Origin of the sequence: Bradyrhizobium sp. CCBAU 51765 (assembly GCF_015291725.1) — a bacterium.
Lineage (GTDB): Bacteria > Pseudomonadota > Alphaproteobacteria > Rhizobiales > Xanthobacteraceae > Bradyrhizobium > Bradyrhizobium liaoningense.
In genome coordinates, this window is sequence record NZ_CP030038.1 from 7,407,477 (window position 1) to 7,521,896 (window position 114,420).

Sequence of the window (114,420 nt, forward strand, 5' to 3'; positions counted from 1 at the left end):
CACGGCGATTTCACCACGCTGTCGAACATCGACTTCAACAAGGGCGACCTGATCTTCCTCCTCGCTCTCCTGATCTTCGCGCTCTATTCGGTGCTGTCCCTGAAGCGGCCGCCGATGCACGGCCTCTCCTTCCTCGCCTTCACCTTCGGCTGCGGCGCCGCCTGTCTCATTCCGCTGGAGATCTGGGAACTGTCCGCACGCCCGGTGATGAAGCTCGACGGGCCGAACCTGCTGACGCTGTTCTACGTCGCCGTTTTCCCCTCCGCGCTCGCCTATCTCTGCTTCAATCGCGGCGTGCGCCTGATCGGCGCCAACCGAACCGCACCGTTCTTCCACGTCGTGCCGGTGTTCGGCTCGATCATGGCGATGGTGTTTCTGGGCGAACACCCGCAGGCGTTCCACTTCATCGGCTTCGCCCTGGTGCTGGCGGGCGTGTTCGCAGCGTCAAGGAAGCAGGCGACGTAGCCGCAAGCTGTCAGAGCGCACCGCTGTCCGCTTCATCCTCCCCTGAAGGGGGAGGGTCGGCTCACATTGAGCGAAGCGAAATGTGAGACGGGGTGGGGTGACAGTCTCTCCGCGGACGCGCTGCCCGAGTGGAGAGATCACCCCACCCCGCTCCGCATTGCGCTTCGCTTCATGCGCAGCGACCCTCCCCCTCCAGGGGAGGGTAAGCAAGAGCTCCCCGCTATTTCATCTTGAATTTGCTGTAGGCTTCGCTCGTCGCGATGATCACGTGCTCGGCGCAGCCGTTGACGCGATGCGGATCGGCCTGCGTCTCGTAAGCCTCCGACGTCATCATGTCGAGGAAGGCCGCGACCGTCGGATAATAGACCAGCGCCACAAAGTCCCATTCGTTGCCGTCGTGCGGACCGAGCGCGACCGCCTTGGCCTCGCCGGTCCAGAGCAGCGTGCCGCCGCGTGCCCTGATCATCGGCACCGTGATCGCGCTGTAGCGAAGATAAGCGTCCCAGCCGGACCCGTCGCCGTCGCGCGAACGCGCATGGAAACGCATCAGGTTCAGCATCACCACCGGCGCCTGCGCATCGAGTTGCTCCAGGCCCACAATGTTCAACATATTGACCGCCAATGGCACCTCCTCGGGTCATGCCTGCATTGTAGCATTGCGGCCCTGTGACTTGTGTCACAACGACAATCCGGCGCAAGCTCGCATGCAACGCCAATGACGACCGCTTCGCCCGCGCCACCGGCCTCCAATCCGGCCAGCTGGCTCAACAACCAGCCTTATCTGCTGCTCAGCCTGACCTCGCTGTTCTGGGCCGGCAACATCGTGCTCGCACGCCATGTCGGCGCGCACGTGCCGCCGCTGACGGTGACCACGATCCGCTGGTACGGCGTATTCCTCATCCTGTTGCCGTTCGCCTGGCCGCATCTGAAGCGCGACTGGCCTGCCCTGCGCAAGAGCCTGCCGCTGATGCTGTTCCTGTCGCTGGTCGGCTTTGCCTTCAACAACGCGATCTCGTACTGGGCGATGCAATACACCGAGGCGCTGAACGCGCTTCTGATCCAGTCGGCGGGTCCCCTGTTCGTGGCGCTGTGGTCGCTGGTGCTGTTCGGCGTGCGGCTGACGGGCGCGCAGCTCGGCGGCATCGCGATCTCGCTTCTCGGCGTACTGATCATCATCCTTCGCGGCGATCTCGCCGCGCTCACGAGCATCAGCTTCAACAGGGGCGACATCATGTTCGCCTCCTCGCTGGTGGCGTTCGGCATCTACTCCGCCTTCATCCCGCGGCGGCCGAAGATCCATCAGCTCTCCTTCCTGTCCTTCACCACCTGCTGCGGCGCAACGATGCTGCTGCCGACGGCGATCTGGGAGGCCGCAAGCGGCCGCGTGCTGCAGTTCGACCTGATCACGCTGGCGACGCTGGGCTACATCCTGATCTTTCCCTCCACCCTTGCCTACCTCTTCTTCAACCGCGGAGTGGCGTTGATCGGGCCGAACCGGGCGGCGCCGTTCTTCCATCTGGTGCCGGTGTTCGGCTCGGCGATGGCGATCCTGCTGCTGGGCGAAAAGCTGCAAGCGTTTCACCTGATCGGCTACCTGCTGGTGCTCGCCGGCGTCGTGATCGCATCGCGCCAGGGCTCCGCGGTGAAGTAATTCCGCGTGACGGACGATGCGCTCGTGTCCCGGACAAGATGCAGCGCGCAAGCTCTGCATCGCAGAGCCGGCAACTGTTATGTTGATGGTGCGATTTTATAGGGTTTTCGGTCGCGCAGCATTGCGTTGAGGATGGTCAGCAGCTTCCTTGCGACAGCAATGAGGGCGAGCTTTGCTGGTTTGCCGGCCAGACGGAGCCGGTCATAGAAGATTTTGAAGTGATCGGCGCGACGAACGGCGTTGAGAGCAGCCATGTAGAGGGCGTCGCGGACGCGCTTTCGTCCGCCGCCGATCTTGCGCTTGCCACGATAAGCCCCGCTATCGACATTGAAGGGAGCCAGGCCGGCAAGAGCGGCCACCTCCTTTGGCCCGAGACGCCCAAGTTCGGGCATCTGGGTGAGGAGTTGCATGCAAGCGACGGGTCCCACGCCGGGCACCGAGCGCATCAACTGTGCATCATTGGCAAGCTCCGGTTCGGCTTTGACGAGCGCATGAATCTCAGTGTCGATTTCGGCGATCTCATCATTGAGGACCTCGATGAGGCGAGCGATGCGTTCCACCATGGCGCGGTCCTCGGCTTCGCTGCGGCGGTTCTTTTCCTGGGCCCTCATGGCAACCAGTTGGTCCCGCCGTTTTGCAAGCCTTGCCAAAGTGTTGCGAGCAGGCGTCGCGGCCTGCTCGGTGGCGGGCTTCATGGCGCGGGCAAAGGCCGCCAGCATCCGCGCATCGATCGGATCGGTCTTGGCGAGCTGGCCGCTGGCGCGGGCAAAGTCGCGGGCACGGGCCGGATTGATCCGGGCAAAGCGGATGCCGGCCCGATGCAGAGCCTCCCGAAGCTCGAGGTCATAGACCCCCGTAGCCTCGAAGACGATCAGCGCATCGCATCGCCAACGCGCCACCAGCTGTGTGATGGCCTGTGTCGCGTTGGCGATGCGTTCCGCTACGCCGATGGCCTCATCGAAAATATCAAGGTGATGTTTGGAGATGTCGATCCCGACGCAACGAGAGGATATGATCACGGTGCCTGTCCCTGTGATGCGAGGTCTGTTGACGCAGCCTCGTGCAACTGTTCAGGTTGATAGATGGAACGGGCGGGAGACCGAGCCGGCTCACGGCGTCAAGCGCCAAGGACCCAACGGCTTCCCGCCCACCATCATCATGCCAGACTTCCCAGACACAGGGACCCATTGTGCCGCGGCACGGGCCCCGGTTCAGCAGTGCATCACGCCGCGAAGGGCGGCGCGCTGCACTGCGCCCGGGGCACGAAACTCACGTCTTCCGATTTTGACCAAGAGAAGCTAGGTTCCCCGCCAACCAAAAAGAGGGAACGACCAAATATGATGTCAGCGTTGATTCGAAACCTGCGGACCGTCGGCGCGGCCGTACTTTGCCTCACTGCGGCATCCACCGCTCAGGCCGACAACTATCCGAGCCGCAACATCACGCTGGTGCTGCCGTTCGCGGCCGGCAGCGGCACCGACACCACGACGCGTCTGATCTCGCAGCATCTGTCGCAGGCGCTCGGCGTCGGCATCGTGATCGAGAACAAGGCCGGCGCCAACGGCATGCTCGCGGCGACCTATGTCGCGAAGGCCGCTCCCGACGGCTACACGCTGCTGGTGACGACCAACACCACGCATTCAGCCAATCCCTATCTGCTCAAGAGCCTCACCTACGACCCGGTCAAGGATTTCACCCCGATCGCGCGCACCGGCGACCTGCCGTTCATGCTGGTCATCAATCCGGAAGTGCCGGCCAAGTCCGTCGCCGAGCTCGTCGCCTACGGCAAGGCCAATCCGGGCAAGCTGAGCTACGCATCGGGCTCGTCGTCGGCGATCGTCTCGGGCGCGACCTTCGCGCACAATGCCGGGCTCGACCTCCTGCACGTGCCCTACAAGAGCTCGCCGCCGGCGCTCAACGACGTCATGGGCGGTCGCGTCTCGATGATGTTCGTGGACATCCTGACCGGCCTGCCGCACGTCAACGGCAACGCCCTGCGCGCACTCGCCGTCACCACCAAGGACCGCTCGCCGCTGGTGCCGCACCTGCCTTCGATGCAGGAGGCCGGCGTGCCCGACTTCGACATCTCGTCCTGGCAGGGCTATTTCGGGCCGGCCGGCATGCCGAAGGAGATCGTGACCCGGCTCAACACCGAGATCAGGAAGATCGTCGAGACTCCGGAGATCAAGGCCAAGCTCGCCACGCTCGGCATGGACGCCTTTTCCGGCACGCCGGAACAGCTCGGCACTTTCGTGAACGAGCAGCTGGTGCTGTGGGAGAAGCTGATCACCAACGCGAAGATCGAGAAGCAGTAGGACGGTCTCGTAGGGTGGGCAAAGCGCAGCGTGCCCACGAAAGAAAGAGGTGGGCACGACGCTTTCGCGTCTTTGCCCACCCTACGAATTCAGTGCAGGAATCTACGCCGCGCGCACCTTGGCGAGGAAGCCATCGACGGCGCTGCGCAATGCGCCGGACTGGTTGTCCAGCTCGCGGGCGTTGGAGAGCACGTCGGTGGCTGCGCTGCCGGTCGCTTCCGCGGCCGAGGTGACGCTGCCGATATGGGCGTTGATTTCGCTCGAGCCGGCCGCGACCGACTGGATGTTGCGGGCGATTTCGCGGGTCGCCTCGCCCTGCTGCTCGATCGACGCGGAAATGCCCGCGGTGATCTCGCTCATCTCGGCGATGGTCTGGGTGATGCCGGAGATGGCCGTGACCGCGTCGCTGGTCGAGGTCTGCATCGCCGCGACCTGCGCGGAGATCTCCTCGGTCGCCTTGGCCGTCTGGTTGGCGAGCGCCTTGACCTCGGAGGCGACGACCGCGAAGCCGCGGCCGGATTCACCGGCACGTGCCGCCTCGATGGTGGCATTGAGCGCGAGCAGGTTGGTCTGCGCGGCGATCGAATGGATCAGCTTGACCACTTCGCCGATCTTCTCGGCGCCGGTCGAGAGCACCTGCACGGTGGCGTTGGTGCGCTCGGCGTCGCTGACGGCGCGGCTCGCGACCTCGGTCGAGCGGGTGACCTGGCGGGAGATTTCCGCAACCGAGCTCGACAGCTCTTCGGCGGCCGCCGCGACCGTGCCGACATTGCCGGAGGCCTTTTGCGAGGCAGCGCCGACCGTCGCGGCACGCGAGGAGGCGTCGCTGGCGGTTGCAGTCATCGACTGCGCCGTCGTCTGCATGCCGGCGGCGGCCGAGGAGACCGAGCGGACGATGCCGTTGACGCTGCGTTCGAAGTCGTTGGCGATGTCCTCCATAGCGCTGCGACGTTCCGCCGCGGCACGGTCCTTGGCATCGGCCTCGGCTTGCTCGATCTCGCGGATGCGAACCGCATTGTCCTTGAAGATCTGCACGGTCGAAGCCATCGCGCCGACCTCGTCGCCGCGGCCGACGCCCGGAATATCGCCCTCGAGCTTGCCGTCGGCGAGGTCCTTCATGCGGGCGCCGAGCAGCGCCAGCGGGCGGCTGATGCCGCGACCGATCAGCCAGGCGACGCCGCCGGCAACGATGACGATGCCGAGCATTGCAATGCCGAGCATCCAGTAGACCGGCCCCATCTTGGCATCGATGTCGTCGAGATAGGCGCCGGTGCCGAGATACATGTCGAGGCCGGGCACCGCGACCGCGTAACCGATCTTGCGGATCGGCTTCTCCTGACCGGGCTTCACATATTCATAATGCAGCAGGATCGACCCGTTGGCCTTGACGCCGTCCATCAGCTCGACCGACAGCTTGCGGCCGTTGGTCATGACGTCCATGCGGTTCGCGCCGATCACCTTCGGATCGGGCGCGAGCTGGGTGATGCCGTCGTATGAGGTGCCGAACAGGTAACCGGCGCCGTTGTCATAGGTCATCGCGTTGCCGTAGCGGCGAAGCTCGGCCATCGCCGCGTCCTTCGTCATCTCGCCGGCGTCGACGCGCTTCTTGAGCGCGGCAGCGTAGTTGCGCGCCATCTCCACGATCGCCTTGGCCTGGTCGATGCGCGCGCTCACCATCTCCTGCTTCATCAGGTAGCCGGCGAGGACGCCGGAGATGCAGAGACCCAACAGCGTGACGCCGACGAGAATGCCGAGCTTCGGGGCGATCTTCAGATTGCTCAATTTCACGGGTTGCTCCGGCAATGATGGGATACGGGCGCGCGACGAGAACGACTAAAATCGAATCAACTTTTAGTGCGGGAGCCCTTAGCAACTTACTTACGTGCCTCCGTAGAAACCCGGACGCAGTCGCCGGAAGCGGCAGATTTATCTCCTCCGGCAACCGTGAATTGTACGCGACGGCATCGATTTCGCGTAAAAGACGCACAGGCCTGTCCCCGGAGGCGGGTCACAACAAGAACCGACAAACCAAATCGGGAGCGGAAAATGCCGAAATACAGGGTGGTGACGCCGAAGGGTGCGAGCTTCACCGTCGCGGGCAGCGATTACTCCTATGAGCGCGAGGCGCTCGATCCGATCGATGCCGAGATCGTCGAGGCGCCCGCCGACGAGGCCGGGTTCATCGCCGCCGCGAAGAATGCCGACGCCATCTACGCCAAGGGCATCCCGATCACCAAGTCGATCATCGACGCGCTCGAGAGCTGCAAGGTCATCACGCTCGGTTCGGTCGGCGTCGACAGTGTCGATGTCAAGGCCGCCACCGCGCGCGGCATTCCCGTCACCAACATCCCCGACACCTTCATCGAGGAGGTTGCCGACCACGCCATGATGCTGCTGCTCGCGGGCTTCCGTCGCCTGGTCGAGCAGGACAGGATGGTGCGGAGCGGCCGCTGGGCCGAGGGCCGCCCGGCACTGCTCAAGGTCCCGAGGCTGATGGGCCAGACGCTCGGCTTCATCTCGTTCGGCCGCGTCGCACGTGCAGTTGCGAAGCGCGCGGCGCCGTTCGGCCTGCGCATGATGGCCTATGATCCGTTCATCCAGGAAACCCTGATGTACGACCACGGCGTGATCCCGGCGACGCTGAACGAGGTGCTGTCGCAATCCGACTTCGTGTCGATGCATGCCCCGGCCCGCCCCGAGGTGCATCACATGCTGACGGAGAAGCACTTCCGGCAGATGAAGAAGGGCTCGATCTTCATCAACACCGGTCGCGGCGCCACCGTGGACGAGGAGAGCCTGATCAAGGCGTTGCAAGAGGGCTGGATCGCGCACGCCGCCCTCGACGTTCTGGAGAAGGAACCGCCCTCGCACAACAATCCGCTGCTCGGCATGGAGAATGTGACCCTGACCGCCCATGTGGCCTCGGCCTCGGCACGGTTCGACGAGGCGCGCAAGCGCCGCGTGGGCTACGAATTGTCACTGGTGCTCCAGGGCATGTGGCCGGTAAGCTGCGTCAATCCGTCGGTGCTGCAGAACACCGCGCTCCGCCGCTGGCAGCCCGTCAGCATGGACCGCGGACCGAACAGCTAGGCGGCCGGCGTAGAACGCGCCGACGACCGAAACGGCCCTTCACCGGCGATCAACGCCGGGAAGGGAGACATCATAGGGAGGAACCGATGAGGAACGACATCACACGTCGTGACGCCTTGGCGCTGGGCCTGTCCGCTGCAACGCTCGCGGCCACCGGTGCTGCAGCGCAAACACAATCGTCGACGATCAAGGCCGCCGACGTGCCGGCACCCAAGCGCGACATCGAAAAGGGCGCATCCTTGCGCATGCTGCGCCCGGTGCGCTTCGTCCAGGCCGACGAGGACGTGTTCCGCGCCAACGCGGCGAAGTTCACCAAGGAGACCGGAGTCGAGATCAAGGTCGACTTCGTCGGCTGGGAAGACATCAACCAGCAGACCGCCGTGACCGCCAATTCCGGGGCCGGTCCCGACATCATCATCGGCTTCTCGGATGCGCCGCACATCTACATCGACAAGCTGATCGAGCTGACCGACGTCGCCGACTATGTCGGCAAGAAGTATGGCGGCTGGCTGCCGCTGGCGCAGCGCTACGGCAAGAAGAACAAGAGCGACGCCTGGATCGGACTACCGTTCGGTGCCACAGCGGGCCCCCTGATCTACCGCAAGTCGATCCTGCAATCGGTCGGCTTCGACAAGGTGCCGGAGGACCATGCCGGGATTCTCGACCTGTGCCAGAAGCTGCACAAGGCCGGCAAGCCGGCCGGCTTCGCGCTCGGCAACGCCAAGGGCGACGGCAACGGCTTCGCCAACTGGGCGCTATGGTCGCACAACGGCTCCCTGCTCGACGAGGAAGGCAACGTCGTCATCAATAGCAAGGAGACGATCGCCGCGCTGAACTGGGTCAAGCAGCTGTACCCGACCTTCATCGCCGGCACGCCGTCGTGGAACGACGTCAGCAACAACCGCGCCTACTCCTCGCAGGAGATCTCGCTGACCGCGAACGGCGTCTCGCTGTACTTCTCGCTGAAGAACGACCCGGCGACCAAGGCGATTGCCGAGGACAGCGAGCATCAGCTGCTGCCTAAGGGTGTTGCGAAGATCTCGCCCATGGCGGGCCTGACCCTGAATGCCATGGTGTTCAAGCACAGCCAGTACCCCAACGCCGCCAAGGCTTTTCTGCAATACATGCTGGAAAAGGACCAGTACGAGCCGTGGCTCAATGCCAACTCCGGCTACTGGTCCCAGCCGCTGGCCGCCTATGCCGAAGCCGCCGTGTGGTCGCAGGATCCCAAGGTGAAGCTGTTCAAGGACACCATGAACAGCACTTATTATGACGGCTACAAGGGCCCGATCTCGACGGCGACGGGTGCCGTCAGCGCCGACTACGTGCTGATCCAGATGTTCGCGTCCGTCGCAACCGGCGCTGCCACTCCGGAGGCCGCCGCAGCAGAGGCCGAGCAGCGCTGCAAGCGGTACTTCCGGCGGCAAGCGGCGAAGTAACGCCCGATAACGCGGCTGTCATTGCGAGGAGCAATGACAAGCCGTCATTCCGGGATGGTGCGCAACCACCAGACCTCAGGTGCGCAAATGCGCACCGGGAAATCTCGAGATTCCGGGTTCGATTCTGCGCATCGCCCCGGAATGACCTTGGAGCCCCGAAAAGACAAAGGTCCGATGTCCGTAACCGCACTTTCAACCCACGGCGCAATAGCCCGGCAACCCTCCTGGCTGGTCCGCCTATTCGACTACAAGCCGTTCCTGATCGTGATGTGCCTCGCGCCCGCGATCGGGCTGCTCACCGTGTTCCTGACCTATCCGCTCGGACTCGGCATCTGGCTCGCCTTCACCGACACCACGATCGGCCGGCGCGGCACCTATGTCGGCCTGGAAAACTTCCAGTATCTGCTCACCGATCCCTTGTGGTGGAACGCAGTATTCTACAGCGTGGTCTATACGGGAGTCGCGACCTTCGGGAAGTTCGCGCTCGGCTTCTGGCTGGCGCTCCTGCTCAACAATCATTTTCCGTTCAAGAGCCTCTTGCGTGCGATCATCCTGCTGCCGTGGATCGTGCCGACGGTGCTCTCGGCGCTGGCATTCTGGTGGATCTACGATCCGCAGTTCTCGATCATTTCCTACCTTTTGGTCGACGTGCTGCACTGGCGGTCGAGCAATATCGACTTCCTCGGCTCGCCCTGGCCGGCGCGCTTCTCGCTGATCGCCGCCAACATCTGGCGCGGCATTCCCTTCGTCGCGATCTCGCTGCTGGCGGGCCTGCAGACCATCTCGCCCTCGCTCTACGAGGCCGCGATGCTCGACGGTGCCAGCGCCTGGCAGCGCTTCCGCTACATCACCTTCCCGATGATGATGCCGATCCTCGCCATCGTCATGACCTTCTCGATCATCTTCACCTTCACTGACTTCCAGCTGGTCTACGCCATCACCCGCGGCGGCCCGGTGAACTCGACGCATCTGCTGGCGACGCTGGCTTTCCAGCGCGGCATCGCCGGCGGCGAGCTCGGCGAAGGCGCGGCGATCGCGGTTTCGATGATCCCGTTCCTGGTGTTCGCGACGCTGTTCTCCTATTTCGGCCTGGCGCGCCGCAAATGGCAGCAGGGAGAGGCCAATGACTGACACCGTCGCGCAACCGACCGCGGACGCCAAAGCCGCGCCCGACACCATGGCCTGGGATTCCGGGCTGCGGCGGCTGATGATGATCTACCTGCCGCTCGGCTGCTTCGTGCTGATCCTCCTGTTTCCGTTCTACTGGATGGCGATCACCTCGTTCAAGCCGAACGCGGAGTTGATGAACTACAAGGACAACAACCCGTTCTGGATCTCCTCGCCGACGCTCGCCCACATCAAGCACCTGCTGTTCAACACCGCCTATCCGCGCTGGCTGACGACGACGATGCTGGTCGCGGTCGGCTCGACCACGCTGTCGCTGATCGCAAGCACGCTGGCCGCCTACGCCATCGAACGGCTGCGCTTCCGCGGCAGTCCCTATGTCGGCCTCGGCATCTATCTCGCCTATCTGGTGCCGCCGTCGATCCTGTTCATTCCGCTCGCCACCGTCGTGGTGCAGTTCGGCCTGTTCGACTCGCCGCTTGCCCTGATCCTGGTCTATCCGACCTTCCTGGTGCCGTTCTGCACCTGGCTCCTGATCGGCTATTTCAAGTCGATCCCCTACGAGCTCGAGGAATGCGCGCTCGTGGACGGTGCGACACGGCTCCAGATCCTGCGACGGATCACGCTGCCGCTCGCGGTGCCCGGCCTGATCTCGGCCGGCATCTTCTCCTTCACGCTGTCCTGGAACGAGTTCATCTACGCACTCGCCTTCATCCAGAGCGGCGCCAACAAGACGGTGCCGGTCGCGATCCTGACCGAGCTCGTCACCGGCGACGTCTATCAGTGGGGCGCGCTGATGGCGGGGTCGCTGCTCGGCTCGCTGCCGGTCGCGATCTTCTACTCGCTGTTCGTGGATTACTACGTCTCGTCGCTGACCGGCGCGGTGAAGGAATAGCTGGCCGCCTCGCACGAACGATCGTGCTATCGTGATAGATCGCATGCCTGCTCCGATGCTACCTGCTGGACCGGCGGCGGGGGAGCGTTGGCGTTATCGATACTCGCTCCGGAAAGCGAGGATTTCATGGGATCGCCAGAGCTCCCCTCAATGTCCCGACGAGGCTTTTGCCTGTGCTGCGTCGGCGGTGCTTTCGCGGCCACGACAGGCTGGCTTACGCCGAGGCAGGCATATGCCGAGGCCCGCGGTATCGTCAGCCTGATCAAGGACAGTGCTGCGACATCCCCGATCACGACCTACAAGCTGCGCAACAACATCAGCGTGCTCGAAGGGTCCGGCGGCAATATCGCGGTGCTGACGGGCCCGGACGGAAAGCTGCTGGTCGACGCCGGCATCGGCGTCTCGCGCCCTCAACTCAGCAAGGCCCTCGCCGAGCTCGGCGGCGAGCCGGTTGCGCATCTGATCAACACGCATTGGCACTTCGACCATGCCGACGGCAATGAATGGCTGCACGCGGCCGGCGCGAAGATCATCGCACACGAAAATACCCGCAAGCACCTGTCCGTCGTTCAACGGGTCGAGGATTGGGACTACAACTTCCTCGCCTCGCCCGCCAGCGCGCTCCCGGCCGAGGTTTTTGACAAGGAGCGTCAGCTCAAGCTCAACGGCGCGTCGATCGCGCTGAAATATTACGGGCCGGCACATACCGACAGCGACGTCTCGGTCATGTTTGGCGAGGCCAACGTCCTGCACGCGGGCGACACCTTTTGGAACGGCATCTATCCGTTCATCGACTATTCCACCGGCGGCAGCATTGACGGCATGATCGCGGCGTCCGACGCCAATCTGGCGGTCGCCAAGAGCGATACCATCATCATCCCCGGTCACGGCAAGCCGGTCAGCAACAAGGCCGAGCTCCAGGGATTCCGCGACATGCTGGTCGCGATCAGGGACAACGTCGGCAATCTCAAGAAGCAGGGACGGACGCGGGACGAAGCGGTTGCCGCCAAACCTACTGCCGCGTTCGACGCAAAGTTCGGCCAGTTCCTCGTCGATCCCGGCTACTTCACGAGGCTGGTCTACGAGGGCGTGTAGAACGCTCCACCGCAACGCCTACGACGAAGGACTGAAGGAGTTCTGGAATCCGATCAAGAAATACTGGGCCGACGGGTCAGACAGCAGCCGCCAGGCACTGATGAAGCTGCTGACCCTGGAGACGACCAAATTCCAGTACACCGACGGCATGTCCGCGATTTCCTCGCTCGCAAGATTGTCTGAGGCGCAACGAGATCGGATCACGCGTCACCGAACCCGATTCCGATCTCCTCGCCGCCAAACAATAGCCGGCCCTGCGGCCTTTGGCCCGGCTTCACAAAACTGCAATGTGCCGTCCGCATAAGGCATGCGTCCACCAACAGGAGACGCACATGCGCGCGACCCTTCTCAGCACCGTCGCAACGATCATTCTCACCGCCAGTTCTGCGCTGGCGCAGAGCGAAGGCGAATTCCCCGCCAAGCTCGCCGGCCACGTGGTGATGCCGGCCAGCTCGTTCATCGACGCGCCGGCTGACGCACCCGCCGATCTCAAGACCGCAGGCAAATATACCACCGGCAAGCGGGTCGACGCGCTTGGCACCGTCATGGGCAAGTCCTACGAGCGACCGACCGGCGTGTCGCTGCCGTTCAAGGGCCAGCCGCTCCAGGGGCATTCGGGCATCAAGACCATGCCCGACGGCAGCTTCTGGGTCATCACCGACAACGGCATGGGCGCGCGCGCCAACTCACCGGACTCGATGCTGTACCTGAACCGCTACAAGATGGATTGGGCGAGCGGCAAGATCAAGCGACAGGAAACCATCTTCCTGCACGATCCCGACAAGAAGGTGCCCTTCCGCATCGTGCATGAGGATAGCCCGAAGCGCTATCTCACCGGCTCCGATTTCGACACTGAAGGCTTCCAGATCGTCGGCGACACCTTCTGGATCGGAGACGAGTTCGGCCCCTATATCCTGAAGGCCGACAAGTCGGGCAAGATCCTCGGCGTGTTCGACACGGTCGCCGACGGCAAGCCGGTGCGCTCGCCGGACAATTGGGCCGTCGCGACGCCGGGTGCGCCGGGCGCGACCTACACCAACGTCAATCTCCGCCGCTCCAAGGGCTATGAGGGCTTCGCCGCGTCGAAAGACGGCAAGTTCCTCTATGGCCTGCTCGAAGGACCGCTGTGGGATGCCGAGAAGAAGGACTGGGAGAAGGTCGACGGCAAGGAAGCCGCCCGCATCCTCGAATTCGACGTCGCCGCGGAGAAGTTCACCGGCCGCTATTGGCAGTATGTGTTCGAGCAGAACGGCAACGCCATCGGCGACTTCAACATGATCGATCAGGCCTCCGGCCTCATCATCGAGCGCGACAACGGCGAAGGCACCGCCGACAAGGCCTGCCCGCAAGGCACCCGCGGCGAGAACTGCTTCCCTGACCTCGCCAAGTTCAAACGCGTCTACAAGATCGAGCTCACCGACGCCAATGTCGGCAAGCCCGTGCGCAAGATTGGCTATATCGATCTGATGAAGATCAGGGATCCCGACAAGAAGGCGCGCAAGCCGCTCAATGACGGCGTCTACACCTTCCCGTTCTTCACCATCGAGAACGTCGATCGCGTCGACGACACCCATATCATCGTCGGCAACGACAACAACCTGCCGTTCTCCTCCAGCCGCGATCCCAACAAGGCCGACGACAACGAGTTCGTGCTGCTCGAGGTCGCGGATTTCCTGAAGGCGAAGTAGGACGAGTTCTCTCGTCTCCTCTCCCCACTTGCGGCAGGGCAATCGCATTTGAATATTGCAGAGATCGTCATGCCCGGGCTTGTCCCGGGCATCCACGTTCTTTGTGCTGCGTGGACAGGCGTGGATGGCCGGGACAAGCCCAGCCATGACGCTGCGGAGACAGACGGTGCCCATAGCCACATCTCATATGCGATAGCCCTGCCACTTGCGGGGAGAGGGTTGGAAATGACAGCGGCCTCATCCTCCGTCATTGCGAGCGCAGCGACGCAATCCAGAACCTATCCGCGGAGACAGTCTGGATTGCTTCGCTACGCTCGCAATGACGGGGATAGAGCTTCAGTCCCACCTCTCAATGAGGTCGCGGAGACAACCCCTCGCACCCCTTACACGTCAGACCGTGAATGGCTGCGAGCGAGCATCCTCACCTCACCGTAAACTCCACCGGGATCGTAAAACTCATCGAACCGGTCTTGATCTCGTCCGGCATCGGCGGGAACGGCGAGGCCTGGCGGATCATCGCCATGGCCTGGGCATCGAAGGCCGCGACGCCGGACGAGCCGCCGAGGCGGCTGGACGTGACTTGCCCGCTGCGGCTGAGGGTGAAGCTCAGCCTCGCGACGCCGCGCTGGCCGCCCCCACCTGACGGATATTGGTGGAAACGCATCAGATGCGCCCGGACGCGTTGATTGTAGGATGCAATCGCGGAGGCCGTCGCACCCGCACTCATGGCGGATGACATCGGCGCCTCGCGCTCGGCGCGCGGCGGCGCACTGGTGCGCGGCGCGGGCGTCGCTTCCGACGGCTTCTTCGCCTCGCGGCGAACCACCTTCGGCTTCGCTGGAGCGGGCTTTTCGACCGGCGCGATCTTCGCCGGCTCGGGCCTGGCCGGCGTCGGCTCAAGCTTCTGCTCCGGTGGCGCGACCACGTCCGGCTGCTCCTGCGGCGGTGTCGGCGCGATGGTTTCCTCGACGGCCTGCTGCTGGACGGGTTCCGGCGGCGAGGCGTCGGCCTCTTGCATGACTGGCCCCGGGGCGAGGACGTCCTGCGTCGGCTGCGGCGCCGAGGTCACCGGGGCCATGTCGATCATGATCGCCGGCAGGCTGACGCCCTGCTCGGGCTGCGACTTGAGCCAGTTCGCCGCAAGCAGCGCGGCAGCCACGTGCAACGCCACGATCACGGCCGCCGAGACACCCCAGCGTGCGCCCTCGCGCTCGCCGAGCGGCTCGTGCAGGGCGAAGGCGTTCGCGGCCATCAGCTGCGTCCGTCGAGGCCGACGAGGGCGACCTTGAGATAGCCGGCATTGCGCAAGGTGTTCATCACCTCCATCAGGTCGCCATAGGAAACGGCCTTGTCGGCGCGCAGATAAATGCGCTCGTCCTTGCGGCCCTTGGTGGCGGCATCGAGCGCGCCGCTGAGCGCGTCGCGACCCACGATATCCTCACCCACCACGATCGAAAGATCCGGCTTGACGGTGACGAAGACCGGCTTGTCGGGCCGCGGCGCCGGTTCGGCCGCGGTGGCCGGCAGATCGACGCCGATGTCGACGGTGGCGAGTGGAGCCGCCACCATGAAGATGATCAGGAGCACCAGCATCACGTCGATGAACGGCGTGACATTGATCTCGTGGGTGACGTCGAGATCGCCGGGGTCACCGCGCTTGAGCGCCGATGGCGAACCTGCGCCGAGCTTGGTGGCCATGGCCTACTCCGCAGCCCGCGCCAGGCGGAGATGGCCGTGGTCGCGCTGGCGGCTCACCAGCAGCATGAGCTGCGCCGAGGCGTCGCCGAGCAGGGCGCGGTAATTGGCAATGCCGCGGACGAGATGATTGTAGATCACGACCGCCGGAATCGCGGCAACGAGACCGAGGGCGGTCGCGAGCAACGCTTCCGCAATGCCGGGCGCGACGACCGCAAGACTGGTGGTGTGGCTCTCGGAGATGCCGATGAAGGAATTCATGATGCCCCAGACGGTGCCGAACAGGCCGACGAACGGCGCGGTGGCGCCGATGCTCGCGAGCACGCCGGTGCCGCGCGCGATCTGCCGCGACATCGCCGCCTCGACCCGCTCCAGCCGTAGCGCCACCCGCTCCTGCAGGCCGTCGTCGAGGATGCCGCCGGAGAGTTCCGCTTCCCTGGCGCAGGACTGGATCAGTTGGGCGACCGCGTCGCGCGCGTCGCCGGCCCTTGCGGATGCCTCGGCCAGCGTCATGTTGCCCTCGAGGGCGCGCGTCCGCCGCAGGGCGAGCGAGCCCTTGCGGCGCAGCTCGATGGTCTTGGCGAGCCACACCGTCCACGTCACCAGCGAGGCGATGGCGAGCCCGACCATCACCGTCTTCACGATGATGTCGGCGCCGACGAACATGCCCCAGGGCGACAGATTGCGCGGCAACAGGGCTTCGTCGATCGCGAAGGCCGGTGCCGGCGCGAGCGCCAGCGCGATGGCTAGGATTGCATGCCGAAGCCTGGAATTGTGCTGCATCCCGATCTCCCGTCAGGTTGAAACGAGCTACGCCTCTGGGGCGGCCGCGATCCGTTCCGCAAGTTGCCGAAACCGCGCCAACTGGTCTCCGCGAAGCGCCCGGGTTTCGTCCCGGCCGACAAACACCTTGAACATGATGCCGCCATCGGCGTTGACGAAGGCGACGAAGGCGGAGGTCTTGCCCATGAAGGGGCGTTCGACGAAGGCAACGGCCGCGCACCGCTCGTGGCGGAGATGGCCGTGCAGTCCCTTCGGCTGCATCAGGTTGAAATAGCCGCGGCCGATCTCGCCCGCGGGAATTGGGCCGGTGAACTCGAAGATCGCATCATCCGTGTGCACGATCAGCGTGACCTCACCCCATTCCGCAATGTCCTGCATGACGGCAGCAAAGTGCCCGCCGCCCCCGATGCGCATCATGGGAGACGGCAGCGCCTCGATCACCGCGCGCGGGGTGACCTTGCGCTCGCGCGCAACGTCCTCGATCACGGCACCGGGATTGTCGGCCATATACGCCTTGAGATCGGTGAGATCGGTGCTCGGCATGTCCGGCTCCCTTTCGTGATCGGCCGCGACCTAGGCCGCCGCGCTCGCCTTGCGCTCGGTCATGATGACCTCGAACCCCTCGAACCTGGGATGACCGAGATAGAGGCTCTCGCCGGTCTTGTTGTCGGCGCGCGCATGGGCGCGGCGGAATTCCTCCGAACGCGTCCAGGCCTCGAAGGCCGCCTTGTCGATCCACACCGTGTGCGAGGAGTACAGCGTGTGGTCCTCGGCGACCGGCCCCTTGAGCAGATGGAATTCGACGAAACCCGCCATGCTGCCGAGATAGGACTCGCGCGTCCGCCAGACGGTTTCGAACGCGGCTTCCGAGCCGGGCTTCACCTGAAAGCGATTCATAGCGATGAACATAACGGTCTCTCCTTGCTATCAAGACGAAAACGCACCGAAGCCGCGCTGGAGCATCAGCGCGGCCCGGCGGAGGTTGTGGAACTGCGGCGCCGGTCGGCTTACGCACCTCCAAAGTGGATCTTCATGCCGGCCTTGTAGACCCTGCCCGGTCCGGGGCTCGACCACAGCACGTCGTTCTGCGAGGTGCCGTCAGTCGAGCTGCCGGGAACGGCGTAAGGCCGGTAGTACTGGTTCAAGAGATTGTCGATCGACGCCGTGAACACGATGTCCTTGGTCGCGTTGTAGGTCAGGTACAGGTTGACCAATTCGTAGCCGGTCGCGGGCAGATAGCCGGCGGGCACGTCGTTGTTGGCGCCGAACGAGGCCCACTGCGCCGACAGGATCAGCGTGCGATCGAGCAGGCGGACACCGCCGGTCGTGACGACCTTGCGTGGGGTGATGGTTGCGAGCCCGATATTGGTGGCGACGTTCTTGCCCTGGATGTAGTGCCCGGCGACGCCGATGAACCAGTCGCCGGCATCGTACATCGTCTCAGCCTCGAAGCCCTGGATGCGAGCATTGGCGATGTTCTGATACTGGTAGTACTGACTGAACGAGCCGAACCCGGTCGGCACCGGCGTCGAGGCAACGAGGTCGATGTAGTCGCTGACATCGTTGCGGAAGAGATTGATCTTGCCGCGGAAGGAGTCGTTGGCGCTGAAGATGTTGTCGTATTTCAGGTTGAAGCCCACTTCCTTGTTCTTGCCGACCTCTGGACGGAGGCTCGGGTTCGGCAGGAAGCAGAACAGTCCCACCGTGCCGTTCGGGCAGACGAAGAAGGCCGGTCCGCCACCCGTCGCATGTGCGCCGGAAATCACCGTCTCGGTGATCGATGGCGCACGATAGCCTTCGGCGTAGCTGACATAGGGCTGGAAGCCCGGAACCGGCGTGACGCCAAGAGTGATCTTCGGCGAGAAGCGGTCGCCGCCGGCGCTGGTCCTGCCGGAATCAAGGTCGTAGCGGTCATAGCGGATCGCGCTCACCGCCTCGAACCAAGTACCGTAGTTCTGCTTCAGCTGAAGGAAACCGCCCGACACGGTGCGAATGCCGCTCGGCGTCGTGATGTTGGAATTGCCGCGGCTGTCGGTCGTGATCACGTCGTCCTGGAAGGCGTCGATGCCCCAGGTGACGGCGTTGCGCCAGTCGCCCACGTTGAAGCGCGTGGTGTTGTTGACGTCGATGCCGTAGGTATCGAGGACATAGCCGCGCTTGTCGCCGACACAGCCCGAAATGTTGTTGCCGAAATTGCCCGTCCCGCAATAGGCGCCGCCGGACGTGGAATAGTGATAGGTCTTGGTCTGGTCGTTGTCGACGCGATTGCCATAGATCGACATGTGCCAGTCGAACAGATTGTCGCTCGGCAGCGAATAGTTCCAGGTGATGGTCCCGGTGTAGTTCTTCGCATCGGAAGCGTAGACCGACGAGCCCTGATAGAGCGCGCGCTGAGCCGCCGTTGCCACCGGACCGCGGTTGAACTGGCCGATATCGTATTGATAGTCCTGGAAGACGGCGCCGAACTTGACCTCGTGACCGAGGGCCGGCCGCACCGTGAGCTTCATCAACCCGGCCTCGACCTGGTTGCCGGTGTTGCCGATCTCGGTGCCGTTGCCGTCCTTGTAATTGCCTTGGGTGCGGTAGACCGCGCCGCCGAAGACATCGACGTCGGGTGTGGCACGCACGCCCCCGAACACCGAGCCGAGGCCGCGATTGTTGTTGGAGCCGTAGGATCCCGAGAGGTCGACGCCCCAGCGCTCGCCGGGGCGCAGCACGTCGTTGATGTCCTTGGTGCGGAACGAGACCAGGCCGCCGATCGCGCCGGAGCCGTAGATGTTGGCGGTCGGTCCGCGCACGACGTCGACCCCGCCGATCAATTCAGGATCGAGGAAGAAGGAGCCGTTGGCGTTGTGGCCGGTGCGCTGGTAGTTCTGCCGCGCGCCATCGACGACGACCGCGACGCGCCCGAAATCCTGCAAGCCGCGAATGTTGATGACGGTCGCGGGATCGTCGCCGCGCTCCTGAAACGACACGCCGGGAATGGCGTAGAAGATGTCCGACAGGCGGTTCGGCTGGAGTCCCTGAATCTTGTCCAGCGAAATCGAGCTGACGGGCGCGAGCGCATCGATCGCCCGCTCCGGGGTCTTGGTCGCCGCGACCGTGATGGTATCGAGCGTCTGCACCGGCGCCGTACCGCCCGCTTGCGCGTGCGCATTCATGACGTCGGGCGTTGCCTGCTGCGCCGCCTGCGGCTTGGCCGGCTTGCGCTTTGCCTGCTTCGACCGCTCCGACGAGGCACTTTCGGCTTGCGGCGATGCGGTCTGCGCGAGACTGCTCTCCGTCACCCATGCTGCAATTGAAACCACCGACGCGCCCAAAATCAGGGCGCGCGAATACCTAGCCCCGTCAGCCATATCAGCCCCAGCCTGCACTTCGCTTTAATTTTGAAGTCTCTTGGCTGGCGCGCGTTCGCAACGCGAACGACTGGCTGGCTGATCTTCTCAAACCGCGGGGACGTCACCCCGTTGCCACAATTGGTAACGTGGCAACACTCTGACGGTCAATGACACCTGATTGCAGTTTATATCGATTGTAAATTGGGGCCGTTGGAATGCGCCTCGCGCCGCTTATACAGGACAAGCTAGATCTGAAATTTCGAAGGCGCACCACGACGACAATGTCAGCAGCATCTGGAGACAGCGGCGGCGGCGCGGCGGGTCCGACAGGACGCCCTTCTGCCGCAACGAGAACCCTCACCATGCGAGGGAGCCGGATCGACAGCCGCGAGCTGTTTGCGGCCGAGCGCGAGATCATCATCGCGCATGGCGAGGACAGCTATCGCCTGCGCCTGACCTCGCAGAACAAGCTGATCCTGACGAAGTGAAACGCAATGGCATTTTGTCGCACCGTCGCCAATCTCCTGCTCTCCGGCACGATCGCGCTCGCGTCTGCCGCGCACGCGGCCGGCATCACCGTGCATGACGCGCGCAACCGCGATGTGGCCGTCACCGACTTCGCGCGCACCGTCTCGATCGGCGGCGCCATCACCGAGATCCTCTATGCGCTCGGGCTGGAGAGCCGCCTGGTCGGCGTCGACACCACGAGCCTCTATCCGCCGGCTGCGCTGCACGACAAACCCAATGTCGGCTACATGCGCCAGATCTCGGCTGAAGGCGTGCTGGGCCTCAACCCCACCCTGATCCTGGCGATCCAGGGCTCGGGCCCGCGCGAGACCATGGACATCCTGGAGACGGCGAAGGTGCCGCTGGTGCTGGTGCCTGAGACCTTCACCGAGCAAGGCCTGATCGAGAAGATAAGACTGGTCGGCCACGCCATGGGTGTCGATGCGCGTGCCGAATGTCTGAGCGCCGCCATCGGCGCCGACCTTGCGCAGCTCCGCGCACTGCGCGCCAAGGTGACGAAGCCGGTGCGCGTGATGTTCGTGATGTCGCTCCAGAATGGGCGGGCGATGGTGGCCGGCCGCAAGACCGCGGCCGACGAGATCATCCAGCTCGCGGGCGCGACCAATGCGGTGGACGATTACGACGGCTACAAGATCATCAGCGACGAGGCGATCGTGGCGGCCAGGCCCGAGTTCGTGCTGTCGATCGAGCGCGGCAAGGAGTCGCTCCAGGCCGACGCGGTCTATGCCCATCCCGGTTTTGCGCTGACGCCGGTCGCGGCCAACAAGAGCTTCATCACCATGGACGGGCTCTATCTGCTCGGCTTCGGGCCGCGAACGGCGGCGGCCGCGCGTGATCTGTCCGTCAAGCTCTATCCGGCGTTGGCCGACCAGGGCGGCGCGTTCGCGTCGGCGCTGTCGGCGGCGAACTGCCGGCAATGAGCGTGGCGGTCGGCATCGACGCACGGAGCCCGCGACGAAGCGCCAGCCGGCGGTCCGCATCCTTCGCGATTCCTGTCCTGATCGCGGTGCTCGCGGTGACGGCGATCGTCGCGCTGACCGTCGGCGCCGCCGGCATCCCCCTCTCCCGCCTGCCTGCGGCGCTGGGCCTTGCCGGCGAAAGCACTGCGATGGCGGCCCGCGACCAGCTCGTGCTGTGGTCGATCCGCATTCCACGGATCGCGGCAGCCGCGATGGTCGGCGGCCTGCTTGCCGCGGCCGGCGCGATCATGCAGGGGCTGTTTCGCAATCCACTCGCCGATCCCGCCCTGGTCGGCGTCTCCAGTGGCGGCGCGCTCGCAGCCGCAAGCGCGATCGTCTTCACCGATTCACGCTTCGGCGAGGCGCTGCGCTTTCTCCAGACCGAGCTGTTGCCGCTCGCGGCCTTCGCGGGATCGCTGGCGACCACCGCGATTCTCTACGGCATCTCGAGCCGCTCGGGGCGGACCTCGATAGCGATCTTCCTGCTCGCCGGCGTCGCCATCACCGCCATCGCCAATGCCGGCATCGGGCTGCTCGTGTTCATCGCCGACGACCGCCAGCTCCGCGACATCACGTTCTGGATGCTCGGCTCGATGAGCGGCGCGACCTGGACCAAGAGCGCCCTGCTCGCGCCGGTCCTCGTCATCGGGCTGGCCGCCTGCGCCTTGATCGCGCGCGGCCTCGATCTGCTGGTGCTCGGCGAGGCCGACGCTTTCCACGGCGGGGTCGACGTCGAACGCCTGAAGCGGATCTCGATCGTCATGGTCTCCGCCATGACCGGCGTCGCGGTGTCGATCAGCGGCGTCATCGGCTTCGTCGGCATCGTCGTGCCGCATCTGCTCCGCCTCGTGATCGGCCCGGCGCATCGCCTGCTGCTGCCGGCCTCGGTGCTATCAGGCGCGATCCTGATGGTCGGCGCCGACACGCTGGCACGCACCATCGTGGCGCCGGCCGAGATGCCGATCGGCATCCTGACCGCTGCCGTCGGCGCCCCCGTCTTCCTCTTCATCCTGCTGCGGCAGCGCGGGCTCGGCTCGCTATGAACGCGGTGATCGAGGCACGGCACTTGAGCAAGCGCGCAGGCCGCGCGACGCTGCTCGATGGCGTCGGCCTGACGGTTGCGGCGGGCGAGATGGTCGCCGTCATCGGCCCGAACGGCGCCGGCAAGTCGACGCTGCTGCGGCTGCTCTCCGGCGATCTTCGCCCCAGCGCAGGCGAGGTGCGCCTGAACCAGCGCGACATCCGCAGCTTCACGCCGCGCGAGCTTGCCGCGCGCCGCGCGATGCTGTCCCAGCACATCAATGTCACCTTCCCGTTCACGGTCGAGGAGATCGTGCTGATGGGCGCGGGCGAGCGCAGCCTGCGCGAGGCTGGACCGCTCGTCGATGCGGCGCTGGACGAGGTCGGCCTCGCGCATTTCCACGAACGGCAATTGCCGACGCTGTCAGGCGGCGAGCAGCAGCGCGCCCATTTCGCTCGCGTGCTGGTGCAGCTCGCCTGCGGCGAGGCCGAGCACGGCCCCGGGCTTCTGCTGCTGGACGAGCCGACCTCGAGCCTCGATCTGCGCCACCAGATCGACCTCGTCGAAGCGGCGCGCCGCCGCGCCGGCAATGGCACGGCAGTCATCGCGATCCTGCACGATCTCAATCTCGCGATCCGCTTCGCCGACCGGCTGATCGTGCTGAATGGCGGCAGGCTCGCCGCCGACGGACCGCGCGCGGAGATCGTCACACGCGAGATCATCCGGGATATTTTCGAGATCGACGCGGTGGTGCATCAGGCTGACGGCGTGCCGTATGTGCTGCCGCAGTCGATGCGGGCTGCACAGACTGGAATTTAGCCGATCCTGTTTCTGCAAAGACGGTGCGCTCCCTCCCCCGCTTGCGGGGGAAGGGTGGGGAGAGGGTGTCTCCACAACGGGACAATCCCCTAGAGGAGAGAGCCCTCACCCCAGCCCTCTCCCGCAAGCGGGAGAGGGAGCGCAACTCGTTCGTGGCTAGCAATCTACCCCGCCGGCACGATCACCATGCTCTTGTCCTTGGGCCAGCGGATGCGCCAGGCGAAGTTGATGTCCTTGGACTCGCCGGGCCTGGCGTCGAACGACCATTCCAGCACGCCGCGCCTGTCGCGGATGTTGCTCGCGGTCGGCTGGGTGCTCGAGGGCAGCATCTCGACGACGATGTCCTCGTTCTCGCTGACCGGAAGCTGATCTTCGATCGCGACCTTGATCGGGAAATCATGGCCGTTGCGGATCGTGGTCTTGAACGCGCGCTCATCGGTCTTCGACGTCGTCACGAGCAAGCCGGCCGAGCCCTCGTTGCGCTTGAGCACCGCGCGCTCGATTCTCACCTTGTCGTCGGCGCCGAAGCCGAGCCGCACGATGTCGTCCTTGGCGGATGCGGTGATCTTGCCGCGGCCGACGAAGACGCCGTCACGGTAGATCGCGACCTTGCCGGGCAGCAGCGTCGTGTCGTCCGTCTGCTTGAAGCTGGCTTCGAGGAACGCGGTCGGGTCCATCACCGGTGCCGCGCGCACCGCGAGCTCGGCGGGCACGTTGACCGAAGCGATACGGAGGCTCTTGGCGCCCTCGGCGGCGCCGAGGCTGACGCGGCCGGGAATCTTGAAGGTGGCCTGGAAATCGCCGATCTCGGCAACCGCCTGCTGCTCGTCGGCGCGCTCGGTCGCCTCTGCGACCTTGGACATGGGCTCGAACTGCGCCGAACGCTGGCGGACGGTTGGCGCGGGCCGCGCCAGGTCCGAGGCGCTGCCGAGCGCAAGGGGCTTCGGCACGTGCGGATATTGCGCAATCAGCGAGTTCAGCTCCGGCGCGCTGCCGCCGCGGCCGATGCGAACCGTGGAGACGCCGAGCGTCACGTTCGACCAGTCCTCGCCGGTCGATTGCGTGACCTCGGCGCGGCGGACGAGCTCGAGCTGAGGCTTGCGGTCCTTCGCGCCGGTGTCGAGCCGGGCGTCATAGAGCGGCATCCAGCGCGCATTGCGCACGGTGTAGGTCACCCGCAATGTCGCCTTGGTCGCCGCCGCCGAGGCGACGCCGATCCGCACTTCCAGCTTGCTCGGCGGCTTGGCCGAGCGCTCGGCCTCGAGCTGCGCGATCTGACGGTCGAGCTCGCGCTGTTTTCGCGTGGCATCGCGAATCGCGGTGTCGGCGATCGCGATCTCCTCGGCAACCGCCGCAAAAGCCGCGCGCCATTCGGTGATCGGCCGCGCCTCGCCCTTCTCGCCGAGGCCGGCCGGGGAGGCTTCGGCGAAATGCTGCGCAAATTTGCGCCGGGCATCGGCCGAGTCGATCGCACCTTGCAGATCGGCCCGCTGATCTCGCAGTGCTTCGATGCGCTTGTCGAGCTCGGGCAGGTTGACCGGCGGTGCGGCCTTCGGCGGCCGCGCGTCAATCGTGCCGATCGTGAGCTTGGCGCCCGCCTCGCCTTCGACCCGGAGCGACGACGGATCGAGCGAGAGGGGAAAATCCCTGGCGACCAGCGTCGAGTCGCCGGAGGCGAGATCCACCGAAATGACGCGGGTGACGGTGGCGCCGTCGGGATAGACGGTGACCGTGTCGGTCGCCGAATTGGCGTCCACGTTGGCCGCCCATGACGACGATGCGAGGGCCGTGGTCACCAGGACCAGGCTCGTGGTTGCCAACCGTTTTGCGGTGATGCGCATAAAGTCCCTCCTGCCGGTATCGCCGCGCCGCCAGCCGGACGCGCGCGATGAAATGCCTCGCCATCGTGATGAGACGCGGCGGGGAAGGAACTGGTTCGATTGGGGTTTCCTTGGGGCGCAGCCGCGGCAGCAGCATGGCCGCGGAACGCATCGGCGCGCGGCCTCGGCGGAGCCTCAGGCCTGCGTGGGCGAACTTTGGCCGAAGATGCGCCGAAGCAGATCGGTCACGTTGCGGGCGCCGGCCTTCTTCAGGATGCTGGCGCGGTAGCCCTCGACAGTCCGCGCGCTCAGATGCATCCGCCGGGCGATCTCCTTGTTGGTGAGGCCGGCAGCGAGATGCTCGAGCACGTCGCCCTCGCGCGCGGTCAGGGGCTCGCAGCCTGTCAGCCAGCGCTGCCGGCTCGCGCCGGGTTGCGCGAATTCGTCGATGGCGGCATCGATCCGGCCGACGATGTCGTGGGTGCGGAACGGCTTTTCGATGAAATCGGCCGCTCCGCTCTTGATGGCGTCGACGGCCATGGCAATGCTGCCGTTCGCCGACGTCACCAGCACGGGCGCCATGCAGCTCTCCCCGCGCAGCCGCTTGAGCACGTCGAGGCCGGACCGGTCAGGCGGCAGCTCCAGCAGCACGCAGGCCGGCATCCGCGCCTTCGCGGCCGACAAGAGGGATGCACAGTCGGCGAAACAGATCACCTCGTAGGCGTTCTGCTGGAGCGCGGTCGAAAGTTGTTCGCGGGAGGCAGCGTCGGTGTCGATGACGAATATCTCACCCTTGGAAAGCATGTTTCCCGGCATCATCCCGATCCAGCAATGTCTTGGTCAAAAGGCCTGAGACGGTAGCGGGCTCCATCGCCCTGCCGCGCCGTCATAAGCACGGCATTCACGCCCGTGCTTCGGTTTCCCTATGTATGTTCCGCCGGGTTCCTGGATTTGACGGACCGGGACAGAAAATTTACATTTCGGGACATCTGCGGGAGCAGCTGGCAGGAACGGTTCGCATGACCGACCTCATTCGCAGCTCGAGCCTGAGTTATTATCCGGAGGTCGCCCGGTCGGTCGGGCTCGACCCCAGGCAGATGATGCGCAAGGCCAGGCTGCCGCCAGCCTGCCTCGACAAGCCCGACACGCCCATTGCCGTCGCCGGCCTGCGCCGTCTGCTCGAATTGTCCGCGGAGGCGTCCGGGGCCGAAGATTTCGGCTTGCGCCTCGCCGAGCGCGGCGGCCTGATCAATTTCGGCACGGTCGGCTTGATCGTGCGCGAGCAAGCGACCGTCGGCGAGGCGATCGATGCGTTCTCGCGCTTCATCCATATCCATCACGATGGCATGCGGCTGGACGTTGCGCGCAGCAAGCAGACCGTGACCATCACGATGCATCTGCGCGGCCGGAAACCGAGCGCGTCGCGGCAGTCGATCGACGTGGCGCTCGGCAGTGTCCACCGCATCATCCAGTCGCTGTTCGGGCATGACTGGCGGCCGAAGGAGGTGCACCTGCATCATCCGCCGCCGCACGATCGCAAGCGCTATCGCGAATTCTTCGGCTGCCGCGTGATCTTCAACGCGAGGGATGACGCGATCGTGCTGTCCACGCACGATATGGAACGTCGGATCCCGAACGCGCATCCGCTGATCGCGAGCTATCTGCGCAAGCGGATCGAGGCGATCGAAACGCGGCCCGCGAGCTGGGAGCAGAAGGTCGACGAGGTCGTACGTTTCCTTCTTGCCGGTGGCGACTGCACGATCGAGCGCGTCGCCGAGCATCTTGCCTGCACCCGCCGCACCATCCACCGCCGCCTCGCAGCATCCGGCACCAGCTTCTCAGCCATCCTGGACGCGCAACGCGCCGATCTCGTGATCCAGCTGATCGACGCTCCCGGCCGGCGGCTGGCTGACATCGCGATGCAGCTTGGCTTCTCCGCGCAGAGCGCCATGGCGCGCTGGTTCCGCAGCCGGTTCGGCTGCACCATCACCGAGTGGCGCAAGGGCGTGCGGCCAGTGACGGCACCGCCCACGGCGACTGCAGCTTGAGTTCAGCGTGCGGGAGCAGGCACGCCCATCGTGGCGAGGCCACGCCGCCGGCTGCCGGCGAGCAGCGGGCCGAACGCGATGGCAAATCCGAGGAAAGCGACGATCCAGCCGCAAGCGGCGATGTGCAGCAACACATCGCCATGCGTGGGCAACACGACGGCAGCGACCCGGGCCAGAGCCGCGATGATGATCGCAGCATAGATTCCCTGGATCGCCGGCGAAGCCGTCAACGCCTGTCCGGTGTGACCGAGACTCGCGCGGGCCATGACCGCGAGCGTCATGGTTCCCGCCGCCCCCGCCATCCAGGCGTGGATGCCGGCGCTTGGCGGCAGCACACCGAAAACCGCGAGGGCATGCAGGATGAAACCGAACGGCACGAAGACGTAGCCGACATGCAGGATCACGAGCAGCCGCTCGCGGAAGGTGCGATCTCCGGCCCAGCGCGCAAGCCGCAGCAGGTGCAGCCCGCCGACAAGTGCCATCAGGACACCGGTGACGGCATTCGACGGCGCCACGATCCATGAGACGAGCGCGAGCGCGCTGCATCCGATCACCGCGCCATCGAAGCGTCCGAACGGCACGGGCAGTCGGCCGGGATTGAACTTGACCAGCCAGTTGCGGGTGAAGCTTGGGATGATGCGGCCGCCGATCAACGCAATCAGCAGAATGACCACGCTGATGCCGACACGGGTGCTGAGATCGGTCGCGCCTTCGAAATGCGTTTCGACATGAAAGCCGATGTTGCCGGCGAGCAGAACAAGCACCAGCCCGACCACGGGCAGGTTGCGCCAGTTGCCGCCTGCGATGATCTCGCGCATGGCGGCGGCGACGACCAATGCCAGGAAGGCCGCATCGACGATCAGCGCAAACGCCCAGCCGACATTGGCCGACATCGTCACGGCGATGCGCCCGACAAGCCAGACCATCAGCAGCGCCCCGAGCGGCGTCCCCTGGATCGGCAGCCGCCCCGTCCAATTCGGGATCGCCGTGAACAGGAAGCCGGTGATCACAGCCGGCAGGAAGCCATAGAGCATCTCGTGGATGTGCCAGTCGCGCGGCGCAAATGCGGAGCTCACCGACAGTTCGCCGTAGAACATCGGCACCCAGGCCAGGATCGACAGCGCCGCCTGGATCGCGGCGAGCAGGAAAAAGGGCCGAAAGCTGTTCGCGAGCAGCGGCCAGCCCGCAAAGTTACGGGATCGGGCGCCAGCCATGGCATCAACTCCAATAAATTCAGATCGTTGTCTGGAAAAATACCGCCACCCGACCGGCCCGTTTTGCGCTACCGCAAACACCAGGACGATTGCAGGTGCCATCACACTGCCGAGTGCCAAGGAGGCAGAATGGCCAAGGTCGACACATCGCTGGTTGCGCATCTGCCGCTGTTTGCGGGGGTGACGCCGGAAGCTCTGGACGAGATCCTGCGTGAGGCCCGCTCGGCCCGCTTTTCCAAGAACAGTGCCATCTTCGAGCAGGGGGCCGACGCGCAGTCCTTCTTCCTGCTGTTGCACGGCCATGTCCGCGCGGCCAAGACCACGCCGACCGGTGAGCAGATCGTGGTGCGCTATGTCGCGCCCGGCGAAACATTCGGGCTCGCGATGGCGATCGGAGCCGCGCGCTATCCGGCGACGGCGATGGCAGTCGACGACAGCGTGGTGCTGATCTGGCCGACCTCGGCCTGGCCGCGGTTGATCGAGCGGTTTCCGGCGCTCGCCGCCAACACGCTCCAGACCGTCGGCACCCGGCTTCAGGAGAGTCACACCCGCATCCTGGAAATGTCGACCCAGCAGGTCGAGCAACGCATCGCGCACGCGCTGCTGCGCCTCGCCAAGCAGTCCGGCAAGAAACTCGACCACGGCATCGAGATCGACTTCCCGATCAGCCGCCAGGACATCGCGCAGATGACCGGCACCACGCTGCACACCGTCAGCCGCATCCTGAGCGGCTGGGAGAGCCAAGGCCTCGTGGAGAGCGGCCGCCAGCGCATCATCCTGCGCGAGCCCCACAAGATCGTCGTGCTGGCGGAGCGGAACGCCGACGGCGGCGCGGCGTGAGAGCTGACGCCGGGATGTCTCCGCGGATGGAGATGAGGGGCGCTTCCGCTTACGGCGAAAGCGCTCCCTCCTTCAGGAACGCGCGCGCCCGCGCGATTCCAGACCGCTTCACGCCGGCACGCAATCGCTCAATGCAGCGAGGAATTTATCGCGCTCGATGCCATGCTCGCGGCAGGCATCATCCACGGTGTGGAAGGTCGCGATTGGACAGCCGACGCAGGCCATCCTGAAGGCGAGAAACACGCGGATCGTGTGCGGCGCCGTACGCATGATGTCATCGACCAGATCGTCGGATCCGAAGGGCATGGACAACTCCATTCCGAATTGACGATAAAGGCGCGGGCGGAAGCCTCTTTGTTGAAGCGCAAGCTGTTGCCAGTTCCGCCACGATCACTCCGGGGCTCGCGCTTCGCGCGCCCCGAATGAATCAAGCTAAACCGCCCGGCTGTGGAGTTGCCTACCGGGATCCAGATGCGCATCGAATGCGGCGGCAACGCTGCGGACCAGGAAGCGCGAATCCTTGGCGACCGCGAGCCGGTCGCCGTCCAACCGCACGACGCCGTCGGAGATCAGCGGCTTCAGACGGGCTGCCGATTTCAGCATCGCGCCGGCCTCTGCGCCATGACGGGCGCAGATGTCGCCGAGATCGGCACCGAACTCGCACATGATGCGTTCGATGATGTCGGCGCGCAGCCGGTCGTCGTCGGTGAGTCCATAGCCCTTCGCCGTGGCGAAGCGGCCGGCGGCGATGCTCTGCGCGTAGGCACCGATCTGCACGTCGTTCTGGACGTAGCCCTGCGGAAGGTGGCCGATCGCGCTCGCGCCGAAGCCGAGCAGGACTTCACTCTTGTCGGTGGTATAGCCTTGAAAATTGCGCCGCAGCGTCCGCTCCTCGAACGCCACCGCCATGGAATCGTCGGGCCGTGCGAAATGATCGAGCCCGATCTGCACGTAACCGGCCTCCTTCAGGGCATTTGCGATCGCGCAGGCCTGGTCGTGGCGCGCAAGACCGTCGGGCAGCACGGCCTCGTTGATCATGCGCTGGTGCTTCTTGAAATCAGGTACATGAGCATAGCCGAACACCGAGAAGCGGTTGGGCGCGAGCGCGAGGCTGCGCCGCACGGTGTCCAGGCACGAAGCGACAGTCTGGTGCGGCAAGCCGTAGATCAGGTCGAAATTGATTCCCTCGATGCCCGCGCCGCGGAGCATGTTGACCACGGACCCGGTCTGTTCGAAGCTCTGCACGCGGTTGATCGCCCTCTGCACCACGGGATCGAAGCTCTGCACGCCGAGGCTCGCGCGGTTGACGCCGGAGAGCCGCATGGCCTCGACCATGTCGCCGGACAATGTGCGGGGATCGATCTCGACCGCGATCTCGGCCGAAGGCAGCACGAAGAATTTCTGACGCAGCGTCGCCATCAACTCGGCAAAAGCCTCCGGCGCCATGATCGTCGGCGTGCCACCACCGAAATGGATGTGCTCGACCTTGATGCGGCGCCCGATGGTTTCGGCGGTTAGCGCAATCTCGCTGCGCAGCGTCCGCTGATAGCCGGCGACGAGATCATCGCGGCGGACGATCTGGGTATGGCAGCCGCAGTACCAGCACATCTCCCGGCAGAACGGCACGTGCAGATAAAGCGACGCGCTGGCGCCCGCCGGCAGTTCCGCGAGCCACTGAGCATAGGTGCCTGGACCGATCGCGGGCGAAAAGTGCGGTGCGGTCGGATAGCTCGTGTAGCGTGGCAGGCGTTCCTCGCCGTAGACCGCCGCAAGATCAGCTCTCATGTCTTATCCATTCGTCAATTTCCGCCGCGCGCAGACATCACGGCAAATCCGCGGAATGCGTGTTAATTAACCCGGATGCGCGGAATCGACTTTGCGCTCGCGCAAAGCGCGGCGGCCGGTTCCCGGCCATGATTTGGCCAATTCGCGTCGCCATCCGGAGCGCTTGCCATGAGGCCTCTTGCACTCGAACTCATTCTCTCCCTGCTCGACGTCCGCGGCCATATCCCGCGTTTCGACGACTTCCGGCCGGCCCCGGCTACACCAGCCGCCGGCGGCGTCGTGCGCGCCCTGGCTGCGGCAATTGCCGTCTTCGTCGTGCTGTCGCTGGCGATCTGGGGGACGGTCGGCCTCGTCATGTATCTCCCCTAAACTGGTCGCCTCTTCGCGAAGGCCATTGCCGGTGCGGGCCTCCCCACGTCCCTGCCCGGACACGCCGGTCCCGCCGAGGTCGCAATCCAACTTGGAGATGCGAACGAGTTGCTGCTGAGCGCCAATGCGGTTGCGGTCACGCTCGCCAATCCGTGGCGCCAGTTACCGCAAAGGCCGATCGCGTCGACAACGCGCAGCAGCGGGTCAGAATGTCCTCACCGCTATCCGGCCGCTGGTCGCTCGCTCCCGACATCCGCATCGCATCACGCCTTCGGACGCGATCGAAATGGCATCGCCGATCCTGCGCCGCCGAGCACCTAAGTACTGTTGCGGAGGTGAATCCGGCGGGAGCTTGTCGCAGCGCAAACACACTTGCCGCGATCGGCGCAGACTGCATTCCGTCATCAAAACCTTTTCATGAAGGATGCTTCCGATGTTTACCCGCAGAGCCGCATTGATCAGCGCCGCCGCGACCGCCCTGATGCTGGCGACCCCGGCTTTCGCCGCCAGCGATCTCAAGCTGCCGCGTCAGAAGGTAGAGCTGGTCGCTCCGCCCTTCGTGCACGCGCACGAGCAGGCCACGACGCAGGGGCCCAAGATCGTCGAGTTCAAGCTGACGGTCCAAGAGAAGAAAGTCGTCATCGACGACAAGGGCACCACCTTCCAGGCGATGACGTTCAACGGCTCGATGCCGGGACCGCTCATGGTCGTACACGAGGGTGACTATGTCGAGCTGACGCTGGTCAATCCCGCCACCAACACCATGCCGCACAACATCGACTTCCATTCCGCGACCGGCGCGCTCGGCGGCGGCGAACTCACGCTCATCAACCCCGGCGAACAGGTCGTGCTGCGCTGGAAGGCGACCAAAACCGGCGTGTTCGTCTATCACTGCGCACCGGGCGGCCCGATGATCCCCTGGCACGTCGTCTCCGGCATGAACGGTGCAGTGATGGTGCTGCCGCGCGACGGGCTGAACGACGGCAAGGGCCGAGCGCTGAAATACGACAAGGTCTACTATATCGGCGAACAGGACATGTACGTGCCGCGCGACGGGAAGGGCAACTTCAAGTCCTACGAATCGCCCGGCGAAGCCTTCACCGAGACCGAAGAGGTGATGAACAAGCTGATCCCCACCCATGTCGTGTTCAACGGCAAGGTCGGCGCGCTCACCGGCAAGAACGCGCTCACCGCCAAGGTCGGGGAGAACGTGCTGATCGTGCATTCGCAGGCCAACCGCGACAGCCGTCCGCATCTGATCGGCGGCCATGGCGATTATGTCTGGGAGACCGGCAAGTTCGGCAATGCACCGGAGGTCGGGCTCGAGACCTGGTTCATCCGCGGCGGGTCGGCGGGAGCTGCGCTGTACAAATTCCAGCAGCCCGGCATCTACGCCTATGTCACGCACAATCTAATCGAGGCGGCCAATCTCGGCGCCACCGCGCACTTCAAGGTCGAAGGCAAGTGGAACGACGATCTGATGACCCAGGTGAAGGCCCCTGCCGAAATACCGCCTGCCAGCACCAACTAGACGCGACAAGGGGCCGGTGATTGATCACCGGCCCCTTCTTCCTTCGGGGGGATCATCATGCTGATCGCATTCAAGCTCAAACTGGTGCTCGCCTGCGCGGCCGGGCTTGTGGGCCCGCTGACCGTTGCGCCTCTGGTTTCCGAGATAGCGACGCATAATGCGGGAGGCGAGCCAGCCATGGTCGAGGTCGTTCGCGGCAACTTCTCATATCGTGAGGCCGGCGACTTCACCCGCGGCGGGCAGCAGGCGGAAGCGCCGCTGCGCACGATCCGGATCGACCGGCCGCTGCACATCATGCGGAATCAGGTCTCCTCATCCGACTATCAGCTTTGCGCGAAGGATGGCGCCTGCCGTGCGCTCGACCGTGACGTGGCGATCGCCCCCGATCGTCCCGCAGTGCAGGTGAGCTGGCACGATGCCGAGGCCTACGCAGGCTGGCTGTCGCGCAAGACCGGCCGGCATTACCGCCTGCCGAGCGACGAGGAATGGGCGTTTGCCGCCGGCTCCAGGTTCAGGGATGATGGTGTGCCGGTCGATGCAAGCGACCCTTCGAAGCGCTGGATCAGCCGCTATGAGCGTGAATCCGAACGCGGCCTCACCGACACCACGGCCCATCCGTTCGGCAAGTTCGGCCCGAACGAGCACGGCGTCGAAGATCTCGCCGGCAACGTCTGGGAGTGGACCTCGAGCTGCTTCGTGCGCTCGCGCGTCGACGAGGCCGGAAATGCAGGCCGCCCGACCGTGAACTGCGGGGTGCGTATCGCCGAAGGCGCCCACCGCGCCTATGTCACCGATTTCATCCGCGACGCCCGCGCCGGCGGCTGCGCCCAAGGCGTGCCGCCCGCCAACCTCGGCTTCCGCCTGGTGCGCGAGGAGACGCCATGGCTGGTCAGCGTGTCGCAGCGCCTGAGCAAGACGTGGCCGGCAAGATCATAATCATAGCGGCGCGCATCGCTTTCCCGTCAACGTCTCGATCCACCAATTAGAATCGATCTAAAAACAATATTGGAATCCCTCTAAGTCATGGCTCTCGCGACATCGCGTCGCTGACGTTGCCGCATCGCCTGCGCTACTCAATCGGGCGTTCAATCGCGCGCCTGGAGCAGCCCTTATGATCAAACTTCGCGTCCTCGCCGCGTCCGCGGCGGTGTTGAGCCTGACCTCGGCCTTCGTGTCGAAGGCAGCCGCCAATGGCGAGGTCAACGTCTATACCTATCGCGAGACCAAGCTGATCCAACCGCTGTTCGACGCCTTCAGCAAGGATACGGGCATCAAGGTCAATGTCGTCTCCGCAAGCTCCGGTCTGGAGCAGCGCATGAAGGCGGAAGGCGCCAACAGTCCGGCCGACGTGCTGCTGACGGTGGACATCGGCCGCATCGACGAGGCCGTGCAGGCCGGCGTCACCCAGCCGATCAAGTCGGAGGCGGTCGACAAGGTCGTGCCGGCGCAATATCGCGATCCGGACGGACACTGGGCCGGCATCTCCATGCGCGCGCGCGTGATCTATGCCTCGAAGGATCGCGTCAAGCAGGACAAGATCACCTATGAGGAGCTCGCCGATCCCAAGTGGAAGGGCAAGATCTGCATTCGCTCGGGCCAGCACATCTACAACAACGCGCTGTTCGCGGCCTACACGGCCAAGTACGGCGAGGCCAAGGCCGAGGAATGGCTGCGCGGCGTGAAGGCCAATCTCGCGCAGAAGCCGTCGGGCGGTGATCGCGAAGCCGCGCGTGACGTTGCCGCCGGCAAGTGCGACATCGGCATCGGCAACACCTATTACTGGGCGCTGATGATCAACAACGATCCCGAGAAGAAACCGTGGGCGGAGGCGACCCGCGTAATCCTGCCGACCTTCGAGGGCGGCGGCACCCACGTCAACCTCTCCGGCGTGCTGCTCGCCAAGCACGCGCCCAACAAGGCCAACGGCATCAAGCTGATCGAGTGGCTCGTCAGCGAGCAGGCGCAGCAGATGTATGCCGACCAGAATTACGAATATCCGGTTCGCGCCGGTGTCGCCATCAACTCTACCATCGCGGGCTACGGCAAGCTCGGCCCGGATCCGTTGCCGATCGCAAAGATCGCCGCCAACCGTAAGGCTGCGGCCTCGCTGGTGGACAAGGTCGGCTTTGACAACTGATCTCTGGCGGCCCTCGTCTCTCAAACTGGCAGAAGCTTCGGGCGCACGGCCTCGTTTGAGAGGCCGCGCCCACGCCGGGCGCGCCGCGACCGCAATCGCGATCGCAACCGCGATCCTGGTCGCGGCGCCCGTGATCTCGATCGTTTCGCTGGCTCTGCAGCCGGCGCCCGATGTGTGGCACGACCTGATCAACTACGTGCTGCCGGCCGCCCTCTTGGACACCGCGCTTCTGCTCGTCGGGGTCGGGGCGCTCACACTTCTGATCGGCGCCGGCACTGCATGGGTGATATCGCGCCACGATTTTCCCGGCCGGGGCATCCTCCTGTGGCTGATGCCGCTGCCGCTGGCGATTCCGACCTATCTTGCGGCGTACGTCTATGCCGACCTGTTCGAACCGCTCGGCCTGGTGCACCGCACCCTCGCAATCTGGCTGCCGTTGCGCGATCCCCTCGGCCATCTGCCCAACCTGCGCTCGCTGCCGGGGGCCGTCTTCGTGATCGGGCTCGTGCTCTATCCTTACGTCTATCTGTCGGCGCGCGCGACGTTTCAGGTTCAGTCTGCCGAATTCGCCGAGGCGGCTAGGACGCTGGGAGCCGGCCGATGGACCGTTTTCTGGCGCGTTTCACTGCCGATGGCGCGGCCGGCGCTCGCGGTCGGCGTGGCGCTGGTCGCGCTGGAGACGCTCAACGACATCGGCGCCAGCGAATATCTCGGCATCCGCACGCTGACGGTCTCGATCTTCACCACCTGGCTCAACCGCGGCAGCCTCGCCGGTGCGGCGCAACTCGCATGCCTGATGCTTGCGATCGTCGCCGGCCTGATCGCGATGGAGCGTTACGGCCGTCGCAACGCCAACGCCGAATTCTCGGCCGAAAGCCCGCATGTGAGGCAGCGAACCCCGCTTTCGGGCGCAAGAGCGTGGATCGCATTCGCGGTCTGCGTGCTGCCGGTGCTGATCGGCTTCGTCGTGCCGCTGTTCTATCTGGCGCATCAGGCTCTCGGTCGCGGACTGCTTGCAGATTTCGACCCACTCCTGTGGCGCCACACCTTCCATTCGTTTGCCTATGCAGCGCTCGCGACGCTCATGGCGCTGATGCTTGCGCTCGCCACGACGATCGCGCACCGCTTTCGGCCGGATCCTCTGCGATATGTGGCGATGAGCATCGCGCAGGCCGGCTACGCGCTGCCGGGTCTCGTGATTGCCCTCGGCTTGCTGACCCCCGTACTGGCGGTCGACAACGCGCTGAGTGCGGTCGCTGCCTGGACGGGACGTTCGCTGCCCGGGCTGATCCTGGTCGGCTCGGGGACAGCCGTCGTCATCGCCTACACGATTCGTTTTCTGGCGGTGCCGGTCGGCATGATCAAGGCCGGGTTCGACAGCATTCCGCGCGACTATGACGAGAGCGCGCGGACGGTCGGCGCGGGCCAGGCGGTCATGTTGAGGCAGATCTATCTGCCGTTGCTCCGGCCCGCGATGCTTGGCGCCGTCATCATCATGTTCGTCGACTGCCTGAAGGAGCTCCCGGCAACGCTGCTCTTGCGGCCCCTCAACGTCGAAACGCTGTCGACGTCGATCTACCAGTTCGCAAGCCGCGGCAATTTCGAGGACGGCGCGCTCGCGGCCCTCCTGATCATCGCCGCCAGCATCGGCCCCGTTGTCTGGCTGACCCGGTTCTCCGAGGTGCCGAGCGGTCCCGCTTGAAGGCATGGGCTCATCATCCGAGCACCCGGGGTGCTTCGACTAATCGAGTTGCCGTCAACCAACCTGATCGCTGAACCAAAATCCCAAGGACGCGCCGACCGTATCGTCATGCGCGCCCCCAGCGTTTCTCGCTTACGTGTTCTTCAGCGCGACGCGGAATTCCGCTTCGGTCTTGGACTTGACCTCGTCGAGCGAAACGCCGTCGGCGAGCTCGATCAGCGCCATGCCGCCATTGCCATGCTTGTCGATGGTGAAGACGGCCAGATCGGTGACGACCATGTCGACCACGCGCTCGCCGGTCAGCGGCAGATTGCACTGCTTCAAGAGCTTCGGGCCGTCCTTGGCCGAATGCTCCATCACCACGATGACGCGCTTGACGCCGGCGACGAGATCCATCGCACCGCCCATGCCCTTGACCATCTTGCCGGGGATCATCCAGTTGGCAAGGTCGCCGTTCTGGGCCACCTGCATGGCGCCGAGGATCGACAGGTCCATGTGGCCGCCGCGGATCATGCCGAAGGAATCCGCGCTCGAGAAGTACGAGGTCGAGGGCAGTTCGCTCACGGTCTGCTTGCCGGCGTTGATGAGATCGGCGTCTTCCTCGCCCTCATAGGGGAACGGACCCATGCCGAGCATGCCGTTCTCGCTCTGCAGGCTGACGTCCATGCCGTCCGGGATGTAGTTCGAGACCAGCGTCGGGATGCCGATGCCGAGATTGACGTAATAGCCGTCGCGCAGTTCCTTCGCGGCGCGCGCGGCCATCTGTTCACGGGTCCAGGCCATCGTTGTGCTCCTGTCGATTCTTTAGTGGCGCATGATCTGATCGGAAAACCGGTGTCCAGTTTTCCGGATCATGCGCTCGGGCGCGGGCGGGTGTTGCGGAATTCGATGCGCTTCTTGGCCGTGCCGACCTCGACGATGCGCTTCACGAAGATGCCGGGCGTGTGAATGTGGTCGGGATTGAGCTCACCGGCCGGAACCAGATGCTCGACCTCGGCCACCGTGATCTTCGCGGCGGTCGCCATCATCGGGTTAAAATTGCGCGCGGTCTTGCGGTAGATGAGGTTGCCGGCGGTGTCGCCCTTCCAGGCGTGCACGATGGCGAGGTCGGCGAACAGGCCGCGCTCCATCAGGTACTTCTCGCCGTCGAATTCCTTAACTTCCTTGCCTTCGGCGATCAGCGTGCCGACGCCGGTCTTGGTGTAGAAGGCCGGGATGCCGGCGCCGCCCGCGCGGATGCGCTCGGCCAGCGTGCCCTGCGGATTGAATTCGAGTTCCAGCTCCCCGGCGAGGAATTGCTGGGCGAACAGCTTGTTCTCGCCGACATAGGACGAGATCATCTTCTTGATCTGACGGGTTTCGAGCAGGCGGCTGAGGCCGATGCCGTCGACGCCGGCATTGTTGGAGACCACCGTCAGGCCCTTGACACCGGACTCCCGGATCGCGTCCGACAGCTCCTCGGCAATGCCGCAGAGGCCGAAGCCACCCGACATGATCATCATGTTGTCTTTTAGAATGCCGTCGAGCGCCGACTTGGCGTCGGGATAGACCTTGTTCATGCAAAAAACCTCGACTGAACCTTCGGCTTGCTGGCCGTCGCGCCTTATTGGCGGCGATTATTAGGCGAAATCGTCCGAAGCCGTCAATGATACGGGGTTCTCCGCTGCGCCGCTGGGTGGTAGAAGCTGCCCACGCCGTGGGCATAACCGTGCAGCGGCCTTGAAAGCGTCAAGAAAACCCATCAAGTTGCGGGGGTTGGGTGTGGGCGCGCAGGTTTCCCGGCCCGCCCTCTGGCTCCAACGACCAACCCGATCAGGACATGCCATTGACCATGGCCCAAGGAATGAAGCGCCTCGGGACGCCGATCGCGGCGCTGCTCGGCGTCGCGCTGATCGCCCTGATCGCGACCTCCTGGCTCATCAACCGCGACGCGCTGCGCAAGGCGGTCGAAGCGCAGATCCGCGACGTCACCGGGCTGGAGCTCAATGTCGCAGGCAGCATCGACATTTCGGTGCTGCCGGCGAGCTACATCTCCTTCCATGACGTCGGCCTCAAGGGCGGCGGCACCAGCACGCCAGCGCTCCAGGTCGACGTGCTCACCGCAAATCTGCGGCTGCTGCCGCTGCTGCTGCAGCGGTTCGAGATCGCCGACCTTACGCTGCTGCGTCCGCGCATCCACGTCAGCCTCAAGCCGGACGGCGAGAGCAACTGGACGCCCTTCATCCAGACCATCGCGCGCACCATGAAGCCCGGGGCCGAGAACCAGGTCTCGTTCTCCGAAATCCGGATCCAGGACGGCGTGCTCGACTACGAGGACGCCGCCACGCGCGCCACCGAGAAGCTCGAGGACATCGACCTGTCGCTGGCCTGGCCTTCGATCTCGCGCTCCTTTGCCGCGACCGGACAGTTCGACTGGCGCGGCGAGCGTGTCGACGGCTCGATCAGCTTTTCCGATTTCGTCGCCGCCCTCTCCGGTGACCGGTCCGGCCTGAAGGCGCGAATCGCCAGCGCGCCGCTCAAGCTCGCCTTCGACGGCAGCGTCGCCAATCGCACCAGCCCCATGATGGAAGGCACGCTCACCGTCGACAGCCCGTCCTTGCGCAACGCGCTGCGCTGGACCGGGCAGCCGCAGCCCGGCAGCGGCGGCTTCGGCCGCTTCGCGCTGAAGGCGCGCGCCAACGTCGTCGGCCCCTCGATCGCGCTCACCAATGTCAATGTCGAGCTGGACGGCAACGCCGCCGAGGGCGTCATGACCTACGCCAATAACGGCCGGCAGACGCTGCAGGCGACGCTCGCCGCCGACGCGCTCGACTTCACACCTTATATCTCGACCTTCCGCCTGCTCGCGAGCGGCGCGCGCGACTGGAACCGGCAACTGTTCGATCTCAACGGATTGTCGACCACCGACCTCGACATGCGCCTGTCCGCGGCCAAGCTGACGGTCGGGCCGACGAAGCTCGGCCGCACCGCGATCGGCGCCAATTTGCGCAATGGCACGCTGGCGCTCTCGGTCGGCGAGGCGCAGGTCTATGGCGGGATCGCAAAGGGCTCGTTCGGCATCGCCCGGTCTGACACCGTCGCCGACATCAAGGCGCAATTCCAGTTCACCGACGTCGATCTCCAGGCCTGCGCCACCGAGCTGTTCGGCCTCAACAAGCTGTCCGGCCGCGGCAACATCAACGTCTCGCTCCTCGCCTCCGGATCGAGCCCGTTCGGCCTCGTGCAGTCGCTCGACGGAAGTGCCACCGTGACCGGGCATGACGGCGCGATCGCAGGCTTCAACGCCGAGCAGCTCCTGAAGCGGCTGGAGCGGCGGCCGCTGTCGGGCGGCGGCAATTTCCGCAACGGCTCGACGCCCTACACCAATCTCACCATCGCCGTGAAATTCTCCGACGGCGTCGCCACCGCCGAGGACATCCGCGTCGAAGGGCCGGCGGCGAAGATCACGCTCACCGGCACCGCCTCGGTGCCGACGCGCGAATACGACATGAAGGGCGTGGCAAGCCTCAACAGCGCCTCGGGATTCGAATTGCCGTTCGTGGTGCAGGGGCCATGGGACGATCCGCTGATCTTCCCCGATCCGGAAAGCCTGATCCGCCGCTCGCCGGCCTCCGCGCCGTTGCTCGACATGCTCAAGGACCGCAAGGGAGGCGATGCCGTGCGCTCCGCGATCGAGCGCATCACGGGAAGCGGAAAGCGTCCCGCGCCGGCGGAAGCGCCGACGGCGGAAAATTCCAAAGAGACCGCCAAGTCCAACTAAGCTGACGTCCGACTCAGGTGAGTTTCAACTGAGGACGGCGCCTTTCCGGTGTTGGCCGACCATCGCGAACTGATCCGGCCGAATTGATGCGCGATTGGATCGATCCACGCGTTGAGCAGTTGAGCCATCTGGCCCGACACCCCCACGACCCAGGTCTGACAAGATGCGTTGATTGCGCTACCATCCTGCGCTAGTGTTTTATATGACCGGTTAAAACACCGGCCGTTTGAGGGAGAAAAACGTGAGATCCAAGGTAATTGGCGCAGTATCATTGGCGATCGCTGCGGCCGGGCTTTTTGCTGCCACTGCACCCGCCTTTGCACAGCAGAAGACGATCACGGTCTGGTGGGGCAAGGGCTTCTATCGATCCGAAGACGACGCGCTGATCGAGACGATCAAGAAATTCGAAGCCAAGACCGGCATCAAGGTCGAATTGTCGCAATACGCGATCCAGGACATGATTCCGAAGACGGTCGCGGCGCTCGATGCCGGCACGGTTCCCGATGTCGCCTATTCCGACTCCTATGACGTGCAGGCGCAGGGCAAGTGGGCCTATGAAGGCAAGCTCGAGGACCTCACGGACGTCATGGAGCCGATCAAGGACCGGTTCGTGCAGAACACGCTCGATGCGTCGATCCTCTACAACGACGTCGCCAAGAAAAAGGCCTATTACGGCTTTCCGCTGAAGCAGCAGAGCATGCACGTCCAGATCTGGAACGACATGCTGGAGAAGGCCGGCTTCAAGCAGAGCGACATCCCGAACGACTGGACGGGCTATTGGACGTTCTGGTGCGACAAGGTGCAGCCGGCGATCCGCAAGGCCACCGGCCAGCGCATCTACGCCGTCGGCCAGCCGATGGGCGTGGAATCCACCGACTCCTTCCAGTCGTTCTACACCTTCATGGATGCCTACCACGTCAAGCTGGTCGACGACGACGGCAAGTTGCTGGTCGACGACCCGAAGGTCCGCGATGGCCTGATCAAGGCGATGAAGGACTATACCGACACCTACATCAAGGGCTGCACCCCGCCCTCCTCGACCACCTGGAAGGATCCCGACAACAACGTCGCGTTCCACAACAAGACCATCGTGATGACCCACAACTTCACGATCTCGATCGCGGCGAAATGGTTCGAGGACTCGCAGAACCAGGCGCTCACCCAGGAGCAGCGCGACGCCGGCAAGAAGGCCTATGAGCAGGACATTATCACGGCATCCTTCCCGAAGGCGCCGGATGGTTCGACCATCCGCTACCGTTCGGACGTCAAGACCGGGCTGGTGTTCACGGCGGCCAAGAACAAGGCCGAGGCCAAGCAGTTCATCAGCTTCCTGCTCCAGGAAGATAACGTCCGTCCCTACATCGAAGGCGCGCTCGGCCGCTGGTTCCCGGTGACCAAGGAAAGCCAGGAAAGCCCGTTCTGGCAGGCTGACAAGCACCGCAAGGCCGTCTACGCACAGTTCAAGGGCGGCACCGCCGCGTTCGATTTCACCAAGAACTGGAAGTTCACGATCCTCAACAACGAGAACGTGTGGGCGAAGGCGATGAATCGCGTCGTCAGCGAGAAGGTTCCGGTCGACAAGGCCGTCGATGAACTGATCGCCCGCATCAAGCAGGTCGCGGGTTAAGCCAACCTTCCCTCTCCCCGCTGTGCGAGGAGAGGGGTAAGAACAATACCGGCCGCGTTTCGCGGCCGGCTTCTCTTTGAAGAGTCCGAAAAGAATGGCGATCACGCTCTCTGGCGATCAGGCAATCCCCGGCCCGCCCTTGTCGTCGCGGCTGACCCCGGCGCAGGTCTGGGGCATCGTGCTGCTCGCGCCCTATCTGCTCGTTTTCCTCGCCTTCGTCGTCTATCCCGTCTGCTACGGGTTGTGGCTGGCGCGGGCCCCGTCGAATTATGTGGCGCTCTACAATGATCCGATCTTTGCGCGCGCCGCGGTCAACACGCTGATCTTCCTGGTCATCGGCATCAACATCAAGATGCTGATCGCGCTGTTCCTGTCCGGCTTCTTCGCCCAGCAGCGCACCTGGATCAAATGGCTCTCGGTGATCTTCATCCTGCCCTGGGCAGTGCCGTCGATCCCGACCATCCTGTCGGTGCGCTTCATGCTCAATCCCGAATGGGGCATGATCAATCACTACATCTTCTCCTTGACCGGCGATGACGGCCCGAACTGGCTGAACGATCCGACCGTGGCGCTGACCATGGCAATCGCCGTGCACATCTGGAAGTCGCTGCCGTTCTGGACGCTGATCCTGATCACCGGACGCCTCGCGATCTCGCACGATTTGTTCGAGGCCGCCGAGGTCGACGGCGCGAGCTGGTGGCAGAAATTCCGCTACATCACCTGGCCGTCGATGCAGACACTCTACGTCACCTGCACGCTGCTCTCGATGATCTGGACGCTCGGCGATTTCAACAGCGTCTACCTGCTCACCGGCGGCGGCCCGGCCGACCTCACGCACGTGCTGGCGACGCTCGGCATCCGCTATCTCCGGCTCGACCAGCTCTCGCTGGCCATGGCATCGATCGTCTGCGCGATGCCGTTCGTCCTGCCGCTCGTGTACTTCATGATGAAACGGTTGTCGCGATGAAGCTCCCCTCTCTCCGTGACGTCGCGACGGAAGCGCGGCTGCTGCTGATCGGCATCCCCGTCTTCCTGTGGACGATGATCCCGATCTATCACATGTTCCTGTTCGCGATCTCCCCGAAGGAGGACGCCTTCTCAGGCAAGCTGTGGCCGGATCACCCGACGCTGCACAATTTCGAGATCGTCTTCAAACAGCAGCATTACTTCCTGCGCGATTTCTACATCCAGTTCTGGAACTCGACCGTGATCGCGGTCTCCGTCGGCGTGCTGACATTGTTCATCGCGACCGCGGCGGCGTTCTCGATCTCGCGGCTGAAGGTGCCGGGCGGGCGCACGGTGTTGAACCTCGCGCTCTTCACTTATTTCATCCCCGCGGCGTTCCTTGCCGTGCCGATGTACCGCACCATGGGCAATTACGGCCTGCTCAACAATCACTGGTCGCTGATCCTGGCGATGGTGACGATCGCGAGCCCCTACGCGATCTGGGTGCTGAAGCAGGCTTCCGACAAACTGCCGGTCGAACTGGACGAGGCCGCCGTGATGGACGGCGCCACGACGTTGCAGATCTTCCGCCTGGTCTACCTGCCGCTGATGATGCCCTCGCTGGTCGCGATCGGCACCTATGCCGTGCTGCTGGCCTGGAACGAATACCTTTATGCGTTCCTGCTGCTCTCGAACGACCGCGAGATCACCCTCCCCGTCGCGCTCGGCAACTTCCTTGCAGCCGACGACTCGCCCTGGGAGCTGTTGATGACCACCGGCTTCATCTACGCGCTGCCGCCGGCCGCGGTCTACTACGCCTTCCGCCGCTACATGGTGGGCGGGCTCACGGCAGGTGCGGTGAAGTCGTAGTCGTCCCCTTCCTCATTGCGAACGAAGCAATCCAGACCACCGCTGCGGACGGACCCTGGATTGCTTCGTCGCACCAGCGCAAAATTGCTTCGCAATTTTGTCGCGGGCTCCTCGCAATGACGGCGAGGCTCACAGCGGCGCCGCGCTCTCGCCCTGCGAGCTCGATAGTTTTGAGGCGAGCGAAGCGATCACGATGACGACCGCGATCAGGGCGATCACCAGCGTGCAGATCGCGTTGATCTCCGGCTTCACCCCGAGCCGCACCTCCGAGTAGATCCGGATCGGCAGCGTCGCCGAGCCGGGGCCGGTGGTGAAGCTCGCGATCACGAGATCGTCGAGCGACAGCGTGAAGGCCAGCATCCAGCCTGCGACGATCGCGGGCGCGATCAGCGGCAGCGTCACCGCAACAAAGGCCCGGACAGGATTGCAGCCAAGGTCCATCGCGGCCTCCTCGAGCGAGCGATCGAGCGAGCCGAGGCGGGACTGCACGACCACGGCGACGAAGCACATCGTCAGCGTGGTATGCGCGATCGTCACGGTCCAGAAGCCGCGCTCGGCGTTCAGCGCGACGAACAACAGCAGCAGCGACAATCCGGTGATCACCTCCGGCATCACCAGCGGCGCATAGAGCATGCCGGAGAACAGCGTGCGACCGCGGAAGCGCTCGCCGCGCGACAATGCGACCGCGGCGAGCGTGCCGAGCAGCGTCGCGATGGTCGCGGAGGAAACCGCGACCCGCAGGCTCATCCAGGCCGCCTCGATCATGGCGCGGTCGTTGAAGAATTCGTGATACCAGCGTAGCGACCAGCCGCCCCACACCGTCACCAGGCGCGAGGCGTTGAAGGAATAGATGACGAGGATGAGGATCGGCAGATAGAGGAACGCCAGCCCCAGCGCGAGCGCGGCGATGTTGAAGCGGGACAGGCGGGAGACCTTGCGCATCGCCTCACCGCCCATGTTCGAGCTGCCGCTTCTGCAGCCGTTCGTACAGCAGCAGCGGCACCAGCAGCACCACCAGCAGCACGATGGCGGCCGCGGACGCAACCGGCCAGTCCTTGTTGGTGAAGAATTCCAGCCACAGCGTCTGGCCGATCATCAGCGCATTGGAGCCGGCCAGAAGGTCCGGAATGACGAATTCGCCAACGATGGGAATGAAGCACAGCAGCACGCCGGCGCCGACGCCGGGCAGCGACAACGGAAAGGTGACGAGCCAGAACACCTGCCAGGGCGGCGCGCCGAGATCAGAGGCCGCCTCCTCCAGCACCGGCTCCATCTTGGCGAGGGTGGCGTAGAGCGGCAGGATCATGAACGGCAAGTAGGAATAGACGATGCCGATATACATCGCGGTGTCGGTGGAGAGCCACACCACGGGCTGGCTGACCAGGTGCAGCGCCAGCAGGATCTGGTTGAGCAGGCCGTCGTGCTGGAGGATGTTGATCCAGGCATAGATGCGGATCAGGAACGAGGTCCAGAACGGCACGATCACCAGCACCATCGCCACCGCCTGCCAGCGCTTCGGCAGCCGCGCCATGCCATAGGCGATGGGATAGCCGATCAGGAGCAGCAGCACGGTCGCCGTGATGGCGACGGTGAGGCTGCGCACATAGGCGAACACATAGATGTCGTCGGAGACGAGCAGTCTGAAATTGTCGATTGATAGCGCGGCAAAGGCGCCCTTGAGCGCGTCCCATCCTGCCGTCAGGTCGAAGACCGGCTCGTAGGGCGGCTGTGCGATCGCCGTCTGCGACAGGCTGATCTTCAGCACGAAGGCGAACGGCACCAGGAAGAACAGCACCATCCAGACATAGGGTGCGATCGCGGCACGGCGCGCCGGGCGCGCGAAGATGCGGCGGGAGCTCATGACGGCAGCACCACGCAATCGTCGGGCGTGAACCAGGCGACGACGTGCTGGTTCAGGCTGTAGACGTCGACGTCGATGCGTGCGCTGTTGACGACCGAAGCCTGCACCGTCCCGCCGGTGTCGAGCTTCACCTTGTAGGTGGTGGTGCCGCCGAGATAGCAGATGTCGGCGATGACGCCGTCGAGCCGGTTGATCGCCGCTTCACGACCGGCCTCGCTCACAGGACCGCGGCGCGACAGCTTGACTTTTTCGGGGCGGATCGCGACAGCCAATCTTCCCGCGCCGACCGGCTCGCGCGGCTCGGCCACCACCAGCGCGCCCGCATCACGCGTGCCGATGACCAGACGGTGACCGTCGCGCAATTTGGACTCGCCGTCGAACAGATTGATGTCGCCGACGAACTCCGCGATCCAGCGCGAGCGCGGTGCTTCGTAGAGCTCGCGGGGGCTCGCGACCTGGGCGAGCTTGCCGGCCTTCATCACGCCGATCCGGCTCGCCATCGTCATCGCCTCCTCCTGATCGTGGGTGACGACGATGAAGGTCATGCCGAGCCGCCGCTGCAGCTCCATCAGCTCGCCTTGCGTGCTCTCGCGCAGCTTCTTGTCGAGGGCTGCGAGCGGCTCGTCGAGCAGCAGCAGTTGCGGCCGGCGCGCCAGCGCGCGGGCCAGCGCCACGCGCTGGCGCTGGCCGCCCGAGAGTTGATCCGGCTTGCGCTTCTCGAGCCCTTCGAGTTTCACCAGTGCGACCATCTCGGCCACGCGGGTGGCGATCTCGGCGCGCGGCATGCCGGCGCGCTTCAGGCCGAAGGCGATGTTGTCGCGCACGGACAGATGCGGGAACAGCGCGTAGTTCTGGAACATCATGTTGATCGGGCGCTCGTGCGGCAGCGCCTGCGCGATGTCCTTGCCGCCGAGCAGGATGCGTCCCTCGTCCGGCGCCTCGAAGCCGGCAAGCATACGCAAGAGCGTGGTCTTGCCACAGCCGCTCGGACCGAGCAGTGCGAAAAACTCGCCGGCCTTGATGTCGAGTGATACGCCGTCGACGGCGCGGAACGTGCCAAAGGTCTTGGCCACGCCCTCGATGCGCAGCAGCGGCTGGCCGGCCGCAGGAAATGCATCTCTGCCAGCCGCTTCGGCCGCAACGTTCGTTCCGGGCAATTCTTCCGCCATGGTCCCTGCCAACCCCGATTCCGCCGCACGCTAGCGGCCGATCGGCCTTTGCTCAACCGGCTGGCGATGAATCGTTCACACCCACCATGAACGCCTCCAGCGCGTCGCGGTCCGCCGCGGGCATGGTCAGGCCCAGCTTGGAACGGCGCCACAGAACGTCATCCGGAAAACGCGCCCATTCGCGGGTCATGAGATAGCGCACCTCGGCGCCGGTCAGTTCGGGGCCGAAGGCGGGGCCAAGCTCTTCGCGTGTCCTTGCTTCACCGAGCACGGCCGACGATCGCGAGCCGTAGGCCGCGACCAGGCGCTGGGCTTCCGGCTCGGACAGAAAGCGCCAGCGCTCGCGTGCGAGGTCGACCTCGGTGTCGAAACGGTCCCAGGCGAAATCTCCACCCGGCAGCGCTGCGCCGGCGGTCCAGGGCGGCGACATCGGATAGAACGGCGTCAGCTTCGTCACCGCCCGCTCGGCGCGGAGGCGCGAGGTGGTCACATCTCCGCCAAACATCGTGATCAGCGGCGCCTTGCGCCGGCGCGCGTGGAACAGGATCGTGCCGTCACCTCCTTGCACCGACGCCGGCCTCAAATTGACGCCGGAGACCGTCCGCACCACGTCGGCCGGAGTGATGCGCTCGCGGAAGTAGCGACTGGCGGCTTCGCAGAGATAGCCGATGTCGGACCCGGACATAGCCACGATGGCAGGATCTCCGGTGAAATCGTGCGTGACCGTGCCGATCAGCGTGAACTCCCGCTCGAAGGGGGATGCGAAGATCAGCCGGCCGTCGTTGTTCTGGAAGACGTAGACGTTGTCTGAATCGAACAGCCTGGGCACGATGATCTGGCTCATTTGCATGGCCGTCACGGCGGTCTGCGGCTGGCGCAAGACCGTCTCCGCGACAATCGAGGTCCAGCCGCCACTGGTATTGGCCAGCGCCCTTGCCGTGACGGAGCGGCGGTGGCCGCGATCGACCACGGCGAGCCGCCAGATGTCGGTTCTATCGGCACGCACGCAGCGTGCCCCGGTCCGGATCGCCGCGCCACGCTCGGCGGCGTCCAACGCCATGAGCACGACAAGGCGGGAATCGTCGACGACGCAGTCCGAATATTCGAACGCCGTGCCGAATGGGCGCCTTAGCGCGTTGCCGACGGGATGGTGGGTGATGTCGAGGGTCGCCGATCCGGGCAGGCCGCTCCGGCCGGCGAGGCTGTCATACAGGAACAGGCCGGCCCGCAGCAGCCACGGTGGCCGCTCGTCCGCATGCGCGGGAACAACGAAACGCATCGGCCGGACCAGATGCGGCGCGATCCGGAGCCAGATCCGGCGCTCAGCCAGAGACCGGCGCACGCGCCAAAAACCGCGGCGCTCCAGCACCGAGAGATCGCCGTGGATCAGCCGCGGCGTCGCCGACGACGCCGCGGCGCCGAGATCGCCCTGCTCGAACAGGATCACCCGCAGGCCGCGGCCCGCCGCATCGCGGGCGAGGCTGACGCCGTTCAGGCCGCCGCCGATGATCGCGAGGTCGTAATCCGCCATGAAGCCGTCGAATGGAAGCGAAGCACTCCCATAGCTAACCGGTCTTCAGCGCAAGCTCCATGGCTTCGGCGCGACCGACGAGGCCGGCATATTTCCCGATTGGCAGCGGCTTGCCGAGCAGATAGCCCTGCACGCCGTCGCAGCCCTCCTTGGCGAGGAAGGCGAGCTGGTCCACCGTCTCCACGCCTTCGGCGATGATCGACATATCGAGGCCGTGGCCGAGATCGATCACCGCGCGCACGATTGCCGCCGATTGCGGGTTGCGGCCGAGATTGATGATGAAGGCGCGGTCGATCTTGATCTTGTCGAACGGGAACGCCTGGAGGTAGCTCAGCGATGAGTAGCCGCTGCCGAAATCGTCCATGGAGATGCGCACGCCGAGCGCCTTCAGGCGGCGCAGCAGCGCGAGGCCGCGATCGAAATCCTCGATCAGCACGCCCTCGGTGATCTCGAGCTCGAGCCGGCCCGGTGCAAGGCCCGTCTCGATCAGGATCGAATGGACCAATCCGACCACGTCACCGTGCATGAACTGCGCCGGCGACAGATTGACCGCGACCTGGAGCGGCTTCGGCCAGGACGCCGCCTCGCGGCAGGCCTCGCGCAGGATCCACTCGCCCATCTCGACGATCAGGCCGCTCTCCTCGGCGATTGGAATGAATTCGGCGGGCGAAACCTGGCCGCGCACCGGATGCTGCCAGCGCGCCAGCGCCTCGAAGCCGATGATCTCGCTCTCGGCGACGCTGTGGCCCGCCGCCCCCTGCGGCTGGAAGGCGAGCGAGAGCTCGCCGTTCTTGACCGCCATCGAGAGGTCCTGATGCAGCACGCGGCGATCACGGATCTGCTGGTCCATCTCCGGCTGGTAGAGGCTGATCGTGCCGCGCGACTTCTGCTTGGCGCGGAACAGCGCCGCACCGGCATTGGCGAGCAGCGAGGCGCCATCGGTGCCATTGTGCGGGAAGACCGACATGCCGGTGGTGATGCCGGCGCGGACCGGCCGGCCGTCGATCTGGAATTCCCGGGCGACGGCCTCGCCGATCTGCCGCGCCAGTGCGAGGCCCGCCTCGGGCTGCTTGCCGTCGATGATCAGGCCGAACTCGTCGCCGGACAGACGCGCCACCACGCCGCCGCGCGCGGAGTCCTGGAGCCGATGGGCTACCTCGATCAGAAGCTTGTCGCCCAGCGCATGGCCGAAGACGTCATTGACCTCCTTGAGCCCGTCGAGGTCGACGCAGAGCACGGCGAACTCCTCGCCGGTGCCTTCGCAGGCCTCGATCATCTGGGTCAGCGCCTGGAGGAAGGCGGCGCGGTTCGGCAGATCGGTGAGGCCGTCGTGATAGGCCATGTGCGCCATGCGCGACTCGGTCTGGCGGCGGTCGGTGACGTCCTCGTGGGTCTTGATCAGGTATTGCGGCTCGCCGGCATCATTGAGCACGGTGGCGCGGCGGGTCAGGAACAGCCGCAGGCCGTCCTTGGTGGAGATCGGATGCTCCTCGGTGATCATTCCGCGCTTCTTGATCGCGGCCTCATCGCGCGCGATGATCAGCTTTGCTTCCTTGGCGTTGAAGATGTCGGATGCGGTCAGGCCGGTGGTTTCCTCGCGCCTGCGGTTGAGGATCGTCTCCGCGCTGCGGTTGGCGAGCAGATAGCTGCCGTCCTTGACCTGTTCCACGATCAGCGCGACCGGGATGTTGTCGACCACGAGCTCGAGGAACTTCTTGGTGCTCTCCAGCTCCTGCGACAGCGAGCGGCGATCGGTGATGTCCTCGAACACGATGAGCAGAAATTCGGGCTTGTTGCTCTCGTTGCGGACCACGATCCGGATCGAGGCGACCATGCGCCGCGTATCGGCACGGTCGACCTCGAACTCATTGCGGTATTGGCCATCCGGCGAATTGAGCGCCGCCCGGTCGGCCGCCTCGATGCTGGACGCCGAACTCGGCGCAAACAGCTCCCGCGCTTTCCTGCCGACGGCGAAGTCCCGCGACAATCCCCAGAACCGCTCATAGGCGCTGTTGGCGAAGATGTAGCAACCGTCCTCGATGCTCTTGGCTGCCACGCAGGCCGGCACATGGTCCAGCACCGATTCCAGGAATTGCTTGGTGGAGGCGAGCTGCCGCGACAGCCTGCGCTGCTCGCTGACATCGAGATGCGTCGCCACCGAGCCGCCGTTCGGCAGCACGAAGTACTTCACCAGGATGGCCCGCCCGTCGGGCAGTTCCGTGATCAGACCATTGGCGCTTGCCGCCTTGTCGTAAAATTCGTCGTCGGAGGCGCTCAGGACCCCGCGCTTGCGCCGAAGCGCGAGGAGCTCGCGGCCGTCCATGCCAGCCCGGACATCCGACCGCGTCAGGCCATAGATCTCGAGATAGCGGTCATTGCAGAAGATGACGCGGCGCTGCGCATCCGTCATCACCACGCCCTGATTGAGATTGTTCATGGCGGAGGAGACGAAGGCGTTGCGCCGCAACTGCAAACGTCTGGTCCGGCGCAGCGAGGAATGGATCCACAGCGCGATCGCGGCGAGGAGCGAGCACACGACGATGCCCGCAATCAGGGCTTCCCAGATCACGCTGGGATCGAGCTTGGTGAGATCGCCCGGAGCGGCAAAGCTGTCCGACAGCGCAAAGGCCCGCGCAGGCGTGACCGCACCGGCCAGGCATGCGACGGCCTGCACAGCGATCGGAAGCGTGCTGCCCGCGTGCCAGTTCTTCTCAGCCATCAGCCACCCGCGATTTCAACGTCGGATTGTCTGGCCTCGCGGGTTTGGATCGGGTAAACGCCTGTAGGCGCGACAGAAAAATGTGACGCGAAATACGGCAATTGCCCTGACATGATAAATGCTTGCTTAATGGAAAACGGGCCCGCGCCCTCATTGTCGGCTCCAATGCCACCGGCACTTCCAGCGGACTTTCTGCACAACCATGGATAGGGTCGATTGCATCGTCATCGGAGCCGGCGTCGTCGGGCTCGCGGTAGCCCGGAAGCTCGCGCAGGCCGGGCGCGAGGTCATCGTGCTCGAGGCAACCGAGGCCATTGGCACCGTCACCTCCTCGCGCAACAGTGAGGTGATCCATGCCGGCATCTACTATCGCGCCGGGAGCTGGATGGCGCGCATGTGCGTCGGCGGCAAGCACGCGCTCTACCGCTACTGCGCCGAGCGCGGCATCCCTCACAAGAATTGCGGCAAGCTGATCGTTGCGACCAGCGCGAAGGAAACCGAGAAGCTGCAATCGATCAAGGCGCATGCCGAGGCCAATGGCGTGCTCGACATGCAGCTGCTCACGGGTGAGGCCGCGCGGGCGCTGGAGCCGGCGCTCGCCTGCGATGCTGCGCTGCTGTCACCGTCAACGGGCATCATCGACAGCCACGCCTACATGCTCTCCCTGCGCGGCGAGGCCGAGGACGCCGGCGCGGCCTTCGCGTTTCACACGCCGCTGATCCGCGCCAAGGCGACTGCCGGCGTCATCGAGGTCGAGGCCGGCGGCGAGGCGCCGATGACGCTGCAATGCAGCCTCCTCGTCAACGCCGCGGGGCTGTCGGCGACGCATGTCGCGCGTAACATCGACGGCATGCCGCTGGACCGGATTCCTCCGGCCTATCTGGCCAAGGGAAATTACTTCAGCTGCAACGCCAGGGCGCCGTTCTCGCGCCTGATCTATCCGGTGCCCGAGCCCGGCGGGCTAGGGGTCCATCTGACGCTGGACATGGCAGGGCAGGCACGTTTCGGGCCCGACGTCGAATGGATCGAGACGATCAACTACGAGGTCGATCCGTCACGCGCCGAGCGCTTCTATCCGGCGATCCGCAAATACTGGCCGACGCTGCCCGATGGCGCGCTGATGCCGAGCTATTCGGGCATCCGCCCGAAGATCGTGCCGCCGGCCGTGGCCACGCAGGACTTCTTGATGCAGGGCCCGCACGATCACGGCGTCGCAGGCCTGATCAACCTGTTCGGCATCGAATCCCCGGGACTGACGTCGTCGCTCGCGATCGCCGATCACGTCGCCGAGCTCGCAGACATCTAGCGCGTTTTCGCGCAAGGTGGATGACGGCTGGCGTCGAGAAACGGTCCCAACAAAGCTGGCGCCAGACAGACGTCTTGCGCCACCTTGCAGCAGGGATGAGCACGAATGCCCTCATCCCTGCGTGAAAGGATGTGATCAACTCTACGATGTTACGGGGGTGGCTAGTGGAGCGTATTGCCGTGCTTCAGACGCTCGATCTGGTCCTTGACCATCAACTTCCGGCGCTTCAACTCAACAATTTGCAGGTCGTCTGTTGAAAGGTGCACGAGAGCTTCGTGCAATTCGTTTTCGAGAAGTCTGTGCTTCCGTTCCAATTCAACAAGATGTGCCTGAATTGTCATTCGAAACCTCCTCGGTAGGGTTGAACCTCAGGATTCGATCCGGACAAGCAAGTCTACATCAGCGATCCGTTCTGTCGATGGGTATCCGTCGTCGCAGTGTCATTTTTGAAAGTTCATATGTAACGAAGCGTGACTAGGGGAACCGCGCGGGAAAAATCCGTGATATCAATGCGTCTGCGCGACGCCGCACCAGCCTGCAGAAATATCTTGCGGGAGATCGGCGAGCGGGGATCGCAGATCGCTTGCGATCACGCCGCGCAAGGACGATAATTTCCACAGGGCATCCACAGCCTTAATCTCACGCTTATCGGTTTTCGGCCACCGCAGACATGACCAATGAAGACGAGCGTGAGCTCGAAGCCGAGCTCACCCGGTTGCAGCAGGAACACCGAGATCTGGACGCCGCGATCGATGCACTGCATCAATCGCCCGCCCCCGACCTATTGCGGTTACAGCGGTTGAAGAAGCGCAAGCTGTTGTTGCGTGACCGCATCGCGTTCATCGAAGACCAGATTACCCCCGACATCATCGCCTGATCCGTGAGCGGCCTTGCACCGCGGCTTGCCCAAATGAATCCGCTTGACTCGATAAGAACAAAATAGGAACATTTTGGAGCGCCCAAACCTCCGAAATGCCCAAGCCACGACACGAGGACAACGCAGATGTCGGCAACGCCCCTTCTCGACAACAGCCATTATGAACAGGCCTGTGATCAGGCGATCGCGATGTGCGACGGCAATCTGCGCAGCACGATCAAAGCGCTGATCATGGCCAATGAATATCTGGAAACCGAGCTGGAGGAATTGCAGGCGGCGATTTCCGCCGGCTGCATTCCGGAGACCTCGCGCAGCAAGATGCGGAGCAAGAGCAGCGCCGCCTGATTTTCAACAACCGGAGCAACGCCATGTCGGATGTGACCTACTACGTTGCAATGCCCTTTTTGATCGATGCGGACGGCTCGCCGGTCGCGGGCACTGCCGAGGAATGCCAGACCTCGACTGCGGCGCTGCGGCGCGCCGAGATATTGGCCCACGGTGCCGGCCACATCGGCGCGGTCGCATTCAGCCGCAGCGGCGATCCCGTGACCGGCGAATTCGGCGACGCCAGGCTGCTGCGCAAATTCGGCAACGTGCCGGAAGATCTGGGGACGCTGTAAGTTCAGCTGCTGACCAGCCCGATCTGCGGCTCGTGCCGCCGACATGCCTTGCGCACGTACATGGCGGCGTCCGCCTCCTCCAGGGCGCGGCCGGCGTCGGACTGCGCCCCCAGCAGCGCGACGCCGGCGGAAGCGCCCGCGGTCACGTGCTGGCCGCGAAAAACGAAGGACAATTCGTCGATCGCCTGCTCGAAGGCCGCGGCCTTCGCCTTGGCGTCGGTCCCGCTGAGATTCCAAAGCAGGAGGGCGAACTCGTCGCCCCCGAGCCGGCCGACCACGTCGGAGGCACGGACCTGTCGCGTCAGCGTGGCGACGATCGCCTTGAGCACTTCGTCGCCGGCGGCATGACCGAACGAATCGTTGATCGGCTTGAGCCGATCGACGTCGAGCACGATCAGTGCCCCGCTGGCGCGGTAGCGCTTCATATAGGCGATGGCGCGCGCAAGCTCGCGCTCGAAGCCGCGCCGGTTGGGAATCTCGAGCAGGAAATCGGTGTCGGCCGTAGCTTCCAGTTCCGCAACTCGGAGCTGCGCCTCCTTGAGCTTGGCTCGCAGGCCCCGGATTGTCGCCCTGACGTTTTCAATAGCCCCATCATTGCCCGAGGCGGCGCGCCGGGGCGGCTTCGCCGAACGCTTGGTCAGCCGTTTGGGGGCGGATCGGCCGGCGCTGGTTTTCCGGCCCTTTTTGGCCTTCGCAGCGCTCGCCCTTCTCGGTTTCTTCATGGGCATCCTGCTCAATGAAGGCTTGCGGGGATTCACCAAGACAGGATAGTGGATTCCCTTCTCCTTGCCACCGCCTTGCGAGCCGCCGGCCGGAACCGTAAATCTGGCCTATCTTTCTGTTTTTCCGGGCACAATTAACGTCATGACCGCGCCGATCGCCATCATCATGGGAAGCCAGTCGGACTGGGACACGATGCGGCATGCTGCCGACACGCTTGACGCGCTCGGCATTGCCGCCGACAGCCGCGTCGTCTCGGCACATCGCACGCCCGACCGGCTGTTTGCTTTCGCCAAGGGCGCCAAGGCTGCCGGTTACCAGGTCATTATCGCGGGCGCCGGTGGGGCTGCACATCTGCCCGGCATGGCGGCGGCACTGACGGAACTCCCGGTATTCGGCGTTCCCGTCGAATCCAAGACGCTCAAGGGCGTCGATTCGCTCTATTCGATCGTCCAGATGCCGGCGGGTGTCCCGGTCGGCACCCTCGCCATCGGCAAGGCCGGTGCGATCAACGCCGCGCTGCTGGCGGCCGCCGTGCTGGCATTGTCCGACCCGGCCCTGTCCGATCGCCTCGCCGCCTGGCGCAAGGCACAAACTGAGGCGGTCGCCGAGCGCCCGGAGGACAAGGCGTGACCGAGACCAGGCATGTGAAGCTGAAGCCCGGTGACACCATCGGAATCCTCGGCGGTGGACAATTGGGTCGGATGCTGGCCATGGCTGCGGCCCGGCTTGGCCTGCGCTGCCAGGTGTTCTCGCCCGATCCGGACTCGCCGGCCTTCGACGTCGTGCTGAACGCGACCTGCGCCGAATATGCCGATGTCGAAGCGCTCGAGCTGTTCGCGAACGACGTCGACGTCATCACCTATGAATTCGAGAACGTGCCCGCGGCAGCCGCGATGGTGCTGGATGCGCGCCGGCCCGTGCTGCCCAACCGCAAGATCCTCGAGACCACCCAGGACCGTCTTGCCGAGAAGGATTTCGTCACGCGGCTCGGCATCGGCACCGCAGCCTATGCCGACGTCACCTCCGTTTCCTCCCTGCGCGAGGCGATCGCCAGGATCGGCCTTCCGGCCGTGCTGAAAACCCGTCGCTTCGGTTATGACGGCAAGGGCCAGGTCATGATCCGCGACGGCGACGACATCGCGAAGGTGTGGACCAGCCTCGCCACCAAATCGGCGATCCTGGAGGCCTTCGTGCCGTTCGAGCGCGAGATTTCCGTGATCGCCGCGCGCTCGGCCGCAGGCGAGGTCGAGTGTTTCGACGTCACCGAGAACGAGCACCGCGACCACATCCTGAAGATATCGCGCGCGCCCGCGCCGATTCCGGATGCGCTCGCCGAGGAAGCGCGCAGCATCGCCGGAAAGATCGCAGGCGCGCTCGACTATGTCGGCGTGCTCGCCGTCGAGATGTTCGCGCTCGCCAATGGCACCGGACCGAAGGTGCTGGTCAACGAGATCGCTCCGCGCGTGCACAATTCCGGGCACTGGACGCTCGATGGCGCCTCGGTCTCGCAGTTCGAGCAGCACATCCGCGCCATCGCCGGCTGGCCGCTCGGCAAGCCCGTGCGCCACGGCGAAGTCGTCACCATGACCAACCTGATCGGCGACGAGATCAACGACTACGAAAGGTGGCTGAGCGTGCCGGGCGCGACCGTGCACATCTATGGCAAGGGCGCACCGCGCCCCGGCCGCAAGATGGGCCATGTCACCGAAGTCCGGCCGCCAAGGGGCAAATGAGGGGACCGCAGCAGCCAAAGCGCGATGCGATGAGGATGAATCGTCATCGCGCTTTGGGTTTTTGTTTAAGCATGATCTTTTCGGAAAACCGCTACGCACTTTTCCGGATCATGCTTTGGCCGCGATCCCCTTGCGATCACGCCGTCTTCACGCCCGCAACGACGCCGGCGGGCTCCTCGCTGAGCCAGCGATAGATCACCCCGCCCAGCGCGCCGCCGATCAGCGGTGCAACCCAGAACAGCCAGAGTTGCGACAGCGCCCAGCCGCCGACGAACAGTGCCGGGCCCGTGCTGCGCGCCGGGTTCACCGAGGTGTTGGTGACGGGAATGCTGACGAGATGGATCATCACCAGCGCGAGGCCGATCGCGAGCGGCGCGAAGCCCGCCGGCGCGCGGCCATGGGTGGCACCCATGATGATGAACAGGAACATCATGGTCATCACCACCTCGGTGAGGAAGCACACCATCATGCTGTACTGGCCAGGCGAATGCGCATCATAGCCGTTGGAGGCAAAGCCCTTGCTGACGTCGAATCCGGGCGCCCCGCTCGCGATGACATAGAGGAGCCACGCGGCAACGACCGCGCCCACCACCTGGGCGATCACGTAGGGCAGGATCTGGCCGGCCGGAAAGCGGCCGCCAGCGGCAAGGCCGACCGTCACGGCCGGATTGAGATGGCAGCCGGAGATATGCCCGATCGCATAGGCCATGGTGACGACGCTCAAGCCGAATGCGAGAGAGACACCGACCAGGCCGATGCCAACCTGCGGGAAACCGGCCGCGATCACCGCGCTGCCACAACCGGCGAATGTGAGCCAAAAAGTACCGATAGCTTCGGCGGTGTATTTCTTCATGTCCATGTGGCATCTCCCCTGATTTCAGCTCCGGATCAACTTCCGGAAACGGCCCGCCTTCTGGCACCAAACCACCCAAATTGCGACCGTTCGGAGGTATTTTCGCCGCATTTAATGGCCGAACTTGGCCCGAAAACCCGCCTGGCCGGTGGACATCCAAGGTTTTGTCTGATACATCCGCGCGCTCAAGGCCAAGGGCGCCCGGCTTTTTGCCATCCCCTTTGACTTACCAGAATTCAAATCCGATCCACTGAAGAGGATGCCGCGTGCAGGTTCTCGTTCGCGATAACAACGTCGATCAAGCTCTCAAGGCGCTGAAGAAGAAGATGCAGCGCGAGGGCATTTTCCGCGAGATGAAGCTCCGCGGTCACTACGAGAAGCCCTCCGAAAAGAAGGCCCGCGAAAAGGCCGAAGCCGTGCGCCGTGCGCGCAAGCTGGCCCGCAAGAAGCTGCAGCGCGAAGGCCTGCTGCCGATGAAGCCGAAGCCGGTGTTCGGCGCAGGCCCGGGCGGTGATCGCGGCGGTCGTGGCGGCCCCGGTGCAGGTCCGCGCGGACCGCGCTGATTTGCCGAACCTTTAAGATCTCGGTTTTTGATAACGCGGGCCCTTGGCCCGCGTTATTGTTTGTGAGCGGTGCTTTCGCTGGACGGGACACTGCCGATGCGGCGTTAAAGCGCGATAAGATTGGATGAATGGTCATCGCACTTTAGGTAGTTGTTTGAGCACGATCTCCGCGCGAACGCGTTCCGTGTTTGTCGCGAGAGAAAACCGCGGCACACTTTGCCGGCTCCTGCTCTAGCGCGAGCGAACCGTAGATGGCTTCCCCTTTCCCTCATCAGCGCAGCTTGCCGCGGCGACGCCGGATCTGGCAGCAGCCGCTCGCGTTGGGTTTGATGGGGATCGCGCTATGCGGCTGCTCCTTCGATCTGGGATCGCTGATGCCGGAGAAGGACAAACCCCAGGAGACGCCCAAGGCGGAGGCGCCTGCCGAGAGCGCGGTGAGCGCCGGCAACGTCACCGAAGCTCAGGCCCACACCGCAAAGGCCCAGTCCCTGGTGAAGTCAGGGGAGACCGCGGCAGCGCTCGACGAGTTCAATCGCGCCGTCGGGCTCGATCCCTACAATGCGCAGGCACTCTATGGCCGCGCCCTGATCTACCAGGGCAATAACCAGCACAACTTCGCGATCGCCGATTTCAGCGCCGCGAGCGGGCTCAACCCGCAAAAGGTCGAGCCTCTGCTCGGCCGTGCCACCAGCTATCTCGCGATCGGCAAGCTCAAGGAGGCCGCGGCCGATCTCGATGAAGCCTCCGAGGCCGATCCGCACAATGCCCAGGTCTGGACTGCGCGCGGACAGGCCTATGAGCGGCTGGGGGACAGGGCGAAGGCGGCCGCGTCCTACACCAGGGCCGTCGCGCTTCGTCCACGCGATGACGCCGCCCGCAGCGGCCTCGCCCGCGTCGGCGGCTGACGGTCTGGCGCAGCGCGGGCCGGTCTTAATCGGGCGTGGCGCTCTTCGGCAGAACGGAGTTGAACATCGACTTCATGCCCGACAGCATCTCGTCGGCGACATTGGTCTTCCTCGGTCGCGGCATGGAGGCACCAACATCGGCACGCAGGTCGAGCGGGGGCGCTATGACCGGCACGGGAATGTCGGCCGGCGGCGTCACCCGATTCGGATCGTCGCTGCCGACCGAGGCCGTGTAGGGCGGATTGGAGCCGCCATTCCCATAGGCCTCAGATGAGGGCGTCGAGACCGTGATCGGCGGCGGCAGCGGACGGACCGTGGACGGCTCCATGCCAATGACCCGCGGCGCCTCCGGCGTGCGGGCGGCTTCCCGGACCGCGGGCTCCGCCGACCTCTCGGTTGGCTTGGCCTCGGACGACTTGAGCTCGGCGGGCTTGGTTTCGGAAGATCTGGCCTCAGCGGACCTGCCCTCAGGCGACTTGCGCAGGCGCTCGATCGCGGCACGTACGAGATCGTTGGCATCGGGGGTTGCGGCCGGAGCGGCAGCAGCTGGCGCCGAATTGGCCTCGACCACCGGCGCAGGCGCGGTCACGGCCGGCGTAGACTTGGCGACCGCCTTTTCACGGGCGGACGGCTTGGCGCGCGGGCTCTCGGCCGGCGCCACATCCGGAGCCTTCTCGGCGGCCTTCTCAGACCCCTTGGGCTCGGTGACCGGCTGATGGTCGGCCGCCTTGTCGGTCACGCTCTTCTCGGCGATGCCCTTGGCCTTGACGCCGGGCGCAGGGAGGTTGGCGACATCAGCAGGCTTGCCGTTCTGGCCGGCGTCGGCGGGCGCAACAACGGCCGCGGGGACATCGGCCGCCGGCTTGGCGTTGATGTAATGATTAACGATGTACGCCCCGATGATCGTCGCGAGCACCGAGGGGAAAATATCCATCGAGATTTTAGCGAGGTATTTCAGCATTTCTCGGCCACTCCCCGCGCGATCTGATGCGGGAACTTTAGGGCATTGTGAGGGATCAACTGCGACGGATCAATGGCAAAGGGTAACGCCGGATCTATGGCTTCAGCTCGATCTCAAGGAACACGATCTCAGTTGAGGTTTCGTTAAGCACGTCGTGTTGGACGCCGGCCTTGCGGAAGTAGGATTTTCCGGCGGCGAGCTGCGCCTTGGACCGTTCGCCACCGGGCGCCACGATGGTCATCTCGCCGGCAACGACCGGAACAATCACGTAGTCCATCCCATGGGTGTGATGCCCGGTGGCGCTACCCGGGGCGAGCCGCCATTCGGTCACCCGGACCTGCTCGTTGTCGACCTGGACCTCGGACTTGGCGGCAAGCATCGAAACTCTCCTTTAGCGCTTCAGGGCACGAAAACCATAAACACGTAGACGGCAAATACCACCATATGGACCAGTCCGAACAGGACATTGGTCCGGCCCGTGCCGAAGGTCAGCATGCTCAGGAAGAAGGTCAGCAGCAAAAGGACGCTGCCCTGGGCGTTGAGGCCGAGTTCGAGTTCCTTGTCGAGCGCATAGGTGGCGACACCGACGGCAGGGATCGTCAGACCGATGGTCGCCAGCGACGAGCCGAGCGCGAGATTGATGCTCTTCTGGAGGTCGTTCCTGCGGGCCGCTGCGATCGCCGCCACGCCCTCGGGCATCAGGATCAGCAGCGCGACCAGAAGGCCGGCGAAGGCAGATGGCGCGCCGATCCTGGCGCCGACTGCGTCGACCACCAGCGAGAATTTCTTGGCCAGCAGCACGACCGCCAGAAGCGAGACCAGGAGCAGTGCCACGGTGAGCGCGAGCGCCCCGGCGGACAGGTGCGCCTCCCCGGCCTCGCCCTCGGCCCGTTCATGAACGAAGTAATCCTTGTGCAGGACGGTCTGGGTGTAGAGAAACACCGCATAAAGCGCGAGCGTGACCACGTCGACGAAGCCGAGCTGAACCGTCGAATAGACCGGCCCCGGCGTGGTCGTGGTGTAGTTCGGCAGGATCAGCGTGATGGTTGCGAGCGCGAACAGCACGCTGAGATAGACGTTGGCCCCTGAGAGCTGGAAGCCCTGTTCGCGATAACGCAGGCCGCCGATGAAGATGCAGAGGCCGACGAGGCCGTTGCAGACGATCATGACCACGGCGAACACGGTGTCGCGGGCCAGGGCCGGGGCAGGCTTGTCGCCCAGCATGATCGTGGTGATCAGCGCGACCTCGATGATGGTGACCGAAAGCGTCAGCACCAGCGTGCCATAGGGTTCGCCGACCCGTTCCGCGATCACTTCGGCATGATGAACCGCGGCAAACACGGTGCCGAACAGGATGACCAGGAGGACGACGGCGAAGACGAGCCCGCCGAGCGACAGCGTGAACACATAGTCCGTCGCGCTGACGGCTGCGAACAACAGCACGGCCAGCCCCGGGAAGATCCAGGCTGACCGGGGCATCGGACTATGCGCGCTCATCCACCACTTCCATTTGCTTGAATGAGCAGTAGCAAATCAGGCGCGAGATTCAATGCCAGTGCAGGATCGGCGCCACCGGCAGCAGCGTCAGCAGCAGGAACAGCGGGATCAGCACGGCGCCGGCGCGCAAGAAATAGCCGAAGAAGCTCGGCATTTTGACGCCGCTCTCGCTGGCAATGCTGCTCACCATGAAGTTCGGCGCGTTGCCGATATAGGTGAGCGCTCCCATGTAGACGGCCCCCATCGAGATCGAGGCAAGCGTACCCGAGAGCTCGTGCATCAGGACCTGCGGGTCGCCGCCGGCGAGCTCGAAGAACAACAGATAGGTCGGAGCATTGTCGAGGAACGCGGACATCAGGCCGGTGAACCAGAAATAGGCGACCTCGCGCGGCGCCCCGTCCGGCCCCGTCACGGCGGACAGCAGCCATGCGAACGCACCGTGATGGCCGGCATTGAGCATGGCAATGACCGGAATGATGGCGACGAAGATGCCGGCGAACAGCTTTGCGACCTCGCGGATGGGCTCCCAGGTGAAGCCGTTGGCCTGCCTGTGCTCGTCGGGCGTCAGCCACACCGACAGCGCCGCAATGGCCAGCAGCGCCAGATTGCGGACGACGTCCTCGAGGTCCAGCTTGGTGCCGAGAATGTCGAAGACTACGCCGGGCTTCCACATCGCCGAGGCCAGCAAGCTCGCGACGATGGCCGCGATCAGTACCAGATTGACGAGGCCGCGGATGCGGACCGGCTGCGCCGGGCCGGTGTCCCCGAGCGGCTCGCTCCGGAAATGCCAGACGTCGACGGCGACGAAAATCGCGAGCAGCAGTCCGGCCACGATCGCGGTCTGCAACCAGAGGGCCCGCGTGGTCCAGAAGAAGTCGACGCCGTGCAGGAAGCCGACGAAGAGCGGGGGATCGCCGAGCGGGCTCAGCGCGCCGCCGACATTGGCCACCAGGATGATGAAGAAGATGACGACATGGGTGTTGTGGCGCCGCGGCCGGTTGGCACGGATCAAGGGGCGGATCAGGATCATCGCGGCACCCGTGGTGCCGACGACGCTCGCCCCCAACGTGCCAAGCGCGAGGATGCCGGCATTGGTCGCCGGCGTCGCCTTGATGTCCCCGGTGATGAGGACGCCGCCGGCCACGACATAGAGCGAGAACAACAGCACGATGAAGCCGAGATATTCGACCAGCACGGCGTGAACGAGCGCCGCCAGCGTCGCCATGCCGCCGGCAAAGATGACGAGCGAGGCGAGCGCCAGCAGCGACCAGGCCGCGGCGATCTTGCCGTAATGGTGATGCCAGAACTTTGCGAACAGCAGCGGGCCCAGTGCGATCGACAGCAACAGGCCGGCAAAGGGCAGCGCATAGGGCCAGCGCATCGCCGCGCCGTCGAGCCCGGTCGCGGCCCACGCCTGATGCGGCAACAATGTCAGGATGGCGGCGAGGGCCTGGCTCCAGAGCCGCGTGACGAGCCGTTTAGGGTCCAATGAATTGCCTTGCCTTTTCGACCGCACCGAGGGCGTCGAGATTGTCGTGTCCGCCACCCGCAAAGCGAACGAACTGCTTCGGTTCGCGCGCGAGCGCGAACAGACGCTCTCCGAACATGATCGAAATGACAAGGTCATTGGTGCCATGCATCACCAACAGCGGCACCGTGACGCGCGCGATCCGTTCGTCGGAACGAAACTGGTCGCGCATCAGGAGGCGCACCGGCATGAACCGGAATGCCAGTGCGGCGATGTCGACCGTCGAGGTATAGGGCGCCTCCAGGATCAGCCTGCCGATGGGGTGTTCGGATGCGAGCGCAACTGCCACGCCCGTCCCGAGCGAAAAGCCCCAGACGACGATACGTTCCGCTCCATAGCGCGCAGTGGTGAAAGCGTAGGCGGCTGCGGCGTCGCGCAGCAGGCCCCGTTCGCTCGGTGCCCCGCTCGAGCCGGCATAGCCACGATACGACAGGGCAACGAGGCCGGTGCCGTCGGCGGTCATCGCCTTAAAACGGCTGACGCAGCCGGCGAGAAAATCGCCATTGCCGGGGAAGTACAGAATCACGGAATGACCTGGCCTGGCCGGCACGTGCCAGACGACGATTCTCTCGCCGTCCGACGTGGTCAGCACGTGCTCTTCCGCCTCGGGAAGGCCGGCAGCATCGGGTGCGGTGCGGCCGACGGGCGGGATCGGAAACAGCATCTCGCGCTGCCGGACATACAGCACGAGGAGACCGGCGCAATAGACGGTCACCAGCGCAATGGCGATCCACTTGACGATGGTCATCATTGCGCGGCCCGCCTCTCGATTGAGACTTACGGCTTGCGACGGCTCCGCAGCAATTTCATGACATCGGGCCGAAGGCTCGCCGGAACATCGCGGCAGCCGCACGCCTGCTTGTGAGCGGCGTGCCAGACGACGCGCTGCTCGCGCGTCGCTTTGGGGGCATGGGATGGGACCGGTGCCATTGCTTGTTGATGGCCACGGTCGGCGCGCCTCGCGCTACATCGCCTTGACGATGTTCTCGGTGACCTTCTTGGCGTCGCCGAGCAGCATCATGGTGTTGTCGCGATAGAACAGCGGATTGTCGATGCCCGCGTAACCCGAGGCGAGCGAGCGCTTGATGAACATCACTGTGCCGGCCTTCCAGACCTGGAGCACCGGCATGCCGTAGATCGGCGAGGACTTGTCCTCTTCGGCCGCGGGGTTGGTGACGTCGTTGGCGCCGATCACGAAGGCGATGTCGGCCTGCGCGAATTCGGAGTTGATGTCCTCGAGTTCGAACACCTCGTCATAGGGCACGTTGGCCTCCGCGAGCAGCACGTTCATGTGGCCGGGCATGCGGCCGGCCACCGGATGAATGGCGTATTTCACCTCGACGCCTTCCTTCTTCAGCATGTCGGCCATTTCGCGCAGCGCGTGCTGGGCCTGCGCCACCGCCATGCCGTAACCGGGCACGATGATGACCTTGGAGGCGTTCTTCATGATGAAGGCTGCATCGTCCGCCGAGCCGAGCTTGGCCGGCTTCTGTTCGCCGGTTGCGCCACCGGCCGCGGCGGTCTCGCCGCCGAAGCCGCCGAGGATGACCGAGATGAAGGACCGGTTCATCGCGTGGCACATGATGTAGGACAGGATCGCGCCGGAGGAGCCGACCAGCGCGCCGGTGATGATCAGCGCGGAATTGCCGAGCGTGAATCCGATGCCGGCCGCGGCCCAGCCGGAGTAGGAGTTCAGCATCGAGATCACGACCGGCATGTCGGCGCCGCCGATCGGGATGATCATGAGCACGCCGAGCGCCAGCGCGAGGATGACGATCATCCAGAAGTCGAACGCGCTGCCTGACAGCACCAGGCCGACGATGAAGAACACCAGGGCCAGGGCCAGCGCGATGTTGATGATGTGGCGGAACGGCAGGATGATCGGCGCACCGCTCATGCGCGCCGACAGCTTCAGGAACGCGATCACCGAGCCGGTGAAGGTCAGCGCACCGATGGCGACGCCGAGCGACATCTCGACCAGGCTCTGCGGATGGATGTTGCCGGGCGTCCCGATGCCGAAGGCCTCCGGCGCGTAGAACGCGCCGGCCGCAACCAGCACCGCGGCCATGCCGACCAGCGAGTGGAAGGCGGCGACCAGTTCCGGCATCGAGGTCATCGGCACGCGGCGGGCGATCACCGCGCCGACGCCGCCGCCGATCGCGACCGCGAGGATGACGAGGATCCACGCCACGCCGTCGGCCGGCGGATGGCTCGCGAGCGTGGTGGCGACCGCGATCGCCATGCCGATCATGCCGAACAGATTGCCCTGGCGCGAGGTTGCCGGGCTCGACAGCCCGCGCAGCGACAGGATGAACAGCACCCCCGCCACGAGATACAAGAATGCAGAGAGATTGGCGCTCATCTCAGGTCCCCATTGATCCCTTCAGCCCGAGGTGGCCGCTCACTTCGACTTCTTCTTGTACATCGCCAGCATGCGCTGGGTGACAAGGAAGCCGCCGAAAATGTTCACGCAGGCGAAGACGAGCGCGACGAAGCCGAAGCCGCGCGCCCAGCCCGAGCCGCTCGAAATCATGCCGACACCCACCGCGAGCAGCGCGCCGACCACGATCACCGAGGAGATCGCGTTGGTGACGCTCATCAGCGGCGTATGCAGCGCCGGCGTCACCGACCAGACGACGAAATAGCCGACGAAGACGGCGAGGACGAAGATCGACAGCTGGAAGATGAAGGGGTCGACGAGCTGTGCTGCATGCTCCATGGCGGCTCTCCTTAAACCCGATTTAAGATGATTTGGGCTGGAAGTTCGGGTGGATCACGGCGCCGTCTTTCGTCAGCGCAGTGGCCTTGACCAGCTCGTCGTCCCAGTTGACGGCGAGCTTCTTCTCTTTCTTGTCGACCATGGTCTCGATGAAGGAGAACAGATTGCGGGCATAGAGGCTGGAAGCCGAAGCCGCGACGCGGCCGGCGACGTTGGTGTAGCCGACGATCTTGATGCCATCGAGGTCGACGACCTCGCCCGGCCTCGCACCCTCGACATTGCCGCCGCGCTCGACGGCGAGATCGACCAGCACCGAACCCGGCTTCATCGACCTGACCATGTCGGCGCTGACGAGCTTGGGCGCCGGCCGGCCCGGAATCAGCGCAGTCGTGATCACGATGTCCTGCTTCTTGATATGCTCGGCGGTGAGCGCGGCCTGCTTGGCCTGGTACTCCCTGGACATTTCCTTGGCGTAGCCGCCGGCGGTCTGTGCGTTCTTGAACTCCTCGTCCTCGACCGCCAGGAATTTCGCGCCGAGCGATTCGACCTGCTCCTTGGTGGCGGGACGCACGTCCGTGGCCGTGACGACGGCGCCGAGACGGCGCGCGGTCGCGATCGCCTGCAGGCCGGCGACGCCGACGCCCATCACGAACACCTTGGCCGCAGGCACGGTGCCGGCGGCCGTCATCATCATCGGGAAGGCGCGGCCGAAGGCCTCGGCGCCCTCGATCACGGCGCGGTAGCCGGCGAGATTCGCCTGCGAGGACAGCACGTCCATCACCTGCGCGCGGGTGATGCGCGGCATCAGCTCCATGGCGAATGCGGAGATGCCGGCATCGGCCATCGTCTTGAGCGCCGCGTCGTTGCCGTAGGGATCCATGATCGCGATGACGAGCGCGCCGCGCTTGTACTGCGCGAGCTCGGACGCCTCGGGGCGCTTCACCTTGATGATGATGTCCGCGTCCTTGAGTGCGTCGGCACTGACGGTGGCGCCAGCCGCGGTGAATTCGGAATCCGGCAGGCCCGACTTGATACCGGCGCCCGGCTCGACGGCAACCTCGGCGCCCAGCGCCTTGAACTTCTTCACCGTGTCAGGCGAAGCGGCGACGCGCGGCTCCGACGGATCGATTTCCTTGGCAACGGCAATCTTCATGAGGCCTCCGGCGACGCGGGAAAAAGCGCGCACGCGAACTTAGCGTTACTCCCGCAACGTTGGATACCGGTTTTGGGACCGGCTTGAATGCAAATTTTATGGGCACCGACGACGCTGGCGGTGCGGCAGTCGATGGGTCAGGTGAGGAAGATCGCCATCAGGATCACGATGAGCGCGACCGAGGCCGTGCCGTACTTCACCAGTTTGATGAAGCCCTCATAGGTCTGCTCGTGGGCAACATAGTCGTTGCCGTCGGCGGTGGTGTACGCCACTTCACTATGGTCAGCCATGGATGTCCCCAGTCGAAAGTCGAATTCTCGGGCTGGGATACCTTAAAGATTTGAACAGGGCAACGGCACCGAGGCGGGGTTTTCCCGCAAATCGGGTCATTTGGAATTCCAATTGTCGCGGATCCAGCGCGCGAGGCTCTCCTCGCTGACTTCGCCGGCAGCAAGTGAGAGGATGATCGCCGTCGCCTCCGCAGGATCGGGACTGAAGGCGGTGCCGTTCTTGTGCAGGAAGATCATCATCGCCATGAAGGCAATGCGCTTGTTTCCATCGACGAATGCATGGTTCTTCGCGAGACCAAACGCGTAGGCTGCGGCGAGTTCATCCAGCGGAGCCTGCTCGTAGCGCCATTTGTTGACCGGCCGCTCCAGCGCCGATCGCAGCATGCCGTCATCGCGTAGCCCCGGCGCACCGCCAAAACGGCGAAGCTGGCGGCTGTGAATTGCAACAGCCTGCTCATAGCTGATCCACAGCGGCTCTTGAGGCTCGCTCATCCGATCAGGCAGCTATTTCGCGAGCGCAGCGAGCGTATCACGATACTTGTCCATGATCTCGTCGGCGATTTCCATCGTCCGCTCGAAATCCGGATCGTAGGGCAGCGCCTGGAAACCACCGCCGGGCAATTCGACGATATGCAATTGCTGCCCGCGCTTGAGATCGAGCCGCTGCATCAGTTCGCGCGGCAGCAACAATCCGTCCGAATTACCGATCTTCTTGATCTCGATCTTCATGGCCGCACCTCGTTATACACTTGTATAACATGACCCCGTGCGATCGTTCAACAAATGTTTTACGGCCCCTGCCTCAGCCCATCGTCTCCAGCTCGTCGATCATCCCGGCGATGACGCTGAGCCCGCCGTCCCAGAACTTCGGATCCTTGGCATCCAGCCCGAACGGCCGCAGCAGCTCGGAATAGTGCTTGGTGCCGCCGGCGGCGAGCATGTCGAGATAGCGCTCGGCAAAGCCTTCGGCCGCATTCTCGTAGACGGCGTAGAGCGAGTTCACGAGGCAGTCGCCGAAGGCATAGGCGTAGACGTAGAACGGCGAATGGATGAAATGCGGGATGTACATCCAGTAGTTCTCGTAGCCCGCCTTGATCTCGATCGCGGGCCCTAAGCTCTCGCCCTGCACCGACAGCCAGATCTCGCCGAGCCGCGTCGCGGTGAGCTCGCCATTCTTGCGCTCGGTGTGGACCGCGCGCTCGAAGGAATAGAACGCGATCTGCCGCACCACGGTGTTGATCATGTCTTCGACCTTGCCGGCGAGCAGCGCCTGGCGCTGTTTTGCATTTTTGGTCTGGGCAAGGAGCCGCTTGAACGTGAGCATCTCGCCGAACACGCTCGCGGTCTCCGCCAGCGTCAGCGGCGTCGGCGCCATCAGCGCGCCGTTCTTGGCCGCCAGCACCTGGTGCACACCGTGACCGAGCTCATGCGCGAGCGTCATCACGTCGCGCGGCTTGCCCTGGTAGTTCATGAGCACGTAGGGATGCGCCGACGGCGTGGTCGGATGCGAGAAGGCGCCCGGCGCCTTGCCCGGACGCACCGGGGCGTCGATCCAGCGGTCGGTGAAGAAACGCTCGGCGATGTCGGCCATCTTGGGCGAGAAGCCGCGATAGGCCGTCAGCACCATGTTCCGCGCATCGGGCCAGCCGATCACGTCGGTCGCCGCAAACGGCAGCGGCGCGTTGCGGTCCCAATAAGCCAGCCGCTTCTTGCCGAACCATTTCGCCTTCAGCGCATAATAGCGATGCGACAGCTTCGGATAGGCCGCGCGCACCGAGGCGACCAGCGCATCCACCACCTCGCGCTCGACCCGGTTGTTGAGATGGCGGGAATCCGCGACGTCCTTGAAGCCGCGCCAGCGGTCGGAGATGTCCTTGTCCTTGGCCAGCGTGTTGGTGATCAGCGCAAAGGTGCGCTCATTGGCCTTGAAGGTCTTCGCCAGCGCTTCCGCCGCGCTCTTGCGCTTGGCGCCGTCGCGGTCCTGCAGCAGATTGAGCGTCGGCTCGATCGCGAGCTCCTTGGATCCGACCTTGAAGCGCAGGCCGGAGATGGTCTGGTCGAACAGCCGGTTGAAGGCGGAATAGCCGGTCTGCGCCTTCTCCAGGAAGAGCTGCTCGAGCTTGTCGTCGAGCTGATACGGCTTCTCCTTGCGCAGGTCTTCGATCCACGGACGGTAGTAGGCGAGCTCGGTGGCCTGCATCGCGCGGTTCAAAATATCGTCATCGATCCGATTGAGCTCGAGCGCGAAGAACAGAAGATGCGTCGACGCCGCCGTCAGGCGCTCGGAGACGTCGCCGTAAAACTTTGAAATCGCGGGGTCAACGCTGTCGCCGGCATGGACGAGACCGGCATAGGAGCCGAGACGGCCGGCGAGATCGTCGATCGCCTCATAGCGTCGCACGGCTTCAGCGAGCCATTTTCCGCCATCTTCGTTTGCTGTCCCTGTTGCCAGCTTGCCCTTGTAGTCCGTCTCGAAGGCGACGCAGTCGATATCCAGCTTTTCGAGATCGCGCGCCACTTCCGGCGCGTCGATCCCGGAATAGAGATCGGCGAGGTTCCACTCCGGAAGCTTGCCGGTCTTGCTTGCAGCCTTTGCAAGCGAAGGTTTGGCGGACGAAGGCTCGGAGGATTTTTTCTTGGCGGCGGATTTCTTGGTGGCTGGCTTGCGGAGTGCCGATTTTGTGAGAGCGGTCTTGGAGCGCGAAGTCATTGTGTGGAAAACCTGTGTTCAACAATCGCGACGGCGGGCGGGGGCATCAAGGCTTAAGCATGCGTTAATCGGCTTCGGCCAGAGTGCCCCGATTCGAGACAGATAGTAGTAGCGTGCGGGGAACACCATGGCTGCCAGTATTTTGATCGCCGACGACGACGCTGTAGCCCGCCGGCTGGTCGAGAACATGGTGCAGAAATGCGGCTATGAGACGGTCGTCGTGGACTCCGGGGACGCCGCAATTGCCACCCTCACCGCCCCCGACGCGCCGGCCATCGACGCCGTCATCCTCGATCTCGTGATGCCCGGCCTCGACGGCATGGGCGTACTTGCGAAGATCCGCGAAGCCGGCCTGAGCATCCCCGTCATCGTGCAGACCGCCCATGGCGGCATCGACAACGTGATCTCGGCGATGCGCGCGGGCGCGGCCGATTTCGTCGTCAAGCCGGTCGGCGTGGAGCGGCTCCAGGTCTCCTTGCGCAACGCGCTCAACACGTCCGCGCTCAAGGGCGAATTGCAGCGCATCCGTCACAGCCGCGAAGGACGGCTCACGTTCTCCGACATCATCACCCGCTCCGAAGCGATGACGGGCGTGATGCGCGCCGCCCAGAAGGCGGCCAACTCCGCGATCCCCGTGCTGATCGAGGGCGAATCCGGCGTCGGCAAGGAGATGTTCGCGCGCGCCATCCATGGCAGCGGCGAGCGCAAGGCCAAGCCGTTCGTCGCGGTCAATTGCGGTGCGATTCCCGACAACCTCGTCGAGTCCATCCTGTTCGGCCACGAGAAGGGCGCCTTCACCGGCGCCACCGAGCGGCACATGGGCAAGTTTGTCGAGGCTCATGGCGGCACGCTGTTTCTGGACGAGGTCAGCGAGCTGCCGCTGACCGCCCAGGTGAAGCTGCTGCGCGCACTGCAGGAAGGTGCCGTGGAGGCCGTCGGCGGCCGCAAGCCGGTCAAGGTCGACGTCCGCATCATCTCGGCAACCAATCGCAAGCTGCTGGAGCGGGTGAAACAGGGACATTTCCGGGAAGACCTGTTCTATCGCCTGCACGTGCTGCCGCTGACGATTCCCTCGCTGCGCGCCCGGCGCGAGGACATCCCGCATCTGCTCAGGCATTTCCTGGCGCGCTTTGCCGCCGAGGAGAACCGCCCGATCACCGGCATCAGCGGCGAGGCGGTCGCGCACCTGGCCCAGCTCGACTGGCCCGGCAACATCCGCCAGCTCGAAAACGCGGTCTACCGCGCCGTGGTGATGAGCGACGGCGACCAGCTCGACATTGGCGATTTTCCCATGCTCGCCTCGCAGCCGCATCCCGTCACGGATATTCCGACCGCACCGTTGATGCTCGAGCCGGCGGCGATGCCTTCGGTGGTGTCAGGTAACGAAATACCGATCGCGCCACTCCCCGCCGTGGGAACTCTCGCCATGCTCACCGCGACCGGCGATGTCCGCGCGCTGGAGGACATGGAGAACGAGATCATCCGCTTCGCGATCTCGCATTATCGCGGCCAGATGTCTGAGGTGGCTCGCCGCCTCAAGATCGGCCGGTCGACGCTCTACCGCAAACTCGACGAGGCCGGGGTTCCCGGACATGGCGGCAAAAGCGGTGAGGAGACGCACTGAGCCGGGTGCGAACGGAGGTTCGCACGACGTTTCGCGACGGCGGTAAGCTGTTCGCATGACGACAGAATTCGACTGTGATTTGAACCGTGACCCGGAAGTGACAGACAGACGGAAAACCGCGTGGCAGAAGCGCACAATCCGTTGCCAAGAGGCTCCCTTGAAGTCAGTTTGTCGTGAGTTGTCCCGGGTAGCGCTGGCCGCAGAATCGGGGCCTGTATATCGTCTGCGTAGGAATCGTTGCGTGCAGGCGTGCAACTTTCGAGAGGCCGGCGCAGTTTAGCCGAAGCTCATCAATAGGCGATAACGAAGCTGTTCCACGAGGGGACAGCTCACGCGAGGGGTGCGACACAATGCGTGACTGTTTGAACCACCGTGCGGGCTTTGACCGTGTCTTGATGACGGTCGCAGCGACCTTCCTCGCGGTGTCCGCCAGCTCGGCGCTGGCGCAGGACCAGGCGCGCAGCAGCGCCGCCGAACTCGCGATCGAAGCTGCGATCCCGCGCCCCGAGCCGGCAAATGTCCCGCCCCCCACTGCAGCCGACATCAAGCTCGACACCACCGCCACGGTGCAGGATCCCACCAAGGAAATCGCGAAGGAGCCCGTCAAGGCGGACGTCGCGCCTGCGCCGGACAAGGTCGAGAGCAAGGCGTCCGACGTCGCCACCACGCCGGCGCCCGAAGCGCCGAAGAGCGAGACTGCGAAGACCGAGCCTGCAAACACCGAGCCTGCAAAGGCTGACACCGCGACCGCCACGCCGACGGCTCCCGCGGCACCTGCTGCAGCGGCTCCCGCCGCCGAGCCGGTGAAGGCCGCGAGCAACGTGCCCGCCGCAGACCAGCCGGTCGCGGACAAGCTCAAGGACATCATCGGCGCCAAGACCTCGCGCTATTTCGACCGCAAGAACGAGCGCGCGGCGATCGAGAAGTTCTACGGCGCGCGCGATTTCGCGCCGGTCTGGACGCAAGGCGGCAACCCGACCGCTGCGGCGAAGGGCGTGATCGCACGGCTGAAGGACGCGGCCTCCGACGGCCTCAATCCCGCGGACTATCCGTTGCCGGATTTCGCCGCCGCCACGACGCCCGATGCGCTGGCGGATGCCGAGCTCAAGCTCACCGCCAGCATGTTCGACTATGCGCGCCATGCCCAGAGCGGCCGCATGCATTGGTCGCAGGTCAGCGGCGACATTCTCTATCCCGAGCATCCGGTCGACCCCAACGAGGTGCTCGCCAAGGTCACGACCGCGACGGATGCGTCCGCAGCGCTCGACAGCTACAACCCGCCGCACAAGCTCTACAAGGAGCTGAAGGCCAAGCTCGCCGAGCTGCGCGGCCAGGGCAACGGTCCGGTGATCGAGATCGCCGACGGCCCGGCGCTGAAATACACCCCGGCCAGCAAGAAGAACGCTGAAATCGTCGTCGAAGATCAGCGCGTGCCGCAGCTCCGCGCCAAGCTCGGCCTCGCCGAGAACGCCCGCGACACCCGCTACGACGCGGCGGTCGCCGAGGCCGTGCGCAAATTCCAGAGCGGCGCCGAGATGAAGCCGACCGGCATCCTCGACGACAAGACGGTCAAGGCGCTCAACACCCCCAAGCGCGACAAGCAGATCGACGTGGTGGTGGTGAACATGGAGCGCTGGCGCTGGCTGCCGCGCGACCTCGGCGCGCCTTCGCTGGGTGATGCCTATGTCATCCTCAACATTCCCGACTTCACGCTGAAGGTGATGCAGCGCGGCCAGCAGGTCTGGACCACCCGCGTCGTCACCGGCAAGCCCGGCCAGCACGCCACCCCGCTGCTGACCGAGACGATGAAGTACATCACGGTCAATCCGACCTGGAACGTGCCGCCGTCGATCGTCTACAACGAATACCTGCCGGCGCTGCAGCAGGACCCGACCGTGCTTCAGCGCATGGGCCTCAAGCTCGAGCAGAACCGCGACGGCTCGGTGCACATCTCGCAGCCGCCCGGCGAAGCCAACGCGCTCGGCCGCATTCGCTTCAACTTCCCGAACAAGTTCCTGGTCTATCAGCACGACACGCCGGACAAGCAATTGTTCGCCAGGGACGAGCGCGCCTTCAGCCATGGCTGCATGCGCGTGCAGAATCCGGATCAGTACGCCTCCGTGCTGCTCAACATCACCATGCCGAACGAGAAGTACACGCCGGAGCGCGTGCGCAGCATGTACGGCAAGAGCGAGATCGATCTGAAATTCCCGACCCCGATCCCGGTCAACATCACCTATCAGACTGCGTTCGTGGATGACGCCGGCAAGCTGCAATTCCGCAAGGACATCTACGGTCGCGATGCGGCCATGATCAACATCCTGAAGAATAGCCGCGGCAAGGACCTGGAGAGCGTCGTCGCCCACTCACAGCCGAACTATTCGCGCCCGGCGACGACGTTGCCCTCCGGCGTGGCGGTGGCCAACAATGGCGGTGGCTTCGGTTCGTCCGGGCCCAACTTCTTCGAGCGGCTGTTCGGGGCGCCCACCCAGGCCGCGCCGCCGGCGCCGGTGGGCCGCCGTCCGCAGCAGCAGCGGGTGTTTACCCGCTGAGCCCGGCTCGCCGCCTCATTTCCGAGAATTCCGCAATGATATCAGCGACTCCGTCCCCCGGGACGGGGTCGCTTAACGTTAACCATCGTCAACCTGGGCCCGGGTAGCGGCTTCTTTTGGCCACAGTCAACCGCTTAGGATTGTATTCTGACTTGGTTTGGGGGCGGGAAGGTCAACCTCGAATTAACCTTCTTGCTTTAAGAAAGCGTTCATCCTCTTCGCGCTGCTAACGGGGTTGGCGGGAGAGTCCATTTTGAACGCTCGTCGACTGGGTGGGCTCATACGTGCTGACTGGTCTCGCACGCAAATTCGTTGTGCTGTCGTTGTCCCATGCGGGGGTGAAGGCCGGATCCCGGATCGGCCTCGCCTCCGTGTTGCTGCTTGCCGCCGCAGGCTCGGTCCACGACGCCGCGGCGCTGAACGAGACCAAGACGCTCTCCTTCCACCACACCCATTCCGGCGAAGACCTCACCGTCACCTTCAAGCGCGACGGCCGCTATGACGAGGCCGCGCTGAAGCAGCTCAACCATTTCCTGCGCGACTGGCGCACCCAGGATGAAACGGTCATGGACCGTCGCCTCTTCGACATCCTCTGGGAAGTCTATCGCGACGTCGACGGCAAGCAGCCGATCCAGATCATCTCCTCCTACCGCTCCCCCGCCACCAACGCCATGCTCCGACGTCGCTCCTCCGGCGTGGCGCGCTCCAGCCAGCACATGCTGGGACATGCGATGGACTTCTACATCCCGGGCGTGCCGCTGGAGCAGATCCGTTTCGCCGGCCTCCGCCTCCAGCGCGGCGGCGTCGGTTTCTATCCGACCTCCGGCTCGCCCTTCGTGCATCTGGACACCGGCAGCGTCCGGCACTGGCCGCGCATGACGCATGACCAGCTCGCCCGCGTCTTCCCGGACGGCAAGACGGTGCATCTGCCGACCGACGGCGTTCCGCTGAAGAACTATGAGCTGGCCAGGGCCGAGATCGAGCGGCGCGGCAGCGGCGACGATTCCGGCAGCAAGCCGAATTTCTTCGCCGCCTTGTTCAGGAGCAAGCCGGCTCCCGCCGCGAGCAGCGACGAGGACGACGAGGGCGCGCCCGCAACGGCCGCGAAGCCGTCCGCACCGACCGTGGTCGCAGCCGCCGCCAAGCCCGCCGAGCCGGTGCCGACGCCTCGCGCCAAGCCGCAGATCGCCGCAACGCTCCAGCTCGCGTCGGCCGATGCCCAGATCGTTGCGCCGCCGAAGCCGAAGCCCGCGCCCGTGGCTGACAAGCCGGCGACCGGCAAGTCTGTCGAGGGCAAGCTGGAGACACCGGCCGACATCATCAACGCCCGCGGCTTCTGGGATGACGTCCCGGCCGCGCCGCAGCAGGCGACGCCGGCTCAGGTCGCAGCGTTGAAGGCGCGTCAGGCGCTGGCCGCCGCCACCGATCCGCAACCAACCGCGAGCGTGACCAATGCGGCCTTCCAGGCCCTGGCTTACGCGCCGGCGGCCTCCCCGGTCGACCGCGCCAACGTCGTCGCAGCGTCAGCGCCGATCCCGCGCACCGCCCGCCCGACTGCGGCCTCCCGCAGCGTGGCTCAGGCGACGGAGATCAACATGGTGGTCGGCAAGAGCGTCGACGGCAGGGTCGCAACCGCCACCCGCCTCTCCGCCGCCAAGGGCGAAAGCATCTGGCTCAAGATCGTGATGCTGTCGCCGAGCGCCAGCCGCGCGATGTCGGTGACGCTGATGGGCGAGCTCGACACGGTCGCGCTGCGTGCCTATTTCGTCAAGCCGCGCGCGGTCGTCACGATGGGTTTTGTCGACGATCCGATGCAGGGCCTGTCCTGCGACAGCTTCTCGGGCAGCGCGACTGCAAAGCTCGAGACGACGTCCTTCGTCATGCGCACCGCGGCGCTGCGCTGACGTCTTCGGATATTCGCTGCTTCAAAAATCTCCGGTGTCGTCCTGGCGAATGCCAGGACCCATACCGCGTGATCTCGGTGAAGCGTGCGATGGCAATACCGAACGACGAGTCTTCGCTCAACTGTTGCACTTCGAGTGTGACCCCACCTCTTGGCTTTCGCCAGGACGACGGCGCTATTTTCTCGCCCGCCGATCCAGATGATAGGTCAGCGCCAGCGACAAGCAGACGGCGAGCTCCCGCTTCGGCAATTTGCCCGTCACCGGCAGCAGCAACGCCCTGGTCTGCCGATACTCGAACTGATCCGGAAAGCGCTCGCGAAAGGTGTCGATCAGCGTCGTCTTGCAGTTGAAGAGAATAGCGGCGTGATCGCAGTCCTTCAGGCGGCCGAGCCTGATCGTCGAGCCGCTGCCGGTCTCTTCGGTCAGATAGGCGGGCTCGCCCCATTTCAGGGTTTCGCTGAGCCGGCCGATCTTCTCATGCGCCGCGGCGGTCGCGAAGATCAGATCGCGCACCTGAAGGAGCCGCTTGCGCATCGGCGCCGGAAAGGCGTCGAAGGCTCGGCTCACCTCGCGCGGCAATATCGGCTCGGTCACAGTTTCACTCTCGATGGAGAGGCAATCGGTCTCCGCGCCAAGTCAAGCCGGCAGGCCTGCCCGGAGAAGGCCTGCCTCATAGCGCTGACGATCGACCTGATGCTTGTAATGCTGGGTAGCGAGATGATTGGCCACCGAAAATGCCGGCTCACGCTTGAGAACTTCGGCCGCGTGCGCGCCAGCCGCCACTGCATTGCCCATCTGCGCGAAGATCCCGGCAAGGAACGCATGATGGGTGTGATCGGGGCGTGAGATCCTCGAGAAGGCTTCGGCGGCTTCGGCGTATTTCTCCGCACAATAATAGGCGCGCCCGAGATGGCTCCAGAAGCGCTCTGGATGATAGGGGTTGAGGCGCATCGCTTTCCTGATCCAGTCGATGCCTTCCTCCGGCAAGCCCAGCCAGGTCAGGAGCTCCCCCTGTTGCACGACCACCAGGTCGTAATTCGGGTTGAGGGCGAGCGCGCGCTCCTGATGATAGGTGGCCTTCTCGTAATCGTGACGCGTCAGATTGAGTGCGGCGAGTATGCGGTGCACGTCCGCGTCATTGTCATCGAGCGCCAGCGCGATCTCGAGTTCCGAAGCCACCTGCTCGAAGGTCGCCTCGCGGTCGGCGCACCAGCCATAGATCCAGCACTGCCCGAGCACGCATGCCATCCAGGCATGAGCGTGGGCATAGTTCGGATCCATCGCCAGCGCGCGGTTGAGCAGCGTCTGCGCCTGGGCGTTGTCGTCGCGGTTTGACCGGTGATGCAGGAGCTTCGCAGCCAGCACACATTCGTAAGCGGGCATGTTGTCGGTCGGCTTGCGCTTGGTGCGGTCGTGCGCTGCGGCTTCTACCCGGCCGGGCAAAGTCGCCACGATCGCGCGGGTCATCTCGTCCTGGATGGCGAAGATGTCCCGGAGCTCGCGATCGTAGCGTTCGGCCCAGATATGGCGATCCGTCTCTGCATCGATCAGCTGCACGGTGACGCGGACGCGCTCCCCGGCCTTTCTCACGCTGCCCTCGATGACGTAGTCAACTCCGAACTCACGGCCGATGTCCTGAACCTTTACGGCCTTGCCCTTGTAGACGAACGTCGAGTTGCGGGAGATGACAAGCAGGTCGTGAAAGCGTGAAAGCTCGGTGATGATGTCCTCGGTGAGACCGTCCGCGAAGAACTCCTGCTCCGGATCGCCACTCATATTGGCGAATGGCAGCACGGCGATGGACGGCTTCTTCGAGCCACCCGGTGGCGTCAGTGCAGTGTTCGACCCGTCGGGCAGGGTTGCCGGCCCCTCGGCCAGCCGAATGCGGAAGACGCGGATCGGGCGAGCGATGTTCTTGACGCTCTGTTCACCGAGATCATCGAACTGAACCCCGTCCAGCCGGTCGCCGACCTGATCGCGCACCGCGCCGGAAACGCAGATTCCTCCAGGCTCGGCCAGCGCCTCCAGCCGCGCCGCGACGTTGACGCCATCGCCGAAAATGTCGCTCTGATCGACGATGACATCGCCCAGATTGATGCCGATGCGGAATTGGATCCACCGTGGCGGCGGGACGTCGGCATTGCGTCGCGCCATCCGGCGCTGGACCTCGGCGGCACAGAGCACGGCATCGACGACGCTGTGGAATTCGGCCAGCATGCCGTCGCCGGTCGTCTTGATGATACGGCCGCGGTTCTTGGCAATGGCTGGATCGATCAGTTCGACCCGATGGGTCTTGAGGCGCGCGAGAGTGCCGGCCTCGTCGACCTCCATGAGCCGGCTAAAACCGACCATGTCGGCGGCGAGGACCGCGGCGAGCCTGCGCTCTGGTCCCGGCACATCCATCGCTCGGTCTCTTCACCGAGCACTCTAGCAGACGCAGAGGTTCCGCCCAAGCGTGTTGCGCGGCAACACCCCGGCGAAGATGCGCCTCAGATCATCCCCAGCGCCTGCATGTAGGTCTCGAGAATGGTCTCGGCCTCGGCGCGCTCGTTGGGGTCCTGCTTGCGCAGGCGCACGATGGTGCGCAGCGCCTTGACGTCGTAGCCGTTACCCTTGCTTTCGGCATAGACGTCGCGGATGTCGTCGGAGATCGCCTTCTTCTCTTCCTCCAGCCGCTCGATGCGCTCGATGATGGACTTGAGCTGGTCCTTGGCAAATTTCGTCGCGGGCTCGTCGTCGCGGACGGCGGCGGAGGTGGCCATCTTGTACTCCCAATGGAACTGGCAAAACGAGGTGACGCCGGCATCCCTCACCGCGCGTGCTGGGTAGACCCTTAGGGTTGGGGCCAGCTGCATTCAAGCAAGCATCGCGCTCGTCCACAGCGCGCCCACACCTTCCTGCGCCGAGGCGAAGAAAGCTGTTGTCCGGGTGCGACTCGGGCGATGGAGGTCGGGCCGTTCAATGCCCGTGGGGATGGACCTTCTTCATCGTCTCGAGCTGCTCGGGCGTGGCCGTGCCCTGGTACTTCGCCTTCCAGGTCTCGTAGGGCATGCCGTAGACGGCCTCCCGGCTCTCGTCCTTGCTCAAGGGCACGCCCTGGGCGTCCGCGGCGTCCTTGAGCCAGTTGGACAGGCAGTTGCGGCAGAAGCCCGCCAGATTCATCAGATCGATGTTCTGGACGTCCGTCCGCGTCTTCAAATGGTCGACCAGGCGCCGGAAAGCCGCCGCCTCGAGCTCCGTTCTGGTTTTGTCGTCGATTGCCATGGCTGTATTCCTTAAGGGCCCGTCCCGATGGCGGTCACCCTTACGGGATCAGGTGGGTCCTGTCACAGATTTTGCCATATCCCGGCGCAAACGGGCCAAAGCCCGGCTTCGGGGCTTGCCCCCGGCCCAACGCCAAATCGTCAATGATCTGGTATAGCTTCCGCGACAATGATTGCCGAATCTCCCCGCTTCCCGCTTCGCCTGCTTGCCCGGTTGGTCCCGGTGCTGGTCGTCGCCCTGCTGTGCCTTTGCGCCAGCCCGGCCTCCGCCGATTTCCGCCTCTGCAACAACACTTCGAGCCGGGTCGGGATCGCGCTCGGCTACAAGGATGCCGAGGGCTGGACCACCGAGGGCTGGTGGAACATCTCGTCGCGCTCTTGTGAGACGCTGCTCCGGGGCACGCTGGTCGCCCGCTACTACTACATCTACGCCATCGACTATGACCGCGGCGGCGAATGGTCGGGCCAGGCCTTCATGTGCTCGCGCGACAAGGAGTTCACCATCCGCGGCACCGAGGATTGCCTCGCGCGCGGCTATGACCGGACCGGCTATTTCGAGGTCGACACCGGTGAGCAGCGGGCCTGGACGGTGCAACTGACCGACGCCAACGAACAGCCGGCGCAGCAACGCGTACCTGGCCTGCCCGGCCCGGTTGGCCCGGGCGGCGTTCCGGGTTTGCCCAATGGCCCGCCCGGTGGTACGCCCCCCGCCGCGCCTGGCCTCCCGCCAGCGCCCTCGTCCCCGCCTGGAAATAAGCCATGAGGCGTCTTCGCCGTATCAAGATTCTCGCGACCCTGGGACCGGCTTCTTCAGACCTCGCGATGATCCGCCGCCTGTTCGAGGCCGGCGCCGACCTGTTCCGCATCAACATGAGCCATACCTCGCATGACAAGATGCGGGAGCTGGTGGCGACGATCCGCAACGTCGAGAGCAGCTATGGCCGGCCGATCGGCATCCTGGTGGACCTCCAGGGCCCCAAGCTCCGGCTCGGCGCCTTTGCCGAAGGCGCGGTCCAGCTCCAGAACGGGCAGACCTTCACGCTGGATTCCGACAAGGCGCCGGGCGATGCCACGCGCGTCCATCTCCCGCATCCGGAGATCCTGGCTGCGTTGCGGCCGGGCCATGCGCTGCTGCTCGACGACGGCAAGGTGCGGCTGATCGCGGAGGAGACCTCGAAAGAGCACGCGGTGACGCGTGTCGTCGTCGGCGGCAGGATGAGCGACCGCAAGGGCGTCAGCCTGCCCGACACCGACCTTCCGGTCTCGGCGATGACGCCGAAGGACCGCGCCGACCTCGAGGCGGCCCTCGTCACCGGCGTCGACTGGATCGCGCTATCGTTCGTGCAGCGCGCCGACGACGTCATCGAGGCCAAGAAGATGATCCGCGGCCGCGCCGCCGTGATGGCCAAGATCGAGAAGCCGCAGGCGATCGATCGCCTCGCCGACATCATCGAGGCCTCCGACGCGCTGATGGTGGCGCGTGGCGATCTCGGCGTCGAACTGCCGCTCGAGCGCGTGCCGAGCCTGCAGAAGCAGATGACGCGGATGGCGCGCCGCGCCGGCAAGCCGGTGGTGATCGCGACCCAAATGCTGGAATCGATGATCCAGTCGCCGGTGCCGACCCGCGCCGAGGTCTCCGACGTCGCCACGGCCGTCTACGAGGGCGCCGACGCCATCATGCTGTCGGCGGAATCGGCGGCCGGCAAATTCCCGGTCGAGGCGGTCTCGACCATGAACCGCATCGGCGAGGAGGTCGAGCGCGACCCGACCTACCGGTCGGTGATCATGGCCCAGCGTCCCGCCCCTGAATCCACCGCGGGCGATGCCATCGCGGACGCCGCCCGGCAGATCGCCGAGACGCTCGACCTGCCCGCCCTGATCTGCTGGACCAGTTCGGGCTCGACCGCGGTGCGCGTGGCCCGCGAGCGGCCGAAGCCGCCGATCGTGGCGATCACGCCGAACATCACCACCGGCCGCCGGCTCGCCGTGGCCTGGGGCGTGCATTGCGTGGTGGCGGAAGACGCGCGCGACCAGGACGACATGGTGAGCCGCGCCGGCCAGATCGCGTTCCGGGACGGCTTCGTCCGCGCCGGCCAGCGCGTGATCATCGTCGCCGGCGTCCCGCTCGGCATCCCCGGCACCACCAACATGGTGCGCATCGCCTCGGTCGGCCCCGAGGGCGACGCCAACATGTGAGGCCCGCCGGGGCGGCCAAACAAAAAGTCGAAAAACAACCCCATGCACAGTAGCCGGCCAGAACCGGCCGGCTTGCTGGGATGTCGCGAAAAAGCATGCGCGGGCAATGACCTGAATGCGATGAGGTCGACACCTCGCGCGCAGCGCGATTTTTCAAGCCCCGACCAGCGCCTTCGTCGTCGGCAGCAGCGTCTGCTGCACCACGAGGCCGCGGGCGCGGGCGTCCATGACGCCGACCGCACGCAGCGCCAGCAGCGTCACGGTCTGCACCGCATCGCGCATCTTGACGGGATCATCGAGATTGTCGGGGGCGAGCGGCCCGACCAGGGCCTCGTGCAGCGCGCCGAGCAATGCGGTGGCGGCGAGCGCTGTATCCTGAGCCGGCAGGTGACCGGCGCGCACGGCGGCATCGATTCGCGCGGCGATTTCGCCCGCGATCTCGCGCCGGCTGGCGAGGCGCGAAGCACTGACATCGACATCGACAGGCTCGGCCAGGATGCCCCAGGCCAGCCTGCGCTGCGACAGGGTATGGACCGCCACGGTGGTCACGGCCGCCGCCAGCGCCGAGGACGGCCCCGGCGCGGCATCGGCTGCCCTCCGGATCGCCGCGAGCTCGTCGCGGGAGACCTCGGCAATGAGCTCGGAGATCAAGTCGGCCTTGGAGGGGAAGTAGCGGTAGACCGTGCCGGCCGCGACATTGGCCCGGACCGCGACGGGCGCGATTTGCACCGCCGCCATTCCGCCTTCCGCGGCCGCGTCCCGCGCCGCCGCCAGAATCGCGCTGCGCCGCGCCGCAAGGCGCTTCACCACTTGATGCGTCCGCCGATAAACCATGGCGCGCTTCCTGTCCCACACGCCGGCCACACGCCCCTGCGGCCAAACGCTTCGTCACGTCAAAAGATGCAAATCGCCCCGCAAGGACTGAACAACTATTCAGGATGAATGACAAGATGGGAAATGCGTGAAGCGTCATTGCGAGCGAACGGAGGCGTCAAGCCTGCATCGACGGCATTTTGTCGAGGCCGCCGTCCAAACGCTGGGAGTTTGTCCAGAGCAGCGCGGGATCAGCATCGCACTTGGCCGGTCCGTTCGACGTGCAACAAACCCATCGCTCGGCCCGAACGAGTATTCTTCGAGGGCTTGGACCGCCACGATTTGAGTTCAGTGGTCGCTGTTCCGCCTGTGATTGCGCTGCGATCATAAACTTATAGGTTCTTTTATCCTGCTCACAGCCGGACGTTGACCTCAGTCGCGCGCAGTGTGCTGATGGCGTCGACCCTCACTGCCGGGCAATTTCGAAAGTTCGATCGAGATCGGCGCTGTCGATCTGCGGTGTGGGGGGTCTCATGGAAGAACGGAGCGTGCGACATGAATCGGCTCCTGGGCCTGTCCGCCTGCATTATTCTTTTATCTCTCGAGGTGGCGCACGCATTTGGCCAAGCCGCTTGCGAGCGTGCTGATCCAGTTAGACTGCAGTTTAACGGGACTGAGTATCGTATTCCCGCTGCGCTCCAGCCAGATTATTCGCCACTAGAAGCGCTGCCCACTCGGGATTATTTTCCGAACGGCGTCCGCGCCAAACAATATTGTCAACATTCGCAGGACCCGCCTGCGGTCGTTGATCGCATTGCCTTTCCACCCAAGCAACTTTCTGCCTGGGCGAGCCAGGATGCCAGCCGCGCAGAGCTCGTGGGCATTTTCCCTCTGGGCATATACAGATCGTCTCGCTCGATTAATCCTGTTGCAGAAGGTGGCCAACCAACGCCCGACGGCCTCTTTCGAAAAATTACTCGAGGCCAACAGGTTGAGATCACTTCGACAGAGCCGATCTTCTTCGGCTCGATCATCAGTGCAGGATGCAGTCCCGCCGCAACCCAGCAACCAAGCGCACGGTGCACGATCTGGGGACGGCTGCCCGACGGCTCGGCGGTTAGCCTAGGCGTACTCGACTCCGAGAAGCCGATGAGTGTCTGGCCGCGCATGTTGCAGCAGGTCGAGGCGTTCATTTCGTCCATGACCGTTGGCGGCCGATAGAACAAAGGGGCTAAATATGTTTACCTATAGTGGGGATCAACTCTCCCAAATTCAGGCGCTTATGACGGCGGGGAATTTTCCAGCGGCCTACCGGCTCGCTGCCAGTTTCGCGGATGGCGGCGAAGGAGTGTCTCAGGCATCGATACAATGGATGCGGGGGGCCGCAGATATAAATGAGAACGTCGGAAATGCTGCGGCCTTTGTGCGGCAGTTTACTAGCGGTAAGATGCGGATGCGAGCGCGGCGCAGCTCCGAGCTGCACGTAAGCAGATGGTAAACGCATCCTTGCACGGCCTGACATGGAAAACCGGTGCGGTTTACCCCAACTTAAAGGCGATCGTGCTCAGGTCCTGATGCGCCGTTGCGCGCGGTCGCCCACCCCCGAGACTCCAATGTCGATTTCCGTCATCAGCAGCGTTCCGGTCCGCGGCGTCGCGCGCTGGCTTTTGCCGGTCTGCATCGGCGTCGGCGTGTACCTGTTCTTCCTGGGCATCGGCGACATCATGCTGCGGGATTCGGATACGCTGTGGCAGATCAAGATCGGGCAGTGGATCCTCGAACACCGTGCGATGCCCTACACCGACATCTATTCGTTCACGCGCGCCGGCGAGGCGTGGATCTCGAGCTCCTGGCTGTCGCAGGTCCTGTTCGCACTGGTCTACGAGCCATCGAACTGGTCGGGCGTGGTCATCCTGACATCGCTCGCGATCGGCGCGACCGCGGCGATCTTCGTTTACCTGCTCGAGCCCTATCTGGAGCCGGCACGCGCTTTCGTGCTCGTCACCCCGCTCCTCTTCATGTCGATGGGCCATTTTCTCGCGCGCCCGCACATGCTGGCGCTGCCCGTCATGGTGGCCTTCGTCGGCGGGCTGCTGGCGGCCGCCGATCGGCGTAGCGCGCCGTCCTGGCTGTTGCTGCCCCTGATGGCGCTGTGGGCCAATCTTCACGGCGGCTTCGTCATGGGCCTCGCCCTGATCGGAGCCATCGGCCTCGATGCGATCGCGTCCTGCGATCGCAAGGACCGATTTGCACTGGCGGCGCGCTGGGCCGTGTTCGGCCTTGCCGCGCTCGCCGCAAGCTGCTGCACGCCCTATGGCTGGAACACGCTCCTGGCGTCGACCAAGATCCTCAGCCTCGGCAAGCTGCTCTCGCTGATCTGGGAGTGGATGCCGGCCGACTTCAGCTCGCTCGACCTGTTTGGCGCCAGCCTGCTCGGCTTGATCGCCATCGGCTATTACAGCGGGGTGGTGCTGTCATGGACCCGCATATTCCTGCTGCTCGGGCTGATCTGGGCGGCACTCAACCACGTCAGAAACATCGAGGCCTTCGCGCTGTTGACGCCCCTCGTGCTGGCCAAACCGTTCGCCGAACATTTCGGAGTGACGAGAGCGCTCGCGCTGAAGGGAAGCGAGGCGCGCCCCTCCTTTGCCCTGACCGCAATCGCGGCGCTGGCCATCGTCGCGGCCGGCTGGAGCATCACGCGGTCCTATGCCACGCCGAGCCGGTATGCGTTCATCGGCAATCAATCGCCAGCGGCCGCGGTCGACATACTCGAAAAACGGCACGCGCAACGGATCTTCAGCACCGCTCCGATCGGCGGCTATCTGATCACCCGCAACATCAAGAGCTTCATCGATGGCCGCGCCGAGCTGTATGGCGAGCAGTTCGTGCTCGACTATTTCGATGCCGTCGAAGGCAAGAACGTGGACACCCTGCTGCGCCTGCTCGAGACCTACCGGATCGACGCGACGCTGCTGAACACCACCGTTCCCGCCGCCAGAATCATGGACCATCTGCCGGGATGGAAGCGGCTCTATGCGGATGATATCGCCGTGGTTCACGTCCGCGACGACGCGCCGGTGCGGTCGCCCTCCGCGTCACGCTGATTGCCGAACGGGACCGTCAGCCTTCGCGCGTTGCGCAAACGAACAGACGGGTGCGGAACCGTTCGCTACGGCCATCCTTTGCGAAGCCTGCGGCCGGCTCTCAGGTCGCTTTTGCGGCGAAATGTCCGGCTCACGAAATGTCCGGTTCACAATGAGGCGCTGGCGAAGCTGCGTCCAGGATCATGCTCGCTAAAGCCATCCGGCTGCAGGCGCCTCGTACGAAAAAGAGCCCCGCCAGGGACGGGGCTCTCGAAAATTCGCAGCTCGTCCTGGCCTTACTTGAGGCTGGTCGAGATCGAGGTGAACTTGGTGTTCAGCGTGGTGCCGAGATTGTTGACGACGGTGATGATCGCCAGCGCGATGCCGGCAGCGATCAGGCCGTATTCAATGGCGGTGGCGCCGGATTCATCCTTCACGAAACGCGCAACGAGGTTCTTCATAGAGTGCTCCAAATGGGTACACGAGGCTTACAACTGATCTGGTCTTTCCGGCTTCCCAGCGCCGCCCGACCATGGAACCGAACGTAGAGGCAAAGAATTGCGCCGCAGTTAATCCGACTACGTAAACATCGGATGGTTTGCGAGTATTCGCCGATGGTAAATCGAAATCCAAAACAACCAGTTAAATTGTCGGGACACGGCCCGGCGCGGCCGATTTACCCGAAGTTATGACCGCCATGGTCCAATGCCGCCCGCTCGGACTGAAGCGCGATGAGATGACCCGTTCATCGCGCTTCAGGTGATTGTTTGAGCGTGATCTCCTCGGAATACCGCTACGTACTTTCCGGATCATGCCCGACCCGACGAGAACAACAGGACGACGAGGCGGCATGTCCCTTTCCCTTGCCAACAGTATCGCGGTTCAGAGCCGCGCGCGGGCTCTGGTGCCCTTGTGCGTCGGTGCCGGCGCATACCTGTTCTTCCTCTATCTCGGCGACACGCTGCTTCAGGATTCCGACTCGTTCTGGCAGATCAAGATCGGGCAATGGATCCTCGATCACGGCGCCGTGCCGTACACCGACTTCTACTCTTTCACGCGCACCGGCGAAGCCTGGATCTCGACGTCGTGGCTGTCGCAGGTCTTGTTCGCCTTCTCCTACACGCACTGGGGCTGGGCGGGCCCCGTCATCATCACCGCGATCGGTGTCGCGCTCACCGCCGCGATCTTCGTCCATTTTCTCGACGCGCAGATCGAGGCACCGCGCGCGGTGCTGTTCGCGATGCTGGCGCTGCTGCTGTCGATGCATCACGTGCTCGCCCGTCCGCATATTCTGGCGCTGCCCGTCATGGTGGCGTGGGTCGGCTTGCTGATGGCCGCTGCCGACCGCAAGAGCGCGCCGTCCTGGACCTGGCTCCCCCTGATGGCGCTCTGGGCGAACCTGCACGGCGGCTTCGTGCTGGGCCTCGCGCTGATCGGTCCGATCTCGCTCGAGGCGGTCGAGCATGCCGAGAAGGGGCGGCGGCTTGCCCTGTTCATGCGCTGGGTGCTGTTCGGAATCGGTGCGTTGATCGCGAGCTGCTGCACACCCTACGGCTGGCGGACACTGCAAGGCGCGACCAACATCCTCAGCCTCGGCGAGCTGCTGTCGCTGATCTTCGAATGGATGCCGGCGAACTTCGCCACGTTCACCTCGTTCGAAGGCGCCCTGCTCGGCCTGATCGCGTTCGGCTATTATCGGGGCCTCGTGCTGTCGGCGCCCCGGATCTTCCTGATCCTGTTCCTGACCTGGAGCGCGCTGACCCATGTCAGAAGCATCGAGGCATTTGCGTTCCTGGTGCCGCTGGTGCTGGCAAAGCCGCTCGGCCAGATGTTCCCGCGCCCGGCGCCCGACGCCGCAGATGCCGACCGCTGGCCGGCCCGCCATGTCACTACGCTCGGCGCGCTGATGATCGTGGCGGCAAGCTGGACCTCGACATCGCTCTATCTGGGACACCACCGCTTCACCTTCACGATGACGCAGACGCCGGTGGCGGCGGTCGATCTGCTCGAGCAACGCAAGGTGCGGCGCATCTTCAACGCCTACCAGTTCGGCGGCTATCTGATCTCGCGCGACATCCCTGTCTTCGTCGACGGCCGCGCCGAGCTCTATGGCGAGAAATTCGTCGTGGACTTCTTCAAGGCGACGGAGGGCAAGAAGCCCGAATTGCTGCCGCGCTTGTTGGATGAGTACAGGATCGACGCGACGCTCCTGGTCGCTGACGCGCCGGGCCCGCAGATCCTCGACCAGCTCAAGGGCTGGAAGCGGATCTATGCGGACGATATTGCGGTGATCCATGTGCGGGACGACGGGCAGGCCGGCGTGGCGCCGGGAGCGGAGATCCCGAAGGATGTTCGCAAATGAGCATGTCCCTTCAACCGCCGATATCCGCTCCGGCGCGTCGCCGGATCGAAATCCCCCTGATGTTCCTGCCGGCCTTGTCGATCGCTGCGCTGTTCGGCTGGGGCATCCTGATCTCGACCTTCGTCCATCCCGGACGGATCGGACTGAACCACATCGCCCCCGGCACTGACTGGATGGTGTTCTACGGCGCCATCAGATCGATCCTTGCCGGCAAGCTCGCGCTGGTCCTCGATGCCGAGGCATTCACCGCGCATCTCAACCAGTCGTTCGCATCGTGGCTCACGGTGCCCCTGGCGTTCCGCCCGTGGTTCTATCCGCCCAGCTTTCTCGTTCTGCTGCTGCCGTTCGCTCCGCTCGGTTTTGCCGGCTCCTATGTTGCATTCCAGGCTGCAACCGCAGGCCTCTTGGCTTGGGCGCTTCGCAACCGCGCCGAGCAGCCGCAACTGACGCCCTACATCATCGCTGCCGTGCTGGTCTCGCCATCCGCATCGCTCAATCTGGCCGACGGACAATGCGCGTTTCTCGTCGCCGCACTGCTGGTGGCGGGCGTCAGGCTACTCGGACCGCGGCCGCTCCTTGGCGGCGCCATCCTCGGACTCCTGAGCTTCAAGCCGCAATTCTTTCTGCTCGTTCCGTTCGCGCTGCTGGGTCTGCGCCAATATCGCGGCCTGTGTGCGGCGGCATGCTCGGCATTCGCACTGGCGCTCGCAAGCGTCATGATCTTTGGCATCGAGCTGTGGATTCGGTGGATACCACAGGCGTTCAACAATCTGGTCAGCCCTGATGAGAAATGGCTGGCCTATGGCCGCATCTGGGGTCACAGCGTGTGGGCCTGCGCGGTACTGCTGGGCGTGCCGGAGCGGATCGCCTCGATCCTGCAATTGGGCGCGATCGTATCGAGCGCGGCAGCAACCTTCGTGGCGTTTCGCTTCTCGCTGAACAGCGACAGCAAGTTGATCGTGTTGCTTGCGGCAACCGTGCTGGCGGCCCCACATTCGGGCCCCTATGATGCGACGCTGCTGGCGGTCGCCATCGTGCTGTGGCTCGCCGCATCGATCGATGCGCCGCGCCTTCTCGACTGGCTGATCGGACTCGGCATCTGGATGGTCCCGCTGCTCAGCCCTGCGGTTTATGTACCTGCGGGACGTCTATCACCGCTCCTCACCATCGCTCTCATCGGCCTCGCGTTCGGAAGGGTGCATAGCCAGGCGAAGTCTCGCGAGTCGGGAATTCCGCCGCTGTCTTCAACTCGATCGACCGCTCGCGATTAGGCCCGCGGCCGGGACTCCGTGCAGGCGGCCGGATCCGGGCGGCGGCCGGTCCTTGCAGACGTGACGCAGACAAGACCTCGCATACCGCGCTCAGACCCAACGATCCCACGACATGGTTTCTTCCAACAGGCCGACCTTGACCATTCCGGATCGTCTCCACTCGGACCGATCCCTGGCGATTGGCGTTCTTGCAGTGCTGGCGGCCGTCTCGTTTCTTCCGGTGCTGCTGACCCCGATCCCCGCGATGGTCGATTATCCCAATCACCTCGCCCGCATGTACATTCTGAGCCAGAACGGCACCTCCAACACCAATCCGCACTACGAGGTGGTGTGGGCGTTCTATCCCAATCTCGGGATGGATCTGCTGGTCCCGCAGATGGCGCGGCTGATGAGCGTCGAGAACGCCACACGGCTGTTTCTGCTGCTGAGCCAATTGCTGGTCGTCGGGGGCGCGCTGCTGCTCGAATGGACCCGAAAGGGACGGATTCACCTTGCCGGCTTCGCCGCGCTCGCTTTCCTCTACTGCCTGCCGTTCAGCTGGGGTTTCGTGAATTTCGAGTTCGGACTGGGCCTCGCGCTCTGGGGCATCGCCGTCTATCTGATGCTGGCAGAACGCCCATGGCAGCTGCGTTTCGCCGCCAACCTGGTCTTCGTCGCTGCGCTGTTCGTGGCGCACTTCTTTTCACTCGGCATCTACGGCGCGACGCTTGGTCTCTACGAGCTCTGGCGCTTCCGCCATCAGCGAATTGCGTACCCGGTCGCCGCTGCGCGGCTCGTCGCTCTGGCCCTGCCGGCGCTGGCGCTGTTCGTGGTCATGCATCTGACTGCCGGCTCGATCGGAGGGGAAGGTTCGAGCTGGTTCCTCGGGTTCAAGCCGATTTGGCCGCTCCGCATCATGAACGGCTACAATTTGACGGCAGCGGCGGCGACCGGGCTGACGCTCGCGATCTTGCTGTACTTCGCCACAAGGCGCGGCATCCTCAAGCTCGAGCCAGCCGGGATCTGGCTCGCGATCGGCCTTGCGCTGCTGTACCTGGTCATTCCTTCGAGACTGTTCGGAACCTCGTTCGCCGACCTCCGCATCATTCCCGCCGCGGCCCTGATCCTGCCCGCCTTCTGCTCGCTGTCGCTGCCCGGCCGAGCGTGGAAAATGGCTGCGCTCGCCGCGATCAGCTGCATCATATTGATCAATCTCACCGTCGTCCTCGCGGTGTGGCTGCCTTACCGTACCGAGTATGCGGCCATCATCGAGTCGTTCCGCAAGCTTGATCGCGGCTCGCGCGTCCTGGTTGGCAGCACCGGCGACAATGGAGATCCGCCCTTCGCCGACCTCACCTCGTATCCGATGTACTATGCGCCGACACTGGCCGTGCACTATGCCGACGCGTTCGTGATCAATCTCTTCACGGAAACCGGCAAGCAACCCGTACGGACACGCGAGGCCGTGCGCCGTCTTGCGCTGTCCGACGGAGGAATAGTGCCGTCAGGGCTGCTTGTTGCGATTGCGGCAGGCCAGCCGCCGGCGAACGCCCCGCCCCTCGTCCGCACGTGGTACCGGGACTACGACTATCTCTATTTGGTTGGGCCGCCTGCCGCGAATCCGCTGCCGGATCTGCTCCAGCTGTTGGACAGTTCGGATCGATTTGTTCTCTATAGGATCCGTCGCCGGTCCTGAAGCGCGATGAGATCGGGATGGATCGTCCTCGTGCGTTCGGCACAACGTGGACAATCAGGCACCATCCAGCTGCTCCGCCCTTTCGTCTCCGGGTAGTTTAAGCCCGCGACATGGGCCCCGGAGCAATAGATCCTTAATCGTTGCGACAATGCGACCTTAACCACCGGCGCGCTAGAGTCCCGCTCCTGAAACACAATTGGACTCTTTCGCATGGCGGCCAGGCCCAGATCGATCCGCTACAGCCTCGTCATCCCCGTATTCAACGAGGAAGCCGTGCTGCCGGTCCTGCTGCGCCGTCTCGAGCTGGTATTGTCGCGGCTCGACGGGCCGGCAGAAGCGATCTTCGTCGACGACGGCAGCCGCGATTCCAGCTCGATCGTGCTGCAGGCGCTCGCCACGCGCGAGCCGCGCTATCGCTATATCGGCCTGTCGCGAAATTTCGGTCACCAGGTCGCCATCACCGCCGGTATGGACGCCGCGCAAGGTGACGCGATCATCGTGATGGATGCCGACCTGCAGGATCCGCCCGAAGTGATCGAGCAACTGATCGCAAAATGGCAGGAAGGCAACGACGTCGTTCACGCCCGCCGCCTGTCGCGCGAGGGGGAAAGCCGCTTCAAGCGTGCGACCGCGCATCTGTTCTACCGGCTTCTCGGCAGGATGTCCTCCGTCGGCATCCCCGCCGATGTCGGCGACTTCCGCCTGATCGATCGCAAGGTGCTCGACGCCCTTCGGCAGATGCCGGAGCAGGACCGCTTCGTGCGCGGCATGATCGCCTGGCTCGGCTTCCGGCAGGCCGAGGTCGCCTTCCACCGCCTCGAGCGCGTAGCGGGCGAAACAAAGTACCCGCTATTCAAGATGGTACGGCTTGCGATGAATGCCGCACTTGGCTTTTCCGACCTGCCCTTGCGGCTGGCGATCTGGTGCGGATTGTCGGTCTCCGGACTCGCAATGCTCTACGGCGGCTGGGTGGTCCTGATGTGGCTCGGCAACGACAGCCACCTCGTGACCGGCTGGTCCTCGACTATCGTCCTCATGTCGCTGCTGTGTGGAATCAACATGCTGATGACGGGCATCGTGGGGCTCTATGTCGGGCGCATCCACGCCGAGGTGAAGCGCCGCCCGCTCTACGTGGTGCAGACGCGAGCCGGCTTCGATCGCAACGAGGCGGCGGCCCCACCCGCGATCCACGCTATCAACGAGTGACTTGACGACGCGTGACCAGGCGCCGGACGGGCGTGTTGTCCGGAGGCCGATATGTCGGATTCGACACGCCCTTTGCCTATCTTTGCGGCGTCTCCCGCCGCTTGTGCACGACCGCCACGCCGTCGCTGTAGACGCGCTGCCACTCGGGCAGCCGGTCAAGCATCGCTACCGCCGGTGTGTGCGGTGCGAGCAACGTCGCACCGATGCGGTATTCCTCCAGCAAGTTGAGAAAATCTCCGAGATCGATCAGCGCCAGGGCACGATTGTAGCGGTCGATGAACGGTCCACCGTACAGTTCGGCGCGACCATCGATGAAGGTCGGTATGCCGGCAAAGATCAAATAGCCGCCGAAGGAATAGTCGTTGAGCACGGGCCCAGCCTTGGCGAGATCGGCTGCAGCGATGGCTGCCTGAGGCGTGATGGTCGGAGCCGGCCTGACGTCATGCGCCAGCGCCACTCCGCTCGCCGCGATCAACACGCCGAGCCCGGCCAGAGTGAGGCCGCGCGACGCAACGGCCGCATCGTCCGCGGCCGCACCGCCGAATCTCCGCCCCAGAGGGGCTGCCAGATAGAGCGGCGCCAGCATGGCCAACAGATCGGCATTGCGCATCTGCGCCAGCGCGAAATGGAGCAGGCCGAGCACCACAAGGACGCGCACGACCGGCAGCGTCACGCCACGCGAGAGCGCAAAGATTCCAGCCAGCAGCAGCAGCTCGAAACCGCCGACATGGCCGAAATCCTGCGGTCGCCATTCCGCGATCCAGGCGAGCGCGGGGCCGAGGCCGAGTGTCGTCAGCGGCATGAGCAGCGGTTCCGGCCCGTGGGGCGTCAGGCAGGAGGCTGCGACTGCGAGTGCCGTGAAGGGTAGCCACCGCAGCAGCACGCGCGGCCATTCGCTTCGCTTCTCGCGCAGCAGCGCCTCGAGCCCTGCAGGGCCGATCAGCCCGAGAGCCAGCACTCCACTGCCGTGAAGATTGGCCCACAGCACCAGCAGCGGCAGGGCCCAGTATGGCGGAGGCCCTCCACGATCCATGCAGCGCACCAGGGCGGCCGCCCAAATCACCATGACCGGCAGGACGAGGACGTGCGGTCGCGCCAGCATATGCGGCGCCAACAGGATGACGGCGGCGATCACCATGAGCAGCGTCTGGGTCGGCGAAAGCTCACGCAGCAGGAAAAAGGTCAGCAAGCCAAAGGCGAGCGCTATCGCCGCCGCGGCGACGACGACGACGCCCGGCCAGCCCGAAATTACGTACGCGGCCGCGTAGATGACCTCAGAGAGCCATTCGAAGGTGATCCAGGGCGCGCCATGCTTGGAAAACGAAAAGGGATCGCTCGTCGGCAGGGCGCCGTGCGCCATGATCCAGCGCCCGAGCTCGACATGAGAATAGGTGTCGGGATCTCCGAGCAGCCGTGGCCCGGCGATGAGCAGCGCCGCATAGACGCTGAGGCCCACCAGCCAAGGGAGCGCTGCACGTGCCGAAAACGGTTGAACCGCGCTGTGGGCGACCTGGTCAGACATGGCGGGCCAAACTAGAACGCAAGCGTTAAGTTCTTATTGAGTGTTCCCGCATTCGCCCCAAGGCGCCTCGCCGGTCGCTGCTGCTGGCACTGCTACTGCTCCCGCCGAACAGTCTTGCCAGGCCGGTCTGCGCGACCAATCGGGGGCTGCTGCGTGCCGCACTCCTCGTATCGCCCCGCCACCCTCGGCGCCGTTGGCTCTGCAATCTGGCCGGCATTCGCCGCGGCCACGAGCGCCACGAGATCGCGATGCCAGATCGCAACCTGTCCTGCCAGACCATCTCCGGCATAGTGCCGCTCGCCGCGCAGCCGTGCTCGCCCGAACTCACAGCGCGCGCCAGCCGACGAGGTCGATCAGGAGCAACGCGGCGCTTGTAAATAGCCCCGCGACCGGCACCCACGCGGGCACCAGGAACACGCCGGCAGGCGGCTTCGGTTCGCTCGCCTTGATCCGAAGAAGCGCGAGGTTGACCAGGGCAAATACTCCAAGCGTCAGCCGTGAAGTCCATTCGGCCAATCCTGTCAGCGGAATGCCGAGCGCGAGGATCAGAATGGCGCCAACCCCAAAGAGGGTTGCAACCACCGGGGCACCGCTTCTGGCGTTCACCCTCGCGAGAAGAGACGGAAGACTGCCCTGATCCGCCAGGCCGTACAGCACACGCCCGATCATGATCATGTGAACGATGATGCCATTGAGCGTCGCCACCACCGCAATCGCGCTCAACACCGAGAGAGGAAGCCCTGTCAGCCGCTGAAACACCAGGGCAAGAGGAGCCGATGAGCGCGCGAGCTCGGCCGGCGGCACGGCGACCACCGCAATCCAGACGACAGCAACGTAGAGGAGCGCCGTCACGCCGAGGGTGATGAAGAGGGCCCAAGGCAGAGTCCGAGAAGGACTCTTCATTTCCTCGGAGATGTTCACCAAATGCTCGAACCCGATGAACGCAAATACGGCGAGCAGCGCGGTCTGTGCGATCCCCGTCCAGGCTGTCAGGTCAGTCATGGGAACCCACAACTCGGGCAGCCGCGAGACCAGGGCGTCGCCCTGGAATAGGCCGGCTCCGATAATGAGGATCAATCCTCCGATTTCCACGACCGTCATCAGCCCAGCGAAGCTGATGGACTGAACCGCGGACAGGCAGGCGATCGCTCCCATTGCAAGCACGACGCCGACGACGATCCAGGCCGAAGGCAGCGGCAGGAATACGCCGATATAGCCGGCGCTCCCAACGGTGATGGTTGCGCCTGAAATCGTCGCTGCGGCGACCACGAGCAGCCCCGTGGCACCGCCGAGCCATTTGCGGTGAAATGCGGCCTGGACATAGGCCGCCTCGCTCGCCGCAACCGGCAGTCGGGTGCCCAGTTCAGCAAAGGTGCCCGCGGTCATGCCCATCACGACCGCAGCAGCGAGAAACGCCAGAGGCGCGTGCATCCCGCTCCGCGCGGCGGCCACCCCCACCAGGACGTAGATTCCGGCGCCGATCGTCACGCCGAGCCCGTAGAGCACCGCGTGCGTCAGCGTGAGCGATCTGATCAGCCTTGTCGAACCTGGCGACGCTTTCCTGATGGCAGGTTGCCGACTGGCATCTATTCCGACGTCCTGCATGGCCAAGCGTCAATGCGAAAACAGAATCGGGATCGGCGGCTTGGACAGCAGACCCCTGGTCGCGCCGCCGAGCACGAATTCCCGCCACCGCGGCGTTCCGTACGCGCCCATCACGAGGACGTCGATGCCGCGAGACAGCACGTAGGCCTCGAGGACCTCGGCAATCGGCTTGCCGCCGGCATCGATCTTGTCCAGGACAACCTCGATGCCGTGACGAGCCAGGTTCTTCGCCAGTTCTTCGGCGGAATGTTTGGATTCCAGAGCCTTTTCATTCGTGACAGTCACGATGCGCACATTTTTCGCCTTTTCGAGCAAAGGAAGCGCGTCGGAAACCGCTCGCGCAGCGGCGCGGCTGAAGTCCCAGGCCACGCTGACGGCATCGAGCTGGAACGGACGCGATCGCGGGGCAGTATGCAGGATCAGCGTCGGCCGGCCGGATTCGAAGATCACCTCCTCAGCGTACCACCGATCATGGGATTCCGGCACCGCCATGATCGTGAGATCGCGATGCCTTGCATAGTCGACCAGCAGTGCCGCCTCGCCGTAGGTTGCACATTGCTCGAAGATGGTCTCATGCCGAACGCCGTATTTCACGGCCGACGCTTCGAACGCCGCGAGCAGCGCTTTCACATTCTGGCGGCTCTTGGCGGCCTCGCTCGCAACAAGGGCGGGTATGTCCAAGATGACATCCCCAAGCAAGCTCCCGCGCACTTCCGCATGGACCTCGCAGGAAATGGCTGCGAGGTGCGCATCCAGGACGGCGGCTATCGAAACCGCATCGTCGATCGCCGAGACCGGCGTCGGTTCCGGATAGCTCGCCAGGGTCAACAGAACATCCTTGAAAGCCATGTATCCTCCTTTGACGAGTTCGACCCTAACGCCGTCAAGGCCCCCCTTTCTTGACCGACCGCAACCGATTCAGCCGAGATGGCTGTGGCAAAACGGCCTAGGCTCGAACGATGGCCCACGGAACAGAAGTGCCCTGGTTCGGCGGTGCTCGCTTTGCATGAGGGAGCCACCGGAATGCCGGCTCTCGAACGCGCGCAGGCCCATAAAAAAACGCGGCGTTTCCGCCGCGTTCTTCAATTGGGTCTGCCGCTTGCGATCAGGCCTGCGGCTGCGGCTCCAGGCCGGGATCCGGATCGGGCCGCGGGCGCGACTTGCCGGCCGGGGGCACCGCGGAGGCGCGCGGCGTGGTGGGCTCGAGCACGGATTCGCGGTTCGGCTTCTTGCCCTTGAGCAGGTCGACGATCTCGTCGCCGGTCAGCGTCTCGAATTCGAGCAGTCCCTTGGCGAGCGCTTCGAGGTCGGCGCGCTTCTCGGTGAGGATGCGGGTCGCTTCCTGATAACCCTCCTCGACCAGACGCTTGATCTCGGAATCGATCTTCTGGACGGTCGCCTCGGAGGCGTTCTGCGTGCGCGACACCGACATGCCCAGGAAGACCTCGTCCTGGTTCTCGCCATAGGAGACGGTGCCGAGCTCTTCCGACAGGCCCCAGCGCGTCACCATCATGCGGGCAAGACGCGTGGCCTGCTCGATGTCGGAGGCGGCACCCGAGGTCACCTTCTCGCGGCCGAAGATCAGTTCCTCGGCGACGCGGCCGCCCATCATGATGGCAAGGCGCGAGGTCATCTGCTCCAGGGACATCGACAGCTTGTCGCGCTCCGGGAGCTGCATGACCATGCCCAGCGCACGGCCGCGCGGAATGATGGTCGCCTTGTGGATCGGATCGGTCGCGGGCACGTTGAGGCCGACGATGGCGTGGCCGCCCTCGTGATAGGCCGTCAGCAGCTTCTCTTCCTCGGTCATGACGAGCGACTTGCGCTCGGCGCCCATCATCACCTTATCCTTGGCCTCCTCGAACTCGGCCTGGGTCACCATCCGCTTGTTGCGGCGGGCGGCGGTGAGCGCAGCCTCGTTGACGAGGTTCATCAGGTCGGCGCCGGAGAAGCCCGGGGTGCCGCGCGCGATGGTCTTGAGGTTGATATCGGGGGCCAGCGGCACCTTGCGAACGTGAACCTTGAGGATCTGCTCGCGGCCGACGACGTCCGGATTGGGCACCACGACCTGGCGGTCGAAGCGGCCCGGACGCAGCAGCGCGGGATCGAGCACGTCGGGGCGGTTGGTCGCCGCGATCAGGATCACGCCCTCGTTGGCCTCGAAGCCGTCCATCTCGACCAGCAGCTGGTTCAGCGTCTGCTCGCGCTCGTCATTGCCGCCGCCGAGGCCGGCGCCGCGGTGACGACCAACGGCATCGATTTCGTCGATGAAGATGATGCAAGGCGCGTTCTTCTTGGCCTGCTCGAACATGTCGCGGACGCGGCTCGCGCCGACGCCGACGAACATTTCGACGAAGTCCGAACCGGAAATGGTGAAGAACGGCACGTTGGCTTCGCCCGCCACCGCACGCGCGATCAGGGTCTTACCGGTGCCGGGAGGGCCGACCAGCAGCACGCCGCGCGGAATGCGACCGCCGAGGCGCTGGAATTTGCCGGGGTCGCGCAGGAACTCGACGATCTCCTGCAGGTCCTGCTTGGCTTCGTCCACGCCGGCGACGTCCTCGAAGGTGACGCGGCCATGCGCTTCGGTGAGCATCTTGGCGCGCGACTTGCCAAAGCCCATCGCCTTGCCGGCACCGCCCTGCATCTGCCGCGACAGGAAGATCCACACGCCGATCAGCGCGATGAAGGGCAGCCAGGAGACCAGCAGCGAGACGAACCAGGGCACGTTGTCGCCCGGCGGCTTCGCGGTGATCTGCACCTTGCTGTCGTAGAGACGCTTCACCAGCGTCGGATCGTTCGGGGCGTAGGTCTGGAAGCTCGAGCCGTTGGTGAAGGTGCCATGGATATCAGGCCCCTGGATCACGACGTCGCGCACATTGCCGCGGTCAACCTCGCTCAGGAGCTGGGAGAAGGCGATGTCCTGCGAGGAGGCCCGCTGACCCGGATTCTGAAACAGCGTGAACAACGCCAACAGCAGCAAGACAATGATGACCCAGAGGGCGAAATTGCGCAGATTGGCGTTCATTGATCTTCCTTCGTGGTCGCGCGGATCGCAACCCTGATCCTTGGGCAGTGGCTTTGGTCAATGCGAGGAAATCCCAAGGAATCCTCATCGTTAGACGGATACAATTTAGGTGCCGCCCCGGTCGCTGCCAAGGGAACGAGATGGGACTATTTATCCCATCTTAGCGCGATTCCCGCGGAAATAATGGCGCCCGATCGGGGGTTTTCCGGCCTGGTTAAGGTGGCCTGACGGCGCGGATGCGAAACGGCCGGTGCCATGATCCGCCCTTATTCGTGCTCATCTCCCGGTGCGCCGCCGGGCCGGTGCCGGCGCGATGTGGATACGCCCGCCGGCAAGGCTGATCAAGGCTCCCGCGAGGGTCTGCTTCAGGACCGGCCGGCCGGTCGCGCGGGCGCGGAGACCTGCGGCCACCGCCTGGTCCAGTGCGGACATCAGGGTTTCGACCTTGCCGAGTTCCGCCGGGCCTTCATGTCCGAGCGCGTTGATCGCCCGCAGCAGGAGCCGCAGCCGGACCTCCTCCGGCAGCGCAGCAAAGGCCGAGGCCTCGAAGCTTCGGCCCCCCGCCTGCGGCGCAACGCCGCGATCCCGCAAATGGAGGAAGCGCTCGGCGCCGTCGGCCAGCACCTCGACCGCCGCATTGGCCCGCGCCAGCCTTGCCGCGAGCCGCGCCAGGTTGCGCGCATCGCCGCCCTCGGCCGCGAGCAGCGGCAGCAGCGCGCGCAGCCGCGGCCGGGTGAAGGCGGTGTCCCGGTTGGTGGGGTCCTCGGCAAAGCCGACCTTCGCCCGCCTCAAGGTCGCGATCAGCTGCGACTTCGGAACATCGAGCAGCGGACGCGCCAGCACGATTCCGTCGCGCTCGCTGAGGGGCGCCATGGCCGACAGCCCGGCAAGTCCGCTGCCGCGGAAGAGGCGCATCAATAGCGTCTCGGCCTGGTCGTCGCGGGTGTGGGCCGTCAGCACATGGCTCGCGCCCGCGGCCCGCGCGGCGTCGGCGAGCAGACGGTAACGGGCCTCGCGCGCTGCCGCAGGCACCCCCGCCTTCGGCTTTGTGCCGCGCCAGCGCAGGGTCCGGTGCGGCAGCCCGAGCCCGGCCGCAAGCCGCTTGACCTCGCGCGCCTCGCGCGCCGCCTCTCGCCGCAAGCCGTGATCAATCGTGACGACGGTGAGCAGCGGACCGCGCGCGAGGCTGCGCCGCCAGCGCGCCGCAAGCCACATCAGCGCGACCGAGTCGGGCCCGCCCGAGACCGCGAGCACCAGCGCCGGCGCAGCTCTCAGGCCGGCGAAGAGCCGCTTCGCCTCGCGCGCCGAGATCGGAGAATCGTCGTCTGACATGACCCGCCCCAGCATCATCAGCGGATGATCGCGATGTTTAGCGCAGCACCACCCGCGTTGTCAGGACAGAAACGCCGGGCCTCAGCACTTCACCCGCTTCTGCTCGCGATCCACCGCCGCTTTGACGCCGGCGGAGGCGCGCGGATATTTGCGGCCGACCTCGCCGAAGGCGGCGCAGGCGGCCTCCTTCTCCTTCAGCGCGGCGAGCGACTGCCCGAGCCGCAGCAGCGCATCCGGCGCCTTGGCCGATTTCTCGTATTTGGTAGTGACGGCGAGGAAGGCTTCCGCGGAGTCGCGGTATTGCTGGCGCTGAAAGTAGCTCTCGCCGAGCCAGTATTGCGCGTCCCCGACCAGCGGGTCGCTCGGAAATTTCTGCGCAAAATTCTTCATGGTCTGCTCGGCAAGCGCATAGTCCTTGCGCTGCATGTAGCCGATGCCGAGGTCGAACTCGTCGCGCGGCGTCGCCGAGGGCGGCAGGGTGGTCAGGCCAGCGCCGCCGGCGGCCGGCGCGGGATAGCCGGATTGGGCCGGCGGATAGCCGGGCTGTGCGGCTGGCGGCACGCCTTGCTGATAGCGGGGGCTGGTGTTGGCGAGGTCGAGCGGCTCGCCCGGGTTGCGGCCGCCGGCACCGGCTCCCGCCGGCAGCGGCTGCTGCCCGCCGCCGAGCGCGCGCGGCGCGCCTGGCGCGTTCGGGTTCTGGTTCGGATCGAACGCATCGCCGCGGCGGCGCGTGCCGGGCGCGCCGGGTGCCGGCTGCTCCTGAATGATCGGCGCAGGGGCGGCGATCTGCGGCTGCTCGTAATTCGGCTGCGCGGCCGGCTGCTGCTGGCGATAACCCGGCGTGACCTGGGTTGGTGCGATTTGAGCGGGCGGCATCGCCGCAACGTTCGGTGCCTGGCCGGGCGCGGCCTGCGCACCGCCTTCGAGCGCCCGCAGCCGCTCCTCGAGCTGGCGATTGCGATATTGCAGCTCTTCGTTCTGGCCGGTGAGCTGGCGCAACTGGTTCTCCAGCCGCTCGATCCGCATCTCGGGGTCGGCATCATCCGACTGCGCGAAGACCGGTTGCGCAAATGCGGGCGAGCACAAAGAGAGCAGCGCGGCGGTCGCCACGGTGCCGGTAAAGACCTTAATTCTGGATGACATCTTGCCCTGACGACAAAAGCGAAATGGCCTGCGACGGAACATTCGACGCGCCCACATTGAAGTGGAGTACGCCAAAAATGTGACTGCTACAAAGCGGTTTCTGTCACAGAATGCTGAAACGAAACCGGCGCCCGAGAGGGCGCCGGCATAGTCCATTTCCGAAGCTGAACGGCGGCTGACTGAAGCGTCAGGAACTCGCGTTCAAGACGGTGACGGCGCGCCGGTTCTGCGACCAGCAGGAGATGTCGTTACAGACGGCGACCGGCCGTTCCTTGCCGTAGGAGATCGTGCGCATGCGGTTCGGATCGATACCGCGCGAGGCGAGGAACGAGCGCACCGACTGGGCTCTCCGGGCGCCGAGCGCGATGTTGTATTCGCGGGTGCCGCGCTCGTCGGCATGACCTTCGATGGTGAAGCTGTAGCGCGGATAGGTCTGGAGCCACTGCGCCTGCTTCTCCAGGGTCACGATCGCCTGCGGGGTCAGATCGGTCTGGTCGCTTTCGAAGAACACGCGGTCACCCACGTTGACGACGAAATCCTGCTGGCTGCCGGGCGTCGCCGCATTGGCCATCGCATCCGTCGCGGCATTCTTGTTGGCGCAGGCGCCCATCGACAGTGCGACGGCAAGCACCGCGGCCAGCTTCAATCCCTGGAGGATACGCATAGGATGTTTCATTCCGGAGCCTCCACGCTCACGTTAGTCCACTGCTGTCCGGTCTACAGGGGGTTGGTTAAGCGAACGTTCCGTCAACCTTGACGGAACCTTGCCTCAGCCGCTCAAATGCCCCCAGTCAGCGAAAAGCAACCGTCATGGTTAATGATTTGTAAATGTGGCGCGAGGGTGAAGGCAAGCCGCGACGGCCGGCAAAAGCGCCGGCTTCTGCAGGAATTTTGGGCTGAATCGAGGGGGGACCGCCCTAGTAGGCCGAACCGACTGCCGGAGCCGCCACATCCCGGTTCCGCGGCGTGGTCAGCAGCGCCGGCCGCGTGGCAGCCTGGCGCGGGATGCTGCGTGTAAACAGCATGCGCCGCTCAAACGCACTGGAGCGCATGATCGGGAAACGCGTCAGGATCTTTTCCCGGACCTTGGGATAATCCGAGGCCATCAGCACGGCCTTCTTCGTCGGCCAGCCGGGAAATGAACGCGGCTCGGTAAGAGTCTCGGACAGGAACACGCGGCGGTAGAACGCCTGATGATCGGTCCGTACCATCGAGAGCCCGACATCCGCATTGAAATGCTCGCAGGCAACGAAGGGAAGCCGGACAGTCAGATAGGGCAGTTCGGGGAACCGCTGTTGCATTTCGGGATCGGCAACGAATCGACATGGATCGACAAAGACCTCGCCCCGGTCCAGCCGAGGATGCAGGACGTCGCCGAACACCTCCGTGGTGTAGGACATCCGGCATTCGGACGTCAGGACGTGGATGCGAACGGAACTGCAGAGCTCGTCGTCGACGTAGACGCCGAAATTCCAGACGTTGGGCGCGTCGTCGAAACGGTCCGTCACCCGCTGCGACTCTGAGGGCGGGATCAGTCCGGCCTGCAAATAGGCGCGGTAGCGCATCAAGTACAGGTTGTCCTTGTCCTCGGGAGTTTCGATGAGTCGGTAATCGATGCGGTCAAACAACGCGGCGCCGCGTGGAAGGAGCGCCGCGCTCGGTTCGGCTCCGGACTTCATCTGCTACCTCTAAACTCAAAGCAACTTCCGCGAGTAGTAGCAGATTAATGGTTCCTTAACGAAATTGCAAAGACTTAGAATTGTTAGGGTTAACCTTTTGGGGCCCGCAATATTACGGAGCTGGCGGGAGCCTATTGCAATGAAAGAGCCGCGACGAAGGATCAGGCCGATCGCGACGACGCGATGGCGAGCTGGTCGTCAGGCATACGACGGCCATGCGAGGCATTGAGCAATTGGCGGACGCGCACCGCCGGAACCGGCCGGCTGAACAGGTAACCCTGCCCTTCGGTCACGGTGCCGTCGGCGCTGATCAGCTCGAGCTGTTCGTTGGTCTCGATACCTTCGACCACGACGGCCATGCCGAGGTCGGCGGACAGCCGCGCGACGCCGCGCAGCAGCGTCAGCGGCCGGTCGGTATCGATGCCTTCGAGGAAGGAGCGGTCGATCTTCACTTTCTGCATCGGGAAATTGTGCAGGTAGCTGAGGCTGGAATAGCCGGTGCCGAAATCATCGAGCGAGATACGCACGCCGAGCGCGCGCAGTTGCGACAGGATGTCGTGGGTGAGCTGGGTGTTGCGCAGCAGCGAGGACTCGGTGATCTCGATTTCCAGTCGATGTGCCGGCAGGCCCGACACTTCGAGCGCGTAGCGGATTTCGCTCAGGACGTCGCGCTGGTGGAATTGCTGCGGCGAGAAATTGACGGCAACGCTGACGCCGTCCGGCCACTTCATGCATTCCATGCAGGCGCGGCGCAGGATCCAGCGCCCGAGATCGACGATCAGGCCCATGTCCTCGGCGACCGGGATGATGTCGACCGGCGAGACCGTGCCGCGCACCGGATGATTCCAGCGCAGCAGCGCCTCGCAGGTGGTGATCTTGCCGGACTTCAGATTGACCAATGGCTGGTAGAACAGCTCGAATTCCTCGTTGGAGAGCGCCTTGCGCAGGTCGAGCTCGAGGATGCGACGGGCCTCGACGGTCGCCGCCATCTCGTCGCGGAAGAAGCAGAAGGTGCCGCGGCCGTCGGCCTTGGCTCGGTACAATGCCATGTCGGCATTCTTGAGCAGCGTATCGGCGCTGATCTCGCCCGGGAAGGTCAGCGCGATGCCGACGCTGGCACCGATCTCGACCAGATGATTCTCGATACGATAGCGCTCGCTCAGCCGTTCGACGATACGGCGGGCAAGCGCCGCCGCGTCCTCGGGCGAAGAGATGTTCTGCTGGAAGACGACGAACTCGTCACCGCCGAAGCGGGCGACGAAATCCTCGGGGCGCAGCATCTCGCGCAGGCGGTTGGCGACCGCACACAGAAGCTGATCGCCGCAGGGATGACCCAGCGTATCGTTGACTTGCTTGAACTGGTCAAGGTCGACGAAGAGCAGGGCCGACAGACGCTCCGAATGGCGCGCGACTGCGAGCAAGCGCTCGATCTCGTCCCGAAAATTGACACGGTTCGGCAGCGCCGTGAGATCGTCGTAGCGGGCCAGATGGCTGATCCTGGCCTCGGCGTTGCGGCGCTCCGTGATGTCCTCGAGCAGCAAAACCGCACCGCCATCAGCCATCGGCTGGACGGTCCATGACAGCGAACGATTCCTTTGCGAATCGGGATCGGCGGTGATGATTTCGTTCGCCTGCGCGGTCTCGATGTCGGAGATGATGGCCTCGCCGCTGGCGGCCGAAATCGATCCCGCTTCGACGCATGCGGCGATGATATCGCGCGCAGTCGTGCTGGTCTGGGTGAGATTGTCGGGCAGATTCATCATCGCGCCAAAGCGGTGGTTCATCACCGCGAGCTGGCCGTCGATGCGAAACATGCAGAGCCCGTGCGGCATGTTGTTGAGGGCCGTGTCGAACTGGCCGGCGAGCGCGGCCTCGCGCTCGCGCGCGACAACGGCGCGCAAGAATATCCTGTGCAGGTTGCCGGAGAGCCGCATGACCGAGAAGAGGAACGCGGCGCACACGACCGACATCGCCATGTAGTAAGGCGTGGCGTGCAGCGCCAGCGCGATCACGGCCGGGCCGAATATCAAGGTGGCTTGCAGACGAAATATCCACTGCCGTCCGTAAGCTCTCCCCGCTCCTCCCGCCACGATTCCCGTGGTGACCGAGAGGGCAATCATGTGAGCGATGGCGTCCTCATTGCTCAGCAGGGTCGTGGAACACCATAGACCGATGGCCGCGGCCTGGATGAGCGCTCCGATCTGGTAGCGCTGCTGCCAACGCGCCGCTTGCTCTGCGCTCAGAACCGATTTTGTGGCCTGGTACCGGCTCAAATCGAAGGCGCGTATGGCTCCCGCAAGAATGAGCAGCGGGACAAATAGCCAAAGCAGCGTCTGTCCCGTCTTGAGCGCCGTCAAGGAGGCCGAGAACGCCGAGAACACTATGCCGGTAAGCACCGTGCCGGGCGCCTCGAACAGCGAATCGGTCAGCGCCGCCGAAATCGTCGGCGAGGCCTGTTCCTCCTGCTCTCCGCTCTGGCTAGCGAACTGCATGTTGGTGTGTACGCGCGTCCTGGTTGGGCGCGTAGTTCTAACCCAACTGAGATGAAGCCTTTCTGAGGGAACATCGTTAAAGCCGAGTTGTTTTTCGGCAATAGCGAACCGATTTTCGCTTAGATATCAAGCAGCTAGGCAAGCCTTGCCGGGCACAAGGTGAAGGAAGTCTTGCCGTGCGCTGCGAACTCGAAAAAATCGGCGCTTTTTTTCGAAAACATCGCGCGTCTGAACACGCGATGTTTTAGCTGCGCTCCTGTCAGCCCGACGTCGAGGACAGCAGCGGCGACCATGCGGGGTCCGAGGCAAAGCCCGGCGTCGGCACCTTGAGCTCGTTGCGGCCGGAGATGTCGACCGAGTACAGCGAGGGCCCGCCGTTGCCGCCGGGATCGCGGAAGAACATCAGCACGCGGCCGTTCGGCGAGAAGGTCGGGCCCTCGTTGTGGAAGCCGGAGGTGAGCAGCCGCTCGCCGGAGCCGTCCGGCTTCATGACGCCGATCGCGAACTGCCCGCCGCCCTGCCTGGTGAAGGCGATGTAGTCGCCCTTCGGCGACCACACCGGCGTCGAATAGGTGGCGTTGGTGTCGTCCTTGGAGAAGGAGATGCGCTGCGCCTGTCCCCCGCCCGCATTCATCACGTAGATCTGCGACCTACCGCCGCGATCGGACTCGAAGCAGATGCGGCTGCCATCGGGCGAATAGGACGGCGAAGTGTCGATCGCCGGCGTGTCGGTGAGACGCGTGGTCGAGCGCGAGCGCAGATCCATCACGAACAGGTTGGAATTGCCGCCCTGCTGCAGGCTCATGATGACGCGCTGGCCGTCCGGCGAGAAGCGCGGCGCAAAGGTCATGCCGGGGAAGTTGCCGACGATCTCGCGCTGGCCGGTCTCTATGTTGTAGAGATAGACCTTCGGATCACCCTGGCCGAACTCCATATAGGTGATCTCTTGCGAGTTCGGCGAGAAGCGCGGCGTCAGCACGAGGTCGGAGCCTCGGGTCAGATAGCGCACATTGGCGCCGTCCTGGTCCATGATCGCGAGCCGCTTGACGCGGCGCTCCTTCGGCCCGGTCTCGTCCACGAACACGACGCGGCTGTCGAAATAGCCCTTCTCGCCGGTCATGCGCTCGTAGATCTGGTCGGAGATGATGTGGGCGATGCGGCGCCAATATTCCGGCGAGGTGAAATATTGCTGGCCGGCGAGTTGCTGGCCGGAGATGACGTCCCACAGACGGAATTCGGCCTTGAGGCGGCCGTCCGGCTGCCGCGTCATGCGGCCGGTGACGAGCGCCTGCGCGTTGAGGGTCTTCCAGTTCTGGAATTGCGGCGCGACGTCAATGTTGCTGATGCGCTCGATGAAGGCGGCCTGGTCGATCGGCGCGAACAGGCCGGAGCGCTTCAGATTGTTGGTGATGACCTGCGTGACGCCGTTGCCGACGTCGCCGTCGGAGGGCGAGCCCGGCACGAAGTTGCTGATCGCGATCGGGATCGGCTGGAATTCATTCGAGGGGATTCCAATTCGCTGGCCGAAGGCGCTTCCGCCCCCGAGCATCGCGAGTGTCGATCCGGTCAGAGTGACGAAGCGGCGGCGGGTTATCGATCGGACGTCATTCATCGCATAATTCTTTTGTTGGGATATCAGAGCGCGTCACGCAGGGTGAAGGTCGTCTCGATCTTCTTCCAGCTTTCATATTGCTGCTTCGGCAAGAATGCATAGGCCTGACATTGCACGATGGCGCGCTTGGCGCTCTCGGCAATGGCCTGAGCGATCGTTCGTGAAGGTCCCCTCACCTCAACGATGATCGGCTCCGACGCCAGCGTTCCGTCGATCTTCATGGGAATATCGATATCCGCGGCGTACTGATCCTGATCCTGGCCGTTATAAGTCGGGTTGAAGCAGCGCCTGACCGCCGTCATGAACGCGCCGCGCCAGGTCGCGACGTTGTTGGCGGCCGTCCCGGTCGCCGCTCCCAGCGACGCCGACGCATTCAGCGCCGATCCAGTCAGCTCGTGGCGGGTCGTGGCGCGCTTGTCGAGATCGCGCTGGATCTGCGCGGGGTCGAAGGTGCGCTCCTTGGGTTTCGGTTGCTGCTGCGGCTGCACTGCCGCGACCTTCTGCTCCACGGGCTTCGGCGGCGGCTTCTTGGTGTCCAGCTTCTTCTGCAGCTCGGCGATCGGATCTTCCTTGGCCGGATCAGGCTTCTTTTCCTGCGGCTTAGGCTCTTCCTTCGGCTTCGCCTCGGCCACGGGCTTCGGCGGCTCGGGCTTCTTCTCGACCGGCTTCTCGACGGGTTTCGGCGGCGGCTCGGGCGTCGAGTTGGTCTTGATCAGCTCTTTCTTCTCGGTGACCTTGCCGACGGCGTCTTCCTCGGGCTTGGCTTCCGCGATCTTCTCGACCTTGGGCTTCGGCTCTTCCTTCTTGCCGGTCTTCTGCCCCGCCATCATCTTCGCGAGCTGATCGGAGGAGATGATGTCGACCGGAAGCGACTCCTCCGGCGCCACATAGGCCCTGCTGCTAAAGGTGACGAGGCCCCATCCAAGCACGAGGACATGGAGGGCAATCGACGCAACGAGTGTCTTGTCGACGTTCACCTTCACCGCTTACCCCTGATCCGCTTCGGTGACGAGGGCGAGCTTCTTGAATCCGGCGCCGGACAGCAGGCCCATGACCTTGGCCACCGTCCCGTAATCGGCCTTCTTGTCGGCGCGCAGGTAGATGCGTTCCTCGAGCCCGCCCCGCGCATCCGTGATCGCCTTGAGCTTCGGCACCAGCTCGCTCAGCGCGATCTCGGCATCATTGATGAAGACCTTGCCCTTGATGTCGACCGACATCTGGATCGGCTTCTGGTCGTTGTTCTCGAGGCTCTTGGCCTGGGTCTGGGGAAGGTCGAGCGGCACGCCGACCGTCAACATCGGCGCCGACACCATGAAGATGATGAGCAGCACCAGCATCACGTCGACCATCGGCGTGACGTTGATTTCGGCCACGACGGGCTTGCGCCGGCCGCGGCGCCCGCCGCCTCCGGATGAGCTCGCAACGTTCATCGCCATGATCGAGTGCCCAAATTGCCCTTCACAGTAGAGCCAATTCCGTTCCGATGAAATCCGAACGGGGCTCTGGATTCTTGTCTTGACGCGTTTTCTTCACGCGAACCGGTATCCACTTCGCTCGAAAACGCTCCATACATGCCGTCCTTCAGCCCCGCTCGTCGATCTGACGCGACAGGATGGCGGAAAATTCATCAGCGAAGCCCTCCAGCCGCTGGGCCTGCCGGTTCACCTCGGACGTGAACTTATTGTAGAAAATAGTGGCAGGAATGGCGGCGATAAGGCCGACGGCGGTCGCAAACAGCGCTTCCGCGATACCGGGGGCAACAACCGCCAGAGAGGTATTTTTCGACGCCGCGATCGACTGGAAGCTCGACATGATGCCCCAGACCGTGCCGAACAGGCCGACGAAGGGGCCGGCGGAGCCGACGGTCGCCAGCACCAGCAGGCGCCGTTCCAGCCGTTCGACCTCGCGCGCGATCGAGACGTTCATCACCTTGTCGATGCGCATCTGCAGGCCGGCGACCGAGCGCGCATGGCTTTCGAACGAGCGCTTCCACTCGCGCATCGCCGCCACGAAGCAGGCTGCCATCGAATGCGTCGGCTTGGCCGACAGCGTGCGATAGAGCTCCTCGATCGACTCGCCGGACCAGAACGCCTGCTCGAACCGGTCCATCGAGCGCCGGGTGCGCGCGTAAAGAAAGATCTTGTCGATGGCGATCGCCCAGACCCAGACGGAGCAGGACAGAAGTCCCAGCATCACCGCTTTCACGATCCAGTGAGCCTGCCAAAACAGCGCAATCAGCGACACGTCGGCGGAGGCGGCAACCGGAAGGGCTGACTGAGCCACGTCGGCCGGATTCATAAGCAGTATCCTCTCAAGGCGATCGTTACCTAATGTCCTTCGGCCAGCAAATCGCTGCCGGTGTTCCCCAACAGCCGCGCTAGAGCCGGCGCGGCCGGCAAGTCCGCTCAAAGCCTTGTTCTTTCTGGGGTGCAGGGCTCGTCCAAAGCCGGCCGTCTGCATTCCCCGCCAAGATGTCAAAACTATGGGCCTCGACACGGCTTTGGACGCGACTGTCCGCAATTACCAGAGCCCGGCGTTGGTTAATGCGCGGTTACCGGCAGCAAATTTGGCTGCCGGAAAGGCTGGCAGACCAGGGATTTGGCCCCGGCAGCCCAGGGCGGCGGCATCTGGTTGGGAAATCGAGGACAAGACCCCCGCGGTCCCGGAACCGGGTTTCGAACTCCGCTCAGGCCGCGTTCGTCGCTGCACTGCTGCGCCCGTTGGCAATGGCCCGCTGTAGGGCCTCGACGAACGTGGCGAGCCGCGGTGCGTCGTTCGCCGATGCCACCTCGCGCGCAGTGACGGAAAGACAATCAAGGGGCTGCTTGCCGACGAGCTCCCGCATCTGGCCGAAGACCTGATCGCTGCCGGCCCCGCCAAGCGTGCAGAAGAACGCCACCGCAGGGAGTTTCGACCGGTTTGCGAGCAGGTAGGCACGAACGGGCGAAGACAGCGACCAAGCCCAGACCGGGGTTCCGATCACAACGAGATCGTAGAGAGATGGATCCCTGACGGTGGCGGCGATGCGCGATGGGATCTGCCGTCGCGCTTCCACGGCCGAGCGCAAATAACCGAATATCCCCTTGCGGCTACCAGCCTCGGTGATTTCCTCACTGTCACAGGACAGCGCAGCCGACAGGGATTGAGCAACTTTGCGCGTCGTGCCGGTCCGGGAATAATAGACCACGAGTATCCTTGCGTTCGCCATCGTCATGCTCCTCGCCTCTGCCTGGCGAACTACATCGCGTTCGCGATGCGCGCGGCTTGATTCACGTCAACGTGCGCCGAGAACGCGTCAAAGCGAACGTGCGAGAGCGGTGGGAACGCATGCTCTAAGCGAGGGCGCGTCAGACGGCCGGGACCGTCTCGGGGCAGTTGGTCAGTCGCGCAGGATTGCCGACCGCCGTGCAGCCGGCGGGGACGTCGCCCGTCACGACAGTGCCGGCGCCGATTTTTGCAAGATCGCCGATGCTGATGTCGCCGAGGATGCTCGCGCCCGCGCCGATGTAGACGCCGCGGCCGATGCGCGGCGAGCGCGCCGGCAGTTCGCTGCTGCGGCCGATGCTGACGTTCTGGAGAATGGTGACGTCGGCGCCGATGACGACGTTGGCGCCGATCACGATGCCGGTGGCGTGGTCCAGATAGACGGCGGATCCGATGCTGGCAGCGGGATGAATGCTGACCTGGAGCAGGTTCGACGCCTCGTTCTGAAACAGCAGCGCCGCGTCGCGACGGTCATGACGCCAGAGCCAGTTCGAGACGCGCCAGGCTTGCAGCGCGATGTAACCCTTGTAGTGCAGCAATGGTGGCAGCAGGTCGATGACAGCGGGGTCGCGGCGCGCGATGGCCGCGAGGTCCCTGCCGGCAGCTTCGATCAGGTCCGGCTCGTCGCGAAAGGCGTCGCGGGAAAAGGATGTGAAGCGCGCGCGTTCGGCGCGGCTGCCGAGCCGCCGCCCGATCAGATCGGCCAGAGCCGCGGCAAAATCGTCATGGGCGAGGACGGCGCCGGCCAGCGCCTTGCCGAATAAGGGATCGGCAGCTGCCGCACGCTGGGCCTCGCGGCGGATCGCCGGCCAGAGGTCGTCGCTCGCGTCTATCGCAGCTTCCGGCATTGTCGCCTCCGATCCGCGTGCATCTGTGACGGCGAATATAGGCGGTCCGGATCTAGGCGCCAGCGCTGTCCACGGGATGCGCGTCCGCTCGCGCGCGGGTATCCGGCCTCTCGCGCTAGCGCGAACACGCCGAAGCCGAACCGCCCGCCTGCGGGTTGCGCAGGCGGGCGGCTCGGGGCCATCAGGACTTTGGGGGCATGCGCCTGAAGGCTTTGAGAGGCGTCAGGCTTGGATGTCAGCCCTGCTGCTGGTCGGTGGGCGGCGGGGTCGGACGCGTCTTGTGCTGCGCCATGAACTGGTCGAACTCTTCCTTGTCCTTGGCGTGACGCAGACGGGTCAGGAAATCCTTGAACTCGCGCTGCTCTTCCTCGAGGCGCTGCAGCGTCTCGGTGCGATATTCGTCGAAGGCGCGGTTGCCGGAGGACGGCGGGCCGAAGCCAAAGCCGAAGCCGCGGCGCTCCATGCGGTCGCGCATGCGATCCATTCTGTACTGCATCCGCTCCATCTTGTTCTGCCAGCGATCCTGGTGACTCCAGCACGACATTCTTCTGCTCCCGAGTGTGAAAAAGAGAAGGGCAAGTCCGATCGGCCACCAGATGATGAAGCCGAGAATGGTCACGGCGATCCAGCCGGGATGCCAGGGCGTATCCAGCATGCGGGGACGCTCGTACTGTTGGTATTGGTCCGAAGGGCCGCGCCATCGATTGACATCAGCGGTGTAGGCCATTTCCCATCTCCATCACGGCACCTGCGCCGTTGTGAATGTAAATAACATTTACATAGCTAAACCATCCCGCGATTTTGTCAAGCCGAGCGCCTGACAGGCCCGCGGAATTATTTGCGCAATTTTATTTCGGCTTGCCCCAGGGGCCGCCCGGCGGCACACCCGAACCGGAGGAAGCCTCCGGCGGCACCGGCGGCGGCTCGGCCCCCTTCGTGGCCGGACGGCGGTCGATCGGGAAGCCGAGGCCGCGCAGATAGATCAGCACTTCGGCCTCCAGCAGCTCGTCCGGCGACATCGGCAGCTTGCGTCGCGCAGCATCGCCGCGGGAAAACAGCGAGGCCACGCCATGCGCCATCGACCAGATGTGCAGCGCCATCATCATCGCCGGCGGGCGGGGCGTGCCGGGCGGCGTCAGCGCCGCGAGCCGCTCGGCGGCGGCTCGAATGATGTTGAAGGCGCGTTCGCTGGCGGCCTGAAGTGCGGCATTGGCATCGACCGGCACGCCCGATTCGAACATCGCGTTGTAGAAGGCAGGCTCCTCGCGGGCGAAGGCGAGATAGGCCTTGCCGACACGCTCGAAGGCGGTGACCGTGTCGGGCCGCCCGTCGTCCCAGGCCGCCGACAGGCGCGCCTCGAACTGCTCGAAACCGCGCTGGGCGATCGAGGACAGCAGCTCGTCGCGGTCGCGGAAATGCCGATAGGGCGCCGCCGCGCTGACGCCGGCCATGCGCGCGGCATCGGCGAAGGTGAAGCCGGCCGCCCCCTTCTCGGCGATCAGCCCGAGAGCGGCCTGCAACAAGGCTTCCTTCAGATTGCCGTGGTGATAGCCGCGCTCGGCGCGGCGCTGCTCCTTGCGCCAGCTCATGTGAACGACCTTTACATGAGCCGGGCGTGAAGGTCACTAGCGGCGATGAAGCAGGATTAACCCCGTACTTCCACGGCCATGCCGGGCCGGTGCGTCGGCATCGAGCCCGGAACGGGCTCGCACCGAAGCTACATCTGCGGAATGGGCAGAACGGGCATCACTTCGATCGCCTCGCCCGGAAAGATCGCAAAATGCGGATGGTTCTCGAACAGTTTGGCAGCTTCCTCCTGCGAGGCGGCGCGTACCACCGTGAAGCCGGTCAGCGCATTGCTGACCTCCGTGACGCCGCTCGCGTCGATCCTGCGGGTCTTGCCGAGCGGGCCGCCGATCTCGACGATGACGGACTTGTGCTTCTCGACCCAGCCGTGCCAGGCAGCCATGCCCTCCTGCTCCCTAGCCTTCCGTTCGGTCTCCGGCAGGGCGCGCCAGGCCGCCATCTTGGTACCGGTCGTGCTGCCGAGATAGACGGCGAGAAATCTGTGTTCGGCGCTCATGGATATCTCCTCTGGTTGGTTTGATCGGAAAACGGTCGCGGCTGTCGTCTACTTCTTGAGGTCGCCAAACCCGGCCACGACCTCCTGCACTTCAGGCGAATAGTCGGCCACCTCCTGCACCTGCCGAATCTCGATGATTTCGTTGGCCGAGGCCGGGCACTTCTTCGCCCAGGCGATCGCTTCCTCGCGCGAGGCGGCCTCGATCATCCAATAACCGCCCAGCACTTCCTTGGCTTCAGCGAAGGGGCCTTCGGTGACCATGGGCTTGCCGGTCGCAAACGAGACGCGCGCCCCCATCGATGGCGGATGCAGGCCGTCGAGCGTGATCAGCACGCCGGCATCCTTCAGCGCCTCGTTGTAGCGCATCATCGCCGCGACACGCTCGGGATCGAGTTGAACGTCCGGCGGTGCCGCCTCGTAACCGAGCGGGATCATCAGCATCATGAACCGCATGGAACCTCCTCGCTGCTCTCAGTCATTCCCATCTGTCCCGCGGGCGGAAACAGCTGGCCCGCGCTCCCCTCTAGGACGAACGACCTTCTGCCGAGCCGACAGCGGGAGAGGAATTATCTGGAGGCGCGCAAGCGCGACTGCGGCAGGGGTATTCGGGGCCCAGTCGGGCTCGATAGGCACGGCGCGGGCCCTTTCGTGCCGGAACCAAAGCGAAGTAAAAGGGGCCGGCGCTCTCGCGTCCCTCCCGACACAGGACAGATCAGCCAATGCCGCAAGCCCTGCAAAAAGTCGCCCTCGTTACCGGAGCCGCACGCGGCATCGGGCTTGCGACCGCGAAGAAATTCCTGGCCGAGGGCTGGCGCGTGGCGCTGCTCGACATCGAGGGCGAACTGCTCGGCCGAGCGGTCGCCGAAATCGGCAAGAGCGAGGCGACGCTGGCGCTGACCTGCGACGTTTCGGACGCGGCCGCGGTCAGTGCTGCAATGACGACGATCGAGCGGCGGTTCGGCCGGTTGGATGCCCTCGTCAACAATGCCGGCATCGCGGTGTTCGCGCCGCTGATGGAGACGTCCGACGCTGACTGGCGCCGCGTGCTCGAGGTCAACCTTACCGGACCGTTCCTCTGCACCAAGGCGGCGGTGCCCCTGATGCGCGACGGCAATGGCGGCGCCGTCGTCAACATCACCTCGATCTCGGCGGTGCGCGCCTCGACGCTGCGCTCGGCCTACGGCACCAGCAAGGCGGGCCTTGCGCACCTCACCAAGCAGCTCGCGGTCGAGCTCGCCTCCCTCAATATCCGTGTCAACGCGGTCGCGCCGGGACCGGTCGACACCGCGATGGCGAAGCAGGTTCACACCAAGGAGATCCGCGCCGACTATCACGACGCCATTCCGCTCAACCGCTACGGCCTGGAGGAGGAGCTCGCGGAAGCAATCTATTTCCTGTGCTCGGCGAGCGCGAGCTACATCACCGGACAAATTTTGGCCGTTGATGGCGGCTTCGATGCGGCGGGTATCGGCCTGCCAACGCTGCGCGGCCAGCGGCGCAACGGGTAGGCCGTGTAGGGTGGGCAAAGGCGCGCAAGCGCCGTGCCCACCACTTCTCCAGATATGAGGCGACAATGGTGGGCACGCTACGCTTTGCCCACCCTGCAAGAGCGAGTTGGTGGAGAGCTTCATGCGACGTATCACCTGCCTCAAAGCCCTGATGCTTGCATCCGCGCTGCTCGGCGTCACGCCCGCGGCGGCCGAGATCCGCATCATCCAGTCGCCGGGTGGACAGGTCGGGCCGTTCCTCGATCTGTTTGAGAAAGTGCGCGAGAGCGGCGAACGCGTCGTGATCGACGGTCCCTGCCTGTCCGCCTGCACGCTGGTGCTGAGCATCGTGCCGGGCGAGCGCATCTGCGTCACCAAGCGCGCGGTGCTGGGCTTCCACGCCGCGCGCTCGGTGGACCGGCGCGGGCGCTTCTATGCCGAGCCGGAAGCATCGGTCGCAGTGCTCGCCGCCTATCCCGGCCCGGTGCGCGACTGGATCAGCCGCCGAGGCGGCCTGAGCTCACGGCTGCTGCTGTTGAAGGGGCGCGACCTCGCCGCGATCTATCCGCGATGTCGGTGACGAAGTCGTCGTTCATAGTCTCGCGATCACCTGCGACCGGCACCGACGACCATCGTCGAAAGCCGCAGCACGGTGTCGTCAGAGAGTACGCGATCTGAAGCGCGATGCGATTAGAATGAATCGTTGTCGCGCTTTAGATTGTTGTTTAAGCATGATCTTTTCGGAAAACCGCTGCGCACTTCTCCGGATCATGCTTTAAAACAAAGTCTGGACCACCGGCGCGAGCTTCATGCTCACGCAAATGACCATTCCCCAAAGAGCAAAGTTGATCTGCAGCGCCGCCGCCATCGGTCGCTCCCCTTCCAAGTCGCCCCGCCCTGCTTTTTAGATTTTATGAAGCAAAGTTAGCGATTCTGTTGTGCAGATCACAGCCCAATATTGCGCCAATTATTGTGCGGTGCAGTCGGCTTCACGAAGCGGCCTCACTCCGCGCGCAAAGTGATGTGAAATTCTGATTCGTATTGGCCATGCCGGCTGGTCCGTTTGCGTTGAGTTCCATTAGATTGACGTGACGCGAAGTT

106 protein-coding genes and 1 pseudogene (1 of these 107 cut by a window edge) are annotated in these 114,420 nt (G+C 64.6%); 46 read left to right on the forward strand and 61 right to left on the reverse strand.

The window, feature by feature from the left end; all coding sequences use genetic code 11:
• Positions 1-465, forward strand: the 3' portion of a protein-coding gene (locus tag XH96_RS34315) for a DMT family transporter (RefSeq protein WP_194389763.1). 468 nt of this gene lie to the left of the window's left edge; only the last 465 of its 933 coding nucleotides appear in the window; the start codon falls outside the window, past its left edge; it ends in the stop codon at positions 463-465.
• 220 nt (positions 466-685) lie between these two features.
• Here the strand turns inward: XH96_RS34315 and XH96_RS34320 are convergent, their stop codons facing one another.
• The gene (locus XH96_RS34320) at positions 686-1,075 is read right to left on the reverse strand and encodes a DUF1330 domain-containing protein (RefSeq protein ID WP_194389764.1); all 390 of its coding nucleotides are present in this window, start codon (positions 1,073-1,075) and stop codon (positions 686-688) included.
• Positions 1,076-1,180: 105 nt separating this feature from the next.
• Between XH96_RS34320 and XH96_RS34325 the strand changes: the two genes are divergently transcribed.
• Positions 1,181-2,116, forward strand: coding sequence for a DMT family transporter (locus XH96_RS34325; RefSeq protein WP_194389765.1), 936 nt, complete (start codon positions 1,181-1,183; stop codon positions 2,114-2,116).
• Positions 2,117-2,193: 77 nt separating this feature from the next.
• Here XH96_RS34325 and XH96_RS34330 read toward each other — a convergent pair whose 3' ends face one another.
• Positions 2,194-3,135 (reverse strand): transposase, encoded by a 942-nt coding sequence (locus XH96_RS34330; protein WP_194389766.1) that lies wholly within the window; start codon positions 3,133-3,135, stop codon positions 2,194-2,196.
• Between the two features lie 318 nt (positions 3,136-3,453).
• On the opposite strand from XH96_RS34330, the gene XH96_RS34335 reads away from it, so the two are divergent.
• Positions 3,454-4,431 (forward strand): tripartite tricarboxylate transporter substrate binding protein, encoded by a 978-nt coding sequence (locus XH96_RS34335; protein WP_194389767.1) that lies wholly within the window; start codon positions 3,454-3,456, stop codon positions 4,429-4,431.
• A gap of 102 nt (positions 4,432-4,533) precedes the next feature.
• On the opposite strand, the gene XH96_RS34340 is transcribed toward XH96_RS34335, so the two are convergent.
• Positions 4,534-6,219 (reverse strand): methyl-accepting chemotaxis protein, encoded by a 1,686-nt coding sequence (locus XH96_RS34340; protein ID WP_194389768.1) that lies wholly within the window; start codon positions 6,217-6,219, stop codon positions 4,534-4,536.
• A gap of 258 nt (positions 6,220-6,477) precedes the next feature.
• Between XH96_RS34340 and XH96_RS34345 the strand changes: the two genes are divergently transcribed.
• The 7 genes and pseudogenes from XH96_RS34345 to XH96_RS34370 all read left to right on the forward strand — a co-directional run bounded on the left by XH96_RS34345 (position 6,478) and on the right by XH96_RS34370 (position 13,763).
• Positions 6,478-7,521, forward strand: coding sequence for a C-terminal binding protein (locus XH96_RS34345; protein ID WP_194389769.1), 1,044 nt, complete (start codon positions 6,478-6,480; stop codon positions 7,519-7,521).
• An 86-nt stretch (positions 7,522-7,607) separates the two neighbouring features.
• The gene (locus XH96_RS34350) at positions 7,608-8,960 is read left to right on the forward strand and encodes an ABC transporter substrate-binding protein (protein WP_194389770.1); all 1,353 of its coding nucleotides are present in this window, start codon (positions 7,608-7,610) and stop codon (positions 8,958-8,960) included.
• Positions 8,961-9,134: 174 nt separating this feature from the next.
• Entirely contained in the window at positions 9,135-10,091 is a 957-nt protein-coding gene (locus tag XH96_RS34355) for a carbohydrate ABC transporter permease (RefSeq protein WP_194389771.1), read from the forward strand.
• Positions 10,084-10,980: a carbohydrate ABC transporter permease gene (locus tag XH96_RS34360; protein ID WP_061880788.1), complete on the forward strand. Its 897-nt coding sequence runs from the start codon at positions 10,084-10,086 to the stop codon at positions 10,978-10,980. The genes XH96_RS34355 and XH96_RS34360 overlap by 8 nt, the downstream gene beginning before the upstream one ends.
• A 126-nt stretch (positions 10,981-11,106) precedes the next feature.
• On the forward strand, positions 11,107-12,075 hold the full coding sequence (locus XH96_RS34365) for an MBL fold metallo-hydrolase (protein WP_194389772.1): 969 nt from the start codon (positions 11,107-11,109) through the stop codon (positions 12,073-12,075).
• A 13-nt stretch (positions 12,076-12,088) separates the two neighbouring features.
• Positions 12,089-12,247: pseudogene (locus XH96_RS39585) on the forward strand (alpha/beta hydrolase); the annotation flags it as partial.
• A gap of 160 nt (positions 12,248-12,407) precedes the next feature.
• Positions 12,408-13,763: an esterase-like activity of phytase family protein gene (locus XH96_RS34370; RefSeq protein WP_194389773.1), complete on the forward strand. Its 1,356-nt coding sequence runs from the start codon at positions 12,408-12,410 to the stop codon at positions 13,761-13,763.
• Positions 13,764-14,184: 421 nt separating this feature from the next.
• Here the strand turns inward: XH96_RS34370 and XH96_RS34375 are convergent, their stop codons facing one another.
• From XH96_RS34375 to XH96_RS34400, 6 genes are all read right to left on the reverse strand, one after another.
• A complete protein-coding gene (locus XH96_RS34375; protein ID WP_194389774.1) occupies positions 14,185-15,015 on the reverse strand; it encodes an energy transducer TonB in 831 nt (276 codons plus the stop codon).
• Positions 15,015-15,461 carry a TonB system transport protein ExbD gene (gene exbD, locus XH96_RS34380; protein ID WP_194389775.1) on the reverse strand — a complete coding sequence of 149 codons (447 nt, stop codon included), beginning with the start codon at positions 15,459-15,461 and terminating at the stop codon, positions 15,015-15,017. Before exbD ends, XH96_RS34375 begins: the two co-directional genes overlap by 1 nt.
• Before the next feature lie 3 nt (positions 15,462-15,464).
• Positions 15,465-16,241 carry a tonB-system energizer ExbB gene (gene exbB / locus XH96_RS34385; protein WP_194389776.1) on the reverse strand — a complete coding sequence of 259 codons (777 nt, stop codon included), beginning with the start codon at positions 16,239-16,241 and terminating at the stop codon, positions 15,465-15,467.
• A gap of 27 nt (positions 16,242-16,268) precedes the next feature.
• On the reverse strand, positions 16,269-16,784 hold the full coding sequence (gene hutX, locus XH96_RS34390) for a heme utilization cystosolic carrier protein HutX (RefSeq protein ID WP_194389777.1): 516 nt from the start codon (positions 16,782-16,784) through the stop codon (positions 16,269-16,271).
• A gap of 30 nt (positions 16,785-16,814) precedes the next feature.
• The gene (locus XH96_RS34395) at positions 16,815-17,150 is read right to left on the reverse strand and encodes an antibiotic biosynthesis monooxygenase (RefSeq protein WP_194389778.1); all 336 of its coding nucleotides are present in this window, start codon (positions 17,148-17,150) and stop codon (positions 16,815-16,817) included.
• Positions 17,151-17,248: 98 nt separating this feature from the next.
• Positions 17,249-19,597: a TonB-dependent hemoglobin/transferrin/lactoferrin family receptor gene (locus XH96_RS34400; protein ID WP_194389779.1), complete on the reverse strand. Its 2,349-nt coding sequence runs from the start codon at positions 19,595-19,597 to the stop codon at positions 17,249-17,251.
• A gap of 263 nt (positions 19,598-19,860) precedes the next feature.
• On the opposite strand from XH96_RS34400, the gene XH96_RS39590 reads away from it, so the two are divergent.
• Genes XH96_RS39590 through XH96_RS34420 form a run of 4 tightly spaced genes read left to right on the forward strand, consistent with a single transcriptional unit; the run spans position 19,861 to position 22,906 of the window.
• Positions 19,861-20,067 (forward strand): hemin uptake protein HemP, encoded by a 207-nt coding sequence (locus XH96_RS39590; protein WP_246789877.1) that lies wholly within the window; start codon positions 19,861-19,863, stop codon positions 20,065-20,067.
• Positions 20,068-20,073: 6 nt separating this feature from the next.
• A complete protein-coding gene (locus XH96_RS34410) occupies positions 20,074-21,027 on the forward strand; it encodes a hemin ABC transporter substrate-binding protein (protein WP_194389780.1) in 954 nt (317 codons plus the stop codon).
• Positions 21,024-22,109 carry an iron ABC transporter permease gene (locus tag XH96_RS34415; protein ID WP_194389781.1) on the forward strand — a complete coding sequence of 362 codons (1,086 nt, stop codon included), beginning with the start codon at positions 21,024-21,026 and terminating at the stop codon, positions 22,107-22,109. The genes XH96_RS34410 and XH96_RS34415 overlap by 4 nt, the downstream gene beginning before the upstream one ends.
• Positions 22,106-22,906, forward strand: a complete 801-nt coding sequence (locus tag XH96_RS34420) for a heme ABC transporter ATP-binding protein (RefSeq protein ID WP_194389782.1) — start codon at positions 22,106-22,108, stop codon at positions 22,904-22,906. Before XH96_RS34415 ends, XH96_RS34420 begins: the two co-directional genes overlap by 4 nt.
• A 164-nt stretch (positions 22,907-23,070) precedes the next feature.
• Here XH96_RS34420 and XH96_RS34425 read toward each other — a convergent pair whose 3' ends face one another.
• Both XH96_RS34425 and XH96_RS34430 read right to left on the reverse strand, forming a co-directional pair.
• Positions 23,071-24,747: a mucoidy inhibitor MuiA family protein gene (locus XH96_RS34425; RefSeq protein WP_194389783.1), complete on the reverse strand. Its 1,677-nt coding sequence runs from the start codon at positions 24,745-24,747 to the stop codon at positions 23,071-23,073.
• A 174-nt stretch (positions 24,748-24,921) separates the two neighbouring features.
• Entirely contained in the window at positions 24,922-25,542 is a 621-nt protein-coding gene (locus tag XH96_RS34430; RefSeq protein ID WP_194389784.1) for a response regulator transcription factor, read from the reverse strand.
• Positions 25,543-25,745: 203 nt separating this feature from the next.
• On the opposite strand from XH96_RS34430, the gene XH96_RS34435 reads away from it, so the two are divergent.
• Positions 25,746-26,774 (forward strand): AraC family transcriptional regulator, encoded by a 1,029-nt coding sequence (locus tag XH96_RS34435; RefSeq protein WP_194389785.1) that lies wholly within the window; start codon positions 25,746-25,748, stop codon positions 26,772-26,774.
• Between the two features lie 2 nt (positions 26,775-26,776).
• Here the strand turns inward: XH96_RS34435 and XH96_RS34440 are convergent, their stop codons facing one another.
• A complete protein-coding gene (locus tag XH96_RS34440; protein ID WP_194389786.1) occupies positions 26,777-27,988 on the reverse strand; it encodes an NnrS family protein in 1,212 nt (403 codons plus the stop codon).
• Between the two features lie 129 nt (positions 27,989-28,117).
• On the opposite strand from XH96_RS34440, the gene XH96_RS34445 reads away from it, so the two are divergent.
• Positions 28,118-28,828 (forward strand): Crp/Fnr family transcriptional regulator, encoded by a 711-nt coding sequence (locus XH96_RS34445; RefSeq protein ID WP_194389787.1) that lies wholly within the window; start codon positions 28,118-28,120, stop codon positions 28,826-28,828.
• A gap of 108 nt (positions 28,829-28,936) precedes the next feature.
• Here XH96_RS34445 and XH96_RS34450 read toward each other — a convergent pair whose 3' ends face one another.
• On the reverse strand, positions 28,937-29,134 hold the full coding sequence (locus tag XH96_RS34450) for a DUF1858 domain-containing protein (protein WP_131873994.1): 198 nt from the start codon (positions 29,132-29,134) through the stop codon (positions 28,937-28,939).
• 126 nt (positions 29,135-29,260) lie between these two features.
• Complete coding sequence (gene hemN, locus XH96_RS34455) at positions 29,261-30,613, reverse strand: oxygen-independent coproporphyrinogen III oxidase (protein WP_194389788.1); 1,353 nt, start codon at positions 30,611-30,613, stop codon at positions 29,261-29,263.
• Between the two features lie 168 nt (positions 30,614-30,781).
• Here hemN and XH96_RS34460 point away from each other — a divergent pair, with 168 nt between their 5' ends.
• The 5 genes from XH96_RS34460 to XH96_RS34480 all read left to right on the forward strand — a co-directional run bounded on the left by XH96_RS34460 (position 30,782) and on the right by XH96_RS34480 (position 36,352).
• On the forward strand, positions 30,782-30,982 hold the full coding sequence (locus XH96_RS34460; protein WP_194389789.1) for a hypothetical protein: 201 nt from the start codon (positions 30,782-30,784) through the stop codon (positions 30,980-30,982).
• Positions 30,983-31,415: 433 nt separating this feature from the next.
• Positions 31,416-32,513: a copper-containing nitrite reductase gene (gene nirK, locus XH96_RS34465; protein ID WP_194389790.1), complete on the forward strand. Its 1,098-nt coding sequence runs from the start codon at positions 31,416-31,418 to the stop codon at positions 32,511-32,513.
• Between the two features lie 57 nt (positions 32,514-32,570).
• Positions 32,571-33,449: an SUMF1/EgtB/PvdO family nonheme iron enzyme gene (locus tag XH96_RS34470; RefSeq protein ID WP_194389791.1), complete on the forward strand. Its 879-nt coding sequence runs from the start codon at positions 32,571-32,573 to the stop codon at positions 33,447-33,449.
• Positions 33,450-33,624: 175 nt separating this feature from the next.
• Positions 33,625-34,650 (forward strand): Fe(3+) ABC transporter substrate-binding protein, encoded by a 1,026-nt coding sequence (locus XH96_RS34475; protein ID WP_194389792.1) that lies wholly within the window; start codon positions 33,625-33,627, stop codon positions 34,648-34,650.
• Between the two features lie 55 nt (positions 34,651-34,705).
• A complete protein-coding gene (locus XH96_RS34480) occupies positions 34,706-36,352 on the forward strand; it encodes an iron ABC transporter permease (protein ID WP_194389793.1) in 1,647 nt (548 codons plus the stop codon).
• A gap of 132 nt (positions 36,353-36,484) precedes the next feature.
• Here XH96_RS34480 and XH96_RS34485 read toward each other — a convergent pair whose 3' ends face one another.
• On the reverse strand, positions 36,485-37,135 hold the full coding sequence (locus XH96_RS34485) for a CoA transferase subunit B (RefSeq protein ID WP_028178644.1): 651 nt from the start codon (positions 37,133-37,135) through the stop codon (positions 36,485-36,487).
• A 68-nt stretch (positions 37,136-37,203) separates the two neighbouring features.
• The gene (locus XH96_RS34490) at positions 37,204-37,911 is read right to left on the reverse strand and encodes a CoA transferase subunit A (protein ID WP_028178645.1); all 708 of its coding nucleotides are present in this window, start codon (positions 37,909-37,911) and stop codon (positions 37,204-37,206) included.
• 272 nt (positions 37,912-38,183) lie between these two features.
• Between XH96_RS34490 and XH96_RS34495 the strand changes: the two genes are divergently transcribed.
• The 4 genes from XH96_RS34495 to XH96_RS34510 all read left to right on the forward strand — a co-directional run bounded on the left by XH96_RS34495 (position 38,184) and on the right by XH96_RS34510 (position 43,554).
• Positions 38,184-40,112: an AsmA family protein gene (locus tag XH96_RS34495; RefSeq protein WP_194394380.1), complete on the forward strand. Its 1,929-nt coding sequence runs from the start codon at positions 38,184-38,186 to the stop codon at positions 40,110-40,112.
• Between the two features lie 241 nt (positions 40,113-40,353).
• Positions 40,354-41,739, forward strand: a complete 1,386-nt coding sequence (locus XH96_RS34500) for an ABC transporter substrate-binding protein (protein WP_194389794.1) — start codon at positions 40,354-40,356, stop codon at positions 41,737-41,739.
• Positions 41,740-41,833: 94 nt separating this feature from the next.
• Complete coding sequence (locus XH96_RS34505; protein WP_194389795.1) at positions 41,834-42,706, forward strand: carbohydrate ABC transporter permease; 873 nt, start codon at positions 41,834-41,836, stop codon at positions 42,704-42,706.
• Positions 42,703-43,554 carry a carbohydrate ABC transporter permease gene (locus XH96_RS34510; protein ID WP_194389796.1) on the forward strand — a complete coding sequence of 284 codons (852 nt, stop codon included), beginning with the start codon at positions 42,703-42,705 and terminating at the stop codon, positions 43,552-43,554. Before XH96_RS34505 ends, XH96_RS34510 begins: the two co-directional genes overlap by 4 nt.
• A gap of 129 nt (positions 43,555-43,683) precedes the next feature.
• Here XH96_RS34510 and XH96_RS34515 read toward each other — a convergent pair whose 3' ends face one another.
• Genes XH96_RS34515 through XH96_RS34535 form a run of 5 tightly spaced genes read right to left on the reverse strand, consistent with a single transcriptional unit; the run spans position 43,684 to position 50,834 of the window.
• Complete coding sequence (locus tag XH96_RS34515) at positions 43,684-44,496, reverse strand: ABC transporter permease (protein WP_194389797.1); 813 nt, start codon at positions 44,494-44,496, stop codon at positions 43,684-43,686.
• 4 nt (positions 44,497-44,500) lie between these two features.
• Entirely contained in the window at positions 44,501-45,415 is a 915-nt protein-coding gene (locus XH96_RS34520; protein ID WP_194389798.1) for an ABC transporter permease, read from the reverse strand.
• Complete coding sequence (locus XH96_RS34525) at positions 45,412-46,584, reverse strand: ABC transporter ATP-binding protein (protein WP_194389799.1); 1,173 nt, start codon at positions 46,582-46,584, stop codon at positions 45,412-45,414. The genes XH96_RS34520 and XH96_RS34525 overlap by 4 nt, the downstream gene beginning before the upstream one ends.
• Before the next feature lie 52 nt (positions 46,585-46,636).
• On the reverse strand, positions 46,637-48,115 hold the full coding sequence (locus tag XH96_RS34530) for a glycerol-3-phosphate dehydrogenase (RefSeq protein ID WP_194389800.1): 1,479 nt from the start codon (positions 48,113-48,115) through the stop codon (positions 46,637-46,639).
• Between the two features lie 34 nt (positions 48,116-48,149).
• Positions 48,150-50,834, reverse strand: a complete 2,685-nt coding sequence (locus XH96_RS34535) for an EAL domain-containing protein (protein WP_194389801.1) — start codon at positions 50,832-50,834, stop codon at positions 48,150-48,152.
• A gap of 202 nt (positions 50,835-51,036) precedes the next feature.
• Between XH96_RS34535 and XH96_RS34540 the strand changes: the two genes are divergently transcribed.
• Positions 51,037-52,140 carry an NAD(P)/FAD-dependent oxidoreductase gene (locus XH96_RS34540; protein ID WP_194389802.1) on the forward strand — a complete coding sequence of 368 codons (1,104 nt, stop codon included), beginning with the start codon at positions 51,037-51,039 and terminating at the stop codon, positions 52,138-52,140.
• A 161-nt stretch (positions 52,141-52,301) separates the two neighbouring features.
• Here the strand turns inward: XH96_RS34540 and XH96_RS34545 are convergent, their stop codons facing one another.
• On the reverse strand, positions 52,302-52,481 hold the full coding sequence (locus XH96_RS34545; protein ID WP_194389803.1) for a YdcH family protein: 180 nt from the start codon (positions 52,479-52,481) through the stop codon (positions 52,302-52,304).
• A 329-nt stretch (positions 52,482-52,810) separates the two neighbouring features.
• On the opposite strand from XH96_RS34545, the gene XH96_RS34550 reads away from it, so the two are divergent.
• The 3 genes from XH96_RS34550 to XH96_RS34560 all read left to right on the forward strand — a co-directional run bounded on the left by XH96_RS34550 (position 52,811) and on the right by XH96_RS34560 (position 53,637).
• On the forward strand, positions 52,811-53,017 hold the full coding sequence (locus XH96_RS34550) for a YdcH family protein (protein WP_008546179.1): 207 nt from the start codon (positions 52,811-52,813) through the stop codon (positions 53,015-53,017).
• 126 nt (positions 53,018-53,143) lie between these two features.
• Positions 53,144-53,362: a hypothetical protein gene (locus tag XH96_RS34555; protein WP_028181615.1), complete on the forward strand. Its 219-nt coding sequence runs from the start codon at positions 53,144-53,146 to the stop codon at positions 53,360-53,362.
• 23 nt (positions 53,363-53,385) lie between these two features.
• Positions 53,386-53,637: a hypothetical protein gene (locus tag XH96_RS34560; protein WP_028181614.1), complete on the forward strand. Its 252-nt coding sequence runs from the start codon at positions 53,386-53,388 to the stop codon at positions 53,635-53,637.
• A gap of 2 nt (positions 53,638-53,639) precedes the next feature.
• Here XH96_RS34560 and XH96_RS34565 read toward each other — a convergent pair whose 3' ends face one another.
• Positions 53,640-54,359, reverse strand: coding sequence for a GGDEF domain-containing protein (locus tag XH96_RS34565; protein WP_194389804.1), 720 nt, complete (start codon positions 54,357-54,359; stop codon positions 53,640-53,642).
• A 142-nt stretch (positions 54,360-54,501) separates the two neighbouring features.
• On the opposite strand from XH96_RS34565, the gene purE reads away from it, so the two are divergent.
• Positions 54,502-54,990, forward strand: a complete 489-nt coding sequence (gene purE / locus XH96_RS34570; RefSeq protein WP_028181612.1) for a 5-(carboxyamino)imidazole ribonucleotide mutase — start codon at positions 54,502-54,504, stop codon at positions 54,988-54,990.
• The gene (locus tag XH96_RS34575) at positions 54,987-56,093 is read left to right on the forward strand and encodes a 5-(carboxyamino)imidazole ribonucleotide synthase (protein WP_194389805.1); all 1,107 of its coding nucleotides are present in this window, start codon (positions 54,987-54,989) and stop codon (positions 56,091-56,093) included. The genes purE and XH96_RS34575 overlap by 4 nt, the downstream gene beginning before the upstream one ends.
• A gap of 136 nt (positions 56,094-56,229) precedes the next feature.
• Here the strand turns inward: XH96_RS34575 and aqpZ are convergent, their stop codons facing one another.
• On the reverse strand, positions 56,230-56,952 hold the full coding sequence (gene aqpZ / locus XH96_RS34580) for an aquaporin Z (RefSeq protein ID WP_194389806.1): 723 nt from the start codon (positions 56,950-56,952) through the stop codon (positions 56,230-56,232).
• A gap of 260 nt (positions 56,953-57,212) precedes the next feature.
• On the opposite strand from aqpZ, the gene rpsU reads away from it, so the two are divergent.
• Together rpsU and XH96_RS34590 are read left to right on the forward strand one after the other, a co-directional pair.
• On the forward strand, positions 57,213-57,509 hold the full coding sequence (rpsU, locus tag XH96_RS34585) for a 30S ribosomal protein S21 (RefSeq protein ID WP_008546194.1): 297 nt from the start codon (positions 57,213-57,215) through the stop codon (positions 57,507-57,509).
• Positions 57,510-57,760: 251 nt separating this feature from the next.
• Entirely contained in the window at positions 57,761-58,414 is a 654-nt protein-coding gene (locus XH96_RS34590; protein WP_194389807.1) for a tetratricopeptide repeat protein, read from the forward strand.
• A 25-nt stretch (positions 58,415-58,439) separates the two neighbouring features.
• On the opposite strand, the gene XH96_RS34595 is transcribed toward XH96_RS34590, so the two are convergent.
• From XH96_RS34595 to XH96_RS34650, 12 genes are all read right to left on the reverse strand, one after another.
• Positions 58,440-59,375 (reverse strand): hypothetical protein, encoded by a 936-nt coding sequence (locus XH96_RS34595; protein ID WP_194389808.1) that lies wholly within the window; start codon positions 59,373-59,375, stop codon positions 58,440-58,442.
• 94 nt (positions 59,376-59,469) lie between these two features.
• Complete coding sequence (locus tag XH96_RS34600) at positions 59,470-59,754, reverse strand: cupin domain-containing protein (protein ID WP_014492439.1); 285 nt, start codon at positions 59,752-59,754, stop codon at positions 59,470-59,472.
• A 20-nt stretch (positions 59,755-59,774) separates the two neighbouring features.
• Positions 59,775-60,872 (reverse strand): calcium:proton antiporter, encoded by a 1,098-nt coding sequence (locus XH96_RS34605; RefSeq protein ID WP_194389809.1) that lies wholly within the window; start codon positions 60,870-60,872, stop codon positions 59,775-59,777.
• A 49-nt stretch (positions 60,873-60,921) separates the two neighbouring features.
• Positions 60,922-62,361, reverse strand: a complete 1,440-nt coding sequence (locus XH96_RS34610; RefSeq protein ID WP_194389810.1) for a sodium:proton antiporter — start codon at positions 62,359-62,361, stop codon at positions 60,922-60,924.
• Positions 62,351-63,148 carry an alpha/beta hydrolase gene (locus XH96_RS34615; protein ID WP_194394381.1) on the reverse strand — a complete coding sequence of 266 codons (798 nt, stop codon included), beginning with the start codon at positions 63,146-63,148 and terminating at the stop codon, positions 62,351-62,353. Before XH96_RS34615 ends, XH96_RS34610 begins: the two co-directional genes overlap by 11 nt.
• Positions 63,149-63,364: 216 nt before the next feature.
• On the reverse strand, positions 63,365-64,762 hold the full coding sequence (locus XH96_RS34620; RefSeq protein ID WP_194389811.1) for an NAD(P)(+) transhydrogenase (Re/Si-specific) subunit beta: 1,398 nt from the start codon (positions 64,760-64,762) through the stop codon (positions 63,365-63,367).
• A gap of 39 nt (positions 64,763-64,801) precedes the next feature.
• Positions 64,802-65,119 (reverse strand): proton-translocating transhydrogenase family protein, encoded by a 318-nt coding sequence (locus tag XH96_RS34625; RefSeq protein WP_028180801.1) that lies wholly within the window; start codon positions 65,117-65,119, stop codon positions 64,802-64,804.
• Positions 65,120-65,141: 22 nt separating this feature from the next.
• Positions 65,142-66,272 (reverse strand): Re/Si-specific NAD(P)(+) transhydrogenase subunit alpha, encoded by a 1,131-nt coding sequence (locus tag XH96_RS34630; protein WP_194389812.1) that lies wholly within the window; start codon positions 66,270-66,272, stop codon positions 65,142-65,144.
• Between the two features lie 137 nt (positions 66,273-66,409).
• Positions 66,410-66,562, reverse strand: a complete 153-nt coding sequence (locus XH96_RS34635) for an aa3-type cytochrome c oxidase subunit IV (RefSeq protein WP_008136857.1) — start codon at positions 66,560-66,562, stop codon at positions 66,410-66,412.
• Between the two features lie 96 nt (positions 66,563-66,658).
• Positions 66,659-67,054 carry a type II toxin-antitoxin system death-on-curing family toxin gene (locus XH96_RS34640; protein WP_194389813.1) on the reverse strand — a complete coding sequence of 132 codons (396 nt, stop codon included), beginning with the start codon at positions 67,052-67,054 and terminating at the stop codon, positions 66,659-66,661.
• A gap of 12 nt (positions 67,055-67,066) precedes the next feature.
• Complete coding sequence (locus tag XH96_RS34645) at positions 67,067-67,291, reverse strand: hypothetical protein (RefSeq protein WP_061850860.1); 225 nt, start codon at positions 67,289-67,291, stop codon at positions 67,067-67,069.
• 73 nt (positions 67,292-67,364) lie between these two features.
• Positions 67,365-69,272: a M3 family oligoendopeptidase gene (locus XH96_RS34650; protein WP_194389814.1), complete on the reverse strand. Its 1,908-nt coding sequence runs from the start codon at positions 69,270-69,272 to the stop codon at positions 67,365-67,367.
• 127 nt (positions 69,273-69,399) lie between these two features.
• Between XH96_RS34650 and XH96_RS34655 the strand changes: the two genes are divergently transcribed.
• The 3 genes from XH96_RS34655 to XH96_RS34665 all read left to right on the forward strand — a co-directional run bounded on the left by XH96_RS34655 (position 69,400) and on the right by XH96_RS34665 (position 75,352).
• Positions 69,400-70,896, forward strand: a complete 1,497-nt coding sequence (locus XH96_RS34655; RefSeq protein ID WP_194389815.1) for a sigma-54 dependent transcriptional regulator — start codon at positions 69,400-69,402, stop codon at positions 70,894-70,896.
• A 350-nt stretch (positions 70,897-71,246) separates the two neighbouring features.
• Positions 71,247-73,448: a murein L,D-transpeptidase gene (locus XH96_RS34660; protein ID WP_194389816.1), complete on the forward strand. Its 2,202-nt coding sequence runs from the start codon at positions 71,247-71,249 to the stop codon at positions 73,446-73,448.
• 284 nt (positions 73,449-73,732) lie between these two features.
• Positions 73,733-75,352 (forward strand): DUF882 domain-containing protein, encoded by a 1,620-nt coding sequence (locus XH96_RS34665; RefSeq protein ID WP_246789879.1) that lies wholly within the window; start codon positions 73,733-73,735, stop codon positions 75,350-75,352.
• Positions 75,353-75,526: 174 nt separating this feature from the next.
• Here XH96_RS34665 and XH96_RS34670 read toward each other — a convergent pair whose 3' ends face one another.
• From XH96_RS34670 to XH96_RS34685, 4 genes are all read right to left on the reverse strand, one after another.
• Complete coding sequence (locus XH96_RS34670; protein ID WP_194389818.1) at positions 75,527-75,946, reverse strand: DUF1801 domain-containing protein; 420 nt, start codon at positions 75,944-75,946, stop codon at positions 75,527-75,529.
• 42 nt (positions 75,947-75,988) lie between these two features.
• A complete protein-coding gene (locus XH96_RS34675) occupies positions 75,989-77,755 on the reverse strand; it encodes an adenylate/guanylate cyclase domain-containing protein (RefSeq protein ID WP_194389819.1) in 1,767 nt (588 codons plus the stop codon).
• 86 nt (positions 77,756-77,841) lie between these two features.
• Positions 77,842-78,114, reverse strand: a complete 273-nt coding sequence (locus XH96_RS34680) for a DUF2312 domain-containing protein (RefSeq protein ID WP_008546273.1) — start codon at positions 78,112-78,114, stop codon at positions 77,842-77,844.
• Between the two features lie 196 nt (positions 78,115-78,310).
• Complete coding sequence (locus tag XH96_RS34685) at positions 78,311-78,616, reverse strand: DUF1244 domain-containing protein (RefSeq protein ID WP_194389820.1); 306 nt, start codon at positions 78,614-78,616, stop codon at positions 78,311-78,313.
• 168 nt (positions 78,617-78,784) lie between these two features.
• Here XH96_RS34685 and XH96_RS34690 point away from each other — a divergent pair, with 168 nt between their 5' ends.
• Entirely contained in the window at positions 78,785-79,378 is a 594-nt protein-coding gene (locus tag XH96_RS34690; RefSeq protein ID WP_194389821.1) for a DUF1036 domain-containing protein, read from the forward strand.
• Positions 79,375-80,811, forward strand: coding sequence for a pyruvate kinase (pyk, locus tag XH96_RS34695; protein ID WP_194389822.1), 1,437 nt, complete (start codon positions 79,375-79,377; stop codon positions 80,809-80,811). Before XH96_RS34690 ends, pyk begins: the two co-directional genes overlap by 4 nt.
• A gap of 153 nt (positions 80,812-80,964) precedes the next feature.
• On the opposite strand, the gene XH96_RS34700 is transcribed toward pyk, so the two are convergent.
• On the reverse strand, positions 80,965-81,645 hold the full coding sequence (locus tag XH96_RS34700; protein ID WP_028180633.1) for a TetR/AcrR family transcriptional regulator: 681 nt from the start codon (positions 81,643-81,645) through the stop codon (positions 80,965-80,967).
• A 534-nt stretch (positions 81,646-82,179) separates the two neighbouring features.
• Here XH96_RS34700 and XH96_RS34705 point away from each other — a divergent pair.
• Both XH96_RS34705 and XH96_RS34710 read left to right on the forward strand, forming a co-directional pair.
• Positions 82,180-82,845, forward strand: coding sequence for a hypothetical protein (locus tag XH96_RS34705; protein WP_194389823.1), 666 nt, complete (start codon positions 82,180-82,182; stop codon positions 82,843-82,845).
• 392 nt (positions 82,846-83,237) lie between these two features.
• A complete protein-coding gene (locus XH96_RS34710; protein WP_194389824.1) occupies positions 83,238-84,731 on the forward strand; it encodes a hypothetical protein in 1,494 nt (497 codons plus the stop codon).
• A 275-nt stretch (positions 84,732-85,006) separates the two neighbouring features.
• On the opposite strand, the gene XH96_RS34715 is transcribed toward XH96_RS34710, so the two are convergent.
• Positions 85,007-85,171, reverse strand: coding sequence for a Flp family type IVb pilin (locus XH96_RS34715; protein WP_027545569.1), 165 nt, complete (start codon positions 85,169-85,171; stop codon positions 85,007-85,009).
• 389 nt (positions 85,172-85,560) lie between these two features.
• Here XH96_RS34715 and XH96_RS34720 point away from each other — a divergent pair, with 389 nt between their 5' ends.
• From XH96_RS34720 to XH96_RS34735, 4 genes are all read left to right on the forward strand, one after another.
• Positions 85,561-87,072 carry a hypothetical protein gene (locus XH96_RS34720; RefSeq protein WP_194389825.1) on the forward strand — a complete coding sequence of 504 codons (1,512 nt, stop codon included), beginning with the start codon at positions 85,561-85,563 and terminating at the stop codon, positions 87,070-87,072.
• Complete coding sequence (locus tag XH96_RS34725) at positions 87,069-88,343, forward strand: glycosyltransferase family 87 protein (protein WP_246789880.1); 1,275 nt, start codon at positions 87,069-87,071, stop codon at positions 88,341-88,343. The genes XH96_RS34720 and XH96_RS34725 overlap by 4 nt, the downstream gene beginning before the upstream one ends.
• 112 nt (positions 88,344-88,455) lie before the next feature.
• Complete coding sequence (locus tag XH96_RS34730; RefSeq protein WP_194389826.1) at positions 88,456-90,018, forward strand: hypothetical protein; 1,563 nt, start codon at positions 88,456-88,458, stop codon at positions 90,016-90,018.
• A gap of 210 nt (positions 90,019-90,228) precedes the next feature.
• Positions 90,229-91,224: a glycosyltransferase family 2 protein gene (locus XH96_RS34735; protein ID WP_194389827.1), complete on the forward strand. Its 996-nt coding sequence runs from the start codon at positions 90,229-90,231 to the stop codon at positions 91,222-91,224.
• A gap of 76 nt (positions 91,225-91,300) precedes the next feature.
• On the opposite strand, the gene XH96_RS34740 is transcribed toward XH96_RS34735, so the two are convergent.
• The 19 genes from XH96_RS34740 to XH96_RS34830 form a co-directional block, all read right to left on the reverse strand.
• The gene (locus XH96_RS34740) at positions 91,301-92,746 is read right to left on the reverse strand and encodes a hypothetical protein (RefSeq protein WP_194389828.1); all 1,446 of its coding nucleotides are present in this window, start codon (positions 92,744-92,746) and stop codon (positions 91,301-91,303) included.
• Positions 92,747-93,070: 324 nt separating this feature from the next.
• Positions 93,071-94,351 carry an APC family permease gene (locus tag XH96_RS34745; protein ID WP_194389829.1) on the reverse strand — a complete coding sequence of 427 codons (1,281 nt, stop codon included), beginning with the start codon at positions 94,349-94,351 and terminating at the stop codon, positions 93,071-93,073.
• 9 nt (positions 94,352-94,360) lie between these two features.
• Positions 94,361-95,200: a universal stress protein gene (locus tag XH96_RS34750; RefSeq protein WP_194389830.1), complete on the reverse strand. Its 840-nt coding sequence runs from the start codon at positions 95,198-95,200 to the stop codon at positions 94,361-94,363.
• A gap of 256 nt (positions 95,201-95,456) precedes the next feature.
• On the reverse strand, positions 95,457-97,379 hold the full coding sequence (ftsH, locus tag XH96_RS34755) for an ATP-dependent zinc metalloprotease FtsH (RefSeq protein ID WP_028180163.1): 1,923 nt from the start codon (positions 97,377-97,379) through the stop codon (positions 95,457-95,459).
• A 276-nt stretch (positions 97,380-97,655) separates the two neighbouring features.
• Positions 97,656-98,711, reverse strand: coding sequence for a tRNA lysidine(34) synthetase TilS (tilS, locus tag XH96_RS34760; RefSeq protein WP_194389831.1), 1,056 nt, complete (start codon positions 98,709-98,711; stop codon positions 97,656-97,658).
• 81 nt (positions 98,712-98,792) lie between these two features.
• Positions 98,793-99,854 carry a tol-pal system protein YbgF gene (gene ybgF / locus XH96_RS34765; RefSeq protein ID WP_194389832.1) on the reverse strand — a complete coding sequence of 354 codons (1,062 nt, stop codon included), beginning with the start codon at positions 99,852-99,854 and terminating at the stop codon, positions 98,793-98,795.
• A gap of 187 nt (positions 99,855-100,041) precedes the next feature.
• Entirely contained in the window at positions 100,042-100,530 is a 489-nt protein-coding gene (gene pal, locus XH96_RS34770) for a peptidoglycan-associated lipoprotein Pal (RefSeq protein WP_018641585.1), read from the reverse strand.
• Between the two features lie 241 nt (positions 100,531-100,771).
• Positions 100,772-101,533 (reverse strand): hypothetical protein, encoded by a 762-nt coding sequence (locus XH96_RS34775; protein ID WP_194389833.1) that lies wholly within the window; start codon positions 101,531-101,533, stop codon positions 100,772-100,774.
• Between the two features lie 161 nt (positions 101,534-101,694).
• Positions 101,695-104,025 carry a bifunctional diguanylate cyclase/phosphodiesterase gene (locus XH96_RS34780; RefSeq protein ID WP_194389834.1) on the reverse strand — a complete coding sequence of 777 codons (2,331 nt, stop codon included), beginning with the start codon at positions 104,023-104,025 and terminating at the stop codon, positions 101,695-101,697.
• Positions 104,026-104,284: 259 nt separating this feature from the next.
• Positions 104,285-105,637: a Tol-Pal system beta propeller repeat protein TolB gene (tolB, locus tag XH96_RS34785; RefSeq protein ID WP_194389835.1), complete on the reverse strand. Its 1,353-nt coding sequence runs from the start codon at positions 105,635-105,637 to the stop codon at positions 104,285-104,287.
• 23 nt (positions 105,638-105,660) lie between these two features.
• Entirely contained in the window at positions 105,661-106,620 is a 960-nt protein-coding gene (locus XH96_RS34790; RefSeq protein ID WP_194389836.1) for a protein TolA, read from the reverse strand.
• 3 nt (positions 106,621-106,623) lie between these two features.
• On the reverse strand, positions 106,624-107,073 hold the full coding sequence (gene tolR / locus XH96_RS34795; RefSeq protein ID WP_194389837.1) for a protein TolR: 450 nt from the start codon (positions 107,071-107,073) through the stop codon (positions 106,624-106,626).
• A gap of 145 nt (positions 107,074-107,218) precedes the next feature.
• On the reverse strand, positions 107,219-107,935 hold the full coding sequence (gene tolQ / locus XH96_RS34800; RefSeq protein ID WP_028180156.1) for a protein TolQ: 717 nt from the start codon (positions 107,933-107,935) through the stop codon (positions 107,219-107,221).
• Positions 107,936-108,323: 388 nt separating this feature from the next.
• Complete coding sequence (locus XH96_RS34805) at positions 108,324-108,851, reverse strand: flavodoxin (protein WP_194389838.1); 528 nt, start codon at positions 108,849-108,851, stop codon at positions 108,324-108,326.
• A 133-nt stretch (positions 108,852-108,984) separates the two neighbouring features.
• Entirely contained in the window at positions 108,985-109,749 is a 765-nt protein-coding gene (locus XH96_RS34810; protein WP_194389839.1) for a DapH/DapD/GlmU-related protein, read from the reverse strand.
• Positions 109,750-109,984: 235 nt separating this feature from the next.
• Entirely contained in the window at positions 109,985-110,476 is a 492-nt protein-coding gene (locus tag XH96_RS34815; RefSeq protein WP_131873892.1) for a DUF2852 domain-containing protein, read from the reverse strand.
• Positions 110,477-110,597: 121 nt separating this feature from the next.
• Positions 110,598-111,338 carry a TetR/AcrR family transcriptional regulator gene (locus XH96_RS34820; protein ID WP_194389840.1) on the reverse strand — a complete coding sequence of 247 codons (741 nt, stop codon included), beginning with the start codon at positions 111,336-111,338 and terminating at the stop codon, positions 110,598-110,600.
• Between the two features lie 128 nt (positions 111,339-111,466).
• Positions 111,467-111,832: a YciI family protein gene (locus tag XH96_RS34825; RefSeq protein WP_194389841.1), complete on the reverse strand. Its 366-nt coding sequence runs from the start codon at positions 111,830-111,832 to the stop codon at positions 111,467-111,469.
• 48 nt (positions 111,833-111,880) lie between these two features.
• Entirely contained in the window at positions 111,881-112,285 is a 405-nt protein-coding gene (locus XH96_RS34830) for a YciI family protein (RefSeq protein WP_194389842.1), read from the reverse strand.
• 266 nt (positions 112,286-112,551) lie between these two features.
• Here XH96_RS34830 and XH96_RS34835 point away from each other — a divergent pair, with 266 nt between their 5' ends.
• Both XH96_RS34835 and XH96_RS34840 read left to right on the forward strand, forming a co-directional pair.
• Positions 112,552-113,340, forward strand: a complete 789-nt coding sequence (locus XH96_RS34835) for an SDR family NAD(P)-dependent oxidoreductase (RefSeq protein ID WP_194389843.1) — start codon at positions 112,552-112,554, stop codon at positions 113,338-113,340.
• Positions 113,341-113,461: 121 nt separating this feature from the next.
• The gene (locus tag XH96_RS34840) at positions 113,462-113,899 is read left to right on the forward strand and encodes a hypothetical protein (protein WP_028180149.1); all 438 of its coding nucleotides are present in this window, start codon (positions 113,462-113,464) and stop codon (positions 113,897-113,899) included.
• The last annotated feature ends 521 nt before the right edge of the window (positions 113,900-114,420 follow it).

Coding starts and splice junctions, on each gene's coding strand:
- XH96_RS34520 (WP_194389798.1), bottom strand. CDS start 45,415: ATGAGCTCCCGCCGCATCTTCGCGCGCCCGGCGCGCCGTGCCGCGATC.
- XH96_RS34820 (WP_194389840.1), bottom strand. CDS start 111,338: ATGAGCTGGCGCAAGGAGCAGCGCCGCGCCGAGCGCGGCTATCACCAC.
- exbB (WP_194389776.1), bottom strand. CDS start 16,241: ATGCAGCACAATTCCAGGCTTCGGCATGCAATCCTAGCCATCGCGCTG.
- XH96_RS34750 (WP_194389830.1), bottom strand. CDS start 95,200: ATGGCTTTCAAGGATGTTCTGTTGACCCTGGCGAGCTATCCGGAACCG.
- XH96_RS34335 (WP_194389767.1), top strand. CDS start 3,454: ATGATGTCAGCGTTGATTCGAAACCTGCGGACCGTCGGCGCGGCCGTA.
- XH96_RS34495 (WP_194394380.1), top strand. CDS start 38,184: ATGGCCCAAGGAATGAAGCGCCTCGGGACGCCGATCGCGGCGCTGCTC.
- XH96_RS34640 (WP_194389813.1), bottom strand. CDS start 67,054: ATGAGCGAGCCTCAAGAGCCGCTGTGGATCAGCTATGAGCAGGCTGTT.
- XH96_RS34355 (WP_194389771.1), top strand. CDS start 9,135: ATGTCCGTAACCGCACTTTCAACCCACGGCGCAATAGCCCGGCAACCC.
- XH96_RS34810 (WP_194389839.1), bottom strand. CDS start 109,749: ATGCCGGAAGCTGCGATAGACGCGAGCGACGACCTCTGGCCGGCGATC.
- XH96_RS34545 (WP_194389803.1), bottom strand. CDS start 52,481: ATGACAATTCAGGCACATCTTGTTGAATTGGAACGGAAGCACAGACTT.
- XH96_RS34805 (WP_194389838.1), bottom strand. CDS start 108,851: ATGACGATGGCGAACGCAAGGATACTCGTGGTCTATTATTCCCGGACC.
- XH96_RS34635 (WP_008136857.1), bottom strand. CDS start 66,562: ATGGCTGACCATAGTGAAGTGGCGTACACCACCGCCGACGGCAACGAC.
- XH96_RS34550 (WP_008546179.1), top strand. CDS start 52,811: ATGACCAATGAAGACGAGCGTGAGCTCGAAGCCGAGCTCACCCGGTTG.
- XH96_RS34830 (WP_194389842.1), bottom strand. CDS start 112,285: ATGCGGTTCATGATGCTGATGATCCCGCTCGGTTACGAGGCGGCACCG.
- XH96_RS34655 (WP_194389815.1), top strand. CDS start 69,400: ATGGCTGCCAGTATTTTGATCGCCGACGACGACGCTGTAGCCCGCCGG.
- XH96_RS34835 (WP_194389843.1), top strand. CDS start 112,552: ATGCCGCAAGCCCTGCAAAAAGTCGCCCTCGTTACCGGAGCCGCACGC.
- tilS (WP_194389831.1), bottom strand. CDS start 98,711: ATGTCAGACGACGATTCTCCGATCTCGGCGCGCGAGGCGAAGCGGCTC.
- XH96_RS39590 (WP_246789877.1), top strand. CDS start 19,861: ATGTCAGCAGCATCTGGAGACAGCGGCGGCGGCGCGGCGGGTCCGACA.
- XH96_RS34620 (WP_194389811.1), bottom strand. CDS start 64,762: ATGAGCGCCAATCTCTCTGCATTCTTGTATCTCGTGGCGGGGGTGCTG.
- XH96_RS34420 (WP_194389782.1), top strand. CDS start 22,106: ATGAACGCGGTGATCGAGGCACGGCACTTGAGCAAGCGCGCAGGCCGC.
- XH96_RS34605 (WP_194389809.1), bottom strand. CDS start 60,872: ATGAGCGCGCATAGTCCGATGCCCCGGTCAGCCTGGATCTTCCCGGGG.
- hutX (WP_194389777.1), bottom strand. CDS start 16,784: ATGCCGAGCACCGATCTCACCGATCTCAAGGCGTATATGGCCGACAAT.
- XH96_RS34630 (WP_194389812.1), bottom strand. CDS start 66,272: ATGAAGATTGCCGTTGCCAAGGAAATCGATCCGTCGGAGCCGCGCGTC.
- XH96_RS34625 (WP_028180801.1), bottom strand. CDS start 65,119: ATGGAGCATGCAGCACAGCTCGTCGACCCCTTCATCTTCCAGCTGTCG.
- tolQ (WP_028180156.1), bottom strand. CDS start 107,935: ATGAATCCGGCCGACGTGGCTCAGTCAGCCCTTCCGGTTGCCGCCTCC.
- aqpZ (WP_194389806.1), bottom strand. CDS start 56,952: ATGGACATGAAGAAATACACCGCCGAAGCTATCGGTACTTTTTGGCTC.
- XH96_RS34430 (WP_194389784.1), bottom strand. CDS start 25,542: ATGCCGGGAAACATGCTTTCCAAGGGTGAGATATTCGTCATCGACACC.
- XH96_RS34395 (WP_194389778.1), bottom strand. CDS start 17,150: ATGTTCATCGCTATGAATCGCTTTCAGGTGAAGCCCGGCTCGGAAGCC.
- XH96_RS34345 (WP_194389769.1), top strand. CDS start 6,478: ATGCCGAAATACAGGGTGGTGACGCCGAAGGGTGCGAGCTTCACCGTC.
- XH96_RS34510 (WP_194389796.1), top strand. CDS start 42,703: ATGAAGCTCCCCTCTCTCCGTGACGTCGCGACGGAAGCGCGGCTGCTG.
- tolB (WP_194389835.1), bottom strand. CDS start 105,637: ATGAATGACGTCCGATCGATAACCCGCCGCCGCTTCGTCACTCTGACC.
- XH96_RS34365 (WP_194389772.1), top strand. CDS start 11,107: ATGGGATCGCCAGAGCTCCCCTCAATGTCCCGACGAGGCTTTTGCCTG.
- pal (WP_018641585.1), bottom strand. CDS start 100,530: ATGAAACATCCTATGCGTATCCTCCAGGGATTGAAGCTGGCCGCGGTG.
- XH96_RS34360 (WP_061880788.1), top strand. CDS start 10,084: ATGACTGACACCGTCGCGCAACCGACCGCGGACGCCAAAGCCGCGCCC.
- XH96_RS34505 (WP_194389795.1), top strand. CDS start 41,834: ATGGCGATCACGCTCTCTGGCGATCAGGCAATCCCCGGCCCGCCCTTG.
- XH96_RS34685 (WP_194389820.1), bottom strand. CDS start 78,616: ATGGCAATCGACGACAAAACCAGAACGGAGCTCGAGGCGGCGGCTTTC.
- XH96_RS34590 (WP_194389807.1), top strand. CDS start 57,761: ATGGCTTCCCCTTTCCCTCATCAGCGCAGCTTGCCGCGGCGACGCCGG.
- hemN (WP_194389788.1), bottom strand. CDS start 30,613: ATGAGAGCTGATCTTGCGGCGGTCTACGGCGAGGAACGCCTGCCACGC.
- XH96_RS34710 (WP_194389824.1), top strand. CDS start 83,238: ATGTCGATTTCCGTCATCAGCAGCGTTCCGGTCCGCGGCGTCGCGCGC.
- XH96_RS34775 (WP_194389833.1), bottom strand. CDS start 101,533: ATGAAGTCCGGAGCCGAACCGAGCGCGGCGCTCCTTCCACGCGGCGCC.
- XH96_RS34720 (WP_194389825.1), top strand. CDS start 85,561: ATGTCCCTTTCCCTTGCCAACAGTATCGCGGTTCAGAGCCGCGCGCGG.
- XH96_RS34375 (WP_194389774.1), bottom strand. CDS start 15,015: ATGGCCGCGAACGCCTTCGCCCTGCACGAGCCGCTCGGCGAGCGCGAG.
- XH96_RS34660 (WP_194389816.1), top strand. CDS start 71,247: ATGCGTGACTGTTTGAACCACCGTGCGGGCTTTGACCGTGTCTTGATG.
- XH96_RS34825 (WP_194389841.1), bottom strand. CDS start 111,832: ATGAGCGCCGAACACAGATTTCTCGCCGTCTATCTCGGCAGCACGACC.
- XH96_RS34540 (WP_194389802.1), top strand. CDS start 51,037: ATGGATAGGGTCGATTGCATCGTCATCGGAGCCGGCGTCGTCGGGCTC.
- XH96_RS34400 (WP_194389779.1), bottom strand. CDS start 19,597: ATGGCTGACGGGGCTAGGTATTCGCGCGCCCTGATTTTGGGCGCGTCG.
- XH96_RS34565 (WP_194389804.1), bottom strand. CDS start 54,359: ATGAAGAAACCGAGAAGGGCGAGCGCTGCGAAGGCCAAAAAGGGCCGG.
- XH96_RS34780 (WP_194389834.1), bottom strand. CDS start 104,025: ATGCAGTTCGCTAGCCAGAGCGGAGAGCAGGAGGAACAGGCCTCGCCG.
- XH96_RS34715 (WP_027545569.1), bottom strand. CDS start 85,171: ATGAAGAACCTCGTTGCGCGTTTCGTGAAGGATGAATCCGGCGCCACC.
- XH96_RS34440 (WP_194389786.1), bottom strand. CDS start 27,988: ATGGCTGGCGCCCGATCCCGTAACTTTGCGGGCTGGCCGCTGCTCGCG.
- XH96_RS34450 (WP_131873994.1), bottom strand. CDS start 29,134: ATGCCCTTCGGATCCGACGATCTGGTCGATGACATCATGCGTACGGCG.
- XH96_RS34470 (WP_194389791.1), top strand. CDS start 32,571: ATGCTGATCGCATTCAAGCTCAAACTGGTGCTCGCCTGCGCGGCCGGG.
- XH96_RS34615 (WP_194394381.1), bottom strand. CDS start 63,148: ATGACCATCGTCAAGTGGATCGCCATTGCGCTGGTGACCGTCTATTGC.
- XH96_RS34485 (WP_028178644.1), bottom strand. CDS start 37,135: ATGGCCTGGACCCGTGAACAGATGGCCGCGCGCGCCGCGAAGGAACTG.
- tolR (WP_194389837.1), bottom strand. CDS start 107,073: ATGGCGATGAACGTTGCGAGCTCATCCGGAGGCGGCGGGCGCCGCGGC.
- XH96_RS34705 (WP_194389823.1), top strand. CDS start 82,180: ATGAATCGGCTCCTGGGCCTGTCCGCCTGCATTATTCTTTTATCTCTC.
- XH96_RS34815 (WP_131873892.1), bottom strand. CDS start 110,476: ATGGCCTACACCGCTGATGTCAATCGATGGCGCGGCCCTTCGGACCAA.
- XH96_RS34425 (WP_194389783.1), bottom strand. CDS start 24,747: ATGCGCATCACCGCAAAACGGTTGGCAACCACGAGCCTGGTCCTGGTG.
- XH96_RS34435 (WP_194389785.1), top strand. CDS start 25,746: ATGACCGACCTCATTCGCAGCTCGAGCCTGAGTTATTATCCGGAGGTC.
- XH96_RS34445 (WP_194389787.1), top strand. CDS start 28,118: ATGGCCAAGGTCGACACATCGCTGGTTGCGCATCTGCCGCTGTTTGCG.
- XH96_RS34700 (WP_028180633.1), bottom strand. CDS start 81,645: ATGGTTTATCGGCGGACGCATCAAGTGGTGAAGCGCCTTGCGGCGCGG.
- XH96_RS34460 (WP_194389789.1), top strand. CDS start 30,782: ATGAGGCCTCTTGCACTCGAACTCATTCTCTCCCTGCTCGACGTCCGC.
- XH96_RS34325 (WP_194389765.1), top strand. CDS start 1,181: ATGACGACCGCTTCGCCCGCGCCACCGGCCTCCAATCCGGCCAGCTGG.
- XH96_RS34350 (WP_194389770.1), top strand. CDS start 7,608: ATGAGGAACGACATCACACGTCGTGACGCCTTGGCGCTGGGCCTGTCC.
- XH96_RS34740 (WP_194389828.1), bottom strand. CDS start 92,746: ATGTCTGACCAGGTCGCCCACAGCGCGGTTCAACCGTTTTCGGCACGT.
- XH96_RS34530 (WP_194389800.1), bottom strand. CDS start 48,115: ATGGCGGATTACGACCTCGCGATCATCGGCGGCGGCCTGAACGGCGTC.
- XH96_RS34650 (WP_194389814.1), bottom strand. CDS start 69,272: ATGACTTCGCGCTCCAAGACCGCTCTCACAAAATCGGCACTCCGCAAG.
- pyk (WP_194389822.1), top strand. CDS start 79,375: ATGAGGCGTCTTCGCCGTATCAAGATTCTCGCGACCCTGGGACCGGCT.
- XH96_RS34410 (WP_194389780.1), top strand. CDS start 20,074: ATGGCATTTTGTCGCACCGTCGCCAATCTCCTGCTCTCCGGCACGATC.
- XH96_RS34560 (WP_028181614.1), top strand. CDS start 53,386: ATGTCGGATGTGACCTACTACGTTGCAATGCCCTTTTTGATCGATGCG.
- nirK (WP_194389790.1), top strand. CDS start 31,416: ATGTTTACCCGCAGAGCCGCATTGATCAGCGCCGCCGCGACCGCCCTG.
- ybgF (WP_194389832.1), bottom strand. CDS start 99,854: ATGTCATCCAGAATTAAGGTCTTTACCGGCACCGTGGCGACCGCCGCG.
- XH96_RS34515 (WP_194389797.1), bottom strand. CDS start 44,496: ATGCGCAAGGTCTCCCGCCTGTCCCGCTTCAACATCGCCGCGCTCGCG.
- XH96_RS34645 (WP_061850860.1), bottom strand. CDS start 67,291: ATGAAGATCGAGATCAAGAAGATCGGTAATTCGGACGGATTGTTGCTG.
- ftsH (WP_028180163.1), bottom strand. CDS start 97,379: ATGAACGCCAATCTGCGCAATTTCGCCCTCTGGGTCATCATTGTCTTG.
- XH96_RS34600 (WP_014492439.1), bottom strand. CDS start 59,754: ATGCTTGCCGCCAAGTCCGAGGTCCAGGTCGACAACGAGCAGGTCCGG.
- XH96_RS34735 (WP_194389827.1), top strand. CDS start 90,229: ATGGCGGCCAGGCCCAGATCGATCCGCTACAGCCTCGTCATCCCCGTA.
- XH96_RS34680 (WP_008546273.1), bottom strand. CDS start 78,114: ATGGCCACCTCCGCCGCCGTCCGCGACGACGAGCCCGCGACGAAATTT.
- XH96_RS34555 (WP_028181615.1), top strand. CDS start 53,144: ATGTCGGCAACGCCCCTTCTCGACAACAGCCATTATGAACAGGCCTGT.
- XH96_RS34490 (WP_028178645.1), bottom strand. CDS start 37,911: ATGAACAAGGTCTATCCCGACGCCAAGTCGGCGCTCGACGGCATTCTA.
- XH96_RS34415 (WP_194389781.1), top strand. CDS start 21,024: ATGAGCGTGGCGGTCGGCATCGACGCACGGAGCCCGCGACGAAGCGCC.
- XH96_RS34745 (WP_194389829.1), bottom strand. CDS start 94,351: ATGCAGGACGTCGGAATAGATGCCAGTCGGCAACCTGCCATCAGGAAA.
- XH96_RS34690 (WP_194389821.1), top strand. CDS start 78,785: ATGATTGCCGAATCTCCCCGCTTCCCGCTTCGCCTGCTTGCCCGGTTG.
- XH96_RS34730 (WP_194389826.1), top strand. CDS start 88,456: ATGGTTTCTTCCAACAGGCCGACCTTGACCATTCCGGATCGTCTCCAC.
- exbD (WP_194389775.1), bottom strand. CDS start 15,461: ATGGCCACCAAGCTCGGCGCAGGTTCGCCATCGGCGCTCAAGCGCGGT.
- XH96_RS34535 (WP_194389801.1), bottom strand. CDS start 50,834: ATGGCTGAGAAGAACTGGCACGCGGGCAGCACGCTTCCGATCGCTGTG.
- XH96_RS34370 (WP_194389773.1), top strand. CDS start 12,408: ATGCGCGCGACCCTTCTCAGCACCGTCGCAACGATCATTCTCACCGCC.
- XH96_RS34525 (WP_194389799.1), bottom strand. CDS start 46,584: ATGGCGGAAGAATTGCCCGGAACGAACGTTGCGGCCGAAGCGGCTGGC.
- purE (WP_028181612.1), top strand. CDS start 54,502: ATGACCGCGCCGATCGCCATCATCATGGGAAGCCAGTCGGACTGGGAC.
- XH96_RS34475 (WP_194389792.1), top strand. CDS start 33,625: ATGATCAAACTTCGCGTCCTCGCCGCGTCCGCGGCGGTGTTGAGCCTG.
- XH96_RS34595 (WP_194389808.1), bottom strand. CDS start 59,375: ATGCTGAAATACCTCGCTAAAATCTCGATGGATATTTTCCCCTCGGTG.
- XH96_RS34840 (WP_028180149.1), top strand. CDS start 113,462: ATGCGACGTATCACCTGCCTCAAAGCCCTGATGCTTGCATCCGCGCTG.
- XH96_RS34725 (WP_246789880.1), top strand. CDS start 87,069: ATGAGCATGTCCCTTCAACCGCCGATATCCGCTCCGGCGCGTCGCCGG.
- XH96_RS34320 (WP_194389764.1), bottom strand. CDS start 1,075: ATGTTGAACATTGTGGGCCTGGAGCAACTCGATGCGCAGGCGCCGGTG.
- XH96_RS34675 (WP_194389819.1), bottom strand. CDS start 77,755: ATGGATGTGCCGGGACCAGAGCGCAGGCTCGCCGCGGTCCTCGCCGCC.